The sequence below is a fragment of the Actinomycetospora termitidis genome, assembly GCF_030286555.1.
Taxonomy (GTDB): domain Bacteria; phylum Actinomycetota; class Actinomycetes; order Mycobacteriales; family Pseudonocardiaceae; genus Actinomycetospora; species Actinomycetospora termitidis.
On sequence record NZ_JASVWF010000002.1, the window covers coordinates 228,162 to 339,904 of the forward strand.

The window sequence follows — 111,743 nt, forward strand, 5'->3', positions numbered from 1 at the left end:
CAGGCGGCGGACCACGGCGGCGTCGGCGTCCGGACGGTGGTCGGCCAGGATCTTGCTCCCCGCCGTCGTGATCTCACCGCGGACGTCGATGTTGTCCTTCAGGGCGATCGGCACGCCGTGCAGCGGTCCGAGCCGGTGGCCGGCGGCGATCATCGTCTCGCTCGCCCGGGCCACCTCGAGGGCCTGCTCCGCGTACACGGAGATGAAGGCGTGCGTCCCGGAGATCGCCTCGATGCGGCGCAGGGTCGCGTCCATGAGCTCGACGGGCGACAGCGCGCCGGAGGCGATCAGCTCGGCGGACCCGGTGAGGGTGTTCTCGACGACGTCGTCGGTCACGTCTCGCTCCCTTCGGCGGCCGGGGGCTGGCCGAACACGGTGGCGGGCATCAGGGGGCGCAGGGACTCGGCCTGCATCCGCGTGCTCAGGGCGTTCGCGTCCGGGATCCAGGCGGAGAGCAGGGCGGCGACCGCAGCCGCGCGGCCCTCGTCGAGCGGGAGCCCGGCGAGGGTCGCGGCCGCGGCGACGGTGCCGGCCGTGACCGGGCCGGCACCGTCGTCGTCGGGACGGGTCATGCGTCCGTGCCCGCCGGGACCACGGCCACGGGGTCCCGCACCGCGTGGTGGTGGTCCATCGTCGAGGGCTGGTCGAGGATCTCCTGCGTCCGGGTCTCGAGCTCCTCGCCGCTCACCCACCCCTTGGCGTGCGCGAGCTCCTCCAGCGCGGCCAACCACCGCTCGTAGTAGCTCCACCGCTCCAGGTCCGACTGCTCGGACTCCCACCGGCGGATCGCCGCGATCAGCTCGGACTGGAACTCCTCCCAGGGGAACCCGAGCTTCTCGTGCAGGGCCACCGTCATGGCGAAGGCACGGATCTCCCACGCCTGGTCGAAGGCGACCTCGCCGTCGTGGCGGGGGATGCGGTCGTTGAACGGGAGCACGTCGACCAGGGAGTCGACCCGCGGCTTGGTCTCGGCGGACGGCCGCTCGTTGATCGTCTGCACGCTCAGGCCCCCGGGCTCTGCACGCCACCGACGCCGATCATCGCGTCGCGGGTGACGAGTGCCTCGAGCTGCTCCTCGGTCCAGCCGTCGGTGCCCTCCGGGCGCATTGGCAGCACGAAGTAGCGCAGCTCCGCGCTGGAGTCCCACACCCGGACCTCGACGCTCTCGGGCAGGTCGAGCCCGAACTCCTTCATGACGCCGCGCGGGTCGCGCACCGCGCGCGAGCGGTAGGCGGGGTACTTGTACCAGTTCGGGGGCAGGCCCAGGACCGGCCACGGATAGCAGGAGCAGAGCGTGCACACCACCATGTGGTGCACCGACTCGGTGTCCTCCAGGGCGATCATCTCCTCGCCCTGCATGCCGCCGAAGCCCAGCTCCTCGCAGGCCTTCGTGGCGTCGGCGAGCAGGCGGGCCTTGAACTCCGGGTCGGTCCAGGCCTTCGCGACGACCTTCGCGCCGATCTGCGGCCCGACCTCGTTCTCGTAGACCGAGGACATGTAGTCGATCGCGTCGGAGCCGATGATCCCCTTCTCGACGAGGATGGACTCCATGGCCTTGGCGCGGGCGGCCAGCTCGGCGTCGCTGTGCCTCGACAGGCCGGCGACGGGCTGGATCTTGTCGTCTGTCGACGTCATCTCGTGTTCGTCCTTCGCTGGTGACGGTCGGGGGCTCACGGGGTCGTGAGGTAGGGCTCCCACAGGTCGATGTGCATGACGGAGTTGACGGCGCCGGGCTCGTCGCCCCACAGCTCCTGCGCGGTGAACCGCACGGTGTAGAGGTGGTGGGGGTCCTCGCCCAGGCCGGACGCGTTGGAGTCCGGGTAGACGTAGGCGCCGTGGTGGTGGGTGATCTCGCCGACGTGCCCGCGCACGTAGCTCGCCCGCCGGGTGTGGCTGGTGGAGGCCTCCGGGCGGACCCGCACGGTGTCGCCGATCCTGAACTTCGGTTCCGCCTCGACGTCGCGGCGGTAGTCGTCGCCGTTCGGGATCAGCTGCTTGAGCGCCTCGACCAGCTCCGGCTTCGTCGCCTTCGGCACCTCCTCGCCGGGGTTCTCGAGGTAGTGCTGCGTGCGGCGCTCGAGCTCCTCGGGATCGAAGATCCCCGCCTCGGTGCCGTGCAGCACCATGGAGTGCATCCAGTGCTCGTAGTAGCGCGAGGTCAGGTACTCCGCGGCCGGGATCTGCTCCATGCCGGATCGGAAGCCGTCCAGGTTGAAGGCGCCGGCGATCGCCATCGCCGGGAACATCGGGAGGACGCGCTTCTCCCACTCCGAGCCGAACACGGGCTCGTCGTCGGGATGGACGACGGGGCCGTGGCCGGCCTTGCCGCCGAGGTCGTGGATTCCGTCCATGGCTTCTCTCTCCGGGATTCGTGACGACGGGTTCGTGACGACGGGTCAGGCCGGGACCGCGGCGCCCGCCGGCGCAGGGAAACCGCCGACGGCCTGCTCGTAGGCGTGGGCCGCGCGCAGGACGGTGGCGTCCGCGAACTGGCGCCCGACGATCGACATGCCGACCGGGAGGCCGTCGGCGAGCGGAGCGGGCACGGAGCACACGGGGTGGCCCGTGACGTCGAACGGCGCAGTGTTGGCGAGCATCTCCAGCGCGCGGCCGAGCAGTTCGGGCGGGCGGGCATCGCGGCCGGGGCGGACGGTGGCGCGCATCGGCAGGGTGGGCAGCACGAGCACGTCGACGTCGGCGAGCGCGGCGTCGTAGGCGGCCGCGAGCTTCGGCGCGAGGTTCTGCGCCATCGCGTAGTGGCGCCCGTGGGTGGAGTTCAGCCCGTACTTCCCGGCGAGCAGCACGAGGTTGACCGTGGTGGGGAAGCGGCTGCCGTCCTCGGTCCAGCGGCGGCCGTAGTGCTCCATGACGTCCGGGTCGAACAGGCCCTTCCAGTTCAGGCCGTAGCCGGAGTTCTCGATCATCTGCGAGGCGGCGCCCTCGGTCGCGATGACGTCCCAGATCTTCGGTCCGTGCAGGTGCCAGGGCACGGACACCTCGGAGACGGCCATCCCGGCGTCGGCGAGCGCGGTGATCGCCTCGCGGACCGCGGCGTCGACCTCGGGTTCGGACTCGGCGAGGCCGAAGCCCTCCCGCAGCACGCCGACGCGCAACCCGCTCGCGCCGCCCGAGAGCGCGCCGACGTAGTCGTCGGCGGCGACGCCAATGGGCTGGCGCGGGTCGTGGCCGTCGGCCCCGGCGATGACCGACAGCATCAGGGCGGCGTCGGCGACGGTCCGGGTGATCGGGCCGACGTGGTCGATGGTCGACTCGATCGGGAAGGCGCCGGTGTAGGGGACGAGGCCCCAGGTGGGCTTGTGCCCGACGACGCCGCAGTCCGAGGCGGGGATGCGGATCGACCCGCCCTGGTCGCCGCCGGTGGCCATGTCCACCACGCCGCCCGCGACGAGCGCGGCGCTGCCGCCCGACGAGCCGCCGGCGTGCCGGGTCGGGTCCCACGGGTTCTCGACGTCCCCGGTGTTGGCGGTGATCCCGGCCCCGGAGAAGCACAGGTCCTCGCAGACCGCCTTGCCGGTGATCGTCGCGCCGGCCTCGAGCAGGCGCGTGACGATCGTGGCGTCGGTGTGCGGGACGTAGCCCTCGACGGTGGCCGAGCCGTTCGTCATCGGCACCCCGGCGACCGCGGTGTTGTCCTTGATCGCGACGGTGCGCCCGGCCAGCGGGCCGTCGGGCGCCCCGGCGATCGAGGTCGTGACGTACCAGGCGTGGTACGGGTTCTCCGCGGGCTGCTGCCAGGCCCGGTCCGGGACGACCGGCGCCTCGGCCGCGTAGAGCTCCTCGACCGCGTCCCAGGAGCCCAGCAGCCCGGCCACGACCGGCGCGTACTCGTCGACCTCGGCGTCGGATAGACCGAGCCCGTATCCGGCGGCGACGGCGGCGAGGGCGTCGTGGTCGGGCGGTGGGAGAGGCATCGGGGCTCCTCGCGGTCGGGTCGGATGTGTGACTGGCCGCACGCTAGGAAGCACATCGTCAATATGTCAATGCACTCCGACGTATCCACATGTTCCGTTCCGATGACGCCGTTGCGGCCGGGTTTCGTCACGTCCGCGCGGCGCGGTGTATCTGCCGACGGCTATCGACACGTTCCGATGAGGAGGCTTAGCGTCTGCCCGCCGCCGTGCCCTCTCGGCGGTCCCCGAGTCGAGGAGCGTGCCCGTGACGTCGGTCGTGGCCGGGTCGACCCGCTGGACGCAGCGCGAACGCCTGCAGCTGACGGGCATCGTCGCCGTCATCGGCGTCCTGCACATCGCCGGCTGGACGCTGTACCTGTCCCTGACGTCGGGTCCGCTCGGCGCCGGGGCCTTCGCCGGCGCGGGCGTCCTGGCCTATGTCCTGGGCATCCGGCACGCCTTCGACGCCGACCACATCGCCGCCATCGACGACACCACCCGCCTCATGGTGCAGCGGGGTCGGCGTCCGGTCGGCGTCGGCTTCTTCTTCGCGATGGGGCACTCGTCGGTCGTCGTCGCGCTCTCGCTGATCGTCGCGGTCGCCGCCGGGGCCGCGGTGGCCAGCGGGACGATCGACCAGTGGCGCGCCGTCGGCGGCACGGTGTCCACCGTCGTCGCGATGGTCTTCCTCGGCCTGGTCGCGGTGCTGAACGCCCTGGTGCTCAAGGGCATCGTCCGGGCGTGGTCCGACCTGCGGCGCGGGCGCCTCGACGAGGCCGACCTCGAGCGTCAGCTACTCAACCGGGGGCTGGTCAACCGCATCCTCGGCGGGCGGGCGCGCACCCTGATCAAGCACTCGTGGCACATGTACCCGCTCGGGATCCTCTTCGGGCTGGGCCTGGAGACCGCCTCCGAGGTCACGCTGTTGACGCTCTCGGCCACGACCGCGTCGACCGCGGGCGGCGTCGCGGGCGGGGCGCCGCTGCTGGCCGCGCTCACGCTGCCGCTGCTGTTCGCGGCCGGCATGAGCGCGTTCGACACGTTCGACGGCGTGCTGATGTCAGTGGCGTACTCGTGGTCGAACCGCAACCCCGCGCGGCGGCTCTTCTACAACATCGCCACCACGACGGCGACCGTCGCGGTCGCGGGCTTCATCGCCACCGTCTACCTCGCCGGCGTGCTGGTCGACGAGCTCGGCATGGTCGCGCTCGAGGGCTACGCCGGACTCGCTGACGACTTCGAGGTCCTCGGCTACGTCATCGTCGGCTTCTTCGTGCTGGTGTGGGGCGGCGCCGCCCTGCTGTGGCGCCTGGGAGGGTTCGAGCGTCGGCACCCGAACCGGACCGACGACGCGGTGCACGACGAGGCCGACGTCGCGAGGGAGCCGGACGTCACCGCCTCGTGAGGGGCGTTCGCTCTCGGGGGTGACCTGCTTCGGGGTCTGCGCCAGGACCGGCGCCGCGCGGCGTCCACCGCGCGGGCAGCGACGGTACTCTCCGGGTGTGGCAGCCGATCCGTCGTCGAGTCCGCTCCCGTACCTCGGGCGCGGAGCGTCGGTCGGCGCGATCAGCGTCTCGCTGCTGCCCGAGGACCAGGCGCGCTTCCACGAGGCGCTCGCCGCGGCGCGCCGCGCCGGAGATCCCGAGGCCGAGCAGGTCGCCCTGGAGCGCTGGCGGGGGATCGCGCTGCTGCAGGCCGACCCCGAGCGCTACGCCGCCACGGTGCGCCGCCTCGCCGAGCGCAAGACCGGGCGGCCGGTTCCGCCGGACGAGCCGTTGTCGGTGACTCGACGCGTCGCCGGCCTGTAGCCGGTGTACGAGGTCATCACCGACCTCGTCGAAGACCTGGCGCCCGGACGAGGTCAGCGGCGCACGGTCCAGTGCAGGTGCAGGACCCGGTCACCCTGTACGACCTGATCGGGGTCGTCGAGCAGGACTGCGCCGGTGTGGTCGCCGAAGAACCGCTTCCCGTGGCCCAGGACCACCGGCGCCATGTCCATCGCGACCTCGTCAACGAGGCCGGCCGCGAACGCCTGCCCGCCCACCTCGCCCGCCGACACGCAGATCAGGCCGTCGTCGCCCGCCAGTTCCCGCGCCCGGGCGATCCCGGCCTCGACGGAGTCCGCGGGGTGGGTGGACGCGTCCGGGTGGGCGGCGAGCCACTCGTCGGGCAGGGGCCGGTGGGTGACGACGACGAGGTGCTCGCCCGCCGCCGCCTTCCCGTCCCAGCCGTTCGTGAGGTCGAACAGGTGCCGGCCGATGACGGTGACGTCGATGGCGTCCCAGAACGGCTGGGCGTAGGTCGCCGACGCGGGGGAGACGGTGAACCGCCAGCCGCTCGGGCGGGCGAGGAGCTCGTCCTCGCCGTTGAAGTACCAGTCGAACAGGGGGCCGACCTCGTCGTCGGGATCGGCGACGAAGCCGTCGACGGACACGACGCCCTGCATGACGACACGGGCCATGGTGGTGCTCCTTCAGTCAGGTCGACCTGCTCGGATGCGCGACGCTACTATATAGTCCTGCAATAGGACTATCCGTTGTTCCCAGTGGGTCTTCTAGGTGGAGGCCGGGTGGGGCAGGGACACTCCGAGGGTGAGTCCGACGTCGGCCCGGGACGCTCCTCGGTGGCGGCGCATCCCAGGCGTGCTCCGGCGCCTGGCTGCGATCCGGCTGCGGTACGTCCCGGCCGTGCTGGGGTGCCTCGTCATGGTCGTCGGCATCGTGCTGGGCCCGACGGGGCTCCTGCTCTGGCCCTACCAGACGTTGTCGCTGGCGCGCCCCGGCGCGCTGGTGCTCCTCGCCGTCGTCGGCGCAGTGGTGGCCTCGGCCCACGGGTACCGGAACGTCCCGTTCCGGATCAGCACCGTCGTCATGAGTGTCGCCGGCTGCGGCCTGGGCCTGCTCTTCGTGGTCCCGGCCGTGGAGGACGGCCTCCTGGCGCCGGCGATGACGACGGCGGTGGTCGGCGCCCTGCTCGCGGTCGCCGGCACCGTGCTGCTCGCCGTCGAGCCCGTGCTCCCGCGGGTCCGGCTCGGCCGGGTTCGGGATCGGGTCGTCCTCGGAGCAGCCGTCGTCGGGGTGGTCGCCCTGGTGGTGACCGCCACGGCGTGGGCCCGGTCCCCACGGACGAGCGTGTCGGACGTGCCCGTCTCCGACCTGCCGGTCGTGGCCGCCCCGGGGATCGTCGGGTGGCGGTGGCAGGCGAACGCCCGCGTGGGGCAGGTCGCCCCGATCGCCGGGGGTGTGGTGCTGGACCGCGACACCGAGGACGGCGACGAGACGGTCGCGCTCGACGGAGCCCGCGGGGCCGTGCGCTGGACCTTCATCCACCCCGGCGTGGAGTTCAGCGTCCAGGACGTCTCGCCCGACGGCGGCACCGTGGTCATCTCCCAGACCATCCCCACCAAATCCCGCTCGTTGGGCCATCCCGATCTGCTCTCCGTCGTCGACGCCCGGACCGGGGAGGTCCGCGCCGAGGTCGCGGCCGGGGGCACCCTCGTCGACGTCACCGACGACGTGCTGGTGGTCCGGGAGCCACGCACGGACCTCTCGCAGGAGACGCTCGTGGCCTACGACCTGCGCGACGGCTCCCACCGGTGGGACTGGTCCCCGACCGACGAGTCGGACATCCGGCCCGGGGACTGCCTCGGGATGCGCGCGACGAGCGAGAGCCCGCTCGACCTGCGCCTGCCGACCACCGTCCTCGCCTGGTCGGACTGCCGGCCCGAGGACGGGTCGCGGGGTCTCGAGCGACGGATCGTCGGGCTGGACGGGCGGACCGGGGACGAGCGGTGGCGCTTCGGTCCGGTCCCGGTGACCACCCTGCCGCCCACCGTCGGCGCCGTCCCGGGATCCGACGTCGTTGGTATCGGTGGCCTGTCGCCGAGGTTCCTCGACGGCGCCACAGGCGTGCCCGTCTCGGCGCCGCCCGTGGCGTGGCCCCCACGGGAGTACGACTCGACGGCCGGAATCCCGGCGCCGGGCGCGTTCGTCACGGTCGAGCGCCCCGTCGTCGGAGGGAGCACGGTCGTCGGATCCCGGGGCTGACCGTCGTCGGCGTCAGGCCGCGATGACACCGCCGTCGACGGCGAGCGCGGAGCCGTTGACGTAGCTGGAGGCGTCGGAGGCGAGGAAGACGGCCGCCGTCGCGATCTCGTCGGGCTCGGCGAGGCGGCCGAGGGGGACCATGGTCTCCAGGGCGGCGAGGTCGTCGGCGGGGACGAGGTCGAGCAGGCCCTGGGTGCGGGTGCCGCCGGGTGCGAGCACGTTGATGCGGAACCTGCGTTCACGGGCGCTCTGGGCGAAGCCGCGAGCGAGGTTGTGGATCGCGGCCTTGGTCGCGCCGTAGACGGGCAGGGCCGGCTGGGGGAGTGAGGCGGCCGTCGAGCCGGTGAGGATGATCGACGCGCCGGGGGAGAGCAGGGGCAGCGCCTTCTGTACGGCGAACACCGTGCCTTTGACGTTGGTGGCGAACATGGCGTCGACCTGCTCCTCGGTGATCTCGCCGAGCGGGGCCGCGATGCCGATCCCGGCGTTGGCGACCAGCACGTCGATCCGTCCCGCCTGCTCGGCGACTGTCGCGAAGAGCGCGTCGAGGTCGTCGAGTCGGCCCACATCGGTCCGGATCCCGGTCACCTCGGGGCCGAGCTCGGCCTCGACGGCGTCGAGCTGTTCCTGACGGCGGCCGGTGACGAACACCCGCGCGCCCTCGGCGCGGTAGGCACGTGCGATCGCCAGCCCGATCCCCGAGTTCCCTCCCGTGATCACCGCGACCTTGCCGTCGAGCGTGGCCATGAGCTCCTCCGTCCATCGTTTTTGACCGTACGGTCCACAACGTGCCGCATATGGACCGAACGGTCAAGAACGGATACCGTCCGGGGTGTGCCTCGACCCCGGGAGTTCGACGAGGGCCGCGTGGTCCTGGCGATCCGGGACGAGTTCTGGGACAAGGGCTACGCGGCCACGTCGACCGACGACCTGCTGCGGGTGAGCGGGCTGGGCAAGGGCAGCCTGTACGGCGCGTTCGGCGACAAGCGCAGCGTGTTCCTGCGGGTCCTGCGTGAGTACGACGACGCCAACCTGCAGGCGCTCCGGCAGCGTCTCGACGACGCCGAGCGGGGAATCGTCCTGGTCCGCGAGTTCCTCCTCGGGCCGACCGACGACCCGACGGGTGCTGCCGCGCGCCGTGGCTGCCTGCTCGCCAACAGCAACGCCGAGCTCGCCGTCAGCACCCCCGACGTCGCCGCCGAGGCCCGCCGCACCTACGCGGCGATCACTGCGATCCTCGCCGAGGCGCTCGAGCGGGCCCAGCGCGAGGGCGACCTCGATCCTGCCGTCGACGCCGGCGAGACCGCCCGCGCCATGCTCGCCGCCCAGCTCGGCATCGTCGCGCTCGGACGCACCGGGATGGACCGCGACGACCTAGCCACCGTGGCCCGGTCCGCACTGGCACGGCTGCTGCCCGTCCCGACGCTGTAGGAGTGGGGCGTTGATCGCCGCCCTCACTTCCGGGGAGACCGGCCTGCGATATGGCCGCTTACTGGCGTCGATCACCGTCCTGCTCGGCCGACCTGACTCTGCCCCGATCCGTGACGGTGGAGCATCGCCACTCCGATGCTGCGGGTCGCGGCTCAGCGTCCGAGGAACCTCGGTTCCTTCCGGGCCAGGTTCGCGGCGACGCCGATCGAGCAGTCCTCGGTCGTCCACAGCTTGGCCTGCTCGTTCAACTCCCGCTCCGTCGCCCGGGCCACCTCGTCGGCGAGGCCAGCGCGGAGTGTCTGCTTCATCGACCGGACGGCCAGCGGTGCGGAGCGGGCGATCGATCGGGCGAGCTGCAGCGCGGCCGGGAGCGGATCGGAGTCTTCGGCGAGCTGGTCGGCCAGGCCGAGCCGGACCGCCTCGGTGCCGTCCACCTTCTCCGCGGTGTAGAGGAGTTCCGCGGCTCGCTGCTGCCCGACGAGGCGAGGGAGTGTGACGCTCAGGCCGAAGCCCTGGTGGAAGCCCAAGGCCGCGAAGTTCGCGTGGAATCGAGCGGTCGGGACGGTGACGCGGAAATCTGCCGAGCAGGCCAGGCCGAGGCCGCCGCCGACCGCTGCGCCCTGCACCGCGGCGACGACCGGGATCGGCACCTCGAACAGTCGAACTGCCGCGCGGTAGAGCTGCCGGGAGCTCTCGACCCGGTCGGCGGGGGCGCCGCCGGCTCCGAAGTCCGCCCCGGCGCAGAAGTGCTTGCCCTCCGAGGCGAGTACGGCGGCGCGGGATTCCCCGGCGGACAGGGCGTCGAAAGCGTCAGCCAGCTCCTCGATCAGCGCCCGGTCGAAGTAGTTGGCGGGCGGGCGGTGGAGGGTGACGACGGCGACGTCATCGACGCGATCGGTGCTGATGTCGCTCATGGGGCCGGCTCCAGCCGTGGTTCGGGGTCGGTGATCAGATGGGCGAGGGAGCTCGCGGCGACCGCCGTGTGGCTCAGACGGGTGGCGAGGTTCGCGGCGTCGCCGAGGTCGGCCCGCCAGGTCATCAACCGGCGAGTCAGGTGCTGGAGGCGGTACTCGCGCGTCATCCCCATCGCCCCGTGGGCCTGGTGGGCCGCGGCGATCGCGATGCCGGCCTGTTCGGCGACGACGAGCTTGGCGGCGGTCGCCTCGAAGGCCGCCTCCCGGAAGGCGAGGGACATCGCCGCGCGCTCCACGACGTGGAGCGACATCGCGGCCGCCTCGGCGAGCAGGACGACGTGCTCCGCAACTGCCTGGAACCGCCCGATCGGCCGGCCGAACTGCTCGCGCTGCTGTGTGTACTCCCGGGTCAGGGCGGCCGCGGCGTCGATGGCGCCGGCGAGCTGCGCGGCCCTGCCGAGCATCGCCCGCGACAGCAGGTCCTCGCGGGCGATCTCGAGGGTCTCGGCGGGGGTCCCGTCAACCGTGAGGTCGTCCGCCGGCATGCCGGCGAGGTCGGTCCGCTCCCGGACCGTGGCGCCGCGGACGTCCAGCAGCAGAACACGGTCCTGGTGCAGTGCTACGAGCCGGGAGACGTTGCGGCCCCACGGAACCGCGTGCAGGTCACCGCTCGCGCGCCCGTCGTCGATCCGGAGAGCGGCCGTGGCGGCGAACCCGGTCGGCTCTCCGTCGACGGGCCGGCCGGCGGACGTCAGAGCCCAGCCGGCCGTCCAGGTCTCCAGCAGTGGGAGAGGCACGGCGTGGCGCCCGGACCCGATGAGCACGGCGACGGCGTCCCCGATGCCGCCGCCAGCGCCGCCCCGCTCCTCGGGCAACCCGATGCGGGACAGCCCGATGCCGTCGGCTGCGCGCCAGAGCGCGGTCGGGAACTCGCCGGTCTCGGCGGCGGCGATCGTCGCAGTACCGGACTCGGTGCCGAAGAAGTCTTCGACGAGGGCGAGGAGGTCCGGATCCGGGGCTGTGTCGCTCATCGGCCGTTCAGCCCCTTCATGATCACGGTGCGGAGGATCTCGTTCGTGCCGCCCCGGATGGTCCAGGAAGGCGCGGTGAGGACGGCCCGGGCGAGCAACGCCTCGTACGGGTCGTCGGCGTCGAGCCGCGGAGTCCGCCCCAGGTGCCGGAGGACGACGGCCAGGCAGTCCTGCTCGAAGCGGGTCGCCATCTCCTTGACCAACGCGGCCTCGGTCGACGGGGAGGCGCCCTCGTCAACCATCCGGGCGATGGACAGTGACAGCCCGCGGAAGGCCCAGAGTCGGGCCGTGATCCCGCCGAGGTCCGTGGCGCAGTCCGGGCCCGCGGTGCGGGCCCATGTGACGAGGATCGGCATCAGCGACATCCACCGGTCCACGCCGCCCCGCTCGAGGGCGAGCTCGCCGGTGTTCTGCGACCAGCCCGCGCCGACCTCGCCGAGTCGTCGGTCGTCGCCCAGGACGACGTCGTCGAACTGCAGCTCGCAGAAGTCCCGGGTCCCGTCGATGAACGGGATCGGAGTGACGGTGAGCCCGGGGGAGTGCCGGTCGACGACGAACTGGGTGAGCCCGCCGTGCCGGTCGTCGGAGGTTCGGACCAAGGTGAGGATGTGGGTGGCGTCCGCGCCGCCGGTTGTCCAGATCTTGCGGCCGGAGATCCGCCAGGTGTCGCCGTCGCGGACGGCGCGGGTCCGCACGGCGGCCAGGTCGGAGCCCGCCTCGGGTTCGCTCATGCCGATGGCGAAGGACAGCTCGCCTCGGACGATGCCCGGCAGGAGCTCCTTCTTCAGCAACTCGCTGCCGTTCGCGGCGATGTTCGGGCCGGACTGTCGGTCAGCCACCCAGTGGTGACCGATCGGTGCGCCCCGGGCCAGGAGCTCCTCGACGACGATCAGCCGCTCGACCGCGGTGCGTCCGCCGCCGTCGTACTCCGGTGGCAGGGACATGCCGAGCCAGCCGCGAGCGCCGAGGTCACGAGAGAACTCCGGGTCCCGGGCGCCGTTCATGCCCAGCCCAAGGGGATAGTGGCCGGGCGGGAGACGCTCGTCGAGGTAGTGGCGGACCTCGGCCTGCAGTTCGAGCTCGGCATCGGTCAGCGTCGTGGGCGCGAGCCTCATGCGGACTCCTCCTGGTGCAGGGCGGGTGCGACCTCGCGCAGCAGCTCGTGGGTGTGCTCGCCGATCAGCGGCGCGGCTCGCCGGACGCCGCCGGGGGTGGCTTCGAAGTTCGCCATCTGGGGGAGCACCCGGTACCAGCCGGTGACGGGGTGCTCGGCGATCGGGAGCTCGTCGACCATCTCCTGCAGGGTCGTGACCCGGGTGGCCGGAATCCCTGCCTCCCGGCAGAAGTCCAGCCATTCCTGCGTGGTGCGGGTCGCGCACACGGCCCGGACGTCGCGGTACAGCGAGTCCGCGTTGGCGATCGTGGCCCGGAGGTCGACATAGCGGGGATCGGACCCGGCGTCGGCCACCCCTGCGGTGGCGAAGAGCCGCGAGTAGTGCTCGGGGCGGTAGGGCAGCATGTGGACGAGGCCGTCGAGGGTGCGGTGCGGGCGCCGCTCGGGCGTGAGGATGCGCGGGTAGCCGGCTTCGCGTACGGGTGGCTCCGCGATGGCACCGCTGCCGTGCTCGGCCAGCATGAATGCGGTCATCGCCTGCACCATGGGGACCTCGACGTGCTGGCCGGCGCCGGTCCGCTCGCGGTGCAGCAGGGCCGCGGTGACCGCCTGCGCCATCACCAGGCCGCAGACCTTGTCGGCGAAGATCGTCGGCATGAGGCCAGGAGTGCCGGTGACCCGTTCGAGGAGGTCGGACACACCGGTGGCCGCCTGGATGATGTCGTCGTAGGCGGGTTCCCCGGCCCGGTCGCTCTCCAGCGGGAACCCCTGCGCCTGGCAGTACACGACGTCCGGCCTGATCGCCCGTACCGACGGGTAGTCCAAGCCGAGCCGGACGAGGACCTGCGGGCGCATGGTCGCCACCACGACGTCGCAGGTCTCGATCAGAGCTCTGACCGCCGCGTGGCCCTCGTGCGACTTCAGATCGACGTCCAGGGACCGTTTGTTGCGCAGCAGGTTCAGCGAGATCCCGGAGAACTCCGAGTGGGGGCCCGGGCCCATCACTCGGTTCGTGTCGCCGCCGTCGGCCTCGACGAGGATCACGTCGGCGCCCTGGTCCGCGAGGATCTGAGTGGCGAGTGGGCCCATCACGACCCGGCTCAGGTCCAGGACCCGGATGCCGTCGAGCGGCCCCGGTGCGGGGAGAGTGGTCATGGAGTGTGGACCTTTCACGTACGGAGATCGCGGATCAACGGGCAAGGCGTGCACCGTCGATCGGCAGGGCGACGCCGGAGATGCGCCGGGCCTCGTCGGACGCGAGGAAGAGCACCGCGTCGGTGACGTCCTCGGCGTCCACCCAGGGGAAATCCATCGGGTGCATCGCGCGGTACGGGGATCCGGCTCGCTCGGCGTCCTCTCGGGTGGGTGCGTCGAGGTCCGGGAAGAACCGAGCCAGGGTGGGGGCGTTCTGGATCATCGGGGTGTCGACGTTGCTGGGACACACCACGTTGACCCGCACCCCGTGCGGCGCCAGCTCCAGCGCGAGGGTCTGGGCCAACCCGATGACGCCGTGCTTGGCGGCGCTGTAGTGGCCGATCGTCGTCGACCCGCGTAGGCCGGCAGTGGAGCTGGTGAAGACGATCGCCCCGCCCCGCCCCTGCTGCACCAGGAGCGGCACGGTGGCCTGGACGGTGTGGAAGGCGCCGGTCAGGTTGACGTCGATCATCTCCTGCCAGGTCTCCCGCGGGAGCTCGGCGAGCCGGCCGTAGGACACGATCCCCGCGTTGACACTGACCACGTCGAGACCGCCGAGCTCGGCCGCGGCGTCGCGCACCGTCGAGACGAGCAGATCGGCGTCCCGGACGTCGACCTGCGCCGCCACGACCCGACGGCCGAGGAGCGCGACCTCCTCCCGAGTGCGGTCGAGGTCCGCCGGGGTGCTCCCCGCGTAGGGGGCCGACCCCATCGACGCGCAGGCGTCGACGAGGACGACGTCGGCCCCTGCGGCCGCGAAACGCCGCGCGTGACTGCGCCCCTGGCCCCGCGCCGCCCCGGTGACCAGGGCGACCTTGCCCGCGAGCCGTCCCACGTCAGTACGCGCTGCATCCGGCGTCGACCGGCATCGCCACGGAGGTGACCACCCGCGACTCGTCCGAGAGCAGGAAGAGCACCGTGTTGGCGATGTCGTCGACCGTGGTCACCTCGAGCCCGAGGGCGTTGCCATACATGCCGCCGAGGTGCGGGTTGCCCGCGAGCGCCGCGTCCATGGCGTCGCGCGCCTCCTGCGTCGCGGAGGAGTGCATGCTCATCGCCGTGTCGACGCTGGTGGGGTGGATGCTGTTGACGCGGACGTCGTCCTTGCCCAGTTCCGCGGCGAAGGCCTTGGCCATTCCCGTCAGCGCGAATTTGCTGGCCACGTAGGGCACCAGGAACGGCAGCGCCTTGATGCCGGCGACCGAGCTGGTCAGCACGATCGACCCGCCCCCGCTCGCGACGACGTGCGGAGCGGAGGCCATCACGCTGTTCCACACCCCGGTGAGGTTGATCGCGATGGTGTCGTCGAAGATCTCGGGCGTCACCTGGTCCCACGGCTTCATGATCGTGATGCCGTGGTTGACCACCACGCCGTCGAGCCGGCCGAGCTGCGCGACGCCGGCGTCCACGGCCGCCCCGAGCGCCGCTCGGTCTCTGACATCGACCTGCGCCGCGTGAATCCGCCGACCCTGTGCCTCGACCAGGCGCGCGGTCTCGGCGAGGTCCTCCTTGGTGGCACCCGGGTAGGGCACCCCGCGGATGGGCTCGCAGATGTCGACGGCGATCACGTCGGCACCCTCCTCGGCGAGGCGGACGCAGTGCGCCCGTCCCTGCCCGCGGGCGGCTCCGGTCACGAACGCGACCTTCCCGGCCATCCTGCCTGCCATGACTGTCCTTTCCCGAGTGATGGCGATCAGCGCCGCGCAGCCTTGCGGCCCAGCAGCTGTGTGGGGATGCGGAACGTCTCCGGGCCGACCAAGGTCGCCACAGCCGAGGCGATCACGAATCCCGCGCACATCCAGGCGACCGGCAGCCAGTTCGTGGGGGCGCCCCCGGTGAGCACGGTGGCGATGGCCGGGCTGAAGCCGGCCGCGAGTAGGCCGATCATGATCCCGATCGCGATGCCGCTGTAGCGCACGCGGACCGGCAGCTGCTCGGAGAAGTAGACCCCGTAGATGGCGTTCGGGGCCGAGTAGCCCAGTCCGATCAGCACGATCGACGAGACGTAGACCCACACCAGGTCGCCGGACTCGATCGCAGCGAAGAAGGGGAACACCATCGCGCCCGCGCCGAGGGTCCCCAGGGCGAAGACCGGCTTGCGGCCGACCCGGTCGGAGAGCCACCCGTAGAGCGGGGCGGTCACGACGGCCACCGCGTTCGCGACCGTGATGACGGAGAGGATGGTCCCTTTCGAGAAGCCTGCCTCCTCCGTGGCGTAGGACAGCGCGTACACGTTGATGATCGTGTTGAGCACGCCGAACAACATGGAGACGGCCACGCGCACGACGACGACCCAGTGGTCGCGGAAGACCTCGACGACGGGCACCTTCGCGGTGCGGTCCGCCTCCTGGATCTCCGCGAACACCTCCGGCTCCTGCAGGGTCCGGCGCAGGAGGTAGGCGATGCCGGTGACGACGATGCTGAGCCAGAACGGAATCCGCCAGCCCCAGGAGAGGAGCGCGCTCTCGGGCATGGCGGCGATCGGGATGAACACCAGGCTCGAGATCACGATGCCGAACATGATGCCGCTCATGGCGAAGCTCCCGAAGAAGCCTCGGCGACGGTCGGGTGCGTGCTCGACGCTGAGGGAGCTGGCACCCGGCGATTCGCCACCCGCAGACAGCCCCTGCAGCAACCGCAGGGCGACCAGGAGAATCGGCGCCGCGATGCCGATCGACGCGTAACCGGGCAGACATCCGATGAGGAACGTCGAGCCCCCCATGAGGACCAGGGTCATCATCAGACTGGTGCGCCGGCCGAGCCGGTCGCCGATGTGACCGAACAGAATCGCGCCGAGAGGCCGCGCCACGTACGCCACGCCGAGTGTCGCCACGGAGAGCAGGGTCGAGGTGGCGCCCGACGCGGGGAAGAACACCTTGCCGAAGACGAGCGCGGCCGCGGCGGCGTAGATGAAGAAGTCGTAGTACTCCAGCGTGCCGCCGAGGAACGCCGAGATGGCCGCCCGACCCGGCCGGTTACGGTGACCGATCGCCTCGGCCGGACCTGTCCCGGGCCGCTCGAGACTCTCCGAGCCCGTGGCGTCGGGCCCCACCGCGGTCACGACAGGCCCCGCGAGGCGCGGTACTGCGCGGTCGCCTCGGCCTGCGAGCGGCGGGTGGCGTCGGCGCCGGCGGTACCCGAGGACAGGGTCCGTTCGACGGCGGCCTCGATGGTGTGGATCCGTCCGTTCATGCGAGGGATGACCTCCTCGGCGAACAGTTCGTAGCTGCGCAGGGTGGCGGGCCAGCGGGCATAGTCCGAGCCCTGGAACAGGTACGTGCCGAAGCCGCCGGAGCGCTCCTGCAGGCGCAGCAGCTGCGCCACGGCCATGTCCGGGGTCCCGACGACGCCCCGACCGGTCTCGTTGAGCATGTCCACCAGCTCGTCGACGGTGTCGTACGACCCGACCGAGGCGGGGGTGATGTGGGAGAGGTAGTTCATAATCCACGGCATGCCGTAAGCGACGTCCTTCTTCGCCTGCTCCACGGTCTCGGCGATGTGCATCGGCCCCAGGAGACGCCAGTTCTCCCGCTTCACGATGTGCCCGGACCGGGCCGCCTCTTCCTCGACGATCTGCCACTGCCCGGCGAGCCGGTCCGTGCCCGTCGGGTCCGTGGCGGCCAGGGACAGCAGGCTGACGCCGTGCTTGCCGGCCAGCGAGGGGCCCGCGGCCGAGATCGAGCCGGTGACCGCGACCTCGAAGTCTGAGTAGCGCGGAAGCTGCAGGACGGCGTCCTGGAGGGTGAACCACTCGGTCTTGGCGGTGACGGTCTCGCCTGCGAAGAGCCGCATCATGACATCGAGGGCCTGCTCCATCCGGGCTCGCTGCGTCGACGGCTCGATACCGATCATCGTCGCGTCCTCGAGAAGCTGGCCCGGGCCGACACCGAACGCCATGCGACCGCGGGTCAGGTGGTCGAGCTGGACGATCCGATCCGCGAGGATGAACGGCTGGTGGTAAGGCAGCGACGACACTCCCGTGCCGAGCCGAATCCGGCTGGTCCGCTGCGCTGCCGCGGCGATCATCACCTCGGGGGAGGCGATCGTCTCGACGCCGCCCGAGTGGTGCTCGCCGAACCAGATCTCATCGAACCCGAGCCGGTCGAGATGGACGGCGAGGTCGAGGTCGCGGTGCAGCGCGAGGTTCGGGTCCAGTCCGGGGCGGTGGTACGGACCGAGGAAGACGCCGAACCGCATCTGCGTAGGAGAAGAGAACATGACACCTCTGTCTGCTCGGGGCCTGATGCCCGCCGGGGTGGGCTTGGTCGGATGCAAGCAGACGGGCCATGTACATGCAAGAGTGTATGCAAAACAGCGTACGGCTTAGTAGGCTGCGCCGGTACGCTCGTCACGCCCGTCGATGTCGGAGGAGACCGATGACCGCGACCCGAGTCAGTAGTGCGCTGCGGTGCGCCACTGCCGTGCGGACGATGATCCTCACAGGGGAACTCCTCCCGGGCGAGAAGGTGCGGCAGGAGGACCTCGCGGGACGGCTGAAGATGAGCCGCATCCCGGTCCGAGAGGCGCTGTCCACGCTGGAGTCCGAGGGCGTGATCGTGCACCGCCCGAACACGGGCTACACCGTCGCGCGGTTCAGTAGCGAGGACCTCGACGAGATCTATCTGATGCGGCGGCTGCTGGAGACCGAGGTGGTGCGCACGGTGGACCTCGCCGAGGTGGACGTGGCCGAGTTCGAGAAACTGAATGCAGCCCTCACGGAGCTCTCCATCGACGAGCAGCGTGAGGAGTTCGACCACGCCAACGAGCGCTTCCACTTCCGGCTGTTCGAGTACTCGCCGATGCTCCGCGTCCGCGAGGAGATCGCGCGGCTGTGGCGCCTGTCGACCTTCTACCGGTCGGTATCCTGGAACGGTCCCGGCTCGCAGGCCCGGGTGCTCGCCGAGCACGACCGCATCCTCGAGGCGCTCCGAGCCCGTGACCTCGGTGCGGTCCTGTCGGCCTGTGACGAGCACCGCTCCGGCACCCAGGACCTCGTCGCCGGCCGCGTCAGTCGTTTCCGCTTCACGGCTTGACCCCGGGGATTGGACTCGAGTATCGGCTGGCTGCTCTGCCGACGCGGTCTTGAGAACCACCACCGAGGGCCTGTGCAGCAAGCAGCGGAAGGAAACCCCTCAGCTCGTGTCAGCTCGTGCTGGGCCCGCTCAGAGACGCATCAGGTGACGGTGACGACCGTGGACGACATCGAGCCGGTGGAACGCGCTGCCGCGGACGACGCAGCTCCGCGCAATCTGAGCGAAATTGCGCTGTGGTGGTTCGGTTCAGCTGAGAGACCTGAAGGCACTACTCGGCTGCAGCCGACTTTCATCATCTGGCGGTCGCGGATGACTAGTGATTGCGCCACGAACTTGGCGCGCGTAGGAACCCGGTGAGCTCAGGCGCGGGTACCCGTGAGGTCGGCGTAGACGATGACGTTGTCTACGTAGGAGCGCGCGGTTCGGTCGAGCGCGCCTCCGCAGGTGATCAGGCGCAGCTGTGGATTGGGGGTGTCGGAGTACACCTTCGCGGTGGGGAAGGCGTCCTTCGGCGCGCGGGTGACTTCGCGGATGGTGAAGGTCGCGGTCGTGCCATCGGTCTTGGCGACGTCGACCTCGTCTCCGGCTTTGACCTGAGCGAGGCGGGAGAACACTCCTTCCTGGCCGCCGCCGTTGATGTGGCCGAGAACGACGGCGGGCCCGGGGTCGCCCGGGGCGGGGCCGTTGACGTACAGCCCGGCCTGCATCGGTGTGCTCAGCGGCGGGGTGGCGACGGTGCGGTCCTCGTTGAGCCCGAGCGGGATGAGGGAGGATTGGACACCGATCGACGGGATCGTGATCGACAGTCCGCGCTCGACGGCCGCGGCTGCGCCTCCTGGTTGCTCACCACTGCCGCATGCAGCGGTGAGGGTGCACAGGAGCAGGCCGGCGAGCAGCGCGGCGGTTCGCTTCACAGGGCCGAGCCGGTGTCGGCCGAGCCCTCGGGGACGACGGTGACCTGGTCGCCGGAGGTGTCGGCATCGCTGTCGTCGTCGTCGGTGTGGTCGACGGTGACGTCGTGGTCGACGTCGGGGTCCTCGGAGGGCTCGCCGAAGAAGTCCTCGCACGCGTAGCCGTCGTGGTCGGCATCGAGGCGGTACGGATCGGAGCGGTCGGCATCGAGCACGGCCTGGGCGGCGGGGCGAGAGACGAAGTCGCGGCAGTTCAGGTCCGGTCCCGCGGGCTTCCCCGGGCCGCCCGGCCGGTTGCCGCCTCCGTTGTCGGGCTTGGCGGGGGACGGCGGGGTCTTCGGCGGGTCGGTGACCTCGACCGGTGTCTTGGGCGGGTTGGTGCCGTCGCAGTCGAGGCCGGCCTTCACCGCCGCGTCCACGGCCTGGGAGAGGTTCATCGCGGCGCCCTTGCGAGTGGAGTCGGCCGCGGCCTCGGCCGTCATGGCCTGGTTGTGGGCGGCACGCGCAGCGGTCAACTTCGTCTGCAGATCGGCGTCGTTCGGTGCGGCGTTCGCCGCCGACTCGGCCTCGGTCACCGCCGACGATGCGTTGGTGAGCTTGGTCTTGGCGTCGTCGTAGGCGGCTTCAGCGGTGGTCTTGGCCTTCTTCGCGGTGGCCACCGCCACACACTTCGGGTCGCTGCTGTCCTGCGCGGAAGCACTCCCGGCGCTGAGCAGGAGCCCAGCGGCCATCACCGCTGCGCCGAGGCCGGCGACCAGCCGACGGTGCACGAGAACCGACAAGATTTCCCCCAGGGTCAGACAGCGACTGATCACCACCTCGACCGGAAGAGCCTCATCGTTACATCGCGCAGACCTTTCCGTCATCGACACGTGATTCGACGGAATCGACACGGAGACACGTGCAGGTCCGCGCGTGCCGCTGGTCCGGACGGGTCATCGGGGTAACGAGCAACGAGATCTCGGCGACGCTCCCGGCAGGCAGCTCGTCGGGAGGTCTCGGTGTCGTTCTACCTGCGCAAGAGCATCGGTCTCGGGCCGATGAAGGTGTCGCTGTCGTCCCGCGGCATCGGCGCGTCGGTCGGAGTACCGGGGTTGCGGGTGGGCGCCGGCCCACGAGGTGCTTACGTGTCGCTCGCCGGCGGAGCCGTCACGTACCGGGCGGCCGCTCGACGAACCAGAAGTGCGACCTCGGCAGCGTCGCCGTTCTCGAGCCCGCCTGCGCCACCGTCGCTGCTGCGGCCGAGTGACGTGGTCCTGTCGGACGTGACGGGTGCGACGACCTCGGAGATGTCGCAGACCGACGCCAGTGACCTCGTGCGCCAGCTCAACGACGCGGCCGGTTCGCCCCTCTGGTGGCCCTGGGTGCTCGTCGCGAGCCTCGTCAGCTGCGTGCTCATGCCGTTCCTGCTGCTCGTCGGGCTGCCGCTGACCCTGTGGGTCGCCTGGAAGGACACGATCCGGCGCACCGTCGTCGTGTTCTACGACGTCCAGGACCAGGAAGCGCGGCACTACCAGCACCTCGTCGACTCCTTCACCGAAGCCGGACGGAGTCGCATGGCCTGGCACGTGGTCGCGGCCGGCGCCGTCACCACCACCTACCAGCACAAGGTCAACGCCGGCGCGTCGGCGGTGGTGGACCGGCTCGCGGTGAGCCGCACGATCGACGGTCCCCGGCATCTGCGGGCCAACATCGCCGTGCCCACGCTCAGTACCTCACGGCGATCGCTGCATTTCCTGCCCGACCGCATCCTCGTCCGTGACGGTCGTCGGTACGCGGACGTGCCCTACGTGAATCTGCGCGTCGATCACCGCCTTCAGCGCTTCATCGAGTCCGGCGCCGTACCGTCCGACGGTCGCGTCGTCGACTACACGTGGCGCTTCGTGAACAAGTCCGGCGGTCCGGATCGACGCTTCAAGGACAACCGGCAGCTCCCGGTCCTCGAGTACGGCCGACTGACGCTCGACTCTCCGAACGGCTACAGCGCTGTGCTGGACTTCTCCACACCGGCTGCCGGCGGAGCACTGCACGACGGGCTCGTGGAGATGGCGGCCCCGAGGGTGATGCCAACACAGCTACGTCCCACCCGGGCCGCGCCGCCACCCAGGCAGCCTGTACCGCCGCGTCCCGCATGGGCTCCGATCGGCCGGCCCGCGCCCGCGCCTTCGACCCCGTCTTCGTCGGGGAGGCATCGGGGTGCCGGGGAGTCCGTCGACCTCGACGCGGTGCTCGCGCAGCACCGCCGGCCGGTGCTTCGGCGTCGACGGCTGTCGGCCGACGGGCGGGTGAGCGTGGTGGGGGAGAAGCACTACCAGGAGCCCCTCGTGCGGGTGGCCCGCGGAGCGACCCTCGGCTATGACTGGGATGCACTCCCCGAGGTCCCGGTCCTGCTCGTCGCGGAGCCTGCCAACCGCCACGACTCGCGGGCAGTACGTGTCGACGTCCTGATCGACGGCGGCAGCAGGTGCATCGGCTACCTCTCGCGGGAGGATGCCGCGCTCTACCAACCCCATCTCCTGCGGCTCGAAGCGTCCGGCCTCGTCGGGACCTGCCCGGGACGCATCACGGGCGGAGGCCCGAACCCCTACGGCCTGTACCTGCACCTGGCCGGTCCCGACGAGCTGCTCATCGAGAACCTCCCGGACGACCATGACGTCCTCCCCGCAGAGCGGGATGTGACCGTGACCCGAGAGGAGCACCACCAGGAGGTCCTCGCCGCCCACCACCACGGCGGCCCCGGACGTACCCGTCTGCTCGCCACTGTGTCCTCGTCCTCGGTCAGCGCGGGGAAGTACGCCGGCGACTACGCCATCGAGGTGCGGATCGACGGCAGGCGGGTCGGCGAGCTGACGGCGGCCATGAGCGCGCGCTACCGCTCACTGGTCGTCGCAGCCGAGTCGACCAGCGGCCCGCCCAGCTGCGAGTCACTGGTCACCCACGGGCACCGCGGTTTCCAGATCGAACTCCGGATGCCGAAGGCATCCGCTGCGTCGACATCGCCCGGCGGACGAGCCGTTGCTCCCGCGTCCTGAGCAGACCCTGATCGAAGGGGCTGTCGGGTGTCGCGTGCTCGTCACCGCTGGGCGACGCCGCGTAGCGCGAGGCGGGCCAGTCGTCGGGCCGTCGGCGGGTCGATGGTCCCGGCGGCGAGGACCAGGCGCATGACGGCGGGTCCGAAGAGGAGGTCGATCCCGTCGTCGGGGTCGACGTCGGCGGCGAGTTGGCCGCGGTCGATCCCGGCCTGCCAGAGCTCGCGGACGTCGTGGCGGCGGACGGCGAAGAACCGGTCGGCCAGCATCTCGGCGAGGTCCGGTTCCCGGACGGCCACGGCGAGCAGTTCGGCGTATACGATTCCTTCGCGTTCGCGGTAGTGCTCGGCGAGCCGGCCGGCCAGCGCGACGAGGTCCTCGACGGCGTCCCCGGTGTCGACCGGGCGGACCGCGGTGTCGACCCGGCGGGCGAAGGCATCGACGGCCAGGGCGGTCCGGTGGGGCCATCGCCGGTAGATCGCGGGCTTGCCGATGCCGCTGCGGCGGCTGACCGCCTCGATGGTGCAGGCGTCGAGGCCGCCCTCGAGCAGCAGCGCGTGCGCGGTGTCGAGGACCGCGTCCTCGAGGCGCTCGTCGCGGGGGCGGCCGGGCGGACGCCGGCCGACGGCGCGGCCCGCTCCGTCTCCCATGCCTGCTCCCATCGATGCGGCGCCGCCTTCGGGTGCCGAGCGTAGGCAGTCGCACTTGCCGACCACCTCCACCTCCTTTACGTTACGAAACGTACCGTAACTAAATGGAGGTCATCGTGCTCCCTCTCACGGATCGGCCCGCCGTCGCACGGGAATCGACGGCAGGACCGACTCTGGTGATGTCCCACTCGTTCGCCTTCGCCCGCCGGGAGTGGACTGAAGCCGCGGAGCTGCTGTCGGCGAGGTACCGGACGGTCGCGCTCGACATGCCGGGGTTCGGCGAGGCCGCGGACGACACCGACGGGTTGTCGATCGAGCTGATGTGCCGCCGTGTCGCCGACACGATCCGGGAGCTGGAGCTGACGCGCTACGTGCTCGTCGGTCACTCGATGACCGGCAAGGTCATGCAGATCCTGGCCGGCCACGCCGGGAAGGACCTGGGACTGTCCGAGCCGCCGGAGAAGACGGTCCTGATCACCCCGACGCCCCTCGGCACGGAGGTCGGTGGTACGGAGTTCCGGCGGGAGCTGCGGGAGATGCCCCTCGACCGGGCCGACGCCGAGGCCTTCGTCGACGCACGGGTCGCCACGCCGATCACCGACGAGCAACGGCGCCGCACGGTCGAGGACTTCCTCGCGACCAGCCGGACCGCCTGGGAATGGTGGCTCGACAGCGGCACCTACGAGGACTGGGTCGAGCGCGCCGCGCCGGTGGAGACCGAGGCCCTCGTCGTCGTCGCCGACCTCGATCCCACCTGGGGCCTGGAGATGCAGACCGAGCTCACACTCCCTCACCTCGCGCACCACCGGGTGGTCACGGTGGCGTGCGGCCACAGCGTCCCGCTCGAAGCTCCCCGACGGCTCGCGGAGCTGATCACCGAGTTCGTGGAGCAGGGGTGATGACGGCGCCCGGGGGCACCGGCCTGCGAGTCGGCCCGATCGGTCTCGGCTGCATGGGGATGAGCGGGACCTACGGGCCTGCCGACTGGGACCGGTCGGTCGCGACGATCCACCGGGCACTGGACCTCGGGGTGACGCTGTTCGACACCGCGGATATCTACGGTCGCGGGCACAACGAGGTGCTGCTGGGCCGGGCGTTGCACGGTCGTCGGGACGGCGTGCAGATCGCGACGAAGTTCGGCATCGACCGCAGCCTCGGTCGGGACGGGCAGTGGGCGCGGGGCGAGGCCGGCTACGTCCGAGCCTCCTGCGACGCGTCACTGCTCCGGCTCGGCGTCGACGAGATCGATCTGTACTACGTCCACCGGCCTCCGTCCGACGTGGAGGTCGAGGAGACGATCGGCGCGATGGCGGAGCTCGTCGACGCCGGCAAGGTCCGCCACCTCGGGGTGTCGGAGTTCGACGCCGGACTGCTGCAGCGCGCACACGCGGTCCACCCGATCGCCGTCATGCAGAGCGAGTACTCCCTGTGGACCCGCGAGGTCGAGGCGACCGCCCCGGTGCTCGCCGACCTGGGGATCGGGCTGGTGGCGTTCTCACCCCTGGGTCGTGGCTTCCTCACCGGAGAGCTCGACCGCACGGCGTTGACCCCGACCGACTTCCGGGCGCGCAACGCCCGCTTCGTCGGGGCGGCCGGTGACGCCAACGAGGCCCTCGCCGCGGAGGTCCGCCGGATCGCGACGCGGCTCGGTGCCTCCCCGGCGCAGGTCGCGATCAGCTGGGTGTACGCCCAACGGCAGCGGCTGGGGATCGAGATCGTCGCGATCCCCGGCACCACGAACCCGGACAACGTCGAGCGCAACGTCGCCGCTCTCGGCGTTGACCTCGACGCCGAGGCGCGGGACGCCCTCGCACCCCTGGCCGACCTGGTGCACGGCGAGCGCTACGGCGTCGGCTGACGGGCGTGCCGCGGGCCGGCGACGTCGGGCGAACCACCAGGGCCCGCGAGGGCGGACGTCAGCGGCGCAGCGTCTCCGACGGGAGTTCGCCGTACTTGTGGCGGTACTGCTCCGAGAACCGCCCCGGGTGGAGGAAGCCCCACGCCGCGGCCCGCGCGGTCACCGAGGTGTCGCCGGGGTGGGCGGCGGCCAGCTCGGCATGCACGCGCGAGAGTCGTGTGTCGCGGATGTACTCGCTGGGGCTGACGCCCAGGTTGCGGGCGAAGGTGACCTGCAGGGTGCGGGTGGACACACCGACGTGCCGGGCGAGCTGGGGGACGCTCATCGCCTCGTGCGCGTGGGCCTCGATGTAGTCGATGGACCGGCGCATGATCGTCGGGCGGTCCTCGGCGCGCGGGGTGCGCAGCGCGTCGGAGTACTGATGGGGCACCCCGAAGAGCAGCGCCGTCATCACGTAGGTCTCGAGCTGGGCGCGTGCCAGCAACGCCATCCCGCCCGGACGGTCGACCTCGGTCTGCAGGAGGCGCACCGCGGCCATGAGGGCGGCTCCGGGCCCCGTGCTGAGGTCCATGGAGACGTCGAACGCCACCGGGTGGTGCACGGAGCGGCCGAGCAGTCCACCGAGGTGCTCCTCGAGCGGTCCACGGGGGAACTTCATGGCGAACTGGGCGGCCTCCGGGGCCCATCTGACGGTGGATGCCTCCCCGGGCAACAGCACGGCTCCGCTGCGCCCGCCCTCGGTGATCACATGGTCCTTGCCGGCCCGGCGGGTGACCTCGGTGCGGCCGCGCAAGGTGAGGTTGACGTGGTAGCAGCGCTCGAGCGGCGGCAGGTCCAGCGAGGCCTCGGCGCCGTAGACCAGGTATCCGAGCGTGAGCCGTTCGGAGGCGACGCTGTTCAGGCGGGCGTCGAGCGGTCGCCCGCCTGCCGAGTCGAGCTCGTGCGGGACGTAGACCTCGGTGATGACGTGCCGGGCCTCGTCGACGTCGGCCGTGTTCATGACGGGGTACTGCGCGAGCGGTTCGGCGACTCCCGCCACGGGTCGTTCCATCGTGCACAGTGCCGTCACGCCGCCGCCTCCCACTCAACCCCGAGTGTCCTGGGGCACAGTGATACGTATGCAATCGCGACGCAATCGACCGGCGTCCGCTCGCTAGTTAGGGCACGACCTCGGGTGGTGGACGACAGGTCGCATGCAATCATGGGACTCATGACCGGAACGCATCCGCACCCGGACGAGGAGGCGGGGGCCCGGTCGACCGCCTATCGCCGCATCCGGGAGGACATCGTCGGCGGTGTGCTCGCGCCGGGGTGGTGGGTGCGCGAGGGGGCCCTCGCCGAGCAGCTCGGGGTCAGCCGTACGCCGGTGCGTGAGGCCCTGAACGCCCTCGCCGCCGAGGGGCTGGTGGAGATCGTCCGCCACCGGGGAGCGCGGGTCCTGCCCTGGACGATGCGCGACGTCGACGAGGTCTACTCGATCCGGGCGGTCCTCGAGGGCGAGGGTGCCCGGCTGGCCGCGATCCGGGCCTCGGACGAGGAGGTCCAAGGGCTGTGGGAGTCGGCCGAGCGGTTCGAGCAGGCAGCCCGGGAGCTCGTCGACCTGCGCGCTCGGGGCCGCGGCGGCGACGCGGCGGCGCGCGGTGCGGTCGACGCCGTGACCGAGGCCAACGGCGTCCTGCACCGGGCGGTGCTCACAGCCGCGGGTAGCCCACGGCTCACGGTGTTGCTGCGCTCCTTGTCCTCGGAGGCGCGGATCGGGCAGGTCTTCCACCACTACACCGACGCCGACCTGACCCGGAGCATGGTCGGTCACCACGACATCGTGCTCGGCATCGAGCGCCACGATGCTCCGCTGGCCGAGTCGGCGATGCGCTCGCACATCCTGGCCGCTCGCCACGCCGCTGCCCGGAGCGCCAGTGACGCTCCCGCCCCGTCCACCAGGGGAACTGCGCAGATCGACCGCGACCGTGCGCGAGAAGGATGGGGCCGTGGCCAAGGCGTTCCCTAGCGTCGTCCGGAGCAGGAATCAACGTGGATCCGGGGGTTGCACTGATGTCGATCGACGCCGACCGGTTCCGCGCGGTCCTCGGGCATTTCCCTTCGGGGGTCACGATCGTCACCGGCATCGCGAAGGGTGAACCGGTCGGGTTCACCTGTCAGTCGTTCTCCTCGCTGTCGTTGGATCCGCCGCTGGTGGTGCTGCTCCCGAGCCTGTCGTCCACGAGCTGGCCACGGATCGCGGACACGGGCCGGTTCTGCATCAACGTGCTCGCCGAGCACCAGGGGGGTCTCAGCACCCGCTTCGCGCGGTCGGGATCCGACAAGTTCAGCGGAGTCGCGTGGACGACCTCCTCGACGGGCGTCCCGGTCCTCGAGGGGGCGTGCGCGTCGATCGACTGCGAGATCGAGCAGGTCCACCCGGGTGGGGACCACCTCGTGGTGATCGCCGCCGTGGTCGATCTCGCGGCCGACTCCGCTCGTGGTCCGCTGCTGTTCCACCGGGGCCGTTACGCCCGCCGGGCCGACGTGCACGAGGCCTGACCGTCTCCGTCTCGACGGCGCGCTGCGGGCCCGACGACCGACGCCGCCGGCACGCCGGCGGGGCGCGTGGATCGGACAGACGACTGCGCATCGCGGATTTCAGCGACTCGGAAGCAATTCATACAGTGGTCCCGATCACGGTGCGGGAGGGCGTCGCGGCGCAGGTGATCACAGATGTCGCGGGTACGCGTCGCAGATGACGGAGGAATATTCATGGCCGAGACGATGACTCGGGGTCGCGAGCAGCAGATTCCGCTCGAGCATCCGCGCGAGACCGGCAGACCGTCGATCTTCAACGACCAGACGATGAAGCTCGGTCTGTTCGGCTCGAACTGTTCCGGCGGTCTGTGCATGACCGACGCGCCGACGACCTACGAGGTCACCTGGGAGCACACGCGCTCGATCGCGCAGAAGGCCGACAGGCTCGGGATGGAGGCGATGGTCCCGGTCGCCCGCTGGAAGGGCTTCGGCGGCAACGTCAACTTCAACGGCACGAACTTCGAGACCTTCACCTGGGCCGCCGGCATCGCCGAGTGCACCGAGCAGATCACCGTCTTCACCACCACGCACATCCCGACGGTGCACCCCGTCGTCGCCGCGAACATGGCGGTCACCAACGACCACATCGCGAACGGCCGCTTCGGGATGAACCTCGTGATGGGCTGGTTCACCCCGGAGATGGGGATGTTCAACCCCGAGCAGCTCGAGCACGACGAGCGCTACGTCTACGGCGGGGAATGGCTCGAGCTCGTCGAGCGGCTCTGGACCGCCGAGGGCGAGTTCGACTTCGACGGGAAGTACTTCCAGGCCAAGGCGCTGGAGTCCGAGCCCAAGCCGATCCAGAACCCCAGGCCGGTCCTCATCAACGCCGGCAACTCGAAGTCCGGCACCGACTTCTCCGCGAAGTACGTCGACATCAACTTCGCCTCGCTCGACATCGAGAAGATGCCCGACTACACGAGAGAGCTGAAGCGCAAGGCGCGCGAGGACTACCAGCGGCAGATCTCGACGATGACCTACGGGCTGGTCGTGTGCCGCGACACCGAGGCCGAGGCCAAGCGCGACCACCAGCGGATCATCGACGACGGCGACTGGCCGGGCGCCCGCAACCTCATGGGCATCCTCGGCCTCGAGAGCCAGTCCTTCGGCGACCAGCTCGAACGATTCCAGGAGCGTTTCATCGCCGGGTGGGGCGGAATGCCCTTGGTCGGAACCCCCGAGCAGGTCGTGGACGGATTCCAGAAGATCTCGGACGCCGGGATGGAAGGCACCATCATGGGCTTCCTGGACTACAACGAGGAACTCGACCACTTCGGAGAAGCGGTCATGCCGCTGCTCCGTGAGGCCGGCCTCCGCCACTGACATCTCACCGACCCGCGCGAAATGCCCTGGAGGACCCAGCCATGACACGACTCAGCGGTAAGAACATCGTCATCACAGGAGCGGCAGGCGGGCAGGGGCAGGCGGCCTGCCACGCTTTCCTGGCCGAGGGTGCGAACGTACTCGGCGTCGACATCGACGGCGAATCCCTCGCGACCCTCGAGGAGAAGATCGAGGACCGGGACCGGTTCTCCACCATCGTCGCGGACGCCTCCCGCGGGGAGGACGCCGATCGGGTCGCCGCGGCCGCGAGGGATCGTCTCGGACGCGTGGACGCCCTGTACAACAACCACGGGATCATCCTCGGGAAGCCCCTGATGGAGACCACCGAGGAGGAGTGGGACCGGATTCACGACATCGACCTGAAGAGCGTCTTCCTGCTGACCAAGGCGGTCGTCCCGCTCATGCAGGACCAGGGCGGGTCGATCATCAACGTGTCCTCGGTCGGCGGTCTCGTCGCCTTCGCGAACATGGCTGCCTACGGTGCCGCCAAGGGCGGCCTGGCGATGTTCTCCAAGGTCGCGGCGGTCGACCTCGCGCCGTGGAAGATCCGGGTCAACGCCATCTGCCCCGGCGTGATCGACACGCAGATGCCACGCAACTTCATCAGCGACCTGCCGGACCGGGACGAGATCTGGCGGGGTTTCGAGCAGGGGCACCTGACCGGGCGCCTCGGACGGGCCGACGAGATCGTCGGGCTCGCCGTCTATCTCGCCAGCGACGAGTCCACCTTCATGACCGGCGCCGTCATCCCGATCGACGGCGGCTGGTCGGTCCAGTGACCATCTCAGCATCGAGAGGACGAGACATGAGCGCCACCCGAGCCCGCACCGTTCGGTCCATCACCGCCGAATTCGCCCAGGAACTCATCGACGCCGCGGCGGCGAAGGCGGCCGAGATCGGAGTGCCCATGGTCATCTCCGTCGTCGACCACGACGGCACCCTCAAGGCCTTCCGACGGATGGACGGTGCCCCGCTCCTGTCCGTCGAGATCGCACAGAACAAGGCCTACACCGCAGCGGCGTTCGGGATCAGCACCGACGCGTGGCACGAGTTCATCAAGGAGGACGAGCCGCTGCGCCTGTCGATCGTGCACACCGACCGGCTGGTCACCTTCGGAGGCGGGTATCCCGTCACGGTCGACGGCGAGATGGTGGGTGGCATCGGGGTCAGCGGCGGGCACTACACCCACGACATGCAGGTCGCGTCCGGAGCGCTCGAGGCACTGGGCGTGTCCGGCGCGTCCTGACGACGGAGACGGCTCGGCGAGTCGTCGGCCGGCCGGGGAAACACGCCCCGGCCGGCCGGCCGGCCGGCGTGAGTGAGCACTTCCGAGTCGGAGGGCCGACAGACTCAGGCGCGGGTTCCCGTGAGGTCGGCGTAGACGATGACGTTGTCGAGGTGGGAGCGTGCGGTTCGCGCGAGGCGGACCAGCCGTCGGGCCACGGGCGGGTCGACGGCCCCGGCGGTGAGGACCAGCCGCAGGAGCCGCAACGGCGTCGACCTCAGCGGGCGAGCTGGGCGCGGATCCCGTCCATGTCGATCAGGGACCAGATCCGCGCGATCCGCCCGGCCCGGTACTCGTAGAACACGTGCTCGACGAAGGAGATCTTCTCCTTCGCGGGCGGGAGACCCCGGAAGCCCGTCGGGGTGCAGTCGAAGCGGATCCGGCATGCCACGTGGTCACCGTCGACGAGCACCAGCTCGGCGTCGTAGTGCAGGTCCGGGATCTCGTCGACGTCGCGCCGCAGCAGATCGGCGAACTCCGCGACGCGCAGGTGTCGATCGTTGTGCACGACGGGGTCCAGCAGGTGCTCACCGAGATCGTCGAACCGGCGGTCGTTCAGACAGGCGAGATACGCCCGGTACCGCGCGTCGATCGAGCTGCCGTGCACGGGGCACACCTCTCCTGGTGCAGCGGTCGGTCAGCGGCTCGCGCTGCCCGACACCACCTCGGCGTGCTCGCGGAGGGTCTCGGCCGGGTCCTGGCCGGGTTGGCGCCCGAAGCCGCAGTACATCGCGACGCCGAAGTCGTCGAGGAAGCGCGACGCGGTGGCGCGACGCCGACGGAGGCCGGGTGCGCCGTCGATCGGCAGGACGATGCCCAGGAACACCCGGGTGTCCGGGACGTGCAGACCGGCGAGCGGGGCGAAGAACGCCTCGTCCTCGCTGCGCAGGTAGCGCGGCCCGGCGAGGTGCAGCCAGTCGAGCGGACGGCCGGCGTGCGCCGCGGCGTGGTTCGCCATGCGCACGAGCAGCCCCATGTCCCGGGCCTCGAACATGGGCCACTCGGGGAACGTGCCGTAGCAGAGGTGCAGGCCGAGCAGGACCTCGTCGGGCACGTGCGGCGCGAGCCGCGACCACGGGCCCGCGAACCGGTCCCACGCGCCGTCCGGACCGCCCTCGGTCCACCCCAGGACCTGCTCGTTGTCCAGCACCTCGTAGGCCAGGTCGAACTGCAGGGCGAGGTCGTGGGCGGGGATCGCGGCGAGGACCTCGTCGATCGAGCGCCGGGTCAGGTTCTCCAAGGCCGGCCCGACGATCGCCCAGTCGCGGGCGTAGTGGTCCTTGAAGGCCCCGGTGAACACGCTCGACGGGAACGGGAAGTTGACCTGGAACCGCTGGTGGACCCCGATCACGCCCTCGTCGCGGAGCCGCGTGAACAGCGCGTACGACTCCAGCATCACCGGCACCCGCGGCCACGCGTCGAAGCGCAGGGCGTCCACGCCGTCGCGGACGGTCAGCCGCGCGGTCTCGTAGGCGTGCCGGGCGCGGCCGGTGGGGGAGGCGGTCGGCTCGAGGACCTCGATGTCCGGGTGCGGCTCGAGCAACCGGGTCCGGTCGAAGCCCACCCACGCACCCAGCGGACCCGCCTCGCCGTCGGGAAGGGCGGGAACGAGGTTCCCGACGAGGCCCGCGCCGGCCCGGAAGGCCTCCTCGGCCGACGGCGTCGGCAGGCTGCCCACCAGCAGCAGGTCGCTCGTCACGCGTCCGGTCATGCCGTCCTCCCTCGTCCGGTGTCCCGTCGGGGTCAGCCTGCTCCTCGTCCGCGTGGTGAACCATCCGACGCTCCGCTCCGTGTACCCGGGCAGGAACCCCGAGCAGAGGACGTGGCGATGACCCACAGCACCCGGACCACGGAGTCACCGGACGCCCGCACCGCGGGCCCGACCGACACGATCCTGCGGGCGGTCCAGGTGACGGCGGTCCTCTCCGTGCTGAACCTCGCCGTCCAGTTCCTGACGGCGGGTCAGATGTTCCCGCGCGGCGGACCGGTCGACGTTCACGCCGCCGGGGCGATCGTCCTGCACGTCGTGACCGGGCTGCTGACGATCGCCGCGGTCCTGTACGGCCGGGCGCACCGCGGACCGTGGTGGCCCGCTGTCCTGGCCGCGCTGGTGTTCGTCGCGAGCTTCGTGCAGGCATGGTTCGGGGAGCACACCAACCTCGCGATCCACGTGCCGGGCGCCCTGGTGCTCACGGTCGGCACGGTCTGGGTGACGGCCTGGTCGTTCACCCGCGCCGTGCGACGCTGACTCCGAGCAGCGGATGGCGGTGGGGCGGGAGCCGGGCGTGCGGGAGTCGGGGGAGGAGCTGATCCGGCTGCTGCACGAGCAGCACGGCGCGGTCCTCTGGGCGGTCGCGCTGCGCAGCACGTCCGACCGCGGCCGGGCCCAGGACGCCGTCCAGGAGACCCTGCTCCGCGCGTGGCGCCACCCCGCCGCGATCGACCCGAGCCGCGGTGACCCCCGGCCCTGGCTGCTGCGCACCCTGCGCAACGTGCTCATCGACGAGTGGCGGTCCCGGTCGTCCCGCCCGGAGCTGCTGTCCGACGACCCCGTGGGCGCGGAGTCGGGGACGGTTCCGGGCGGGTACGCGGTCGCCGACCACGCCGAGGCCGCCGTGCAGGCGTGGACGGTCGGTGCCGCGCTCGAGCGGCTCTCCGCGGAGCACCGCGCGGTGCTCGTCGAGTGCTACTACCGCGGCCGGACCGTCGGCGAGGCGGCTGCGACGCTGAACGTCCCCGCGGGCACGGTGAAGTCCCGCGTCCACTACGCGCTGCGGGCGCTGAGGCTCGCGCTGGAGGAGATGGGGGTGGGGTCGTGACGTGTCCGCACCACCTCGACGTCGGGGTCTACGTCCTCGGGGCGCTCGACCCCGCGGAGCGGGACGCCTTCGAGGCCCACCTCGCGGGCTGCGCGACCTGCACCGCGGAGCTGGCCGCGGTCGCGGGGCTGCCCGGCCTCCTCTCGCGGGCCGAGCTGCCCGCGCGCGACCCCGAGCAGGCCCCGCCGGCCGACCTCGTGGCCGGGGCGGTGCACCGCGTGCGGCGCCGACGCCGTGTTGCGGTGCTCGTCGCCGCGTCGGCCGTCGTCGTCGCGCTCGTGGCAGGGGCGGTGGTGGCGGGCCTCGTCCGCCCGGCCGCTCCCGACGCCGTCACCGCCGCCGCGCCCGTCCGCGAGGTCGTGCTCCCCGGAGTCGCCGGCTCGCAGTCGTCCGGGCGTGCCGGCCTCACCACCCGCCCCTGGGGCACCCAGGTCGCCCTGACCTGCGTCTACGAGGGGGCTCCCCGTCCGGCCCCCGCGCCGGACGCGCCGCGTACCACCTACGTGCTCGTCGTCCGGGGCGCCGACGGGCGGGTCGAGCAGATCGCCAGCTGGAGCCCGCCCCCCGGACAGGACGTCCGGGTGGCGGCCTCGACGGACCTGCCGCCCGACCGGGTCGCGGGTCTGGAGGTCCGGACCGCGTCCGGCGACGTCGTCATGCGTTCCTGACGGCGTTCGCGTCGGCCTGGGTGCCGACGGTCCAGCCGACGACGGTCGAGGGCCGGCGCTCGTGCCAGGGCAGGGCACGCTCGAGGTCCCCGGCGAGACCGATCAGGGTGGCCTCGTCGGCGTACGGCGCGACGAACTGGACACCGATCGGCCAGTTCTCCTCGGTGATCCCGAGCGGGAGCGAGATCGCCGGGTTCCCGGTGACGTTGGAGAGCGCGGTGAAACCGGCCGTGCTGAAGATCCGGTCGTACCACCCGCGCGCCTCGAGGGCGGCGTCGTCGGCGTTCAGGTGGCCGGCTGCGGTGTTGGGCACGTTCATCGTCGGGGTGAGGATCAGGTCCCACTGCTGGTGGAAGACGCCGACGGCGCGGCGGACGACGTTGAAGGCCCGTTCCGCGGCGTAGATGTCCGAGGCGCGCAGGGTCCGGCCGAGCTCGGCGCACGCGAGGGTCGTCGCCTCCAGGAGCTCCGGGCCGGGCCGGACGCCGAGGGCGGCGGAGATCGTGTCGATGCCGTCGGCGAGGAACGAGCACCAGGCGACGAAGTTGGCGTCGTCGAACATGGTGGGGTCGAGGTCCGGGGCGGCGCGATCGACCTGGTGTCCCAGGCCCTCCAGGGTCCGCCCGACGGCCTCGACCGCCTCGACGCAGCGCGGGTCGACCGCCCCGTTCCCGGAGAAGGGCTCGGTGTGCAGCGCGATGCGGAGCGGGCGGCTCCCGGCGTCGGCCTCGGCGGCGTAGGGCCGGCGGGGGTCGGGCAACAGGTAGCGGTCGCCGGGCTCGTAGCCGTGGACGGCGTCGAGCAGACCGGCGCAATCACGGACCGTCCGGGTCAGGGCGAACTCGACGCCGAGACCCATCAGGGGGTCGCCGTAGTCCGGGCCGGGGCTCGTGCGTCCCTGGCTGGGCTTGAGCCCGACCAGGCCGCAGGCCGCGGCGGGGATCCGGATGGAGCCGCCGCCGTCGTTGCCGTGGGCGACCGGCAGGGCCCGGGAGGCGACGAGGGCGGAGGCGCCGCCGCTCGACCCGCCGGGGCTGCGCGCGAGGTCCCACGGGTTGCGGACCGAGCCCGTGGCCACCGGTTCGGTGTTCGCGTTGAACCCCATCTCCGGCGTGGCGGTCAACCCGAGGGTGGCGAGCCCGGCCCGGCGGAAGCGGGCCATCAGGTGGGTGTCCGCGGGCATGGGCACCCCGTCGCCGAGCAGCCGGCTGCCCGAGCGGGTCGGCACGCCGGCCGCGTGGGTGATGAGGTCCTTGACGGCGAACGGCACGCCGGCGAACGGCCCGTCGGCCGCGTGGTCGAGCGGGGCGTCGAACGGTCCGCTGACGAGCGCGTTGACCTCCGGCTGCACCGCCTCGAGGGCCTCGGTGGCGGTGCCGGCCACCTCGGCGGCGCTCACCTCGCCGGATCGGATCAGGGCCGCCAGAGCGGTCGCGTCCAGGTCGGCGTACTCGCTGAGCTTCATCGTCGTGTCCCTTCTGACCAGGTCCGCAGGACGCTAGGGGCGGTGGGCGCCCGGGACATCGGTCGGTTGACGGAGCGATCGCGAGTGCTCGACCATCTCGACGTATGACCGCCCTGGCCGCCGCGCGCGAGCTCAGCGGCTCCCTGGGCCGTCGCGAGGGCCGTCCGGCCACGGTCGCCATCGCCGAGGGGCTGGGTCGGGTGGTGCGTTCCGACTGTCTCGCCCTGTCGGTCTGGGACCCGGTCCGCCGCCGCCACCGGACCCTCGCCTCCTCCTACCCGGCCGCGGTGACCGCCTTCCTCGACGCCGTGATGCACACCGACCCGCTCTTCGCCGTCGTCCGCGGGGGCGGCTTGCCAGTGCGGGTGCGCGATCTCGCCCCGGCGCAGCGCGGCGGCGAGATCTTCGACTCCGTCATCACGCCGTGCGGGTTCCGCGACGGCCTCACCCAGTGCCTGTTCGCGCCCGACGGCCGCTACGTCGGCATGCTCAACGCGAGCACCCTCGACACCCGTCATCCCGACGACGACGCCGTGTCCCTGCTGGTGCTGCTCGCCCCGCAGCTCGGCGCCGCGCTGGACCCCGCCCCGGTCCCGGACGCGCCGGTCCGGCGCCTGGACGACGGCGTCAGCGAGGGCCTGCGGCTGGGCGCGGACGGCACCGTCGTCCCCCTGACGGCCGCCGCTCGGCCGGACCTGCTGCTCGCACCCTCGCCCCTGCTCGCCGCCGCGCGTGCCCTCCGCTCGGGCCCCGTGCGCCGGCTGGTCGTCCACCGGGAGACGGTGCACGACGTCGAGATGTACCGCTCCGGCCCGGACGTCGTGGTGCTGTACGGCGAGGTGCCGCCGCCGTGCGGGCTCACGGTGCGCGAGCTCCAGGTCCTCGCCCGGGTCGCGGAGGGGGAGAGCAACCCCGAGGCCGGCGCGCACCTGGGCATCGGGGCGCGCACGGTCGCGTCGCACGTCGAACACATCCTGACGAAGACCGGCTGCCGCAACCGGGTCGACGCGACCCGGACGGCGACGGCGTGGGGGCTGCTGTGCTGAGGGGCCGGGCACCGCGACCCGACGGTCGGCTCAGGCGGACACCGGGGTGTCGGTGCCCTCCAGCGTGAACCCCTCGTAGCCCTTCGCCGCGACGTCGGCGAGCTGCTGGCGGTACGCCCCGATGCCGGCCATGTAGAACATGACCGCGTTCTTCTTGCCCGGGATGTTCGCCCCGAAGATCCACGAGTCGGCCTGCGGGAAGAGCGTCATGTCCGCGATCTCCCGGCACGTCGCGGTCCAGCTCTCCTCGGCCGCCGCCGTCGGCTCGACGGTGCGCGCCCCGGACTCCTCGGCCGTGCGGACGAGCTCGCCGATCCACTCGACCTGGGACTCGATGCTCGGCGGGAGGTTGGTGAACGGGCCGTTCGGGCCGAGGATCATGAACATGTTCGGGAACCCGGCCTTCGACACCCCGAGGTAGCTGGTGGGGCCGTCGGCCCAGTGCTCGTCGATGTGCCGGCCGCCGCGTCCGCGCAGGTCCATGGCGCGGTAGTTGCCGTCGACGGCGTCGAAGCCGGTGGCGAACACCAGCACGTCGAGCTCGTGCTCCACGCCGTCGGCGGTCCGCACGCCGCGCTCGGTGATCTCCTCGATCGGGTTCTCGGCGATGTCCACCAGCTCGACGTCGTCGCGGTTGTAGGTCTCGTAGTAGCCCTCGTTGCACAGCGGGCGCTTCGCGTAGAGGTCGGTCGGGGTGAGCTTCCGCGCGGTCTCCGGGTCGTCGACGATCTCGGCGATCTTCGAGCGGATGAACGCGGCCGCGGCGGCGTTCGCGTCCGGGTCCGTCGCGATGTCGGAGAACGTGCCGAACATGAACCGGAAGCCGTTGCCCTTGTCCCAGTTCTCCTGGAACACCCGCCGGCGCTCCTCCTCCGAGACACTCATGGCCTCGACGTCGCTCTCCTCGAACCCGAACGCGACCTTCGAGCCCCGGACCTGCTCCCAGATCGACCCGAAGTCCTCCTTGGTCCGGTCGACCTCGGCCTGGTCCACCGGCCCGTTGCCGGAGGGCACGACGTACTGCGGGGTGCGCTGGAAGACGGTGAGGTGCTCCGCGGACCGGGCCGCCGCGACGATGAACTGCGTCCCGGTCGAGCCCGTACCGATCACGCCGACCCGGCGCCCGGTGATGTCGAGGTCGGCGGGCCAGGCGTTCGTGTGTACGAGCCGTCCGGCGAAGCGGTCGCGGCCGGGGAGGTCGGGCATGTTGCTGCGGGCCAGCAGGCCGAGCGCGTTGACCAGGTACCGGCACGTGGTCGCGCTCCCGTCGGACGTGCGCACCGTCCAGAGCCCGGTGTCGTCGTCGAAGTGCGCGGCGGTGACCTCGGTGTCCAGACGGATGCTCCGCCGCAGGTCGAAGCGGTCGACGACGTGCTCGAGATAGGCGAGGACATCGGGCTGGTCGAGGTAGCGGGTGCTCCAGTCCCACTCGTTGAGCAGGTCCTCGTCGAAGGAGTAGCGGTACACGAAGCCCTCGGTGTCGGACTTCGCGCCGGGGTAGCGGTTGAAGTACCAGGTCCCGCCGATCCCGCCGCCCTTCTCGAACGCCTGCACGGACAGGCCGAGCCGGTCGCGCAGGGTGTGCAGCATGTAGATGCCGCCGAAGCCGGCGCCGATCACGACGGCGTCGACGTCCGGGGTGGTCGTGGTGCTCATGGTCGTCTCCTCGGGTGCTGTGAGCGGGGTCAGCGCCGGTACCAGGCGGCGATCGCGGCGATCTCGTCGTCGGCCTCGGGGGCGTGGCCGGCGCAGAACGGGAAGACGTGCTGCATGTCGTCGACGACGGACAGGGTCACGTCGACGCCCGCGGCCTCGGCGTTCGCGGCGAGCCGGGTGGCGTCGGCGGCCAGCGACTCCGCACCACCCGCGTCCACGTAGAGCCGGGGGAGCCCGGTCAGGTCGGCGTACAGCGGGTTCGCCAGCGGCGTCCGGGGGTCGATCGCCCCGCCCGCGAGGACGCCGGCGATCATGCCCTCGAGCAGGGGAACCGTGACGAGGGCGTCCGTCTCCGCGTTGGTCACCAGCGTCTCCCCGCGGTTCTCCATGTCCAGCCACGGCGAGAACGCGATGACGTGGCCGGGCAGCGGGAGCCCCCGTTCCCGCAGCGCCAGCGGGATCGCGACGGCGAGGTTGCCGCCGGCCGAGTCGCCGATCGTCGTGATGTCGGCCGGGGCGATGCCGCGCTCCGTCAGCCCCGTGAAGGCGGCGACGCCGTCCTCGACCTGCGCGGGGTGCGGGTGCTCCGGGGCGCGGCGGTAGTCGAGCACGAACGCCGTCACCCCGAGGGCCTTCGCGACGTGCCCGGCGAGCTTGCGGTGGCTCGCGGCCGAGCCGACCGCGAACCCGCCGCCATGGGTGTAGAGCAGGACGCGGGAGGCGTCGGCGCCCGCCGGGAGCGTCCAGATCCCCGGCACCCCGCCGACGGTGTCCTCGCGGTAGCTCACGTCCTCCGGCTCGCGGGTGGGCTGGTGCCACTCGTCGAAGATCGCGCGGAAGAGCCGCGTGGTGAGGTCCGGCGTGCTCGCGATGATCCCGGACCAGTCCGCGTAGAGGGCGCGCAGCGCCTCGGCGCCGGCCGAGGTCTGCGGGACGCGGGTCGACGGCGTCGTCGTCATCGGTCTCCTCCGTGAGGTCGGGTGGCGGTGTGACCTGGACCTCACGATGCGCGGGAGGCACCATCGACGGGCGTTCCATTTCGGAACGTCTCGCGGGCGAGCCCCGACGCGGACGATGGGCAGGTGAGCACCATGGCGAGCACGCGGAGCCGGGTGCCTGCCCTCTCGTCCCGGGAGCACGCGCAGGTCCGGCGCAGCCGCGAGGCGCTCGTGGGCGGGGGACTGCTGGACGTGCCGCCGGGCACGGCCGGGGTGCCCCGGGTCATCGAGCAGAGCTGGCGGCGCTGCGTCGGCGAGCAGGTGCCCGTGGCGCCGGCGCGCATCGACTACCGCGAGCCCGAGCCCTCGGCCCTGCGCCGGGCGGCTGAGCCGGTGCTCGACCGGCTGCGCTGGAGCCTCGCCGACGTCGCGGTCGCGATGGTGCTCTCGGACGCCGACGGTCGGATCGTCGCCCGCTACGCCGACGTCCGGCGCCAGCGGACGCTGATGGACCGCGCGTGCGCGGCCGAGGGCTTCGACTACTCCGAGGCGTCGATCGGCACCAACGGGCTCGGGACGGTGCTGGTCGAGCGGCGACCCGTGCTCGTCCGCGGTCCGGAGCACTATAACGCCGAGCTCGAGAGCCTCACCTGCGCCGGGACGCCGATCGTCGAGCCCTACACGGGCCGCGTCGTCGGCTGCTTCTCGCTCGCGTGCGCGACCCGCGACGTGCACCCGATCATGACGGCGCTCGCCGGTGACGTCGGGCGGCAGATCGAGGCCGGTCTGCTCGACCAGGCCGGGGAGCGGCGCCGCGGGCTCGTCGAGGCGTACCTGGCGGTCGACCGGGCCGACGGACCGTCCCTCGTGGTCGACGAGGACACGGTGCTGGCCAACCGCGCCGGGCTCGCGCACGTGGGCCCGGACCTGCACGCCCTGCTGTGGACCCACCTGCGCGAGCACGGCCGGTCCGGGCGGATGCCCGTCCCGCTGACCGACGGGTTCCACGACGCGTTGGTCGAGCCGATCTCCGACGGCGGGCGGCCCGCCTTCGGGGTCCGCCTGCTCCCTCGTCCCGACGACGGGTCGCGGCGTTCGCCGCGGCCCGCACCCGCCGTCGGGAAGCCGCTGCACCACGACCCCCGGGTGGCCGGGCAGCTCGAGGAGGCGCTCGCCCACGGTGAGCCGGTCGCGGTCGTCGGGCCCGGCGGCGCGGGCAAGTGCCGCACCGCCCGGGCGCTGCTCCGGCGGCGGGGGATGGACCCGCTGGTCGTCGAGCCGGCGCTGGACCCGGACTGGTCCGCGACGGCGGGTGCGGCCGTCGCGGCCGGGCACGGCGTCGTGCTCCGGCGCGTGCACGAGCACCCGCAGCCCACGGTCGGGCAGCTGCAGTCGCTCCTCGTCGGGCCGGGCCCCGTCGCGCTCACCCTCGACCTCGACGCCGCGGACGACGCGCTCGTCGGGACGGTGCGCCGCCTGACCACCGTCGTCCGGCTGCCGACGCTCGCGCAGGGCCGGGAGCACCTGCCTGCTCTGGTCCGCGAGATCGCCCCGACCGCGCGCTTCTCCCCGGATGCGTGGGAGCGCCTGCTCGCCTGGTCCTGGCCCGGAAACCTCGCCGAACTGCACACCACGGTCGCCGCCGCGGCCCGGCGGGCCTCGGGTGGCCTGGTCGAGGAGGACGACCTCCCCGAGGACCTGCGCGGGCCGCGCCGTCCGATGGGCCTGCTGGAGTCGGCCGAGCGGGACGCGGTCGCCGAGGCCCTCCGCGCCTCGGGCGGCAACCGGACGGTGGCCGCGCGGTCGTTGGGGATCGGGCGGAACACCCTCTACCGCAAGATGCGCGAGTTCGGGCTGCACTGACGGCGGGCGTCAGCCGAGCCCGCGCCCGCCGTTGACGGGGAGGACCTGGCCGTTGATCCAGGACGCCTCGTCGGAGAGCAGGAACGTGACGGCCGAGGCGATGTCGTCGGGGACGCCGAGGCGGGGCGCATGCACCCGGGTGAGGACCTCGGCCTGGTAGTCGTCGGAGTTCAGCGTCGCCGACTGCTCGGTCAGGACGAGCCCGGGCGCGACCGTGTTGCAGCGGATGTTCCGCTTGCCCCACCCGATCGCGATGTGCTTGCTCAGCGCGAGGATGCCGGACTTCGACGCGCCGTAGGCGACGCGGTTCGCGTCGCCGTAGAGCACCAGCCCGGAGATGGTGTTCACGATCGCCCCGCCACCGCTGTCGAGCAGTGCCGGGATCGCGTGCCGGGCCATGAGGAAGTAGCCGGTGAGGTTGACCTCGAGGCTGCGCCGCCACACCTCCAGCGGCACCGTGACGACGTCGGTGTCGCGGCCGAGGGTCTGCGCCGAGGTGTCCGCGGCGACGTTGAAGAGGCCGTGCACCGCGCCGAACGTCTTCGTCGCGACCTCGACGAGGTCCGCGCACGAGGTGTCGTCACTGATGTCGAAGACGCTCCCGACGCACTCGCCGCCGGACCCGGCGATCTCCGCGACCGTGCCGTCGACGCCCCGTCCGTCGAGGTCCCCGACGACGACCCGGGCCCCCTCGCGGGCCAGCCGCACCGCGGTGGCCCGGCCCAGGCCCGATCCGGCGCCGGCCACGATCACGACCTTGTCCTGCATCCTGTCCACGAGACGTACTCCTTCCTCAGGCCGCGGTCAGCCGGACGGGGAGACTGCGAAAGCCCCGCAGCGTGTTGTTCAGCATCGGCACGGGCTCGCCGGTGAGCTCGATCGTCGCGACTTTTCGGGCCACGGCGCCGATCAGCGCCTCCGCCTCCATGCGCGCGATCGGCTGCCCGATGCACTGGTGGATGCCGCGTCCGAAGGTCATGTGCCCGTCCTCGGAGGTCCGGTCGATGTCGTACCGGTCGACCGTCGGCCCCCAACGGCGCGGGTCCCGGTTCGCGGAGGCGACCAGCAGCATCACCTTCTGGCCCTCGCGGATCGGGATGCCACCGATCTCGGTGTCCCGGGCCGGGGTGCGGTAGTTCTGCCGCACGACGCTGTCGAGACGCAGGGACTCCTCGTAGGCGAACTTCGCGCGCCGCGGGTCGGCGACGAGCTTCGCGTACTCACCGGGATGGGTGGCGAGGTGGAAGAGCGTGTAGGCGATGCTGTGGATCGTCGTGTCGATCCCGGCCCCGAGCAGGGAGCGGACGAGGTTGGCGGCCTGGTCGGGGGTGAACTTCCCGGCGTCCGCGGCCTCCCAGATCGCACCGCCCACGGTGCCGCGGGCGACCGCGTCGCGGGCGCAGCTCGCGCGGATCCACTCCTGGACGGCCGCGAGGTCGCCGACCGCGGCGATCTCGGCGCGCGCCCGCTCGGTCTGCGGCCCGAGGGACTCGAACAGGAAGGTGCTGTAGCGCAGCAGGTTCTCCCGTCCCTCCGGTGGTGCCCCGATCACCGCGTCCGGGATAACGCGGAGCGGGAAGGCCTCGGCCAGGTCCGTCTGCGCGTCGGCCAGGCCCTTCTCCAGGGCGAGGTCGACGATCGTGTCCGCCGCCTCGGCGAAGGTCTGCCGCAGCCGCCGGAGATTGCGAGGCGCGAGGATCTCGCCGATCACCGACCGTACGGCGGTGTGGTCCGGCTGGTCGCTCTCGAGCAGGATGGCGGGCTCGCGGAAGCTCTCGCCCTTGGTGCGGTCCAGGATCCCGGCGCCGCGCCCGCTGATGAACAGGTCGTTGCGGACGTGCAGCTCCCGCAGCTCGGCGTCGCGGCCGACCGCGACGATGTCGTAGCCGAGCGACTGGTCCACGCGGACGACCGGTCCGGCCTCGCGCACCTCCTCCCAGAACGGGAGCGGATCGGTCAGGACCTCGGTGCTGTAGGGGTCGACGGCGACGTGGGGGAGTTCGACGGTCTGCATGGTGGTGGCTCCTCGGTGGTTCAGAGGTCCAGCACCAGGCGCGGACCGCGGGCCCGGGAGACGCAGATCATCATCGTCTCCGAGTCCTCGCGTTCCGCGTCGGTGAGGACCGCGTCGCGGTGGTCGACCTCGCCGGCGAGGACGGTGGTCTCGCAGGTGCCACACGTCCCTTCGCCGCAGGAGGACAGGGTCTGCACGCCGGCGTCCCGGACCGCCTCGAGCACGGAGCGGCCGGGCGGCACGGGGACGGTGCGATCGGACCGTGCGAGCTCGACCTCGAACGGCGTGTCCTCGCGGTCGGTGATCGCGAGCGGGGCGAACCGCTCGACGTGCAGGGACTCCGCGGGGGCGTGCTCCGCCACGGCGTCCAGGAACCCGGCGGGCCCGCAGGCGTAGACCTGGGTCCCGGAGGGCGTCGCGGCGAGCAGGCCGGCGAGGTCGAGCAGGCCCCGGTCGGCGTCGACGTGGAGGTCGACGCGGTCCGGCCAGCGCCGGGCGAGGTCGGCGGCGAAGGCCATCGAGCCCGCGGTGCGGCCGGCGTAGACCAGTCGCCAGTCCGCACCCCGGGCGGCCGCCTCGTCGATCATGCTGATCAGCGGCGTGATGCCGATGCCGCCGGCCAGGAACAGGTAGCGGCCCTGCTCGTCGAGGGCGAAGTGGTTGCGGGGCCCGGCGACCCGGACGTCCCGTCCGACCGCCAGTTCGTCGTGGCAGAACGCCGATCCGCCCCGCCCGTCACGCTCGCGCAGCACGGCGACCCGCCAGGTGCCGGTGGCGGACGGGAGCAGGCTGTACTGCCGGACCAGGTCGTCGCCGAGGTGGAGATCGATGTGCGACCCGGGCGTGAAAGACCCGAACGGCGCGTCCGCGGCGCTCGCGGCCAGCACGATCTCCACGACGCCGTCGGCGACGACCGTTTTCGTCACGACCCGAGCGTCGACGAGGTGGCCGGTGGCCGGGGCTGCGGATGTCAGTGGTGGTGTGGTGGCGCTCAAGACCGGCTCCTGGCTCGTCGTCGAGGCGGGTGGTGGAAGGGGGGACGAGGGTTCAGCCGGTGCCCTCGACGATGACGATGCGTCGCGACATGCACTTCCGGGCCACCTCGATGGCCGGCGCGTAGGTGCTCGAGGTGTAGAAGGCGCGGGCGTCGTCGAGGGTGTCGAAGCCGAGCACGACCACGGTGACGCCGTCGTCGAGCTCGCCCTCGAGGACCTCCGGCGTCCGGTTGCGCACCAGGTAGCGGCCGCCGAACTCGGCCACGGCCTGCCGGGCGATGGAGCGGTACTCGTCGAGCAGGTTCTCGTCGGTGGTGACGATCTCGCTCAGCAGATAGGCCGTCATGTCTCCTGCTCCCAGGGGTCGATCAGGACGCGGCCGGTGCGGCCGCGTCGTGCGGTGGCCGCCATCGCGCCGGCGGCGTCGTCGAGACCGAAGGTCTCCGGGCTGTCGACGGGGATGCGGCCGCTCGCCACCTCCGCGAGCACGTCGTCGAGGACGGCCGCGACCCGTGCGGGGTCGTCCAGGTGGTCCAGCAACCAGAAGCCGGTGACCGTGCGCGAGCCCGGGATCAACGACCGCGGCGCGAGGGTGGCGGGGAGATCGCTCGAGCTGCCGTAGGAGACGAGGGTCCCCCGGCGGCCCAGGGCGCCGGCCGCCGCCTCGAGCACGGGCCCGCCGATCGAGTCGAGGACGAGGTCGATCGGGCCGTCCGCCGCGTGGCGCAACGCCGCTCCGAGGTCGTCCGCGTCGGTGCGGACGACCGCTGACGCCCCCGCGGAACGCAGCCGGTCCTCCGGCGCCGTCGGCGAGGCGATCGCGACGACGTGCCGCTGCCCGCGCACGGCCGACAGCCGCAGGAGCAGCGTCCCGACGGCGCCGGTCGCCCCCGACACCACGACGCCGTCGTCCTTCGTGGGTCGGGTCGTGTCCAGCAGCAGGCCGGCGGTGAGCCCGGGGACGAACACCGAGAGCGCGGACTCGTCGTCGAGACCCTCGGGGACGGGGTGGACATCGCGCTCCCGGACCGCCACGTACTGGCCGAAGCCACCGCATCCGCAGAGGGCGAGCACCGTCTCGCCGGTGTCGGTGCGCGTCCCGACGATCTCTCCGCCCGGAACGAACGGGAGTTCCTCCACGCGGCCGGTCAGATGATTCAGGCCGGTGCGGCAGGCCCGTTCGTCCGCGAAGTTCACGGCGGCACGTCGGACTCGCACGAGCACGTCCCCGCACGCCGGCTCGGGAATGGGGATGCGCGTCGTCGTCAAGGTTTCGGCGCTGCCGCGTTCGGCCTGCAGAACGACCGCCATGGTCACGTTGAACACCTCCGATGACTTCCCAGGAAGTCGACTTCCGGAGAAGTTAGGGGACGTGTCGACGGGCCGTCAATGGTCGCGTCGTGCCGAGAGCCATCCCGACACCGCGCCCAGGACCGCCGGCGTGTGGAACGCCGGGTCCTCGTGGGTGGCGCCGTCGACGACGAGGAGCTGGTGCTCGACCCCGGCAGCCTCGAGCGGCGGGAGCAGGCGCCGGGCCTGGGACGACGGCATCATCGCGTCCCGGCTGCCGGTCACGAGCAGCAGCGGGGGCGCGCCCGGCCGCACGTGGGCGACGGGGCTCGCGTACCGCAGCGCGTCGAGGCGTCGGCCCGCGGCGGTCGCCCCCACCAGCGCGGCCTCGGGTGGGGTCGTCGGGGCCGCGCGACCGGCCGCGAAGGGCGGTGTCACCGCGCCCGGGTCGACCGGGTCGGTCTGCAGGGCGACGAGGTCGGTGGGGGCGAACCACGCCACGGCGGCGGTGATCGGCGGCCGGTCCGTGCTCAGGGCGGCCATCAGGGCGAGGTGGCCCCCGGCGGAGGCGCCCCAGAGGCCGACCCGCGCGGGATCGGCCCCGTAGGTCGCCGCGTGCTCGACGACGTGGGCGATCGCGGCGAGGACGTCCTCGAGCTGGGCGGGCCAGAGGGCGGTCGAGCTGAACCGGTAGGAGGCGCTGACGACGACCAGGCCGGACGCGGCGACGGGGACGAGCCGGTGCTCGGCGTGGTCCGTGCGGGCGCCGCGGGCCCAGCCGCCGCCGTGCAGGTACACCACGGCCGGCAGGGCCCCGTCCGCGTCCCTCGGCCGGTAGACGTCGAGGTGGAGGGACGAGGTCCCCACCCGGCGGTACTCGACGTCGGGGTGGCGGTCCACGGCGACGGTCATCGTTTCTCCGATCGCATCGACGGCTCGGTTGACGCGGCAGCGTCCAACGCTTAACTTCTCAGGAAGTTAGCTTCCTGAAAAGCTCCACCACGCAGAGGTGATCGACGATGCTGACCGCCGAAGAGAACGAGACGCTCACGAGAGTCGGACCGCAGACGCCGATGGGGCGCATGATGCGTCGTTTCTGGATGCCGATCGCCACCTCCGCGCAAGTGCCGGAGCCGGACGGCGACCCGCTCCGCGCCCGCCTGTTCGGGGAGTCGTTCGTCGTGTTCCGCGACAGTGCCGGGCAGATCGGGGTGCTCGACGAACTGTGCATGCACCGTGGGGTGTCCCTCGCGCTCGGGCGGGTGGAGGACGGCGGGGTCCGCTGCCTCTACCACGGGTGGAAGTTCGGGGCGGACGGCACGATCCTCGACACCCCGAACCACTGCAGCGAGCGGTTCCGCACGCGGATGAAGGCTCCGGCCTACCCGGTCGTCGAGGCCGGTGGCCTGGTCTGGACCTACATCGGCCCGAAGAAGCAGCAGCCACCCTTCCCGCACTTCGCGTTCATGGACGTGCCGGAGGAGAACCGCACCGTGATCCGCGCCAACGTGGCCTGCAACTACCTGCAGCTCTACGAAGGTGGAGTGGACAGCTCGCACGTCGGCATCCTGCACAGCAACCAGGCGAACCCCACGTGGAAGGCGGGGGAGTTCACGGCCAACGACGAGGACGACAACCCCGGCGCGATCTCGGTCGCGGACAACGCCCCCGCCCTGGAGATCGAGGACACCGCCTTCGGCTTCCACTACGTCGCCAAGCGGGTCGCCTCGGTCTCCGAGGACGGCACACCGGCGCACTCCATCCGCACCACTCCGGTGTTCCTGCCGGTCGGTCGCGTGATCCCGGCTCCGACCGTCGAGTTCTACGTCTTCGAGGTCCCGCTCACGGATGTGGAGACGGCCACCTTCATCGTCATCTACGGGGACCGCCCGGTCAGTCGCCCGCGCTTCATGGAGATGCTCGGGCTGGACGACGAGCGGTTCTTCGACGAGGCGTCGGCGGACTTCCTCGGTCACCGGCTCCCCGGCTTCGGCCAGGACCGGCCGTCCATGGCCACCGGGTGGACCGGGCTGCGCGGCATCCAGCAGGAGGACGCGACCCTGGCGCTGAGCATGGGGCCGATCGTGGATCGCACCAAGGAACACGTCGTCGCGGCGGACCGGGCGATCATGCACCTGCGTGCGCAGCTCCTGGAGTCCGTGCGTGGCCACGAGGCCGGGGGGCACCCACTCGGCCTGGTCGCCGACTACGGGCCGATGCGCTCGCTGTGCGACACCGACCTCGAGCCCGGTCAGGCCTGGCAGGATCACGTCCCCGGCAACCGGACGGTCACCACCGTGGCGGACGACGAGCAGATGGCCACCACGTCGTGATCGCGACCGTCGTCCGGTCCCGCACCGACCTCGCCGACGGCATCTGCCTGCTCGAACTGGCGGCTGCGGACGGCGCCGCGCTCCCGGGGTTCGGGGCCGGGGACCACATCGACCTGGAGCTGGGTCCGAACCTGGTCCGCAGCTACTCGCTCTGCGACACGCCGACCGGGGCACCCAGCGCGTACCGGGTGGCCATCGCGTTGGACCCGGCGAGCCGCGGTGGGTCCCGACGGGTGCACGAGCTCGCCGAGCGCGACCGCGTGGACATCCGCGCCCCGGTCGGGCACTTCCCGTTGGTCGAGGAGGCCGCGCACACGGTGCTCGTCGCCGGCGGCATCGGTGTGACCCCGATCGTCTCCATGGCCCGTCGGCTGACCGAGCTGGGCGCGTCGTGGGGGCTGCACTACGCGGTGCGCACCCGGTCGGTCGCGGCGTTCGTCCCCGAGCTCGAGCACCTGGCGGAGACGGCCGGGGCGCATTTCGCGCTGCACGTGGACGACGAGATGCCCGACGACGACCGGGTCCTGCCGCTGCGACCGCTCGTGGACGGTGCGCCGTCGGGTGCGCACTTCTACTGCTGCGGACCCGGGCCGATGCTCGATGCGTTCCTCGCCGCGACGGCCGACGTCGCACCGGAGCGGGTGCACGTGGAGCGGTTCCGTGCGGAACCGGTCGAGCCGGACGCCGAGGACGGAGGGTTCGAGGTCGAGCTCGCCCGGTCCGGGAGCACGTTCGAGATCGGCCCGGAGGACACGGTCCTGGACGTTCTGCTGGACAATGACGTGGACGTGGACTTCTCCTGCATGGAGGGCATCTGCGGCAGCTGTCGGGTGCAGGTGCTCGACGGTGCCCCGGACCACCGGGACACGACGTTGAACGCGACCGAGCGGGAGGCGGGCGTGATGCTCGTGTGCTGCTCACGAGCCAAGGGACGCAGACTTGTCCTCGACCTCTGACACGCCCCGACCCGCGCGCGTCGACAACGGGCCGGACCTCAAGGTCCTCGCGGACCAGTGGTCGGCCCGGCTCGACGGGCTGGACGTGCGGCCCTTCGCCGTCGCCTCGTCCGCGGTCCGGCTCGGACTCCTGATCGAGCGCCGCTTCGCCGAGCTGGCGCGGCAGGAGCACGGGCTGCGCCCCGGTGACCTGCGGGTCCTGCTGGCCCTCCGCCGCTCCGGCCCGAAGCAGGCACTCAGCCCGACCGAGCTGTTCCGCACGTTGATGGTCACCTCGGGGGCCGTCAGCAAGCAGGTCGACTCCCTCGAGAAGGAGGGCCTGGTCACCCGGGTCGCCGATCCCGAGATCCTGCGGGGGCTGCTCGTGCGGCTCGAGCCGGCGGGCGCGGACATCGCCGACGCGACGATGGAGACGATCTGCCGCGACTTCTGCGGCATCACGGACCTGTCGGACGAGCAGCTCGACGACACCCTCGACGTCCTGACCGACCTCCTGGCCAGGGTCGAGGACAGGTCCGCCGACGCGGAGCGCGACCAGCGGCGGGAGCGGGCATGACCGAGACCTGGATCGGCGACCTGCTCGACCGCGCCGGCGCCGCCCTGCTCAAGCTGGAGGAGGACGGGCTGTTCATGTCCCGCTTCCACGTGAGCCCCGCGATCGGTGCCTCGTTCGCCGCCCTGCGCCGGGGCGAGATCGAGGCCGGGCTGCCCCTGATGGTCCTCGGCGCCGAAGTGGTCGAGGACCCGTCCCTCGACCACGACGAGTTCGCGCTCGTCCCGTGATCCACCACCGCTAGTCCGCCACCACCCGTCATCCACCACCCCCGGCCGTCGGCCGCGGGAGATCGTCTCGTTCCCAGCCGGCCCGCACCTCCGTGCGGTCGGTCGATCTCCCCTGCGCGAACGGTTCGCTCTCTTCACCGGAGAAGGAGAGATCCACCATGAGCCACGCCGATGTCGACCCCGGTCCGGCCGAGCGGGAATCGTCGCCCGCCGAGGTCCGCCGCGTCGCGATCTCGAGCTATCTGGGCAACACGATCGAGTTCTACGACTTCATCCTCTACGGGTCCGCGGCCGCGCTCGTCTTCGGGCCGCTGTTCTTCAGCGACCTGAGCCCCGCCCTGGCCACGGTGGCGTCCTTCGCCACGCTGGCCAGCGGATACGTCGCCCGTCCGCTCGGCGGCATCGTGCTGGGGCACTTCGGCGACGCGATCGGTCGCAAGAAGGTCCTGCTCCTCACGATGGTGCTGATGGGCCTGGCCAGCGGGGCGATCGGCCTGCTGCCCACCTACGAGCAGATCGGGGTGGCCGCGCCCCTGCTGCTGGTCCTGCTCCGCATCCTGCAGGGGTTCGCCGTGGGCGGGGAGTGGGGCGGTGCGGTGCTGCTCACCGCGGAGCACGCGCCCGGACGTCGCCGGGGGTTCCTCGTCGCCATCGGGCAGACGGGGCTCGCGACCGGCGGCCTGCTCTCCACCGTCGCCATGGCGCTGGTGGCCCTGCTGCCCGCCGAGCAGCTCTTCTCGTGGGGGTGGCGGCTGCCGTTCCTGGTGAGCTTCCTGCTCCTCGGGCTCGGTCTCTACATGCGCCTGCGGGTCAGCGAGAGCCCCGTCTTCCGCGAGCTGGAGAACCGCCCGCGCCCGCCCCGCGTGCCGCTCGTGCGGATCGTGCGCACCCCCGGCCTGCTGCTGCGCAGCGTCGCGGCCGCCCTGCCGAGCACCGTCGCGACCGCCCTGTTCGGGACGTACATGATCAGCTATGCGGGGGTGCTCGGGTACTCGCGCCCCACCATCCTGACGTCGCTGTGCATCGCGTGGGCCGCGGCCATCGTGCTGCTCCCGCTGTTCGGTCTGCTCACCGACCGCATCGGTCGGCGCCCGGTGTTCGTCTTCGGGGCCGTGAGCCTGGCGGTCGTGGTCTACCCGGCCTTCCTCGCCGTGCGGACCGGGTCGATGCTGGCGCTCACCGCGATCATGGTGTTCGTCTCGGCGATCAGCTCCAACGCCTGCGTGTCCGCCCTGGCCCCGCTGCTGAGCGAGATGTTCCCGACCTCGGTCCGCTACACCGGCGTCTCGATGGCCTACCAGCTCGCGTCCCTGCTCGCGGGGCTGAGCCCGCTGGTCGCGAGCAGCCTGGTCGCCGGGCTGGGCACGTCCGTCGGGACGACCTGGATCGTCATCGGGACGGTCGCCGTCGGTCTCGGGGGCGCCGCCGTCGTCTGGTCGATGCGCGACACGTCCGGATCGAACCTGCGCACCGTCGGTGACCCGACGCGACGTCCGGCCAGCCCGGCCACGGCGGTGGACGCGGCGGAAGCGCACTCGTGAGCCTCGCGGCCGACCCGGACGTCGTCCCGTCCTACCCCGGGCTCCTCCGACTCGACGGCCGCACCGTGGTCGTCCTCGGAGCCGGGGCGGGGATGGGCCGACAGTCGGTGCACGCCCTCGCGCAGGCCGGCGCCTCGGTGGTGTGCGTGGACCGGGAGCTCGATCTGGCTGCGGTGGTCGCCGAGGAGGTCGGGGGACATGCCGTGGGCGCGGACGTCACCGATCGGGCCGCGATGGACCGGGCGTTCGCCGAGGCCGCGGGCCACGGGCCGGTGACGGGCGTCGTGGACGTCGTCGGGATGGCCCTGATGGGCGCGATCGACGAGTTCGACGACGACCGGTGGGACCAGCAGTTCGCCGTCTGCCTGCGCCACGTCCTCCTGACGGTGCAGATCGGCGGTGCCGCAGTGGCAAACGCCGGGGGCGGGGCGCTGGTGTTCGTCGGCTCCGGATCGGGCGATGCCTACTGCCCGGGCCAGGCCGTCTACGGCGCGTCGAAGGCCGCGGTGCACCGGCTCGCCACCTCCGCCGGACGGGAGCTCGCCCCCCGGGGTGTCCGCGTCAACGTCGTCGCGCCCGGTCTGACCCGCACGCCCCGGCTCGACGCGGCCCTGCCTGCGTCCGCGTGGACCGACTACGAACGCCGCATCCCGCGGGGGCGTGCCGGGACCCCGGCCGAGATCGCCGGCCCGATCCTGTTCCTGATCTCCGAGCTCTCGGCCTACGTCAACGGCCAGGTGCTCACCGTCGACGGCGGTCTCGGTGGTTCGCTGCCCGCGCTCGGGACGGCCGAGCCGTGACCCGCGGCGTCGAGCGGGTCGTGGTCGAGTTCGACGCCCGGGCGGGCCTGTCGGAACTGGAGCGCATCGTCGGGCTCCTGCGCGGACGTCGGCATCCGGTCGTCGGCCTCGAGAGCGACCTGACGGGCGAGTCGGCGGTCGTCGCGATCTGGGGTCCCGGCCTGCACGGCGGCGACGACGACGCCCTGGTACTGCGGAGGCTCCGGCGCCTGCCCGGGGTGCTGCACGCCCGCATCGTGTCGCCCGTGGAGGCCCGATGACGTCCGTCGTCGCCGCGTTGCGGGCGGTGTTGCCGGCGGATCGTGTGGTGGACGACCCGGACGTGCTGGGCTCCTATGCCCACGACGAGGCGGAGTGGGCGCCGTGGGAACTCCCGGCCGCGGTGGTGCGCCCGCTCGACGCCGCGCAGTGCCAGGCGGTGGTGCGCGCATGCCTGACCCACCGGGTGCCGGTGGTGCCGCGCGGCGCCGGGACCGGGCTCTCCGGGGGTGCGAACGCGACCGCAGGGTCGGTGGTGGTCTCGGTCGAGCAGATGACCCGGATCCACGAGATCGACCCGGCCGAGCGGCTCGCGGTCGTGGAGCCGGGGATCGTCAACGACGACCTGCGCGCCGCCTGTGCTGCCCGCGGCCTGTGGTATCCGCCCGACCCCGCTAGCTCTCCGTGGTCGACGATCGGCGGCAACGTCGCCACCAACGCCGGCGGCATGTGCTGCGTGAAGTACGGCGTCACCCGCGACTACGTCCTCGGCGTGCAGGTCGTGAACGGGCTCGGCGAGCTGGTCCGGCTCGGGCGGCGCACCGCCAAGGGCGTCGCCGGGCTCGACCTGGCCGGGCTGATGGTCGGCTCCGAGGGCACCCTCGGTCTGATCACCGAGGTCACCGTCAAACTCCGACCCGCCCGCGCCCCCGAGCACACCGTCGCCGGCTACTTCGCCGACGTCATCGCCGCCGGCCGCGCGGTCGCCGCGATCACCGCCGCCGGACTGACCCCGAGCGCGCTGGAACTGGTCGACAAGACCTGCCTGGAAGCCGTCGACGCCTGGAAGAACCTCGGCATCTCCGCCGAGGCCGACGTCATCCTGCTCGGCCGCTGCGACGCCCCCGGTGCCGCGGGACAGGCGGAGGCCGAGGAGATGATCCGGCACTTCGACGCCGCCGGCGCCACCTTCTCCGCGCGCGCCGCCGACGCCGAGGAGGCCGACGCGCTCTTCGCCGCCCGCCGGCTGGCCTACCCCGCCCTGGAACGGCTCGGCCCGGTGCTCACCGAGGACGTCTGCGTCCCCCGCGCCGCCGTCCCCGAGATGCTCGCCCGCATCCAGGCCACCGGCGAGCGGCACCGGACCACCATCGCCAACATCGCCCACGCCGGCGACGGGAACCTGCACCCGCTGCTGATCACCCCGGTCGGCGACGAACCCGCCCGCGAACGCGCCCAGGCCGCATTCCACCAGATCATCGCCGACGCGATCGACCTCGGCGGCACCGTCACCGGCGAACACGGCGTCGGCCTGCTCAAACGCGACGGCCTGGTCGCCGAACAGACCCCGGAGAACCTCGCCATGCAACGCGCCGTCAAGGCCGCCCTCGACCCCCACGGCATCCTCAACCCCGGCAAGATCCTGTGAGCAAGGGAGACACGGCGTGCCCGTGATCGACGTCCCCGCGTCTGCGGCGGGCCGCCAGCAGGCCTATCTCGCGGTCCCGCCGGTCGGTGATGGTCCCTTCCCCGGGGTCGTGGTCCTCCAGGACGTCTTCGGTGCCACGAACGTCCTGCACGCCCACGCCGACCGCCTTGCGACCGCGGGCTACGTCGCCGTCGCTCCCGCCTTGTACACCGCGCGCGGTGGCGGCCCGCGCTGCATCGCCGGCGTGATGCGCTCGATGAACTCGGGGACCGGTCCGGTGTTCGACGACATCGAGGCGGCCCGCACCTGGCTCGCCGCACGCGAGGACTGCACCGGGCGCATCGGGGTCATCGGGTTCTGCCAGGGCGGCGGCTTCGCGCTGCTCTCGGCCGCGCGCCACGACTACGCCGCGGCCGCCCCCAACTACGGCCTCCTGCCGGAGGACCCCGACCGCGACCTCGTCGGGATCTGCCCCACCGTCGCGAGCTACGGCGCCAGGGACCGGATCGTTCCCGACGGCGGGCCGCGTCTGGAAGCCGCGTTGCAGCGGCTCGGCGTCGTGCACGACGTCAAGACCTACGCGGAGGCCTCCCACAGCTTCCTCGAGCGGGGCTACCCAGCGAGCGCGGCGCGCGTCGTGGGCTTCGGTTACCACGGTCCTTCGGCCGAGGACGCGTGGCGCCGCATCCTGTCCTTCTTCGCCGAGCACCTCCGCTGACCGCGCTCCGGGCCAGGCTCGCGACAGTATTTCCCGGTGCCGGTCAGATCGCCGCGGTGCCGCCGTCGACGCTCAGTTCCATGCCGTTGACGTAGCTCGAGTCGTCCGAGGCGAGGAACAGCGCCACCGAGGCGATCTCCTCCGGGCGGCCCATCGTCCCCCGGGGGATCAGCGACTCGAACGCCCGCTTCGTCTCCTCGTCGAACAGCTCCTCCTGCTTGGCCGTGGCGACCTGGCCGGGGGTGAGGACGTTGACCCGGATCCGCCGCTCCTTGAGTTCGGCGAGCCAGACCCGGGCGTAGGCCTGTTGCACGGCCTTGCTGCCCGCGTAGACGCTCCAGCCCGCCCAGCCCTTGACCGAGGCGATCGATCCGGTCATGAGGATCGAGCCGCCGTCGTTGAACAGCGGCAGGGCCTTCTGCACCGTGAACAGGGTGCCGCGGGCGTTGAGCCCGAAGGCCTCGTCGAAGTGCTCCTCGGTGATCTCCCCGAGGAACGCCTCGTGACCCACCCCCGCGCTCGCCCACAGGACGTCGATGGCGCCCTTCTCCCGCTCCACGGTGTCGAAGAGGCGTTCCAGGTCGTCCAGGTCCGCGGCGTCGCCCTGCACCGCGGTGACGTTGTCGCCGATCTGCTGCACGGCGTCGTCCAGGGCCTCCTGACGTCGACCCTGGATGAAGACGTACGCCCCCTCGTCCACGAACGACCGCGCTCCCGCCAGGGCGAGCCCGGTCGATCCGCCCGTGATCACAGCGACCTTGCCGTCGAGCTTTCCCATGTGTCGTCACCTCTCGCCGGGGTCCGGTCGACCTCCGGCCATGGAATGCGGGCCACCCCGTGGGTGGTGTTGATGCGCTTAACTGCACCGATCGGTACGGCTAAGCTAACGAGCGCCGCCTGGCGATGCAAGCTAGCCACACCGCGCGTTACTGACGACTAGGATCGAGCCGTGACCGACCTGGAGAAGGGGCCCCGGGGGCTCCGTCGCGGTCGAGGCGCCCGCGAGCGCATCCTCGGTGCGTCACGTGAGCTCTTCGGGAGCCGCGGCATCAACAACACCGGCATGGACGAGCTGTGCGCCGCGGCGCAGGTCTCGAAGCACACCGTGTACCAGCACTTCGGGGGCAAGGATCAGCTCGTCACCGAGTTCCTCCGCCAGCACGATCCGGACACGATGCCGGACGTCTTCGACCGCGCCGACCTGACACCCCGCGAACGCATGCTGGCCGCGTTCGACCGGCCGTCGACGGTGCCCCCGCGTGACGTGACGCCGCTCTGCCCGTTCATCGGTGCGGCCGTCGAGATCAGCGACCCAGAACATCCCGCCCGTCGTCGCGCCCACGACTACAAGGAAGCGGTCGCCGCGCGATTCGCCGAGGCCGCTCGCGAGGCCGGCGCCACCGATCCCGAGCTGCTCGGCGAGCAGCTGGCACTGGTCCTCGACGGGGCGTCGGCACGGACGCGGGCCCTGAACGCCGAGACCCTCGGGACGGCCGCGGCCATTGCCGCGACCCTGATCGACCAGGCCGTCCCGGTGGCCCGGTAGCCGGGAGAGCGCTCGGCGGGGTCCGCTGACGGCGCCCGGCCTCAGCGAGGCCCGAAGACGGACGCCTCCTTGCTGCGTCGCCGTCGGCCGTGGCGGGTCCACCCGGTCAGCGGGCGGGGCCCGAGCTGGTCACGGAGGCGCTCCATCTCCTCGGGGGTCGCGACCTCCACGACGCGGGCTCCCGCGCCCCGCGGGTCGGTCAGGCCCTCCCGGACGGCGTCGAGCACGGTCGCCCACTGCTCGTCGGGGATCCGTTCCGTCACGAGCTCCGCGGTCTCCCGGGCGGAGGGGTCGACGAACGCGGTGAGTCCGTCGGACAGGCTCCGCCAGGCGGCGGCGAGCAACTCGACGCGCCGGTGGTCCTCAGCGGTCGCCAGGGTCGCCGGTCGGTGCGCGAGCTGGGTGACGACGGCGCGCGTCGTGCGCCGGGCGTCGGCGACGAGGGCCCTGAGGTCCTCGCGTCGCTCGCGGAGCGTGGCGTAGGGCAGTGCCTCGGGCGCGTGCTGCTCGAGCAGGGGCCAGAGCAGCGACTCCTCGAAGCCCAGTTCGGCGACGACGTCGTCGCAGAGGTCCTCGGTCAGGTCGGCGAAGTCGACGCGTCGCCGCTCGTCGAGGTGGCGGGTGCCCTGCAGGAGGCCCTCGGTGAGGTCGACGACCCGGCCGACGTCGCGACGCAGGACCCGGCGGCCGAGTTCGAGCAGGAGGGGCTTGTCCGAGCTGCCCGAGGTGCCCGAGGGCGAGGCGTCGGGGTCCACGGCGTCATCATCGCCGCCCCGGGAGGGTTCGGCCATCCAGGCGGGTCAGCTCCGCCATCGGCGGCCGGTCGTGGACGGCCACGTCGTGGTCCTCGGGCAGCCAGTGCCCGCCCACCGGGACGAACTGCGTGAGCCGTCCCGACCCGTCGACGGGAACACCGCTGCGGCGCAGGACGGCGCCGAGCACCTCGGCGGAGGTGACGCCGAGCTCGCGCAGCGAGCGGTGCCGGTGCTTGCGCACCCCGAGGTCGACCTGGGCGATCGCCTCGAGCCCGCGCCGGTCGAGGGTGTCGATCAGCAGACCGATCTCCACGCCGTAGCCGCCCGCGAACGGCAGCGCCTCGAGCAGCTCGCGGGTTGCGGCGTACTCACCACCGAGCGGCTGGACGATGCCCGACAGCTCCGGGCGCATCGCGGCGAGCGCCGGGCGGGCCACCAGCTCGGTGACGCGCCCGCCGCCGTCGCGCACGGCGTCGTGGTCCCCGATGCGCAGCGGGCGGTGGTAGAAGCCCTTCACCAGTTCCACCCCCTGCGCGGTCAGCAGCGGGCCGAGCAGCGAGGGCACGAAGGCCGGGTCGAGGTCGACGAGGTCGGCGTCGAGGTAGACGACCAGGTCGCCGGTCGTCACCGCGAGAGCGCGCCACAGCACCTCACCCTTGCCGCCGCGCACCGGGACACCGGGCAGCGCTTCCTCGCGCGTGACCACGCGGGCGCCTGCGGCCCGGGCGACCGCGGCGGTGGCGTCGGTGGACCCGGAGTCCACGACCACCAGCTCGTCGACCAGTGATCCCAGCAACGGCCGGACGGCGGCCACCACGCCGCCGACGGTGGCCTCCTCGTTCAGCGCCGGGAGCACCACCGACACCGAGCGGCCGGCCTTCGCGGCCACGAGATCCTCGACCGACCACGCCGGCTCGGACCAGGTCCGGCGGGCGAACCAGTCCTCGATGTCCTCGCTCGCGATGACGCCGGACTCCTCTCCCGGCGCCCTCCGCCGACCGCGCCCACCCTAGGTCGCGGCCGGGCGCCCGCCGCTCACACCTCCCGAGCGAGCATGTCGCGGAGACCCTGGTCGATGAAGGCCGTGTCCTCGGGGTTCTGGCCGCCGCCGGCGAAGTGTCCCCACACGCCGGGGATGACGCGGACGTCGCCGCGCGGGATGTGCTGCGAGGCCCACTGCTCGTCCTCCGGCGGGAAGTAGAGGTCCTTCTCGGCGGGCATCGCGAGGACCGGGCAGCGGATCGAGTTGAGGGCGGCCACGGTGTCGCCGCCGAACCCGGGGGTCTGCCCGACATCGCCGTGGAACCAGGTCCAGATCATCGCCAGCAGGTTGTTCGGGTCGCGCTCGTCGAGGAAGAAGTCCTCCCAGAAGCCGATGAGGAAGTCCTCCAGGGAGGAGTGGCCGAGCCGGCGCCACTCCTCCTGCCAGTAGAACGCCTGGGAGAAGCCCCAGCCCGCGTACACCCGGGCGAAGGCGCGCAGCCCCGTCGTCGGCCAGGCGTCATCGCGGTACCAACCACCGGCGAACGCGGCGTCGGCACGCAGCGCTGCGGAGACCGACTCGAGGAAGACCCGGTTGTGCGGGGCGGTGACGCTCGACCCGCAGAAGGGCACCGCCCGCTGCACCATCTCGGGGTGGCTGACCGCCCACTGGTAGGTCTGCCCCGCGCCCATCGACCAGCCCGTCACCAGCGGCAGCGTCTCGATCCCGAAGTGCTCGGTGACCAACCGGAACTGGCATTCGACCTGGTCGTGGAAGGTCACGTGCGGGAAGCGGGCGCGGTCGTAGGGCGGAGGCGTGTTGCTCGGGGACGACGAGAGCCCGTTGCCGAGCATGTTCGGGACGATGATGAACCATCGCTCCGGATCGAGCGCCTTGTCCGGTCCGATGAGCCACTCGTTGTCGGTGTGGCGGCCCGAGAACCACGTGGGATAGACGATCGCGTTGCTGCGGTCGGCGTTCAGCGTCCCGTAGGTCTGGTACGCGAGCCGCGCGTTCCGCAGCGTCGCACCGTGCTGCAGGACGACGACGCCGAGGTCGAAGACGTGGAAGTCGGTCGGGGCGGGCACGTCGTCCTCAGCTCGCCGTGGCGCACTGGCCACGGTCGACGCGGGCGGGCCCGTCGTGGCCCGGTCGGATGTCCACGTCGAAGATGCCGGTCGGCAGGTAGAGCGAGCAGCACGCGTTCGGGATGTCGACGATCCCGCTCACCCGGCCCTCGACGGGCGCGGCGCAGAGGATCAGGTAGGCCTGCTCGCCGGTCCAGCCGAACTGCGTCAGGTAGTCGATCGCCTGCAGGCACGCGCGGCGGTAGGCGATCGTCGCGTTCATGTAGTGCTGCGAACCCGCCTCGTCGACCGAGATGCCGATGAACGACACGAAGTCGTCGTAGCGCGGCTCGTGCCGGCCGGGCTGGAAGATCGGCATCGTCGTCTTGTACTTCCGGACGCCGTCCTTGATCAGGTCCACGCGGACGTCGACGTAGCCGCCCATCTCCACCGCGCCGCAGAAGCTGATCTCGCCGTCGCCCTGCGCGAAGTGCAGGTCGCCGATGGAGAACTTCGCCCCGGGTACGTAGACCGGGTAGAGCACGCGGGAGCCGATCGAGAGGTTCTTGATGTCGACGTTGCCGCCGTGCTCGCGGGGCGGCACGGTCCGCGCTGCCTCCCGCGCGACCCGCTCGACGTCACCGCCGCCCAGGGTCCCGAGCAGGGCGTTGTCGGGCAGCGGCGGCAGGGCGAGCGGGGGCACGCGCTGCGGGTCGGTGTCGATCAGGGCCTGCTCGCGCCGGTTCCACTCCGCGAGCAGCTCCGCCGACGGCGCGCAGCCCGCGAGTCCGGCGTGGACGTTGGACGCGATCCGCACCCCGGGCAGGTGCCGGGAGGTGGCGTACTTGCCCTGGAAGTCCCAGATCGCCTTCCCGGCGTCCGGGAAGTGGTCGGTGAGGAAACCGCCGCCGTTGCTCTTCGCGAAGATCCCGGTATAGCCCCAGCCCTGGCCCGCCTCCGGCCCGACGGCGGGCGCGCCACCGTGCGCGGGGCCGAGGTCGAGGTAGTCCACGACGAGCAGGTCGCCCGGCTCCGCGCCCTCGATCTCGATCGGCCCGGAGAGCATGTGGTTGTGGTCGAGGACCATGTCGCGGACGTCGTTGGCCGAGTCGTCGTTGCGGACCTGGCCGTCGGTCCAGTCCTTGCACTCGATGCGGAACACGTCGCCCGGCCGCACCGACGAGGCCGCGGGGATGTCGGGGTGCCACCGGTTGTGACCGGGGACCTCCTGGTCGCGCATCGACTTCGTCTGGTCCACGCGGAACACGGTCTCGGGCACGGGGGCCTCCCTGAGGGCGAGTTGTTCCCATATGGGAGTACTTCCCGGGAGGTCCCGTCAAGGGAGAGCGGTGAGGACGTCGAAGTCCAGGCCGTCGGCGACGGCGAGGTGGACCCGCTGGCGCGCCTGTCGACCCCGGAACTCCACGGTGCCGCGGGGGCCCTCGTAAGCGACACCGTCGACGGCGGCGTCCCAGGCCTCCAGGCGGTCGTCGGCGGCACGGTCGGCGAGGGCGGCCAAGGTGTGAAGGCCCTCGTAGCAGCTCTCGGCGGCGCTGCTCAGCGCCGGCGCGTCCGGCCCGTGGACGTGCACGTAGTCGCCCAGCAGGTCCAGTGCACCCGTCGTCGCGAGGGAGCGGAAGTAGGAGGAGGCGACGAAGAGGTTCGTCGTGGCATCGGCGCCGCTGGCGAGGAGCATGTTCTCCTCCATCAGCGGGCTGAACCGCACCAACCGGTCGCCCAGGCCGCGGCGGGCGAACTCGCGGTTGAACTCCACCGCGTCCTGCCCCACCAGCAGCATCAGCACGCCGTCGCACGCGGCGCGCTCGACGCGGTCGACCAGCGTCCCGACGTGACCCGCGCCGAGCGGCGTGAACGCCTGCCCGACGACGTCGAGGCCCAGGTCCCGGGCGAACCGCCCGACGGCCCGCGCCGACACCCGGGGCCAGACGTAGTCGTCGCCGACCACGAACCACCGTCGCGTCCCCAGCTCGTCGCGCAGCCAGCGCAGGGCCGGCGCGATCTGCTGATCCGGGGTCTCACCGCTGCAGAACACCCCGGACCGGCTCTCGCCACCCTCGTAGAGCGACGGGTACGCGTACGGGACGCGGCCGGCGAGGACCGGGACCAGGGCGCGGCGCACCGAGGAGATGTGCCAGCCGCTGACCGCGTCGACGGTGCCCTGCGCGAGACGGTCCGCGACGTCGGCCGCGACGACGGACGGCTCGCGACCGCCGTCCACGACCTCGCCCACGACCTCGCGACCGAGGATGCCGCCCGCGGCGTTGATCCGGTTCACCGCCAGCGCGATGACCGCCTCGCAGGAGGGCGCGAACAGCCCGGCCGGCCCGCGCAGGGGCAGCACCATGGCGACCCGCCACGGTCCCGCGCTGCTCGTCGCCATGGTCCACTCCGAGGCCGACGTCGGTGCGCCCTATCCTGGCACCCGCGAAGATGTTCTCACGTGGGACGAACGAGCGAGGAGGCTCGATGGGTCGACGGGAGCCCGCCGACGGGTCGCTCACGGTCGCCCTCCACCAGGCGCTGAGCCAGGTGGCCCAGCAGGTCGAGCAGGTCACCGCGCAGGACGGCGTCGGGTTGCACCAGTGGTTGGTGATGCGTCCGCTCGCCGCTCAGGGCGACCTGACGATGGGGGATCTCGTCGCCGGCACCGGTCTGAACGACTCCACGCTCACGCGCGTCGTCGACCGCCTGGCCACCTCGGGTCTGGTCTTCCGTGGCGTCGACCCCACCGACCGCCGCCGGGTCCGGGTATCGCTGAGCGCTCGGGGTCGAACGCTGCACGACCGTCTGGCCCCTGCGGTCGAGGTGTGCGAGGCGGCGCTGCTCGACGAGCTGGGTAGGTCGTCGCTGGCCAGGAGCCTGGCGGCTCGTGTGCAGTGATCCGTGTCCGGGCACGGATCACTGCTCACGAGGCGGAGCCACCTGGTAGGCGTCGCGGAACGCCGGAACGGCGTCGGCGCCCGCGACCGCGTCCGGGCTGATGACCTCCTCGACCGGTCGCCCACGCAGCACCTGCTTGATCGGGCGTTCGAGCTTCTTGCCGGTCAGGGTGCGCGGCACCGCGGGGACGGCCGCGATCAGGTCGGGGACGTGCCGCGGGGAGAGGTTGCGCCGCAGCCCGGCGGCGATGCGGCTGCGCAGGTCGTCGTCGAGCGCCGCGCCGGCCTCCAGCGCGACGAACAGCAGAAGCTCGCCCGACCCGCCGTCGTCGTCCTCGAGGTGGACGACGAGCGAGTCGGTCACCTCGGGCATGTCCTCGACGACGTCGTAGAACTCGGCCGTCCCCAGGCGCACCCCGCCACGGTTCAGCGTCGCGTCGGAGCGCCCGGTGATCACGCAGCTGCCGCGTTCGGTGAACCGCACCCAGTCCCCGTGGCGCCAGATGCCGGGGTAGACGTCGAAGTAGGCCTCGCGGTAGCGCTCGCCGTCGGGGTCGTTCCAGAAGCCGACCGGCATGGACGGCATCGGGGCTCGCACCACGAGCTCTCCGAGCTGCTCGACGACGGGGTTGCCGTCCTCGTCGAACGCGGCCACGTCGTGGCCGAGCCCGGGTCCGGACATCTCCCCGCGGTAGACCGGCTGCCACGTGCCGCCGCCGACGAAGCCGCTGCACACGTCGGTGCCGCCGCTGAACGGGTTGAGGACGAGGTCGGGTCCGAGGTGCTCGTAGACCCAGTCGAACGCCTCGGGTGGCAGCGGGGCGCCCGTCGTCCCGACCTGACGCAGCTCCGGCCACCGCTGGGGCACGACGCCCGCCTTGCGGCAGGCCATCAGGTAGCCGGGACTCGTGCCCAGCAGCGTCACGCCGGTCTCGGCCGCGAGCCGCCACTGGGCCTCGAGGTCGGGCCACAGCGGGTTGCCGTCCAGCAGCACGATCGCCCCGCGGTGCAGCAGCACCGAGATCGTGATGTTCCACATCGCCCACGCGGTGGTGGTGAACCACAGCGTCCGGTCGCCGGGGCGGATGTCGAAGTGCAGGGCGAAGAGCCGCAGGTGCTCGAGCAGGATGCCGCCGTGACCGTGGACGATCGCCTTCGGCAGGCCGGTCGTCCCCGAGGAGAACAGCACGTAGAGGGGATGCTCGAAGGGAACCGGGGCGAACTCGAGCGGCCCCGACTCCGCGAGCAGGTCGTCCCACGCCATCGCGTCCGGGACGGGGTGGGGCCCGTAGTCGAGGGCGATGACGTGCCGCACGCTGGGCAGACCCGCGCGGATCGTCGCGAGCTCGTCGCGCTGGTCGACGTCCTTGGTGCCGTAGCGGTAGGAGGCGACGGCGAGCAGCACCGTCGGCTCGAGCTGCCCGAGGCGGTCGACGACGCTGCGCGCGCCGAACTCCGGCGCACACGCCGCCCAGATCGCCCCGAGGCTCGCCGCGGCCAGGAACACCACGATCGTCTCGGGGACGTGGGGGAGGTAGCCGACGACGCGGTCGCCCTCGCCGACGCCGAGGCGGACCAGCCCGGCGCGGGCCCGCGCCACCTGGTCCCGCAGCTCGCCGTAGGTCAGCTCCACCGGCTCCCGGGACTGCGACCGGGCGATGATCGCCGTGCGGTCGGTGTCCTCCGCGGTGCCCAGCATGTGCTCGGCGTAGTTCACGCGGGCGCCCGGGAACCACTCCGCGCCCGGCATCTCCGACGAACCGAGGACGCGGTCGTAGGTGCCCACGACGCCGAAGTGGTCCCAGATCGACCCCCAGAACGCCTCCGGTTCGTCGACCGACCAGCGCCACAGCGCCCGGAAGTCGTCGAACTCGAGCCCGCGTGACGACGACAGGTACTCACGGAAGGCTCCGAGCCCGGTCCCGTCGGGCGAGCTCGGTGGGCGCATCAGCGTCGGTGCGTCGGGGGCGCTCATGGTGTCCGATCGTGCCGTGATCGGCGTCTCACCGCGAGTACGTGGTGACGTCGGGGCGGACCGGGGGCCTTGATCGCGGCGGCGTCGATCGCGGGTCATGATCACGAGTTCGTGAGCGACTCGCGCAAGCTCTGCTGCGACACGCTCACGAGGACCCCGCGATGCCTGGCGGTCGGCTCGCGGGCACCATCGGCACGCAGCGCGGACGACGTCAGGAGGTGGAATGAGACCCGAGGGAGTGCAGGTCCACGGGGACGACGGGCCGCCCGTGCTGTTGCTGCCCGGCGGTGCGGCCACGTGCGACGGGTTCTTCCCCGGGCTGGTCGAGGGACTCGTGGCGGACCCCGGCGCCCGGGTGATCGTCCACGACCGGCGCGGCACCGGCTCGTCGTCGGAACCGGGCACGCTCGCCGACGCGCCCGACCACCTCCACACGCTGGTGGCCGCACTCGGGACCGGCCCCGTCGTCGCGGTCGGCCAGAGCCTGGGCGGCGCGGTCGCGGCGCTGTGGGCCGCGCGGTACCCGCAGGACCTCGCCGGGCTGGTGCTGCTGGACATGACCCCGGTCAACGACGCCGAGATCTGCCGGCAGGTCGAACGGCGCACCGCAGTGATGGCGCGGATCTCCGCCGTCCCGCTCCTCGGGCCGGCGCTCATCGGCGGGACGCTGCGGCTGGCGGGCCTCCAGATGAAGCGGGGTCTGCGACCGGACTGCGCCGCGGCGGTCGACCGGACGCTGGAGATGGACGTCGACCAGCTCGTCCGGGCCACCGCAGGACTCACGGAGCTGGCCCGGCAGTGGCGCGACGGCGCGCTCCCGCAGATCCCGGCCGCCGTCGTCACGGCGGACCGGAAGGCGGACGACCCGATCCGGCAGGCACACGCCCGGATCGCCCGCGATCTCGGGACCACGCCCGTGAGCTGGCCGCGCGCGACCCACAGCGTGCACCTCGACCATCCCGACGAGGTGCTTGACGCCGTGCGCCGCGTGATCGCGGGTCAGCCGGTGCGCTGAGCGCGGTCGCGCTCCAGCCAGGGCGCGAGGTGGTCGAGGTCGAGGTCGGGCCGGTCCTTCGCGAGCTCGACCATCAGCGCGATCCGGTGCGACGCGTCGCGGGTCAGGCGGAAGGTCTCGTCGCGGTCGAGCCGGACCTCCGGTCCGAGGCTTCGCGCGGTCGCGACGATCTGCGGTGCGGCGAGCCGGAGCGCCTCGGCGTCCTCGTCGGGCTCGTCGGGAAGACCCGCAGCACGCAGGAGCCGTCCGAGATCGCGCAACTGCTCGTCCAGCCACTCCCAGGGGTGCTCGGTGAGGTGGCGGTCCCAGACCCGGTCGGAGGGCTCGTCCCCGTCGAAGTGCGGGTGGAAGTGTGCGGCACCGTAGGGCGCGTCGGGCCGGTCGAGGCGGCCGAAGATGTCGGCGCGCCAGAAGGTCCGGTCCACGACGAGGGGCTGCGCCGCGGACTCGCTGCCTCGGTGCGGCCGGACGTCCCGCAGGGCGAGCTCGATGCGTGCGCCGGTCTCCATCACGGCGTCGACGCCGACCTCGAACCACCGCCGCACGGTCACGGCCGTCGTCGTGAAGGAGTAGGTGATCAGCACGCCGGACCTCCAGGTGTGGGACACGGGCCGGAGCTCACCTTGTCGGAGTCACGGAGCCCGTGGGGACCGTCCAGTGCGACATCAGGCAGGAATCGGCGCCCCCGGACCTGCGCGACGTCGCACTCGCGTCACTGGGCGGCCTTCGAATCCCCGTCGACGGGCAGGCTCTGACCCGAGATCGAGCGGCCGTGCTCGCTCGCGAGGAACACGGCGAGCGCCCCGATGTCGGCAGGGTCGGTCAGGGCCGGGATCGACTGGTTCGCGACGGCCTTCGCCCGCTCGGTCTCGACGTCGGTGCCGGCGGCCTCGGCCCGCCCCGCGAGGACCCGCTCGATCCGGGGCCCGGCCACGGCGCCGGGGTGGATCGCGTTCGCCGTGATGCCGAACTCGCCGAGTTCCAGGGCGAGGGTTTTGGCGAAGCCGACCAGGCCCCACTTCGTCGTCGAGTAGGCGACGCGCCGGGGGTAGCCGAACCGCCCGGCGACGGAGCTCATGACGATGATCGAGGCGCGCGGCGAGGCCTTGAGCAGGGGGATCGCCCGCTGGGTGATGGCGAAGGTCGCGGTCAGGTTGATCGCGACGACGGCGTCCCAGCCCTCGCGGGGGTAGTCCTCGACCGGCGCGGTCGGGCCGGCGATCCCGGCGTTGTTCACGAGCACGTCGAGCCCACCCAGGGACTCGGAGAGGTCGGCGAAGAGGCGCTCGACGCCGACCGGGTCGCTGACGTCGCACACGGTGCCGGTCACCGAATCCGAGACCGCCGACGCCACCGCGTCGGCGTCGACGTCGGCGATGTGCACCCGCGCGCCGGCCGCGACGAAGGCCTGCACCACCGCCCACCCGATCCCGCTCGCGCCCGCCGTCACCAGCACCCGTTGCCCGTCCATGCGCACACCCTGCCGCCTCGGCCTCGCGCCCGCTGACGATGATCAGGAGTACGTGAGGCACCCGCGCCGGCCGTCTGACGTGCCTCATGTGCTTCTCGGCGTCCCCCGGTGGTGGGACACACCGTCCTCCGCAGGACCGGTCGGTCGGGGGACACCGCTCCGCGCGCACACCGACCACGCTTCCCGTGACGGGCCGGGAGACGACCCGCGCGAGGAGAGGAGGCAGCCATGACGCTGCCCGGGCCGTGTCCCTGCGACGAGGACGACCTGGCCGACGGGTTCGTGGTCCTCGTGGTGGACCCGGTGACCGGCCGCGGCGACTGCTACGGCCCGTACCCGGAGGCGCAGGCGCGGGGCCAGGCCCAGTGGCGGCGGCTCGAGTTCGACGTCGCCGACCTGCCCGACGTCCTGATCGGGATCGTCCCGTGGCACGCCGAGCGACCGCGTGAGGATCTCGGTGGGGCCGATGTCGAATCGGGGGGCCCCGATTCGTCGTCGTGGTGACAGCCCACCACCGAGGGAGCAGACATGACCACGACCGCCCGCCGCATGTTCGAGCTCCTGGAGCCGATCTGCCTGGTCACGTTCTTCGCCGACGAGTGCAACGAGGAGCTGGCCGCGCTCGGCCACCGCACCTACTGGGACGGCTACTTCGCCAGCCGGGCGGCGTCGCTGGGGCGGGTGCCGGCGGAGGTCGTGCACGCCGCCTTCTACAACTTCGCCGACGGCGAGGCCGCGCGCCACATCCCGAGTGCGTGGGAGACGGCGTCGCCCGAGGCGTCGTTCGCCGCCCGGGAGCGGGGGAGCGCGGCCTCGGTGCGGCGGATCCTCGGCGAGGACCTGGCCGGCTCCCCGGGTGTGGAGCGCGCCGCCGACCTCGTCACGAAGGCCGCTCAGGGGGTGCCCCTCGAGGGCCGGATCATGTTCGCGGGGATGCGCGCCATGCCGGTGCCGTCCGACCCGGTCGCCCGGCTCTGGCACTCCGCGACGATGCTGCGCGAGCACCGGGGCGACGGGCACATCGCCGCCCTCGTCGGCGAGCGGATCGGCGGGACGGAGTCCCACGTGCTGAGCGCCCTCGAGTACGGCATCCACCCGGCCGAGTCGTTCGGGCGCATCCACCACCTGCCGAAGAAGCGCCTCGCCGTCGTCATGAACGGCCTACGCGAGCGCGGGCTGATCGACGCGAACGGTCGGTTCACCGATGCCGGCCGCGCGACCAAGCAGCGCATCGAGGACCTGACCGACGACCTCGCCGCCGCGCCGTACGAGTCCCTGGCGCCCGCCGAGCTCGACGAGCTGGTCGTGGTGCTCGAGCCGATCACCGCGGCGATGGCCGCCGGCGGCATCGTCATGCCGACCAGGGCCTGACCCGACCGGGTGACGGGGGCGGGCGACGCTGGACCGTGTCGCGACGGCACGGTGTCTGCTCGGGCCATGCCCCGCTACAGCGTCGAGGACCTGTTCGCCCCACCCGTCCGCACCGCCGCGGTCATCTCGCCCGACGGCACCCGGCTCGCCTACCTGGCTCCGTGGCGGAACCGGCTCAACGTCTGGGTCGAAGGCCTGGACGGCGGCGAGGCGCGCTGCGTGACGGCGGACGAGACCCGCAGCGTGCAGCGCTACGAGTGGGCGGGCCCGGACCACCTGCTCTACCTGCAGGACACCGGCGGCGACGAGGACGCGCACGTGTTCCGGGTCGACCTCGCCTCGGGCGGCATCGTCGACCTGACGCCGTTCGACGGCGCGCGGGTGCTGGGCATCGAGCAGCCCCTGGACCGGCCGGGGACCGCGATCGTCCAGCTGAACGCCCGCGAGCACGCGGTCTTCGACCTGTACGAGATCGACGTCGCGAGCGGGACGCTCACCATGCTCGCCGAGAACCCCGGCGACGTCGCGGGTTTCCTGCGCGGGGCGGGCTCCGAGCTGCTGGTCAGCTCCGCGACCGTGGCCGGCGACAACCTCCTGTCGCGCTGGAACGACGGCGACCCGCAGGAGATCGCGACGTTCCTCGGGGACGACTTCCCGGCGGGGCTCGTCCCGATGGAGCTCACCCCCGACCGCTCCGCGATGTGGGCGCCGTCCTATCGCGGCACCGACCACACCCAGCTCGTCCGGATCGACCTGGCGACGGGCGCGGAGACGGTCGTCGACAGCCACCTGACGATGGATCTCGACAACCGGTCCCAGGTCTTCCCGACGCTGCCGTCGCCGTTGATCCTGCACCGCGGCACCGGAGAGCTGCTCGGCGTCCGCTACCTCGGTGCCGAGCGACAGGTGATCCACGCGCTGGACCCGTCCTTCGCCGAGGTGCTGAAGAACCTGGAGGCGCTCTCGGACGGCGACGTCGCGGCACTGAGCTCCGACGCCTCCGGGCAGCGGTGGGTGGTCTCCTTCACCCACGACCGCGACCCCGGCGTCACATGGTTCTACGACCACGGCACGGGGGAGCGGCGGCTGCTGTTCCGGCCCTACCCGCAGCTCGACCCGGAGACGCTCGCGCCGATGCGACCGGTGACGATCACCGCCCGCGACGGGCTGGAGTTGCCCTCGTTGCTGACCCTGCCGCTCGGCGTCGAGCCCCGCAGCCTCCCGCTGGTGCTCGCGGTGCACGGCGGGCCGTGGAGCCGGGACGCCTGGGACTACGCGGCGGGCGTGCAGCTCCTGGCCGACCGGGGCTACGCGGTGCTGCAGGTGAACTTCCGCGGGTCGATCGGCTTCGGGCGGGCCCACACCCGGGCGGCCATCGGCGAGTTCGCGCAGGCCATGCACACCGACCTGCTCGACGGTGTCGACTGGGCGGTGGCGCAGGGCTACGCCGATCCGGACCGGGTCGCGATCCTCGGCGGCTCCTACGGCGGGTACGCCGCCCTCGTCGGCGCGACATTCACCCCCGACCGCTTCGCGGCCGTCGTCGACTACGTGGGCGTGTCCGACCTGGAGAACTTCATGCGCACCCAACCGGACTTCGTGCGGCCCTACCTCGCGCCGAACTGGTACCGCTACGTCGGGGACCCGGCCGACCCGGAGCAGCTGGCCGACATGCGCGCCCGGTCGCCGATCACGCGCGTGGACGCGATCCGCGCGCCGCTGTTCGTCGCGCAGGGCGCCAACGACCCCCGGGTCGTCAAGGCGGAGTCGGACCGCATCGTCGCCTCGTTGCGCGACCGCGGGGTCGACGTCGACTACCTGGTCTGCGACGACGAGGGTCACGGCTTCGTCAACCCGGAGAACGTCATCGCCCTGTGGCGGCGCATCGACGGGTTCCTCGCCGAGCACCTCGCCGCCGGGTCCTGACGGGGGCCGGGGGAAGATCGACCGATGCGTCGATCCTCCCGCGCGGTCCTGCTCGCAGCCGCGCCGGCCGTCGTCGGGCTCGCCGGGTTCGTGCTGCACGTGCGCCGGAACATGGGGGCGTGGCCGTCGCAGCTGCGACGGATCGCGGTGCGCTCGCCGCACGCCGCCGGCGGGTCCTTCGCCAATCGCGAACCGGGCCTGCCCCGCCCGGACCTCACGGCCCGGCAGATCGCGACGATGCTGCTCACCCGCCGGGAGCGGGGCCTGCCGCCGGGCCCGATCCCGACGACGGACGCGCCACCGGCCCACGAGCGCGGCGCGCTCGCCGCGACCTGGTTCGGGCACACGAGCGTGCTGCTGGAGGTGGACGGACGGCGGGTGCTGACCGACCCGGTGTGGTCGACGCGCACGTCGCCGGTCCCCGGCTTCGGCCCACGTCGGCTGCACGCCCCGCCCGTGCCGTTGAGCGCCCTCGGTGAGGTCGACGTCGTCCTGATCAGCCACGACCACTACGACCACCTGGACCGGCCCGCCGTCGTCGAGCTGGCCCGGACGACGACGGCGACCTTCGTCGTGCCGCTCGGGGTGGGCGCCCACCTGCGGCTCTGGGGCGTCGCAGGGGACCGCATCGTCGAGGGCGACTGGAACGACGTGCTGGAGGTCGCCGGGCTGACGTTCACGTGCCTGGAGTGCCGCCACTTCTCCGGACGCGGCTTCCACCGGAACACCACGCAGTGGGCGGCGTGGAAGATCGCCGGTCCGGAGCACGCCGTGTACGCGGCGGGGGACACCGGGGCGAGCGCGGTGCACGCGGTGACCGGCGCCGAGCACGGCCCGTTCGACCTGACCCTGATGCCGATCGGTGCCTACGCCGACCTGTGGCCCGACATCCACACCACGCCCGAGCAGGCCGTCGCCGCGCACGTCGCCCTGCGCGGCACGGTGCTGCTGCCGGTGCACTGGGCGACCTTCGCGCTCGGGTTCCACCCCTGGGCGGAGCCCCCGGAACGCACCCTGGCCGCCGCCGCCGACCACGGTGTTCCGCTCGCCCTCCCGCGCCCGGGGGAGCGGCTGGACCTCACCCGTCGTCGGGAAGGGGGAGCGGGGACGGCGTGGTGGCGCCGCCTCTGACCGGACACCGGGGCGGTTCGCGTCAGGCGAGGTCGGGAGCGTGGACGCGCTCGGGTGCGAACACGCGGCGCAGCATGGGCTCGAAGAACTCCAGCGGCTCGCTGTCGTAGCCGGGGTCGAAGGAGTTCTGGTCGTAGCGCGCGCAGAAGGCGACGCAGGCCTGGTACCAGGGCTGGTCGGCGTAGCGGTCGCGGGCGTTCGGGTCGGCGCCGACGTGGTGGAACCAGTAGACGCCTTGGAAGACGCCGTGGTGGCGCATGACCTGGTAGTTGCGGTCGGAGACGTAGGGCCGGACGACGGCCGCGGCGACCTCCGAATGGTTGGCGGGGGCGAGCATGTCGCCGATGTCGTGGACGAGGGCGCAGACCACGGTCTCCTCGTCCTCGCCGGCCCGGTGGGCGCGGGTCGCGGCCTGGAGGCTGTGCTCGAGGCGGGTGACCCGGTAGCCGGTGTGGTCGTCCATGGCGCGCAGCCAGCCCAGCACGCGGTCGGGGAAGCGCGCGAGCTCGGCGTGCTCGTAGGTCTCGAGCAGGGCGTAGTCGGCGGCGGTCCCGTCGGCCATGGCGGTGAACCCGACCGTGGGGCGTCCCGAGGTCATGCGTCCTCCTGAGGCTGGGCGGCCAGCGGCCGGTGCTCGCCGCGCAGCACGCGGCGGCGGGCCATGAGGTCGTCGAACTCCATGTACACGTCCTGGAGGTGGCGGGCGCCGCTGGTGGGGTCGTAGGGCAGCCGGCCGTGCAGGACGCGGTGGGAGTGCACCGTGAGCAGGTCGCCGTCCTCGGCGCCGAAGGTGGCGCGGTAGCGGCCGGAGTCGATGATGCGGGCGAGGTGGCGGTAGGCGTCGTAGAAGGCCTCGACGTCCTCGAACGGCGCCGCGAGGGGCTGGGCGAGCTGGTTGGAGAACCGGAACAGCCGGACCTCACCGCCGGTGTCGAGCTGCACCATGGGGTTCTCGGCCCAGGTGTCCTCGTCGTCGCTGAAGAGCTGGTACGGCACCGGCACGCGGACGAGCGTGTCGAAGTGCTCCGGGGCGTCGCGGCGCAGCTCGGCCAGGGCGGCCCAGCCGTCGACCAGCGTGGACTCCCCGCCGGTGGCCCGGTGGGTGAGGAAGTGCAGGAGCTGGACCGACGGTGGCCAGTCGTAGCTGGGCAGGTCGGTGTGCGGCTTGAGCTCGCCGGGGGTGTGGGCGACGTTGTAGCCGGCCGGGTCGTGACGGACGTTGTGCACGCGCTCGAAGGCGACCTCGCGGACGTGGCCGATGTGCTCGGCGAACCGCTCGACCTCGTGGTCCTCGGACGGGACCCCGCTGACGACCGCGGCGCCGTGCTCCCGGACGGCGTCCAGGTAGGCGAGCTGGCCGTCGGTGCTGCCGACGACGTCGGCGTGCGCGAACCACGGCGGCTCACCCGCCGTCGCGGACCAGAGCGACACCGGACGACGGCGGGCGGCGCGAGCGGCAGGGGAGTAGTCGTAGCGGCGCAACCAGTCCGGCGAGTAGGTCGCGGCCCGTCCGTCGTTCCACTGCACCTGCAGGCCGCGGTCGGGGTCCCAGGCGGCGGTGGTCGGCGCGATGTCGGCCGGGATCGAGCCGGTGAACAGCTTGCGCTCCCCGCTCTGGCGGACGCGGTCGTCGGCGGCCCAGCTGTTGTCGCGCAGCCAGACGTAGTGGAAGTGGCGGGGTTGCCCGTCGAGCACGACGCTCAGGTGCCTCTCGTCGAGCGCGAGGGCGCCGTCGGTCGTGTCGAGTGTCTGGCTCACCGGAGGTCTCCTGGGTGTCGCGATCGGTGGTCCCGTCCAGCGTCGCGGCCGCAGGAGGCGAACTCAAACGACGGAAATCGCCCCTGAGACCCGGGAAATGTGTGGCTCGCCGAGTCACGTGCCTAGGGTCGTCGTCGTGCGCGATCCGCTGCCGCCCCTGCCCGGCGTGCAGGCCTTCGAGGCCGCGGCCCGGCTCGGGAGCTTCGCGGCGGCCGCTGCCGAGCTGCACCTGTCCCCGGCGGCGGTCAGCCAGCGCGTCCGGTCGGTGGAGACCCACCTCGGGGTCCCGCTCTTCGAGCGGCTCGCCCGCAGCGTGGCGCTCACCGAGCTGGGCCGCGCGTACCTGCCCGCGGTCCGCGAGAGTCTCGACGACCTCGCCGCCGCCACGGGAGGGCTGTTCGCGCCGGCCCGCCGGGAGCAGCTCACCGTCCGGACCCAGGTGTCCTACGCGACCACCTGGCTCGCCCCGCACCTGCACCTCTTCCGCGCCGAGCACCCCGAGATCGACCTGCGCCTGGTCTCCGCGGTCTGGGCGGAGGCCCTCGTCCCGGGCGAGGTGGACCTCGACATCCACCAGGGCCGCGGCGCGTGGCCCGGCGTGCACGCCGAGCTCCTCCACCACGACGACGCCGTCGTCGTGCACGGCCCGCGCCACGTCGAGCGCTTCGGTCCGGTGAACGACGTCGCCGACCTCGCCGACCGTCCCCGCATCCGGGTCCTCGGCTTCGACGACGTCTGGCAGCGCCTGCTGCCGCCAGCGCCCGGCGGCCCGACCATCACCGTGGACACCACGGTCACCGCCCTCGAACTCGTCGCGGCCGGCGACGCCAGCGCCGTGGTCCCCGAACGGTTCGTCCGGGCCGCCGTCCGCGAGGGCCGGGTCGCCCTCGCCCTGGCGCGCTCCTTCCCCATGCGGCAGGCCCACTACCTGCTGCGGTCCCACGACGACCCGACGCCCTCCCCGCGGGCCCGGACCTTCCTCGCCTGGCTCGCCCGCCTCGACGAGCACGTCCCCGTGCTGCCCGGCGATGGTGCGACGACGTGAACTCGTCGGTGTCGGGGAGGTGGAGGCAGGTCGCGGGTGCCCGGGACTCGCAGGAGCCCTAGGTCAGGACTAGGTACTTGGCCGGTGTGGCGTGCGCCATGTCGAGGGACTCTGGGTGAACACCAGCCCACCACCTGGAGGCCGCGATGACGCAGAGCCTGGAACGAGCCGAACACGTCCTCGCCGACGCCGTCGTCGACGACCGCGAGTCCGGGGTGGTGAAGGCGAACCGCCGGATCTTCACCGACGAGGAGATCTTCGAACTCGAGATGAAGCACATCTTCGAGGGCAACTGGGTCTACCTCGCCCACGAGAGCCAGGTCTCGGAGCCGGGCGACTACTTCACCACGTACATCGGCCGTCAGCCGATCGTGATCACGCGCGACAAGGACGGCGGGCTGCACTGCCTGATCAACGCGTGCGCACACCGCGGATCGATGCTGTGCCGCAAGAAGCGGGACAACCGCAAGACGCTGACCTGCCCGTTCCACGGGTGGACCTACCGCAACGACGGGACGCTGCTCAAGGTCAAGGACCCCGACGGCGCCGGCTACCCGGACAACTTCGACACCGACGGGTCGCACAACCTCGTCAAGGTGTCGATGTTCGAGAGCTACCGGGGATTCCTGTTCGGCAGCCTCAAGGCCGACGTCCTCCCGCTGACCGAGCACCTCGGTGACACCACCGAACTGATCGACATGATGGTCGACCAGTCGCCGGAGGGCCTGGAGGTGCTGCGCGGGTCGTCCACCTACACCTTCGACGGGAACTGGAAGGTCCAGGCGGAGAACGGCGCCGACGGCTACCACGTCACCGCGCTGCACTGGAACTACGCGGCCACCACCTCGCGGCGCGAGAGCGGCGAGTCGAAGAACGAGACCAAGGCCCTCGACGCCGGCGGCTGGGGCAAGTCCGGCGGCGGCTACTGGTCCTTCCCGCACGGCCACCTGTGCCTGTGGACCTGGAAGGCCAACCCGCAGGACCAGCCACTCTACTCGGAGATCGACACGCTCAAGGAGCAGTTCGGCGACGCGACCGGGGACTTCATGGTCCGCGGCTCCCGCAATCTGTGCCTCTACCCGAACGTCTACCTGATGGACCAGTTCTCGACGCAGATCCGGCACTTCCGTCCGATCGCGCCGAACCAGACCGAGGTCACGATCTACTGCATCGCGCCGAAGGGTGAGAGCGACCAGGCCCGCGCGAACCGCATCCGGCAGTACGAGGACTTCTTCAACGCCTCCGGCATGGCCACCCCCGACGACCTCGAGGAGTTCCGCGCCTGCCAGCTGACCTTCGAGGCCACGACCGCGCCGTGGAACGACATGAGCCGTGGGGTCAAACACTGGATCGACGGTCCCGACGAGGTCGCCTCCGCGCTGGGCATGGACGGCGTCATCTCGTCGGGCGCCAAGAACGAGGACGAGGGCCTCTATCCGGTCCAGCACGGCTACTGGCTGGAGACGATGCGGGCGGCTCTCTCGGCCGAGAAGGAGGCCTGATCATGACGACGACGGAGAAGGCCGCCGGCAACGGCCGCGACGCGGACACCCCCGGCAGCGGGAACGCCCTGATCACCCAGAACCTCATCGAGCAGTTCCTCTACCGCGAGGCGCGCTATCTGGACGACCGCGAGTTCGAGCGCTGGCTGGAGTGCTACGCCGACGACGTCGTGTACTGGCTACCGTGCTGGGACGACCACGACACCCTCACCCAGGACCCGCAGCGCGAGATCTCGCTGATCTACTACCCGAACAAGGGTGGGCTCGAGGACCGGGTGTTCCGGATCCGCACGGAGCGGTCGAGCGCGACCTCGCTCCCGGAACCGCGCACCAGCCACAACATCGCGAACGTCGAGGTGATCGAGCGCCGCGGTGACCTGGTCGACGTCCGCTTCAACTGGCACACCATGTACTTCCGGTACAAGACGGTCGACCCGTACTACGGCACGTCGTTCTACACGATCGACTTCTCCGGGCCGTCGCCGCTGATCCGCCGCAAGACCGTGGTGCTGAAGAACGACTTCATCCACCACGTCGTCGACATCTACCACTTCTAGGGAGGGGTCATGACGACGAGCTTCGACGTCGCGCTCTCCTTCGAGGACGGCGTGACGCGCTTCGTGAAGTGCCGCGAGGGCCAGACGGTCATGGACGCGGCCTACCGATCGAAGATCAACATCCCGGTCGACTGCAGTGACGGCGCGTGCGGCACCTGCAAGTCCTTCCTCGAGTCCGGCGAGTTCGAGATGGACGACTACGTCGAGGACGCGCTCGCGCCCGACGAGGAATCCGCCGGGTACGTCCTGACCTGCAGCATGAGCCCGCGCTCGGACCTGGTCATCCAGATCCCGACCACGTCCGCCGTCGCGAAGACCAGCGCCGGCAGCTTCACCGCGACGATCGCCGAGGTGGCGCGGCTGTCGGAGACGACGGTGTCCTTGACGCTCGACTGTGAGGACCGGGAGAAGCTCGTCTTCCTGCCGGGGCAGTACGTCAACATCGCCGTGCCCGGCACCGACCAGACGCGGTCGTACTCGTTCTCCTCCGGTCCCGACGACGAGCGGCTGAGCTTCCTGATCAAGCTCTCGCCCGGCGGGGTGATGTCGGAGTACCTGGACCAGTGGGCGTCGGTCGGCGACTCGCTGCAGTTCACCGGCCCGCACGGCAGCTTCTTCCTGCGCGAGTCCGACTCGCCGTTGCTGCTGCTCGCGGGCGGGACGGGGCTCGCCCCGATCCTGTCGATCCTGCGCCGCCTGCACGCGAGCGGGAGCGACCGGGAGGCGCACCTGATCTACGGCGCCACCACGGACGACGACGTCGTCGAGCTGGAGACGCTGCGCGGGCTCGAGGAGGTGCTGGAGAACTTCACGTGGGTCCACACCGTGGCCGACGAGAACACCTCCGCCGAGCGGCAGGGCTACGTCACCGCACACACCGAGGCGGAGCACCTGCACGACGGCGCCGCCTCGGTCTACCTGTGCGGCCCGCCGCCGATGGTCGACGCCGTGCGACGCGACCACGCCGACCGGGGCTTCGAGCCCGCGGGCTTCTACTACGAGAAGTTCGCCCTCGCCGCGAAGCCCGACTCCGAGCAGGAGGGCGCGCAGGACCTCGAGGCCGCGGAGCCCGAGACCGACGCGACCACACCGGACGTCGGGAAGACCGGCCATGAGTCGCACACCGAGGAGCGGGAGCCGACGCCCGCGCCGGTGGTGCTCGACCCCGAGCCATCGGCCGAACTGCTGCCGAGCGGGGAGGGCCGCGAGCTCAACGGGGAGATGATCCTGCCGCGGGTCGAGCTGGCGGAGCTGGGCGCCGACGCCCGGATCGCGGCCGCGTCCGACCTGCCGGACGGGTCGCCGGTCGAGGACCTGCCGCGCCGGCTGCTGGGTCGGGTCGTGCTGCCTGCCGGAGAGGGCGGAGTCGGTGGCGACCGGGTCACGGACGACGACGGGCTGCTCGTCGCCGAGGACGCCCGCGGGATCCTCGGGCAGGAGGCGTTCGCGACGAGCGTCGTCGAGCCGCTGGTCGCGCCGCGCGCGCCGGAGCCGGCCGACGAGTCCGTCCCGGGCACCGTCACGACCGACGGCTACGAGATCGGCCAGCAGCACCCGTCGATCCAGGTGTCCGACGCGATCTTCGACGCGCGGCGGGCCCTCGAGCTCGGCGCGCTGGAACTGACGATCGGCCGCATCACCTCGCAGCAGATCGCGGGCTACCGGGTGCTCGCGGAGTCGACCGTGCCGTACGTGGACGTGGCGAACGAGCGCTTCACCGACGCGCACGCCTACACCGAGTCCAACGCCGCGTTCCACGACTACCTGTTCACCCTGACCGGCAACAGCCACCTGCTGAGCGCCTACCAGGACCTCGGGGTCAAGGGACACATGGAGGAGTCGCTGCGCTCGGCGACCTGGTGCGACCCGCGCTGCGCGCAGGACCACCTGGACATCGTGGACGCCATGGAGTCCGGCGACCGCGACGAGGCCCGACGGCTGTTCTCCGAGCACGCCGAGCGGTCCAAGGCGACCACACGGCGTGCGATGAACGAGCGGCAGGCGGCCCGTCGCCCGAGGTTCGTGACGCCGGGTCGCTTCGCCGACCAGGTCGTGATCGTCACCGGCGCGGGCCAGGGCATCGGGGAGACCACGGCGCGCCGCATCCACGCCGAGGGCGGGCTCGTGGTGCTCGCGGACCGCGCGGACACCGTCAAGGAGCTCGCCGCGGAACTCGTGGAGGACCGCACCGAGGGCGTGGGCGACGCGGTCGCCGTGCTCGCGGACCTCGAGACGTGGGAGGGCGCGCAGGCCGTCGTCGACGCCGCGATCGAGCAGTTCGGTCGGGTGGACGTCGCCATCCACGGTGTGGGCGGCACGATCTGGGCGAAGCCGTTCGAGGAGTACGGCCCGGAGGAGATGGAGGCCGAGGTCCGGCGGTCGTTGTGGCCGACGCTGTGGGGGTGCCGCGCCGTGGCGCCCCACATGATCGAGCGGGGGCGGGGCACCGTCGTCAACATCTCGTCGAACGCGACCCGCGGCATCCTGCGGGTGCCGTACGCGGCGGCCAAGGGCGGCGTCAACGCGATCACGTCCGCCCTCGCGATGGAGTTCGCTCCGCACGGGATCCGCGTCGTGGCCACCGCACCCGGCGGCACCGACGCACCCGAGCGCCGGACCCCGCGGGGACCGGCACCGTCCTCCGACCAGGAGCACCAGTGGCGCCACGACATGGTCGAGCAGGTCACGGGGTCGTCGCTGATGAAGCGCTACGGCACGCTCGACGAGCAGGCGGCGGCGATCTGCTTCCTGGCCTCGCCCGAGGCGTCGTACATCACGGGGTCGGTGCTGCCCGTCGCCGGCGGGGACCTCGGCTGACCCCGCCGTGACCGGACCGGAGGACGCCGCGCCCGCCGCGACGCCGCGCGAACGGAGCGAGATCCGTCGGGCCCTGCTCGACGTCCTCGCGCGCGGCCGGGGCACGGTGCTCCTCACCGGTGAGGTCGGGTCGGGCAAGAGCCGGCTCGTCCGCGAGGTGGCGACGAGCCACCCCGACCGGGCGGTGCTCGAGGCGACCGCGGTCGACTGGGAGCAGGACTGCCCGTACGGGGTGATCGCGCAGCTGCTCGGGGTGCCGGTCGACGACCTGGCCGACGACGACCCGTTCACGGCCGCGCGCCGCCTGGTCGAGATCATCGGCGAGCGTCCGACGGTGCTGGTCGTCGACGACGTCCACTGGGTCGATATGGCGTCCTTCCGGGCTCTGTCGACCCTCGCCCGGCACCACCGCGGGACGCCGGTCGTCACGCTGCTCGCGGCCACCCCGGGCGCGGGCCGGTCGGCGCTCGCGGACCTGCTGCGCCGCGCCGCGGACGTGTCGCCGGCGCTGGGGCCGCTGACCGCGCACGAGATCGAGGAGCTCTGCCACGACCGCGGGCGTCCGCTGCCGCCGTGGCTGGTCCAGCGGCTGCGCCGGCACACCGAGGGCAACCCCCGCCACGTCCTCGCGCTCCTCGACGAGGTCGACGGGTGGGACGTCCCCGACCTGCGGCTGCCCGCGCCCCGCGAGGTCGCCGTCCGCGTCCAGGAACGCGTGGCCGGGCTCGGGGACGAGGCCCGGACCCTGGTCGAGACCGTCGCCTGCTTCGCCGAGCCCGCCAGCCTGGACGAGATCGCCCGGACCGCCGACCTCGACGACGTGCTGGAACCCCTCAGCGAGGCGGCCCACGCCGGGCTGGTCACCCGGTTCGGCGGGCGGTCCCTCCCGGTGGTGGGCCCGAGCGACCCGATGGTGCGGGCCGCCGTCCTGGACCTCGTCGGGCCGCACCGGGCGGCGGGCATCCGGCGGCGCGCGGCCGAGGTCGTCGCCGAGCCGCACCGCGCGATGGCCCTGCTCGCGGCCGCCACCCCGGGACAGGACGTCGAGCTCGCGGACCGGCTCACCGAGCTGGCGAACCGGAAGGCCGGGGACGGCGCGTGGTCGGACGCCGCGCACGCCCTGCTGGAGGCGAGCCGGTTGACCGACCGGCACGACCATCGTGAACTGCTGCTCATCCGCGCCGTCGACGCGCTCATCGGCGCCGGCGCCGTGTTCGAGGCCGAGGCACTGATCCCCGCGATCGAGAACCTGCTCGACACCGCGATCCGGAACTCCGTCCTCGGCTACCTCGCAATCCTGCTGGGGCGGACGGCGCAGGCGGAACGGGCGCTCACCCGCGCCTGGGAGCTCTGCGACCCGGCCGACGACCCGGACACCGCGGCCTGGATCTGCCAGCGTCGGGTGCTGCACGCCCTGTGCTGCGGCGACGGTGCCGTCCTCGTCGCGTGGGCGGACCGCGCGACCGCCCTGGTCGGCGCGGACCACCCGGCCGCCGTGGAGGCGCTCGCGATGCGCGGGCTGGGCACGGCCGCGTCCGGTCGTCCCGACGAGGCCCTGGGCGAGTACCGCGACCTCGCCATCCGGGTCCGACGCGGACCCCAGGTCCAGCGCATCACGATGGGCCACGGCTGGCTGCACCTCGTCGTCGGGAGCCTCGACGAGGCCCGCGCCGAGCTCGAGAGCGCCATCCCGACGACGACCCTCGGCGGCTCCTCGCGCATCTCGCTGTGGGCCTCCGGCTGGCTCGCCCGGGCGCACTTCCTCGCGGGGGACTGGGACCTCGCCCTGCGCGCGGTCGCGGACGGCCTGCGCCGGGCCGAGAGCTCCGGCATCGCGATCGTGACGCCGCTCCTCGGCTGGACCGCCGCCCAGATCCACAGCCTGCGCGGCGACCCGGAGCGCGCCGAGCGGGTCCTGCGCGACACGAACGCGGGTGCCGAGGACTACGAGATCATGGCCGTGCCGCGGCGGCTCGCCCGGGCGTCGCTGGCGGAGGCCCGCTCGGACTACGCCGCGGTGGTCCGTGCGCTGGCCCCGCTGACCGGCCTCGGGGAGGACAGCACGGTCGTCCAGCCCGGGTGGTGGCCGTGGCGCGACGTGTACGTCAACGCGCTCGTGCTCGAGGGACACGTCGACGACGCCGAGGCCTTCCTGACCGAGCACGAGGCCCGGGCGAGCGCTCAGCGCAACGGCGCCGAGTGCGCGCGCCTGGCGTGGGCGCGGGGTCGCCTGCACGCCGCGCGCGGTGAACTCGACGCCGCGCGGGAGGCGTTCGAGAGTTCGATCGCGGCGCTGGACACCATGTCGTTGCGCTGGGACCGGGCGCGAGCGCACTTCGCCTACGGCGGGTCGTTGCGTCGGCTCGGGCGTCGTCGCGACGCCGACACCGTCCTGTCGACCGCGCGCGAGATGTTCCTCGCGCTCGGCGCCACCAGCTACGTCGCCCGCTGCGACCGGGAGCTGCGGGCCGGCGGGGTGCACCAGAGCCGGGGCGACCGCGGGGCGCACGACCTGACCGCCCAGGAGGCGGCCGTGGTGCGCCTGGTCAGCACCGGCATGTCCAACAAGGACGTGGCCTCCGAGCTGCAGGTCTCACCCAAGACCGTGCAGTACCACCTGACCCGCATCTACACGAAGGTCGGCGTCCGGTCGCGTACCGAACTGGCCCGCCTGCACCACGACGAGGAGGAGTGACCGGGATGGAGACCGCAACGAAGAGCGCCCGGAGTCTCGTGGGCGACCTCGGGGTGCTGCGGCGGGAGGCAGGCATGGCGATGGCGACCATCGCGAGCCTGGCCGACGACGAGCTCGGGAGGCCGACGCGGTGCGAGGGCTGGACCCGCGCCCACGTCGTCGCCCACCTCGCGCAGGAGGCGGACGTCCTGACGGGCCTCGTCACGGGGGAGGCCGCCGCGCCCGCGGACCTCGAGCAGGCGGTCGACGGGGCGACGGCCCGGCAGCTGGCCGTGCGGCTCGAGCAGGCCGAGCGCCGTCTCGCGGCGGCGTTGGAGGGGCTGCCCCACGGAGCCCGGACGGAGACCGTGACGACTCCGTGTGCCGGGGAGCTGAGCGTGTACGCGCTCCCGGCCCTGCGCACCGCGGAGCTGATCGTGCACCACCACGACCTCGATACCACGTGGCAGTGGCACGAGGCCGGGACGGACGCGATCGTGGACGCGATCGAGATCTGCGTCCTCCGGTTGCAGGGGAACCCCGAGAGTCCCGGCCTGCACGTCGTGGCCCGCGAGGGCGAGGAGTGGACCGTCGGCGACGGCGCGGTCCGACTCGAGGGCTACTACGAGGACCTGCTGCCGTTCCTGGCGCGCGAGCAGGTGGAGGACGGTCTGCGTCACGACGGCGAGCTACCGGTCCTGCCGCCCTGGTGAGGCACCCAGCGGTACCGCTCGTTGCAGCGCGCGCTGCAGGAGGTGCGTACGCTGGTGCGCATGACCGAGCGCATCACGGTGAGCTTCGACGAGGCGGTGGCTCGGCGGGTCCGGCAGTGCGGGGAGAAGGCCCGTGGGGGCGCTTCCGGCTACCTGGAGCGCCTGGTGCGTCAGGACGAGCTGCGTGAGGCGCTGAAGGCCCACGGCCGATGGTTCGCGGCCCACCCTGCGTACGAGTCCGACGCCCACGACGAGGCCGACGCCGCGTCGAGTGCGTAGGGGCGAGGTCTGGCGGTACAGCGGTCTACGGGGGCAGTCCGACAAGCGCCTGGTCGTGTCCGCCGACCTGCTCAACGAGAGTCAGGACGTCGCTATCTGCTACGCCCTGCACGTGGTCGACACGAACCCCGAGTCCCTCCTGGCCGTGGAGACGCCCTGGGGGTGGGCGTCGGTGCTCCTGCTCGACCGGCCGCCGCGGTCGATGCTCACGGACCGGCTCGGGGAGGTCACCGTCGAGCAGCTGGACGCCGTGGACAACGCGCTCCGGGCCGTGCTCGAGCTGTAGCGCCGCGGAGCAGGATGAGTCGCGCGGCAGACGGACACGGCAGGGCCCTCGCCGCTCACGCCGGACCCGGGGACGGCCGGCGTCACGACAGGGGGCTGCCGTCGCTCCCTCTGTGGTGAGCGAGCGGCAGCCGCGTGAACTCGCTCAGCAGGAGTGAGCGGCGGCGCGTGGCGCCGGGCAGGCGTCGCAGGGTCGGCATCCGCGTGGCGAGGGCCTCCAGGGCGACCCGCCCCTCGAGGCGGGCCAGGGGCGCGCCGAGGCAGTAGTGGAGCCCGCCGGAGAACGCGAGGTGCTCCGCCGCCGTCGTCCGGGTCGGGTCGAAGACCTCCGGATCGGTGTGGACGGCCGGGTCCCGACCGGCGGCACCGAGCAGGGCCAGCACCGTGGAGTCGGCGGGGACGGTCGTGCCCGCGAGCTCGACGTCCTCGTGGGGGACGCGGGCGGTGAACTGGACCGGCGGGTCGAAACGGAGGGTCTCCTCGACCACGGCGGCCGCGGTGGACGGGTCGTCGACCAGGTCGTCCCAGCTGCCGGAGGCGAGCATGGCGGCGACGGCGTTCCCGATCAGCCCGCTCGTCGTCTCGAACCCCGCGAGCAGGAGCAGGACGGCCAGGCTGACCGCCTCGTCGTCGTCGACCTCCTCGGCGACGAGCAGGTCGAGGACGTCGTCGGTCCCGCTCCGGCCCTCCCGACGACGGCGGGCCACCAGGTCCGACATCAGGCCGCGCAGCTCGACCACGGCGCGGTCGAGTCGGTGCAGCGCCCGCAGCGACCGCACCCCGCCCAGCCCGGCGCCGACCGCCCGGCCCCAGTGGCCGAAGGTCTCCGCGTCCGCGTCGGGCACGCCGAGGATGTCCGCGATGACGGCGACCGGCAGGGGGACCGCGACGTCGGCGACGAGGTCGAAGCGGTCCTTCCGTGACGCGGCATCGACGAGCCGCTCGGCCACGCTCCGGGCCAGGTGCTCGCGCGCTGCGACCCGCGCCGGGGTGAAGGCCGGGGCCACGAGGCGACGCAGCCGGGTGTGGTCGGGCGGGTCGAGGCCGAGGATCGAGAGGTCGACCGGCTCGAGGAGCGGGTCACGGGCGCCGTCGACGGCACCGCCGGGCGTGCCGCCGGCGCGGGTCCGGACGCCGAAGCGGCGGTCGCGGACGACCTCCCGGCACAGCTCTGCGGTCGCCACCACGAGGACGCCGCTCCGGCTGACGAACGGTTGTGGGCCCTCGCGCAGCTGCCGGTGGACCTGGTGCGGCCGGTCGACCCACGGGCGGTACATCAGACGCAGCACTGGGTCGCCGCTCCACGCGAGGACGCGGCCACCGCTGCGCATCACCGCGAGACGGCCGCCCAGTCGCAGGTCGCGGGCCACGTCCATCGCGCACCTCCTCGTCCGCAGGATCCCACGTCGAGAGGCACACCAGGCACCTCCGAGCGCCGCGGGAGGTGCGTCATGTGCTTCTCGGTGCGGGGGTTGCGTGCCGATGCGGCCAGCTGCGGGTCGACGTGCGTCGGCGCAACCCTGTCCGACGGACACGGTTCGCTCGTCGGGGGTGTCGAAACGGGACCCGTCCCGTTCGTCGTCGGGATGAGGGACCGGCACGAGGCCGGTCCACCACCCGAGGAGGACGGCCATGACCGCCACGTACACCTTCGACGTCTTCTCCAGCCTCGACGGCTACGGCTCGTACGGCGGCGACGGCGACTGGGGCGGCTACTGGGGCAAGCAGGGCCCCGAGCTGCTCGAGCACCGTCTGCGCTCGTTCGACGCCGAGCACCGGATGGTCTTCGGCGCCACCACATTCCGGCAGTTCGTCGAGATGCTGGCCGCGAGCGACGAGGGCGACGAGGTGCGGGATCCGTGGGTCTCGCGCATGCGCTCGATGCCCGCGACGGTCGTGTCGTCGACGCTGCAGGATCCGCAGGACTGGCCGGACGCGACCGTCGCGACCGGCGACGCTGTCGACGTCGTCCGGCGGCTCAAGGAGGAGTCCGACGTGCCGCTGCGCTCGCACGGCAGCCTGTCGCTGAACTGGGCGTTGCTGGCCGCAGGCCTGGTCGATCGGCTCCAGGTGACGATCTTCCCCGTGCTCACGGGGCGCACCGGGACGGACCCGGTGCTCGCGGTCGCGGCCGACTTCGACCTCGAGCTGCTCGAGCAGCGGACCCTCGACGGCGGCACTCAGGAACTGGTCTACCGCCCGAGCCTCCACGTCGTCGGCGGCTGACCCGGTCGGGCAGGATGAGCGGCCATGGGGCCGTCACCGAGCATCGGGGTCGTCGTGCACCCCACCAAGGTGGTCGAGGGCTCGCTGCGCACGCTGCACGAGTGGGCCGAGCGGCGCGGGGTGCGCCTGCTGGCCCGGGACGACGAGGCCGGTCGCCTGCCGCCGTCCGTCCCGATCGAGACGGTTCCCGACGAGGCCTTCCTCGCCCGGGTCGACGCGCTGGTCAGCCTCGGCGGCGACGGGACGATGCTCGGCGCGATGCGGCTGGTCCTGGCGCGGCCGGTACCGGTGCTCGGCGTGAACTACGGCAACGTCGGGTTCCTGGTGGAGGTGAACCCGGCCGACCTGGGCCACGTGCTCGACCGGCTGCCCGACGGCGAGTTCGTGGTCGAGCCCTACGCGTGCGTCGAGGTGGAGGCCGACGGGGCCGTGGCGACGGCGTTCAACGACGTCGTGCTGGGTGCCGCCGAGGCCGGCGGGTCGGTGGAGCTCGATCTCGAGGTCGAGGGCGTGCAGTTCGGCTACTACCGCTGCGACGCGCTCGTCCTGAGCACCCCGACCGGGTCGACCGCGTACAACTACGCCGCCGGCGGCCCCGTGATCTCGCCGTCGGCCGATGTCCTCGCGATGACCCCGGTGGCCCCGATGACCGGGATCAGCCACTCGATCGTCCTGCCCGCCACCGACACCGTGGGCATCCGCAACGCCGCCCCCGGACGCGAGGCGGTGCTGCGCGTCGACGGCAACGCGTGGGCCGCGCTACGCCCGTCGGCGTCGATCGCCGCGCGGTTGCGACCCGAGGCGGGTCAGGTCGTGCGGATCGACCCCGCGGGCCACGCCCGGCGCAGCCGCCTCAAGCTCAGCCTGCTCGACCTGCCGTTGCGACCCGGCCAGATCGCCGAGCTGCTGCCGGACGAGGTGCGCGACGAGGTCCGGCGGCTGCGCGGTCGGCTGGAGGGTTAGGAAACGGCAGGGACGACCGCTCCGGTCACCAGGTCGACGAGGCTCGTCGGGTCCTGCGGGAGGACCGGCCCCGACCACGCGACGTGCTGGTCGGGTCGGACGAGCCGCACGGAGCCGTTGCCCTCCGGGAGGACGGTGAGCGGGACGCTCCGTCGCGCACAGACCTCGCGCAGGCCGGCGACGTCGTGGCCGGGTCCGGTGAGCAGGGTGAACCCGGGCCCGAGCACGTCGTACAGCGACCGGCCGTCGGGGAGCCAGGCGTGCGGCAGCCGCCCTCCGGCCCCGGGGGCGACGACGGGGGAGTGGCCGTGGTCGACGTCGAGGACGAGGTCCAGGGCGTGGAACTCGGCGTGCTTGGTCGCCTGGATGCGCTCGTCGGCGGCACGGCGGGCGGCCGCGCCGGCGGGGGTGTCGGCGTCGAGGTCGTCGGTGACGAGGTCGGTCGACAGGGTCCTCATGTTCTCGTGCGCCGCGCGGACGACCCGGTCCTGCACGGGGCGTCGTTCGGCCTCGTAGCTGTCGAGCAGGGCCGGACCACCCCAGCCCTGCAGGACTGCGGCGAGCTTCCACCCGAGGTCGACCGCGTCGCCGATGCCGGTGTTCAGTCCGTGGCCGCCGAACGGCGGGTTGAGGTGCGCGGCGTCCCCGGCGAGGAACACCCGGCCGACGCGCAGCGTGTCGACCAGTTGCATGCGTGCGGTCCAGGGATCGCTCGAGAGCACCGTGGCGCCCACCGGCGTCCCGGCGGCGGCGTCGATGACGGCCGGCCCGTCGCGGTCGCCGGTCTCCCGGTCGAGGCCGAAGGCGATGATCCACCACGTGTCGTCGCGGTCGAGCGGGCCGAGCAGCGCCGGGGCGGACGGGTTGACGGTCCAGTACTGGACGGCGGGGCCGTGCCGGACCCGTGCCGAGAGCCCGGGCGCGCGGAACACCATCCCGTAGTTCGGGCGCAGGGCGTGCTCGCCGACGTAGGACGCGCCGATGCACTCCCGCACCGCGCTGCGCGGGCCGTCGCACCCCAGGACGTACTCGGCGACGACCGCCCGGCCGTCGTCGAGGCGCACCGTCACCCCGTCCTCGTCCTGGTGCAGGTCGACGACGCGCCGTCCGAGGGCGACCTCGACGGTGTCGAGCTCCTCGACGACCTCGCGCAGCAGCTCCTCCAGGACGAACTGCGGGGCCTGCTGCCCGACCTCGGGGAAGCGGTCGCCCTCCGCGGACAGGCCGAGCACGCCGGTGAAGCGGGACAGCTCGTGGCCGGTCAACGACGTGCAGAACACCACGTCGGACGAGAACGACACCGGCAGCGGCGCCCGCTCCCGCAGCCGGTCGGCAATGCCCCACCGCCGGAGATGCTCCATCGTGCGCACGTTGACCGTCTTGCAGCGGGGGCGCGCCCGCGACACCGTCTCCCGCGGCTCGACGACCACGCACCGGATCCCGCGCCGCCCCAGCTCGACGGCGGCCGCGAGCCCGACCGGACCGCCGCCGGCGACGAGAACCTGCGTGCTGTGCCCGGCCCCCGGCGCGGCAGCTCCGCTGCGCTGCGTGCCGCCCACTCAGTAGACCTCCGGCAGCAGCACGTCGGCCGGCGGGTTCTCCGGCCGGTACTTGCCGGCGCGGGCGCCCTCGTGGATCTCGGCCTCCGACAGACCCTGGGCGTGGGCCTCGACGATCTTGTCCGGGTCGAACTACTCGCCGATGGGGTTCTCGGCGAACTCGCGGGAGGCCCACATCCACTCCTTGGACGCGCCCCAGTCGCCGAAGCAGTCGAACTGGATCTCCACGCCGTTGCCCTCGGGGTCGGCGTAGTACATCGACATCGTCAGGCCGTGGTCGAGGCACATGAACGGCGTGATGCCGTGCTCGCGCAGCCGGACGTAGTTGTCGAGCCACTGCCCGAACGTCGCGTACTCGAAGGCGGTGTGGTGCAGACCCGCGCTGGTCGACTTGTTCACCGGGCGGGTGATGGCGGGGTGGGCGATCAGGGCGATGCGGTGGTTGGCCTCGTCGTTGGTCAACCATGCCGCGGCCTCGCTGTAGTGCACGGGCTGCAGGCCGCAGACGAGGCCGTACCAGCCGACCATCTCGTCCAGCTTCAGGGTCACGAACGTGGCGTGGTGCAGCTTCGGCGGGATGATCGGCGCCGTGCGGTGGTCGGTGGGCATGGGGTCCTCCGGTCAGTCGAGGGTCGCGAGCCAGTCGAGAACGGTCTCGACGTACTGCTTCGGGGCGTGCTCGTGCATCGAGTGCGGCATGTCGGGGAAGGAGCGGTAGTCGATCCGCCCGCCGGCGTCGGTGACGATCTCCCGGGCACGGCGGGCCTGGTCGTCGGAGGACGCGCCGGTGAGCCGCCCGGTCCGCTCGTCGACGGTCCGGAAGTGGTGGGTGAGCAGCACCGGGACGCGGACCTGCTCGAGCATCGTGACGTGGTCGCAGGACGCCGTCGCCGTGCCCGAGACGAACGCCCGTCCCCACTCGGGGTCGTACTCGCGCAGGTTCTGCGGCGGGCCCGACGGCGGCCCGGCGTCCTCGTCGGGCGGGAACATCGACGGCAGGTGGCGCAGCATCTCGGGCGGGAGCTCCGTCGGCATCGCCCGCAGCAGGCCGGGCCAGTCACCGATCGACCACTGGTCGCCCAGCCACTTGTTCCACGCCGCGAACACCGGGGCGACGGCCTGGTCGATGCCCTGCCCGAACGCGGGCCGCACCTCGCTGGAGAACAGCGGCGGGTCCTCCCACACCGCACCCCGAATCTGCCCGGGCTTGGCGTACGCCGAGAGCCAGGCGGACAGGATGCCGCCGGAGGACATCCCGCTGACCAGCGTCGGCCGGCCGATGACCAGGTCGACGAAGCGCACGAGGTCGTTGCCGAAGAGGTCGAGCGTGTAGCGGCCCGGCGTCCACGTCGACCGGCCCTGCCCGCGCAGGTCGACGGCGTGCACGTGGAAGTGCTCGGCCAGCAGCCCCATCGCGGCCTCGTAACCCCACCACGACTCGGACTGGCCGGGCACGAGCAGGAGGGCGGGGAGCGACGCGTCGCCGGCGACCGCGTAGTTCATCCGGACCTCGCCGAGGTCCACGGTCCGTTCCGGGTAGGCGTGGGAGACGAACGTGTCGGCGCGGTCCGCGGCCTCGAGCGGCGTCACGACCGGTCCCCGGCCACGAAGCGGTGCTGCATCTGCCCGACCCCGGCGCACCAGGTGACGAGCTCGTCGCCGTCGCCGAGGAACCGCGGCGGTGTCCGGCCGGCGCCGATCCCGGCCGGGGTGCCGGTGAACACGACGTCGCCGGGCAGCAGCGTCACGATCGCCGAGAGCGCGGCGACCAGCTCCGGGACCGTGAAGACCATCGCGCCGGTGCGGCTCTTCTGGACGCTCTCGCCGTTGAGCAGGCAGCCGAGCTCGAGGTCGTCGGGGTCCATGCCGGCGGCCCGCAGCTCGTCGACGCTGACCAGGGCCGGGCCGATCGGCGAGTACCCGGGGTAGGACTTGCCCAGCCCGAACTGCGGGGGCGGGGCGGCGAACTGCGTGGTGCGGTCGGAGACGTCCTGCCCGACGGTGAGCCCGGCGACGTGGTCCCAACCCTGCTCCGCCGGGACGTCACGTCCGCCGCGGCCGATCACGGCGACGAGCTCGACCTCCCAGTCCACGGTGCCCGGGGACAGCCGGATGTCGCCCTGCGGGCCGGTGAAGCTGGAGGCGTACTTGGTGAACACCAGCGGCGTCGTCGGGAGCTCCATGCCCGACTCGGCGGCGTGGTCGCGGTAGTTCAGGCCGACCGCGAAGACCTGGGGCGGGCGCGGGGTGACCGGGCCGAGCGCGGCGAGGTCGAGCGGCACGGCGTCGGCGAGGTCCACCGTCGCGGCCCACTCGTGGAACTCGGCCCACCGGTCGTACACGGCCTGCGGGTCGGCGCCGAAGCGGCCGTCGGAGGCCCGCGCGACGTCGAGCCCGCGCAGGCCCCCGGACGTCTCGACGTCGGGTTCGACCAGGGCCAGCCGACCCGCGTGATTGGCGATGCGCACGTGTGTCCTTCCTAGACGAGGGCGGTGACGCCGTCGGTGAGGCCGAGCAGCGCCCGGCCGTAGACCTCGGCGGAGATGGCCGGGCTGACGACCGCGTGCCGGGACGCGACCTCGGAGTCGCGCCACAGCCGCTGCATCGGGCTGACCTCGGCGAACGAGCCCGCGCCGTGCGCCGAGACCAGCACGCGGATGGCCTCGCGGGCGTTCTCGATGGCGGCGCCGGTGTCCATGCGGACGCGGGCGCGGGCGGCGTGGTCGGGGTAGACGCCGTCCGCGGCGGCCTGGTCGATGTCGGCGGCCGCGCGGTAGGCGAACAGGTGCGCCGCGTCGATCAACGAGGCCGCCTTCGCCACCGCGAGCTGCACCGTCGGGGCCTCGGTCTGCGTGTCATAGAACGTGTAGGAGATGCCCCGCTTGGGGGCCTTCTCCAGGACGAGGTCCAGCGCGGCCTGGGCCAGCCCGAGCTGCGGGCCGGCGAGCACGATCGCGGCGACCGGGATGAACGCCGACCGGTAGAGCGTCTCGTCGGTGTGCTCCGTGGCGTAGCGCCCGCCGATCGCGGCCGGGATCGAGATGACGCGGTGCTCGGGCACCAGCACGTCGCGCGCGACCAGGGTGTTCGACCCGGTCCCGCGCATGCCGGCGACGAACCAGGTGTCCTCGATCGTCAGGTCGGCCATCGGCACCAGCGCCAGGCCCTGGTCGACGACGGCGCCGTCGTCGTCCGGGACGGGGAACCCGACCACCGCCCACTGCGCGTGCAGGCAGCCCGAGGCCCATCCCCAGGAGCCGGTGACGCGGTACCCGCCGTCGACCCGGGTCGCCTCCGCCGTCGGTGCGAGCACCCCCGCGATCCGATGGCCGGGTGTGCCCTCCCAGACGTCCCGCTGCGCCTGGTCCGGGAAGAGGCCCGCGAAGAAGGAACAGACGTTCATCAACGTCGTGACCCAGGCCGTCGACCCGCAGCCCCGCGCGAGCTCGCGGGACACCTCGAGCTTGGTGCGCATGTCGGTCTCGAGCCCGCCGAGCCGTCTCGGTCGCATGATCGAGAACAGGCCCGCCTCATCGATCGCCGCGATGTTCTCGTCCGCGACCCGGCGGTCCTCCTCGGTGCGGGCGGCGTTGCGGGCGAGGATCGGGACGATCTCCCGGGCCCGTCCCACCAGGTCGGCGCGCAACGCCCGCGCCTCGTCCGAGGTCCCGGGCCGATCGAGGGAACAGGCGGACATCGAGGTCGAGTGCATCGTGCACCTCCGGTGGTCGCTGCGGTGTGACCTGAGCCATCCAGGACGCTAGGGCGCTAAGTTATAAGATGTCAACGGGCGCTAGGGTCCTCCGCCGTGGGGACAGTCGAGGACGGGGGCGGGTCGTGACCGCAGGAGCAGGCCGAGGGGTGCGGTCGGTGGCGTCGCGCAAGGCGTCGGCCGTCGACCTCGTGCTGCACGAGATCCGCCGCTCCATCCTGAGCGGGGAGCTGCCACCGGGGCGGCCCTTCACGGTGCCCGCCCTGACCGAGCAGCTCGGGGTCAGTCACGTCCCGGTCCGCGAGGCCCTGCGGCAGCTGGAGGCGCAGGGGCTGATCGTGCTCAGCCCGTCGCGCAGCGCCCTGGTCACCCCGCTGGACCCGGACGACCTGCGGGCGATCTACCGATTGCGGATTACCGTGGAGCCGGAGCTGGCCGCGCTGTCGGCGCCCGACCGCAGCGACGCCGAGATCGCCGACCTCGACGACATGGTGCGCGCCACGTTCGACCACGTGCTCGGGGAGGCGTTCTGGCAGCCCCACCGGGACTTCCACGCCGCCCTCATCGAGCCGGCCGCCAGCCTCTGGGACCGTCGGATGCTGGCGCCGCTCTGGGACGCTTCCGAGCGCTACACCCGCCTGGTCTTCGACCCCGTCGATGCGCCGGAGTCGTTCGCGCGCCGCCGTGCCCACGCGCACGACGAGCTGGTCGACGCCGCCCGCTCCCGGGACCCGGAGCGCGTGCGCGCGGCCGTACGCGAGCACCTGGAGGACAACCTCGCGACGATGCTGGCGCGGATGGACGGGATCGAGGGCGTGACGGCCGAGCACGACGCCAGCGCCTGAGGGGACGCTCGCGTCACCGTCCCTGTCGACGGAGGCGCTCCTGCTTGGCTCGATTGCCGCACGTCGCCATCGAGCACCAGCGGCGACGACGGGTCGGCGACGGGTCGAGGAACACCCACGAGCACCGGTCGCAGCGGCCGACCCGCGGGAGGTCCGGCCCGGCCAGCAGGGTCCCGACGGCGAGCTCGATCCGGAGCGCGGGCAGGTCCGCCCCGTGCTCCTCGACCGTGACCGTCCAGCCCTCGACCGGGTCCGGTCTCGCCTGGCGGTAGGCCTCCACGACCGCCGCGCGGACCGCGGACCCGGCCCCACCCGACGTCAGGAAGGCGTGGAGGTCCTCGCGGAGAGCACGCAGGTCCGCGAGGACGGCGTCCGGGTCGTCCGGGACGGGGACGTCCTCGGCGACCAGGCCCGCGGTGCGGCACCAGGCGAGCAGGTCGTCCCAGGTCCGGAGACGGTCGAGGTCGCGCTCGCGGGTCGGGCCGCCGGCGGTGTTGACGAAGTCGAGCGCCGGGTGACCCGCCACGAAGTCGTCCATGAACTAACCTTACTTCGCATGGAAACGGTTAGGCTCACCGAGGCCTTCGACTTCCGCGGCGATGCCGTGGCGTGGGGCGCGATCGGCGCGGGCGACCCGCTCGTGCTGGTGCACGGGACGCCGTTCTCGTCGGTGGTGTGGCGCCGGATCGCGCCGCACCTCGCGCGGCACCGGCGGGTGTACGCCTTCGACCTGGTCGGATACGGACGCTCGGCGAAGCACGAGGGGCAGGACGTCTCGCTCGGCGTCCAGCCGAAGCTGTTCGCCGCCCTGCTCGACCACTGGGGCGTCGACCGCCCGGACGTCGTCGCGCACGACTTCGGTGGTGCGACCGCGCTGCGCGCCCACCTGCTCGGCGGCCGGGACTACCGGACGCTGACGCTGATCGACCCGGTCGCGCTGAGCCCGCACGGCTCCGCGCTGGTGCAGGCCGCGCGCCGGCATGCGACCGCCTACTCCGAGCTGCCCGACTACGTCCACCAAGCGGTGCTCCGCGCGTACGTGGCCGGAGCGGTGCACCGCACGCTGTCGCCGGCCGAGATGGACGCGTACGTCGCGCCGTGGACCGGGGAGGAGGGGAAGCCCGCGTTCTACCGGCAGATCGCGCAGATGTCCGACCGGTACACCGACGAGATCCAGGACCGGTACGACGAGATGCGGGTGGCGCCGCGGATCCTCTGGGGCGCGCAGGACGGCTGGATCCCGGTCGACCGGGCGTACGAGCTGGCGGCACGTATGCCGAGGGCCGAGCTGCGGGTCGTCGAGGACGCGGGACACCTCGTGCAGGAGGACCGCCCCGAGGCCGTCGTCGCCGCGGTGCTGGACCTCCTCGATCCGGAGGTATGAGGAAGCTACCCTCGCGGTATGAGCGCAGAGCGGGTGACGGTGAGCCTGCCGTCCGAGGTGCTGGCCATGGCACGGCACGCGGTGGCGGCCGGGGAGGCCGACAGCGTGTCGGCGTACGTCGCCCAGGCACTGACGGCGCGCCAGGCGAAGGCGCAGGCGCTCTCGCAGCTCCACGAGGTGCTCGGGGGACGACCCTCCGTCGCAGCGCTGAACGAGGTTCGCGCCCGGCTCGGGCTGCCGCTGCTCCCGACCGCGTGATCGGCGGCAGGGTCCTCGACCTGTCCGCGCTGCTGGCCTTCGCCCGGCAGGACTCGGTCTACGCGGGCGCCCTGGTCTGGACCGCGGTGGAGGAGGACATCGTCCTGCTCGTCCCCGCGACCGCGGCCGGCCTGGCGTGGGCCCGGCTCGACGAGAGCGCCCGGCCGGTCCTCGAGGTTCTCTTCGGTCTGCCGGTCACCGTGGTGGACGATCTCGACGCCGCACGCGCCCGCGAGACCGGGATCCTCCTGGACGGTCGCGATGCGCGGATCGACATCGCACACGCGGCCGTCTGCGCGCAGCAGCGCGGCTGGCCGCTGGTCACGGCAGAAGCCGAGCCCTACGCGGCGCTGGGCGTTCCGCCCGAGATCGAACCGCTTCCCTAGCCGCTCACCTGCTCACGAACCGCTTCCGGCGGAATCGCTTTTCGAGCACCGTCGGAGGTCCGACGTCGCGCCCCGTGGATCACGTCGTCGCCACGAGGGACTTGGCCACCAGGCTGCGCCCCGCGGTGACGATCGCCTCCTCCGGGTCACGTGGTTGCCAGCCCAGCAGCTGCCGGGCCCGCTCGTTCGAGACCTTCTTGACGTGACCCAGCTCGGCCGCCGCGGTGCGGAGCTCCGTCGAGAACAGCGCGCCCGCCCGGACGACGAGGTTCGGGATCGTCCGGGTCGGCACGCGCGCGGCGTCGTCGCCGAGGTGCTCCCGCAGGGTCGCGCCGATCCGGCGCATCGGGATCGCGTCGCCCGTCGAGAGGAGGAACCGTCGACCGGCCGCCTCCGGCGTGGTCATGGCGCTGAGGTGTGCGCTCGCCACGTCGCGGACGTCCACCACCGGGATGGCGATGTCCGGGTAGCCCGGCAGCGTCCCGGCGAGCATGCGCTGGACGAGCTGGTTGGACCCGGAGATGTCGCGACCCAGCACCGGGCCCATGACGGCGACCGGCAGCATCGTCGTGAGCTCCAGGTCCTCGCCCTCGACGAACTCCCACGCGGCCTGCTCGGCGAGGGTCTTGCTCCGCCCGTAGGCGTCCATCCCCGGGCCGTCGAGCACCGACCAGTCGCCCTCGGTGAACGTGTGGTCGGTGCGCGGGTGGCCGAAGCCGACCGCGTGGAAGGCGGACGTGAGCACGACCCGCCGCACCCCGCCGTCGCGTGCTGCACGCAGGACGCGCAGCGTGCCCTCGCGGGCGGGCCGGATGACGTCGTCCTCGTTCCCGACGTGGCCCGGCGCGACCGGCGAGGCGACGTGCAGCACGACGTCGCAGCCCGCGACCGCTTCCGCCCACCCGGCGTCGTCGGTGAGGTCGGCGGCGACGAAGGTCAGGTTCTCGCCGTGTACCAGGCCGGCCTCGGCGAGCACGGCCCGGACCGTGTCCTGCCGGGCGAGGGAACGCACCGTCGTCCGGACGAGGTGGCCCTGCTCGAGGAGCTGCAGGATGCAGTGGCCGGCGATGAAGCCGGACCCGCCGGTCACGAGGACACGCTGTTGCGGGGTGGTCATGGAGGCTCCGGAGGTCGACGGGCGGGGACGAGAGCGATCGTCCGCTCGCCGTCGGGACGAGCCCAGAGGCCGGATCAGCCATAGGTCCGTCGGACCCAGTCTCGGGACTCAGGCCCGCAGGGCGAGAGGTACCCCGATCAGCTCCTGGGAGACGGTCCAGACGCGCGCGGCCTCCTCGGCACTGCGCAACGGGCGGTAGGGGCGCTGCTCGGCCGGGGCACCGCGCAGGCCACCGAGCCCGTCCGGGCCGTAGAACCCGCCGTCGTGGACCTCGGGGGAGGTCGCGGCGTACAGGGCGGGGAGCAGGGCGGTGTCGATCGTGCCGAGCAGACCCCACCGCGACAGGGTCCGGATGACCGCGATCTGCGGGGTGTCCCGCTCGCGACCGACCTCCGGACGCGCGGCGAGCAGGTTCGTCGGGACGACGCCGGGGTGCGAGAGGGTGCTGGTGATCCCCCAGCCGTTCACCTGGCTGCGGCGGCCCAGCTCGAGCGCGAAGAGACCGAAGGCGATCTTCGACTGGGCGTAGGCGGCCCCGCCGTCGTAGGAGCGCTCCCACTGGAGGTCGTCCCAGTGGATCGACCCCGAGCGCGCCGCGATGCTGAGCTGCGAGGTCACCCGCGCCCGGCCGGCGCGCAGCAGCGGCAGGAGGTGGGCGACCAGCGCGACGTGGCCCAGGTGGTTGGTGCCGAACTGCAGCTCGAAGCCGTCGGCGGTGGTCTGCCGGTCGGGTGGCGTCATGACGCCGGCGTTGTTGACCAGGACGTGGATCGGACGGCCCTCGGCCCGCAGGGCGGCGCCGAGCGCGGCGACGGAGGCGAGCGAGGACAGGTCGAGCTCGCGCAACGAGACCTCGGCGTCCGGGGTGCGCTCGCGGATGGTCGCGACGGCGGCCTGCCCCTTGCGCGGGTTCCGGACGGGCAGGACGACCTCGGCACCGGCCGCGGCGAGCCGTGCGGCCAGGCCCAGGCCGACGCCGTCGCTGGCGCCGGTGACGACGGCGCGGCGGCCGGTGAGGTCGGGAACGGTGATGTCGGGGGTGCGGGACATGCCGTCGACGGTGGCCCGTGGCCGCGCGGACAACCACGGCCCGCCGATCCGTGGCTGAGCGGGCCGCCCCGGCGCGGAGAGGGGGATCGACGATCCGTGGTCCGGAACCGGACATCGCCGGTAGGAACGGGGCAGCATCCGAGGAGAGGACGGACCCGTGATCGATCGCGCCGGGCTGGCGACGTTCCTGCGGCGTCGTCGGGAGGCGTTGCAGCCCGACGACGTCGGACTCCCGCGGGGGCAACGTCGTCGGACGAGCGGGTTACGGCGCGAGGAGGTCGCGGCGCTGTGCCACATGTCGACCGACTACTACGCGCGGATCGAGCGGGAGCGCGGCCCGCAGCCCTCGGCGCAGATGATCGCCTCGATCGCGCAGGGCCTGCACCTCTCGCTCGACGAGCGCGACCATCTGTTCCGCCTCGCCGGGCACCACCCGCCGACCCGTGGCGCGGCGAGCTCACACGTCGGCCCCGGCCTGCTGCGCATCCTCGACCGGCTCGACGACACCCCGGCCGAGATCGTGACCGAGCTGGGGGAGACGCTGCGGCAGACCCCGATGGGCGTGGCGCTGACCGGCGACACGACCCGGTTCACCGGACCGGAGCGCAGCCTGGGCTACCGCTGGTTCACCGATCCTGCCGCCCGGGCGCTCTACCCGCCCGAGGACCACGACCTGCTGTCCCGCCGCTACACCGCGGGGCTGCGCGGCATCGTCACGCTCCGCGGGCCGGACTCCCGGGCGGCCCACCTGGCCGACCTGCTCCTCCCGTTGAGCGCCGAGTTCCGGGCGCTCTGGGAGACGCACGACGTCAACGTGCGGCCGCTCGACCTCAAGCGCCTCGTGCACCCCGAGGTCGGCGCCCTGGAGCTGAACTGCCAGACCCTGCTCGACCCCGACCAGTCGCACCTGCTGCTGGTCTACACCGCGGTCCCCGGGTCGGAGAGCCACGAGAAGCTGCAGCTCCTGTCGGTGCTCGGCCGGGCGGGGTGACCGTCGCCGGCGTCGATCGGGCCTCCAGGGCTCCCCGCGCGGCCTCGCGGCAGCATTCCGTACCCGCTGATCATCGGCGCCGCCGCGGCCGGGTCCCGATGTAGGGAATCGGGATCACGGTGACGCGCCGAAGGGTGTGGCGTCCTGACGGCAGACCGTGCCCGGCCGGGGCAGCGTCCCGTCCACGAAGTAGGCGCGTTGGGCGTCGGCGGCGCACCGGCTGGGGTTGAGGAAGGCGGTGTGGCCGTAGCCGACCACCGTGAGCAGCCGGGCGTTGCGGAGCTCGGTCGACATGAGGACGGAGTTCTGGAACGGCGTCGACGGGTCGCGGGTGGGCCCGAGGACGAGGATCGGTGCCTGGTTGCGGTTGAACGGCCCCCGGTACGGGTCGGCCGCCCGCACCGGCCACGTCGAGCACGGTTCGTCGCCCCACACCGCGTTCGCACCGATCGGTCCGTTGCGGGCCTCCGAGTTCCGCGCCAGCGCCCCGAACAGCCCGACCGGCGGCACGGCCGCGTCGCCGCACGACACCGCGTAGCCCTGCTCGGGGCCGTCGTAGGAGCTCGGCGGGGGCAGCGGGCCGTCGGGGGTGTCCGGCGGCAGCGGCACGTCCCGCGCGTCCCAGATGGCCTTCATCCCGGCGGCGACCCCGGCCCAGCCCGCGGACCCGCCGTTCGTCACCGGGCTGGTGAACGGGAACGCGATGTCGAGGCCGTTGGAGATGCGCGAGACGAGGCCGGGGCCGGTGATGAGTTCGCTCCGGGGCGCGTACCAGATGGGTCCGTTCGCCAACCGCGCCAGCAGCTGGTTCCACCGGTCGACCGTGGCTTGGGGCGAGCCCGCCGAGAACGCGCAGCGGGACGCGTCGACCTGTCCGCACAGCCGGAGCAGGTCGCCGAGCACCGAGCTCGCGGCCGTGTCGGAGCCGATGCGCATCGAGATGCTGCGGGTGGTCACCGGCAGGTTCCGGTCGGTCCAGGCCGACGGGGCGAGGTTCCCGTCGAGCACCATGGCGCGGACCTTGTCGGGGAAGAGGTTCGCGTAGGTCGCGCCGAGGAAGGTGCCGTACGACAGCCCGATGTAGTTCAGCTTCGCGTCGCCGACGGCCTGCCGGAGCAGGTCGAGGTCGCGGGCGGTGTCGGCGGTGTTCGCGTGCTCGAGGAGGGCACGGTCCCGGGCTGCGCACGCCTGCCCGAACCGGCGCCAGGTGTCGACGTAGGCCGCGGCCTGCCCCGGCGTCGTCGGATAGTCCGCGCTGTCGCCGAGGAACCGGCCCTCCGCCTCCTGACTGTCGAAGCACTGCACCGGCGTGCTCTCGCCGACGCCGCGGGGGTCCCAGGAGACGACGTCGAACCGGTCCTGCAGGCCCGCGGGCAGCAGGCGGATCCACGCGCTGATCTGACCGGTGCCCGTCCCGCCCGGCCCGCCCGGGTTGAGGAAGAGCGACCCGATCTTCGGTCCGGTCGCGGGCTTGCGGGTGACGGCGAGGGTGATCGTCCGGCCGCGGGGATCGCGGTGGTCCAACGGCACGGTCGCCGTGGCGCACTGGAACCCGGCCTGGGCGGGCGGCGAGTCCTTCTCGCACTTTCCCCACGCCAGGGGCGGCACGAGGGGCCCCGGCGGGGGCGCGGCCCAGCCGGTGCCGGTGAGCACGGCGGCGAGCAGGGTGGCGACGGCGGTCACGAGCAGCGCTCGCGTCATCGGGGTCCTCTCCCGGAACGGGGGCGGGGCGGTCAGGCCGACGGCTCGGGCGCCGAGCGCTCGGGTCGGGTGGGAGCGCGCCCGCCACGGGGAGCGGCGGCCGTGACGGGGTCGAGGTCGCGCGCCTCCTCCCACGTGTCGCGGTAGGCGCCGTACCCCAGGCGGGTGCGGGTCGCGACCAGCAGGACGATCATGATCACGACCGCTGCGATCAGGAGCCCGAGACCGTTCGCGAGCTGGGCGGACGCGGGGTCGATCACGCCGCGCTCGCCGAGCCGGGTCATGTAGGTCTGGGTCCCGTCGACCGAGCCGTGCAGCAGGATCACCAGCAGCAGGCTCGCCCGGGTGTGGTTCGACAGCCAGGTGAACAGGAACGTCATCGCCGTCGTCAGGACCGAGAAGATGATCAGGGACTGGAGCCCTGCCGCCAGGTCGGACCCGAACCACATCGGGGCGTAGAGGAAGAAGTGCCAGGCGCTCCACAGGAGCCCGAGCACCAGCGTGCCCCTGGCCGGCCCGAGCCGGTACTGCATCCGCGGCAGCGCGAACCCGCGCCAGCCCGACTCCTCGAACAGCGGCCCGAAGACGAAGTGCGCGAGGTAGGCCAACGGATACGAGACGAGGGCCGCGGGCGTCAACGCGAGCAGCGTGTCGGACGCGCCGAGCAGGGTCGCGACGATCATGCCGCCGACCGGCAGGGCGAGGATCGCCACCGCCCACCAGCCGATGCCGACCCGCCACGTCAGCAGACGTTCGCGGTAGCGGCGCAGGCCGTCGCGGCCCTCGGTCACCCAGATCATGAACACCGCGGTTCCCGTGACGCCGATGGCGATCGCGGGCAGGACGGCGGGGTTCGGCGCCGCGGTGGACGGCTCGAACACCGGGAGACCGAGGATCACCACCGGGCTCCAGAGCAGCCACGTGACGGCGTAGGAGAGGACGAAGAAGGAGACGAGCGGACGTCGTCGGAGGAGCTCGAGCGCCGGCGACCGGCGCTCCTCCGGGGTGGACGAGGCAGCGGACATCGGATCCCCCGGGAGCGGCGAGCGCGAGGTCCGGCACTCGCCGGACTGCTTGATCGAAGCCGGTGTGTGGGCCGGGTGAGATCCCTCGAAGCGAGTAGTTCACGCGGTGTGCCACGCCGTGTCCGCACCGCGACCACGACACCCGTGCCCGGACGCGCGGTACCGGGTAGCGTCCGATCCGCCCGGGAAGAGAGGACACGTCGAACGACATGGCGCGTCGGTGGCGGCCCCATCGTCCGGGGGCCGGACTGTCCCTGGTGTCCCGTCCCTCGCTGTGGGCCCGCCTCGAGCAGGGGGCGCGGTCCTCGCTCACCACCGTCGTCGGTCCGCCCGGCGCCGGGAAGACGATGCTCGTCGCGGACTGGCTCGACCGGTCGCCCGCAGCGCCCGCCCGCTCGGCGTGGCTGACCCTCGAGGGCGCCGACCGGGCGTCGGACGCGTTCTGGGGCGCGGTCCTCGACGCGCTGCGTGCCGTCGACGCCCTGCCCGACGGCTCCGCGCTCGCAGACCTCCGCCCGGCGCCGGTCGTGGACGACGCCTTCGTCGACGCCCTGGTGGAGGGCCTCGCGGAGCTGCCGGCGCCGGTCGTCCTCGTCCTCGACGACGTGCACCGGCTCGGGACGACGCTGCCGACCGGCCTGGACGCGGTCCTCGCCACGACGGACGCGCTGCGGGTCGTCGCCCTGGGCCGGGGAGCGCTGCCCGTCGCCCGGCCCCGTCTCCTGCTCGCCGGCCGGCTGACGGAGATCGGGCCCACCGACCTGGCGTTCACCGCGGGGGAGATCGACGAGCTGTTCGCGGGCACGGGTGTCGCGCTCGACGGGGCCGCTCTGCATGCGGTGATGCAGCGGACCCACGGCTGGGCCGCCGCGGTCCGCGTGGCGGCGGTCCGCTGGGCCGAGGAGGGCGACCGCGGGCTGGCCCGGCTCGGGCACGACGGCCCGCTGGCGGACCTCCTCGCGGCGGAGCTGCTGGACGGGCTCGACGACGAGCGGGACCTCCTCGTGCGGTGCGCCCCCGTCGCCGCGCTGACCGCGGAGCTCGCCGCGGTCCTCGACTCGGGGGAGGCGAGGCCGACGCAGGCGGCGGTCGAACGTGCCCGGGACCGGCTCGAGCGCCTGGCCGACCGGCACGCCCTGGTCGCCCGGATGGCGCCGACCGGGTCCGCTCCCGGGACCACGTGGTACGCCTGCCACCCGCTGCTGCGCGACCTGCTGCTCACCCGGCTCGCCCAGGATCCCGCGGCGTTCCGGCGGGCGCACGTCCTCGCCGCCGGGTGGTCCGAGGACCGGGACCGCCCCATCGAGGCCCTCGAGCACGCGATCACCGCCGAGGACTGGTCGCTGGTCGCGGACGTCGCGGTGCGCAGCGCCGCCGCGCGATTCGTCGGGGAGGAGCGCACGGCTCTGCTCGATGCCCTGGCCCGCATCCCGAGGGCGCGGGCCCAGGGCGACGTCGCGCTGACCACGGCACTCGCCGCGCTGGCCTACTGCCGGTTCGACGTCGACGACCTCGCCCGCCAGATCGCCGCGGCCGACGCGGCCCTGGCGACCGACGCGGGCGCCCCGCCGGGCTCGGTGCGGCGTGGCTCGGCGCTCGTCGTCCTGCGGGTGGTCGAGGCGGCGCTCGCCAAGCTCAGCGGCGACGCCGAGCGCATGCTCACCGCGGCCCGCGCGGCGGCGGCGGAGGTGGCGGCCCTCCCGGCCACGGAGGTCCCGGGGTGGGCGGTCTACGAGGACGTCACCGAGGTCAACGTCGGCCTGGCCGAGATGTGGAGCGGCGCGTTCGACACGGGAAGTCGGCGGCTCGCCACGCGCACGGTCGTGGGTGCCGGCACCGCCACCTTCGGCCTGCACGCCGCGGGGCTCCGTGCCCTGGGCCTCGTCGTCGGCGGGCACCCGGTCGAGGCCGCCCGGCTGGCCGAGCGCGCGCTGGAGCGGGCGCGGGGCCTGGGCTGGGACCACATGCCGACGACCGCGGCCGCCTGGGCCACAGCAGCGCTGGCCGCGCTGGAACGCGGCGACCTCGTCGTGGCGGGGGCGTCCGTCGAGGCCGTGCGGGCGCTGTCCTCACACCTCGGGGTCGACTGGCTGGTGCAGACCGCGATCGACCTCGCCGACGTCGGCGTCCGCCTGCTCGAGCGGGACGTCGCTGCGGCCACCGACGCGCTCGCGGGGGTCGACCGAAGGATCGCCGGCGGGCGTTCGACCGGGATCCTGCCGACGTGGACGGACTACGTCGGTGCCCAGGTCGAGCTCGCGTCCGGCCGCCCCGACGCGGTGCTCGCCCGGCCGGCCGTGGCCCGGCGGCGTTCCGGGCGGAGATCCGACTCCGGGGCCACGGAACTCTCCCTCGACGACCGCCTCGCCGGTCTCGCCGCCCGCGCCCTCCTCATGACGGGGGAGGTCGACGAGGCGTCCGCCGTGCTCGCCGCCGTGCGCCCCGCCGGCGACCTCGACCCCGTCACCCGGATCGAGACCGACCTGGCGCGCGCCGTCCTGTGGGGGGCGACCGACGGGTCGGAGGGGGCCGCCCGGACGCTCGCCGACGCGCTGCGCCGCGCCGGGGACCACTCCGTGCTCCGCCCCCTGCTCCTCGCCGAGCCCGCTCTCACCGCGATGCTCGACGACCACGTACGGCGCGGGCCGCACGCTCCTGGGGCGTCCCGCGCCACCGTCGCGCTGGCGGCCCGGGTGCGCCGGTCGCGCCCGGTGGCGCCCGCACCCGTCGTCGGGAACGACGGCGACCTCACCACCCGCGAGCGGGAGGTCCTGCACTACCTGCCCTCACTGCTCACCGTCCCGCAGATCGCGGGGCAGATGCACCTCACGGCGCACACCGTGCGCCACCACCTCAAGGGCCTCTACCGGAAGCTGGAGGCCGCGAACCGCCGGGAGGCGGTCGCGGCGGCCGTGGGCCGCGGGTTGATCACCGCGCCCACGGACCTCGAGCGGCAGGTGCGGAGCTCGTGAGCATCGAAGGAGCCGACATGTCCGTCCTGACCGCCTTCGCCGAGGCGATGCGCTCCGGCGCCGTCGAGGTCGTCGACCTCACGACGCCGCTGCAGGAGTCCACGCCCATCCTGGAACTGCCGCCGCCGTTCGCGAACACCTCGCGCTTCCGGCTCGAGGAGCTCTCGCGGTACGACGACCGCGGCCCGGCCTGGTACTGGAACGACATCCACACCGGCGAGCACACCGGCACCCACCTCGACGCCCCGAACCACTGGGTGACCGGCCGCGAGGGTCCGGACGTCTCGCAGGTGCCGATGTCGACGCTGGTCGCACCGGTCGCGGTGATCGACATGACCGCCGAGGTCGAGCGGGACCCGGACTTCCTGCTCGAGGTCGCGCACCTCGAGGCGTGGCAGGCCGAGCACGGACCCCTTCCCGACGGCGGGTGGCTCCTCTACCGCACCGGGTGGGAGTCGCGGGGCGGCACGCAGGAGGAGTTCGTCAACGCCGACGAGGCGGGCCCGCACACGCCGGGCGTGTCCGCGGAGTGCGCGCGGTGGATCGCGCAGGAGTCGCCGTTGACCGGGTTCGGGGTGGAGACGGTCGGGACCGACGCGGGCGCCGCCGGCGGGTTCGACCCGCCGTTCTCCTGCCACCACTACCTCATGGGCGCGAACCGCTGGGGCCTGACGAGCCTGCGCAACCTCGGTCGGCTGCCCGCGACGGGCGCGGTGCTCGTGGTCAGCCCGTTGCCCATCGTCGGCGGCTCCGGGTCGCCGGCGCGGGTGCTGGCGCTGGTGGAGCGCTCGTGACGACGGTCGCGGAGCAGGTCGGGACGCTGCTGGCCGAGCTCGGCGTCGGGCGCGCCTTCGGTGTCGTCGGCAGCGGGAACTTCCACGTCACCAACGCGCTTCGGTCGGCCGGTGTCGGGTATACCGCCGCCCGTCACGAGGGCGGCGCCGCGACGATGGCCGACGCGTACGCCCGCACGTCCGGCGAGGTCGGGGTGCTGACGGTGCACCAGGGCTGCGGGCTCACGAACGCGATGACCGGGATCACCGAGGCCGCGAAGTCGCGCTCGCCGCTGCTCGTGCTGGCCGCCGACACCCCGGGTGCGCAGGTCCGCAACAACTTCCGCATCGACCAGGACGCCCTCGTCCGCGCGGTCGGTGCGGTGCCCGAGCGAGTGAACACCCCGGCGTCCGCCGTCGCCGACGTCGTGCGGGCGTACGGCGTCGCGCGCGACCAGCGCCGCACCGTCGTCGTGAACCTGCCCCTGGACGTGCAGGCCGCGCCGGCCGTCGACGGGTCCCGGCCGCGGACGACCTGGCGGCCGCCCCGCCCGGACGCCGCGTCGGTCGCGGAGCTCGCCGCGCTGCTCGACGGGGCTCGCCGCCCGGTGTTCGTCGCCGGCCGCGGCGCGCGCGGCGCGCGGAGCGAGCTGGAGGCGCTCGCCGACCGCTGCGGGGCGCTGCTCGCCACCAGCGCCGTCGCGCACGGCCTGTTCACCGGGTCGCCCTGGTCGCTCGGCATCTCCGGCGGCTTCTCGACCCCGTTGGCCGCGGAACTGATCGCCGACGCCGACCTGATCGTCGCCTGGGGCGCCTCCCTGACGATGTGGACGACCCGGCACGGCGAGCTCACCGCCGGCGCCACCCTGGTCCAGGTCGACGACACCGCCGAGGCCCTCGGTACGAACCGGCCGGTGGCCCTCGGTGTGCTCGGCGACGTGGGGGCGACGGCGGCGGACGTCCTCGAGGTGTGCGGGAAGTCGGCCGGGTACCGGAGCCCGGAGATCGGGGAACGCATTCGTACGGATGCGCGGCACGCGGCCCCGACCGAGGTCATCGGGGACCGCATCGACCCGCGGGTGCTCTCCGCCGCCCTCGACGAACTCCTGCCCGCCGAGCGCACCGTCGCCGTCGACTCCGGCAACTTCATGGGCTACCCCGCTGGCTACCTGCAGGTCCCCGACGAGGCCGGGTTCTGCTTCACCCAGGGCTTCCAGTCGATCGGCCTGGGGCTCGCGACGGCGATTGGCGCGGCCCTCGCCCGGCCGGACCGGCTGGCTGTCGCGGCCTGCGGGGATGGCGGGTTCCTCATGAGCATCAGCGAGCTGGAGACCGCCGTGCGGCTCGGGCTCGGGATGGTGATCGTGGTGTACGACGACGCCGGGTACGGCGCCGAGTTCCACCATTTCGCCGACGACGACCACGGCACGGTCCGTTTCCCGGACACCGACCTCGCCGCGATCGCGCGCGGCTACGGGTGCGACGCGGCCGTGGTGCGGTCGACGGCGGACCTGGCGATCGTCCGCACGTGGTTGGACGGGCCCCGAAACCGACCTCTGCTGCTGGACGCGAAGGTCGTCGCCGACGAACCGGCGTGGTGGCTCGCGGAGGCGTTCAAGGGGCACTGACGCCGTCGGACTCCGCCGTCAGTTCCTCGAGCTTCTCGGAGTGGAACCGGATCGCGCGGGCGTGATAGCGCAGCATCTCGGCCCGGCTCAGGTCGGCGGGTCCGCCGGTCGGTCGTCCGTTCCGGGCGGCGAGGCCGTAGAGGACGAGGTCGCTGAACTGGTCGGCGATCTGGTCCGGAGTCATCGGCCCGGAGGCCTTGTACCATTTCCAGAGCCAGTTGCACATTCCGTCGATCGCGAAGACGGTGCTGCGCTCGTCGCCGTCGACGAACTCGCCGTTCTGCACGCCCTCCCGGATGATACCCCGGACGACGAGGTCGCTCTCCCGCTTGAACCGTCGGAACTCGGCCCGGACCTCCGCGGGGAGTTCGGCCTCGGAACTGAAGGACAGGCTGTAGAGCTCGATGCTCTCGGTGAGGCATTCGACGTGGTGCCGGACGTAGCCGTGCAGTTTCTCCCGCGCCGTCCCGGGAATGGAGGTCACCGCGTCGAGCTTGGCGATGTCCCGCTTGATCCAGTCCCCGAAGACGTGGCGGAGCAGGTCGTCCCGATTGGCGAAGTAGTGGTAGAGCGCCGCCTTCGTGACGCCGACCTCCTCGGCGATGTCCTGCAGTGAGACGGCGCGAATGCCCCGGGCCTGGAAGAGCCTGGTCGCGGCCCGGGTCAGCTCGTCCTGCATGATCGTGCTTCTGGGCATCAGCGAGGTACCTCGATGAATTCGAGTTGGACCCCGGCCATGTCCCGCGGGTGGGTGAAGGTTACACCGGCGTGCCCCTCACCCCGGACGGGCTCCTCGAGCACGGGCGCGAGTCCGACGTCGCGCAACTCGCGGGTCGCCACGTCGACGTCCTGGACGCCGACCGACACGAGGAAGACGCCCTCGCCGCGGCGTTCGAGGAATCGGCTCACCGAGGTCGACTCGGCGTCGCTCGCGATGAGATTGAGATGGAACCCGTTGATGTCGAACGAGGCGCCGCGCAGGCCGGGGAAGGCGAATCCGGATTCGTCGACGGGCTTGCTCGCCATCTCGAACACCTCCTCGAACCGGCGGGTCCACTGCTCGAGGTCGTGGACGGCGATGTTGAGGCCGTGGATGCCGTGGAACTGCACGGGATGCTCCTAGGGGAATCGGTGCTGCAGGGAGTCAGGTGAGGGTCATGCCGCCGTCGACGACGATCGTCTGACCGGTCACGTAGCCGGCGGCGGGCGACGCGAGCCACACGCCAACCTGCGCGATCTCCGCCGGGGACCCGAACCGGCCCAGCAGGAGACGCGGCCGGAGCACGGACTCGACGTACTCCGGGCGGTACTGACCGGTCATCTCGGTCTCGACGAAGCCGGGAGCGATCGCGTTCACGCGGATGCCGCGGCGCGGACCCCACTGCTGGGCGAGGTCGCGGGTGAGGCCGAGCAGGCCTGCCTTGCTCGCCGAGTAGGCGGCCTGGGGGAGCCCGGCCGTGGTCAGGGCCAGGACGCTGGAGACGTTGACGATCGAGCTGCCCGGCGCCATCTCCGCCGCGCACGCCTGCGCCATCCAGTACGCGCCCGCGAGGTTGGCCTCGACGACCGCCCGGAACTCGTCGGGGGTTTCGCGCAGCGCGGGGACCGCGCTCCCGACTCCCGCGTTGTTGACCAGGACGTCGAGTCCACCGAGAGCCTCGCGGGCCTGCTCCACGGCCGCGCGGCAGCGGTCGGGGTCGCGGACGTCGGCCGTGATCGCCGCTGCGGTCCCGCCGTCGGCCTCGATGCCGGCCACGGTTCGCTCGAGCATCGCGGTACGCCGCGCCGTGACCGCCACGCGCGCGCCCGCGGCGGCGAGGGCGCGGGCGAAGGCGACCCCCAACCCGGAGGAGCCGCCGGTCACCAGGGCGACGTGGCCGTCCAGGCGGAACGGGTCCGTGCTGACGGACTCCGACGGCGCGGCGCTCACCGCAGGTCCAGCAGGCGCTTGACCTTGCCCTCGCCGCCGAGCCCGGTCAGCGGGGCGAGGGAGGCCGCCGGGACGATCTCGACGTCGACCGCCACCCCGAACGCGGTGTGCAACAGGCCGCGCATGTCGGCCTCGAGGTCGTGGGCACCGGCCCTGTCGCGCCCCTCGATCTGCACCCGCATGCGCTCGCGGGAGGCGAGGCCCTCCCCGACGGTCTCGACGACGCACAGGAACTCCCCGGTGGTGCGAGGGTCGCCCGCGACCACGTCCTGCGCGGAGCGCGGGTAGACGCTCGTGGCCCGCAGCTTGACCATCTCGTCGGACCGGCCGAGGAACCCGGAGAGCTTCGTCGTGCGTAGCCCGCAGCCGCAGACGCCGCGCCGGCTCGTCCGCATCAGGTCCTTGAGGTCGTAGCGGATGATCGGCGGGACCGAGCGGTGCAGGCTCGTCACGACCAGGTTGCCGGGTTCGCCGACGTCGAGGATCTCGCCCGTCTCCCGGTCGGCGACCTCGAGGAGCGCGGTGTCGTCGTTGACGTGCAGGGCGTCGTGCGCGGCGCACTCGAAGCCGACCAGGCCGACCTCGTGGGTGCCGTAGTTGTCGTACACCTCCGCTCCCCACGCCTCGGAGAGGAGCTTGCGCAGGTGTCCCTCCTCGTCCACGCCGAGGTAGGTGTGGATGAAGCGGGTGCGCAGATCGGCGGCGAGGTCGATGCCCTCCCGGATCGCGGTCTCGGCCAGGATCTTCATGTACTCGCCGAACGCGACCCAGCCGGCGGTGCCCCACTCCCGGGCCAGCTCGAGCTGCCGCGTCGACGACGTCACGACGCCGGAACCGGTCGTCAGGGGGACCAGCCCGCACCAGTTCATCGCGGCGGTGGACGAGCACCACGCCGTGTTGGCGAGACTGTTGGTGAGGGTGATCTGCAGGACGTCCCCGACCTCGGCGCCCTGCGCATGGAAGGCTCGGGCGAACTGGATGGCCTGGACCTCCCAGGCGACCGGGTCGAACAGCGTCGGGCGGGGGAGACCGGACGTGCCCCCGCTCGACTGGATCTTCAGCGGGGTGGCCATGGCCTTCAGGGCGAAGTTCTGGTGCGACCCGAACGGCGGCTCGTCGGCGATGCTCGCCTTGAGATCCTCGCTGGTGAAGGTCGGGATGCGCTCGATGTCCGGCAGGCCGCGGATGTCGCCGGGCTCGAGGCCGGCGGCGCTCCACCGGTCCCGGTAGAACGGGATCTCCCACGCCTCCTGCACGCGGGCCAGGAAGCGGCGCTCCTGCAACTCGCGGAGCCCGTCGTCGGACAGGGCGGACATGGCGTCGGAGAACGCGGGCGGCGGCGGGTAGTCCTCGACGAAGCGCGGCCAGTCGATGCTGGACCAGTAGTAGGGGATCGGTCGTGTGGTCACGTCGGGCTCCTGGTTCACAGGCAGCGTGGATCGAGGTCCAGCGCGGTGCGGTCGTGGCTGGCGAGCAGGTCGAGCGGTGCGGACACCTTCGGCAGCTCGTGGCGGAAGAAGTACTGCGCCGCGGCCCGCTTGCCGTCGTAGAACCGGCCCTCGCGCCCGTGCGCGGCGATGGCGAGCTCCAGCCAGATCCAGGCGACGACGATGTGGCCGGCAGCCTCGAGGTAAAGCGTGGCGTTGGCGAGGCCCGCGGTGGCGTGCTCCGGCTCGGTGACGAGGAAGGTGACGTGGCTCAGGTGGGTCAGCGCATCGTCGAGGGCCTCGGCGTATTCGGCCAGCGCGTCGATCCGCGCCGCCTCGGCGACGGTCGCGCGGATCGCGGCCGCGAGCTCGGCGAAGGCGCCGTCGGTCACCACCTTCCGGCCGAGGAGGTCCAGGGCCTGGATGCCGTGCGTGCCCTCGTGGATCGGGTTGAGGCGGTTGTCGCGCCAGTGCTGCTCCACGTCGAACTCGCGGCTGTAGCCGTAGCCGCCGTGGACCTGGATCGCGAGGGAGTTCGCCTCGAGGCACCACTGCGACGGCCAGCTCTTCGCGATCGGCGTCAGGAGGTCGAGCAGCAGGCCGAGCCGGCGCCGCTGCCGGTCGTCGGTGACGGTCCGGAGCCGGTCGACGAGCATCGCGCACCGCAGCACGAGCGCGAGGCCGCCCTCGACGTAGGCCTTCTGCGCCAGCAGCATCCGGCGGACGTCGGGGTGGGCGGTCAGGGGGACCGGCGGCGACGTCGGGTCCCGGTCGGTGAGCGACCGGCCCTGCGTGCGCACGGCCGCGTACTCGAGCGACTTCCGGTAGCCGGCCTGCCCGACGGCGGCCGCGACGAGCCCGACACCGATCCGCGCCTCGTTCATCATGTGGAACATCTGGGCCAGGCCCCGACCCTCCTCGCCCACGAGGTACCCGACGGCGCCGGGCTCGGGCGTCGGCGCGTGGGTGCCGTCGCCGAAGGCGAGCACCGCGTTCGTCGTGCCCCGCGTGCCCGTCTTGTGGTTGAGCGAGGTCAGGACGACGTCGTTGCGGCGGCGGTCCGGCAGGTACTTCGGGACGGCGAGCAACGAGAGCCCGCGGACGCCGGCGGGCGCTCCCGGGGTGCGCGCCAGGACGAGGTGGACGATGTCGCCGAGCCCGTGGTCGCCGGCGGAGATCCACATCTTCGTCCCGACGACGCGGTACGTCCCGTCCGGGCAGCGGGTCGCGCGGGTGGTGACGTCGGCGAGTGAGGACCCGGCCTCGGGCTCGCTCAGGCACATCGTCCCGAAGGTCTCGCCGGCGAGCATCGGCCGCACCCAGGCGTCGACCTGCTCGGGGCTGCCGTGCGCGACCAGGAGGTTGGCCGCGGCGATCGTCAGGAACGCGTAGCCGGTGGTCGCGGTGTTGGCCGCCTGGAACCAGGCCATGCACGCCTGGAAGACGGTGAGCGGGAGCTGCATCCCGCCGACCGAGCCGTCGAACTGGGCCGCGAGGAGGTCGGCCTTCGCGAACGCCGCGAGGGCGGCCCCGGTCTCGGCCGGGAGCGTCACCGTCCCGTCGTCGGCGATCCGCGGCTCCTCGGTGTCGCCGAGCCGGTTGGACGGCGCGAAGTACGTCGTGGCCAGGTCCTCGCTCAGTTCGAGTAGCGCCGCGAAGGTCTCCCGCGAGTGCTCCGCGAAGTACTCGTGCTCGGTCAGCGCCGTGACGTCGAGCCACTCGAACAGCAGGAACTCCAGGTCCCGCCGGTTCATCACCGCGGTCATCGGAGCCGCTCGATCACCATGGCCATGCCCTGGCCGCCGCCGACACACATGGTCTCGAGCCCGACCTCGCCGTCGTGGGCGTCGAGGTTGTTGAGCAGGGACGCCGTGATGCGGGCGCCTGTCATGCCGAACGGGTGGCCCAGCGCGATGGCGCCGCCGGAGACGTTCAGCCGGTCCTCGTCGATCCCGAGCGCACGGGCGGAGCCCAGGACCTGGACCGCGAAGGCCTCGTTGATCTCGACGAGGTCGACGTCGGCGACGGACATGCCGGCGAGGGCCAGGGCCCGGCGGGACGCCTCGACGGGGCCGAGTCCCATGATCTCGGGGGAGAGCCCGGAGACGGCGGTCGAGACGATGCGGGCGAGCGGCCGGATCCCGAGCTCGCGGGCCCGGGTGTCCGACATGACCACCAGCGCCGCCGCGCCGTCGTTCAGCGGGCACGAGTTCCCCGCGGTCACCGTCCCGTCCACCCGGAACACCGGCTTCAGGGCGGCGACCTTCTCCACCGTCGTCCCGGCCCGCGGGCCGTCGTCGGCAGTGACCGTCCGGCCGTCCGGCGTCGTGACCGGGGTGATCTCTCGCGTGAAATGGCCCCGCGCGATCGCCTCCTCGGCGCGGTTCTGCGAGCGCACGGCCCACCGGTCCTGCTCGTCCCGGCCGATGCCGGTGTGCGAGGCGACGTTCTCGGCGGTCTGACCCATGGAGATGTAGGCGTCGGGCAGCAGTCCGGCCGCGCGCGGGTCGGTCCAGGGCGGGTTCTCCTCGGCCGCCCGCACGGTCCGCTCCTGCGCCTCGTCGAAGCGCGGGTTCTGCGTGCCCGGGAGCGAGTCGGAGGTGCCGTTCGCGAAGCGGGAGACGGTCTCGACGCCGGCCGAGACGAAGGCGTGCCCCTCGCCCGCCTTGATCGCGTGGAACGCCATCCGGGTCGTCTGCAGCGACGAGGCGCAGTACCTGGTGACGGTGGTGCCGGGCAGGTGGTCGTGGCCGAGGGCGACCGCGACGATCCGGGCCATGTTGAAGCCCTGCTCACCGCCGGGGTTGCCGCAGCCGAGCATCAGGTCGTCGACCTGCTCCGGGTCCAGTTCGGGAACGCCGTCGAGGGCGGCCCGGACCATCTGCGCGGTGAGCTCGTCGGGCCGCATCGTCGCGAGCGAGCCCTTCACCGCGCGCCCGATCGGCGAGCGGACCGCGGACACGATGACCGCTTCCGTCATGGTCAGCTCCCCTGGACCGGCGCGAAGCGGAAGGCCTCGCCGTCGGGAACGACGTGGCCACCGGCCGGGCCGCTGAAGTGGGTGCCGAGGACCAGGGTCGGGGTGTCCACGACCGACTCCAGGAACGCGGTGCGGCTCCGCGCGGACAGCTCGCGGTCCCAGTCGCCGCGCGAGCTCCACGCCGGGCGGGCCAGCTGGATCGGGTGGTGGATGAAGTCGCCGGTGACCACGCCGACCTCGCCGCCGGACTCCAGCCGCACGCTGTGGTGGGCCTTGGTGTGCCCGGGTGTCGACGCGTAGCGCACCCCGGGCGTGACCTCGTGGTCGGAATCGACGAGGTCGACGAGACCGGCGTCGAGGCACGGCTGGATGGACTCGGCGAACACCAGCCGGGTCTGCACGTGGATGTCGGGGTTCGCGCCCTCGTAGACGACGGCGTGCGAGAGGTCCGAGGTGGTGCTCTCGCCCTCGGCGAGCCCGCGGTGGTACTCGAACTCCTCGCGCACGTAGGTGTAGCGAGCGTTCGGGAACGTCGGGCGCCACGCCCCGTCGTCGAGCACGGTGTTCCAGCCGACGTGGTCGAGGTGCAGGTGGGTGGCCAGGACGACGTCGATGTCCTCGGGCCGGTAGCCCGCCTCGGCGAGCCGCTCGAGGAACGGGTTGTCGAGCCCGCCCCAGTTCGGGATCAGCGGCAGGTTCTTGTGGTTGCCGCACCCGGCGTCGACCAGGACGCGTGCCTCCGGCGTCTCGACGACGAAGGCGTGCAGGCTCCACAGGGTCTGGCCGGCGTCGTTCGCGTAGTGCGGGTGCAGCCAGTCGATGGCGTTGACCGCGTCGGGGGTGGCCTCCTCGATCAGCCCGTCGAGCTCGCCCGGCTCGACGGGCATCTCCAGGATCTGGCTGACGACGATGTCGCCGAGCTTCCACATGGGTGCCTCCTGTGCAGGTGGGTGGGGTTCAGATCCCGCGGCCGGCCATCTCGCCCTCGTAGATCGCCTCGTCGACCCGGCGGGGCGCGACGCAGTCGCCGATCTGCGTGACGGGCCAGCGCGCCCGCAGGCCCTCGACCAGGGACTCCTCGGGGTCGCGCATGGCGACGGTGACGATCGAGTCGACGGGCACGATCCGCTGTGCCCCGTCCCAGATGCGCCCGACCACCGCGCCCTCGGGAGTCACCGCGAAGACGGCGTGCTGCGGGCTGAGG

114 protein-coding genes and 1 pseudogene (2 of these 115 cut by a window edge) are annotated in these 111,743 nt (G+C 72.7%); 53 read left to right on the plus strand and 62 right to left on the minus strand.

The genetic code is table 11. The annotated features are described in order from the left end of the window. The 6 genes in view from QRT03_RS08970 to QRT03_RS08995 are tightly spaced (at most 45 nt apart) and all read right to left on the minus strand, a layout consistent with a single transcriptional unit that may run on beyond the window. A protein-coding gene (locus tag QRT03_RS08970) for an amidase (protein WP_286052323.1) crosses the window boundary here: on the minus strand, positions 1-336 show its start. The gene continues 1,083 nt to the left of window position 1, outside the view; the window shows 336 of its 1,419 coding nt (coding positions 1-336); its start codon is at positions 334-336; its stop codon lies beyond the left edge, outside the window. After that, positions 333-572: a hypothetical protein gene (locus QRT03_RS08975; RefSeq protein ID WP_286052325.1), complete on the minus strand. Its 240-nt coding sequence runs from the start codon at positions 570-572 to the stop codon at positions 333-335. Before QRT03_RS08975 ends, QRT03_RS08970 begins: the two co-directional genes overlap by 4 nt. Continuing rightward, positions 569-1,000, minus strand: a complete 432-nt coding sequence (locus tag QRT03_RS08980) for a nitrile hydratase accessory protein (RefSeq protein ID WP_286052326.1) — start codon at positions 998-1,000, stop codon at positions 569-571. The genes QRT03_RS08975 and QRT03_RS08980 overlap by 4 nt, the downstream gene beginning before the upstream one ends. Positions 1,001-1,002: 2 nt before the next feature. After that, positions 1,003-1,635: a nitrile hydratase subunit alpha gene (nthA, locus tag QRT03_RS08985; RefSeq protein WP_286052327.1), complete on the minus strand. Its 633-nt coding sequence runs from the start codon at positions 1,633-1,635 to the stop codon at positions 1,003-1,005. Between the two features lie 35 nt (positions 1,636-1,670). Continuing rightward, positions 1,671-2,351 (minus strand): nitrile hydratase subunit beta, encoded by a 681-nt coding sequence (nthB, locus tag QRT03_RS08990; RefSeq protein ID WP_286052328.1) that lies wholly within the window; start codon positions 2,349-2,351, stop codon positions 1,671-1,673. 45 nt (positions 2,352-2,396) lie between these two features. Next, the gene (locus QRT03_RS08995; protein ID WP_286052329.1) at positions 2,397-3,932 is read right to left on the minus strand and encodes an amidase; all 1,536 of its coding nucleotides are present in this window, start codon (positions 3,930-3,932) and stop codon (positions 2,397-2,399) included. Positions 3,933-4,176: 244 nt separating this feature from the next. Between QRT03_RS08995 and QRT03_RS09000 the strand changes: the two genes are divergently transcribed. Further along, positions 4,177-5,316: a HoxN/HupN/NixA family nickel/cobalt transporter gene (locus QRT03_RS09000; RefSeq protein WP_286052330.1), complete on the plus strand. Its 1,140-nt coding sequence runs from the start codon at positions 4,177-4,179 to the stop codon at positions 5,314-5,316. A gap of 97 nt (positions 5,317-5,413) precedes the next feature. After that, entirely contained in the window at positions 5,414-5,719 is a 306-nt protein-coding gene (locus QRT03_RS09005) for a DUF6247 family protein (protein ID WP_286052332.1), read from the plus strand. A gap of 53 nt (positions 5,720-5,772) precedes the next feature. Here the strand turns inward: QRT03_RS09005 and QRT03_RS09010 are convergent, their stop codons facing one another. Further along, entirely contained in the window at positions 5,773-6,372 is a 600-nt protein-coding gene (locus QRT03_RS09010) for a dihydrofolate reductase family protein (protein WP_286052333.1), read from the minus strand. 181 nt (positions 6,373-6,553) lie between these two features. Between QRT03_RS09010 and QRT03_RS09015 the strand changes: the two genes are divergently transcribed. Continuing rightward, entirely contained in the window at positions 6,554-7,957 is a 1,404-nt protein-coding gene (locus tag QRT03_RS09015; RefSeq protein WP_286052334.1) for a hypothetical protein, read from the plus strand. Positions 7,958-7,969: 12 nt separating this feature from the next. Here the strand turns inward: QRT03_RS09015 and QRT03_RS09020 are convergent, their stop codons facing one another. Continuing rightward, positions 7,970-8,704 (minus strand): SDR family NAD(P)-dependent oxidoreductase, encoded by a 735-nt coding sequence (locus QRT03_RS09020; RefSeq protein ID WP_286052335.1) that lies wholly within the window; start codon positions 8,702-8,704, stop codon positions 7,970-7,972. A gap of 87 nt (positions 8,705-8,791) precedes the next feature. Here QRT03_RS09020 and QRT03_RS09025 point away from each other — a divergent pair, with 87 nt between their 5' ends. Then, complete coding sequence (locus tag QRT03_RS09025; RefSeq protein ID WP_286052336.1) at positions 8,792-9,388, plus strand: TetR/AcrR family transcriptional regulator; 597 nt, start codon at positions 8,792-8,794, stop codon at positions 9,386-9,388. Between the two features lie 152 nt (positions 9,389-9,540). On the opposite strand, the gene QRT03_RS09030 is transcribed toward QRT03_RS09025, so the two are convergent. From QRT03_RS09030 to QRT03_RS09065, 8 genes are read right to left on the minus strand one after another with little or no spacing between them, the layout of a single operon-like run. Next, positions 9,541-10,302, minus strand: coding sequence for an enoyl-CoA hydratase/isomerase family protein (locus QRT03_RS09030; protein ID WP_286052337.1), 762 nt, complete (start codon positions 10,300-10,302; stop codon positions 9,541-9,543). Continuing rightward, positions 10,299-11,333: an acyl-CoA dehydrogenase family protein gene (locus QRT03_RS09035; RefSeq protein WP_286052340.1), complete on the minus strand. Its 1,035-nt coding sequence runs from the start codon at positions 11,331-11,333 to the stop codon at positions 10,299-10,301. The genes QRT03_RS09030 and QRT03_RS09035 overlap by 4 nt, the downstream gene beginning before the upstream one ends. After that, entirely contained in the window at positions 11,330-12,448 is a 1,119-nt protein-coding gene (locus QRT03_RS09040) for an acyl-CoA dehydrogenase family protein (RefSeq protein WP_286052342.1), read from the minus strand. The genes QRT03_RS09035 and QRT03_RS09040 overlap by 4 nt, the downstream gene beginning before the upstream one ends. Continuing rightward, a complete protein-coding gene (locus QRT03_RS09045; protein ID WP_286052343.1) occupies positions 12,445-13,602 on the minus strand; it encodes a CaiB/BaiF CoA transferase family protein in 1,158 nt (385 codons plus the stop codon). Before QRT03_RS09045 ends, QRT03_RS09040 begins: the two co-directional genes overlap by 4 nt. Positions 13,603-13,636: 34 nt before the next feature. Then, the gene (locus QRT03_RS09050) at positions 13,637-14,476 is read right to left on the minus strand and encodes a mycofactocin-coupled SDR family oxidoreductase (RefSeq protein WP_286052344.1); all 840 of its coding nucleotides are present in this window, start codon (positions 14,474-14,476) and stop codon (positions 13,637-13,639) included. Position 14,477: 1 nt separating this feature from the next. Then, positions 14,478-15,308, minus strand: a complete 831-nt coding sequence (locus QRT03_RS09055; RefSeq protein ID WP_286052346.1) for a mycofactocin-coupled SDR family oxidoreductase — start codon at positions 15,306-15,308, stop codon at positions 14,478-14,480. Positions 15,309-15,334: 26 nt separating this feature from the next. Next, positions 15,335-16,702: an MFS transporter gene (locus QRT03_RS09060; protein WP_286052347.1), complete on the minus strand. Its 1,368-nt coding sequence runs from the start codon at positions 16,700-16,702 to the stop codon at positions 15,335-15,337. After that, complete coding sequence (locus QRT03_RS09065) at positions 16,699-17,859, minus strand: LLM class flavin-dependent oxidoreductase (protein ID WP_286052348.1); 1,161 nt, start codon at positions 17,857-17,859, stop codon at positions 16,699-16,701. The genes QRT03_RS09060 and QRT03_RS09065 overlap by 4 nt, the downstream gene beginning before the upstream one ends. Positions 17,860-18,017: 158 nt before the next feature. Between QRT03_RS09065 and QRT03_RS09070 the strand changes: the two genes are divergently transcribed. Beyond that, a complete protein-coding gene (locus QRT03_RS09070; protein WP_286052350.1) occupies positions 18,018-18,674 on the plus strand; it encodes a GntR family transcriptional regulator in 657 nt (218 codons plus the stop codon). 359 nt (positions 18,675-19,033) lie between these two features. On the opposite strand, the gene QRT03_RS09075 is transcribed toward QRT03_RS09070, so the two are convergent. Both QRT03_RS09075 and QRT03_RS09080 read right to left on the minus strand, forming a co-directional pair. After that, positions 19,034-19,588: a class F sortase gene (locus QRT03_RS09075; protein WP_286052351.1), complete on the minus strand. Its 555-nt coding sequence runs from the start codon at positions 19,586-19,588 to the stop codon at positions 19,034-19,036. Then, positions 19,585-20,478, minus strand: a complete 894-nt coding sequence (locus QRT03_RS09080) for a hypothetical protein (RefSeq protein WP_286052352.1) — start codon at positions 20,476-20,478, stop codon at positions 19,585-19,587. The genes QRT03_RS09075 and QRT03_RS09080 overlap by 4 nt, the downstream gene beginning before the upstream one ends. A gap of 108 nt (positions 20,479-20,586) precedes the next feature. On the opposite strand from QRT03_RS09080, the pseudogene QRT03_RS32165 reads away from it, so the two are divergent. Further along, positions 20,587-20,709: pseudogene (locus QRT03_RS32165) on the plus strand (DUF4236 domain-containing protein); the annotation flags it as partial. Between the two features lie 165 nt (positions 20,710-20,874). Next, positions 20,875-22,617 carry a hypothetical protein gene (locus QRT03_RS09085; protein ID WP_286052353.1) on the plus strand — a complete coding sequence of 581 codons (1,743 nt, stop codon included), beginning with the start codon at positions 20,875-20,877 and terminating at the stop codon, positions 22,615-22,617. Between the two features lie 41 nt (positions 22,618-22,658). On the opposite strand, the gene QRT03_RS09090 is transcribed toward QRT03_RS09085, so the two are convergent. Next, on the minus strand, positions 22,659-23,264 hold the full coding sequence (locus tag QRT03_RS09090) for a TetR-like C-terminal domain-containing protein (protein WP_286052354.1): 606 nt from the start codon (positions 23,262-23,264) through the stop codon (positions 22,659-22,661). Positions 23,265-23,443: 179 nt separating this feature from the next. On the opposite strand from QRT03_RS09090, the gene QRT03_RS09095 reads away from it, so the two are divergent. Beyond that, positions 23,444-24,163 carry an alpha/beta fold hydrolase gene (locus QRT03_RS09095; RefSeq protein WP_286052355.1) on the plus strand — a complete coding sequence of 240 codons (720 nt, stop codon included), beginning with the start codon at positions 23,444-23,446 and terminating at the stop codon, positions 24,161-24,163. Continuing rightward, on the plus strand, positions 24,163-25,122 hold the full coding sequence (locus QRT03_RS09100; protein WP_286052356.1) for an aldo/keto reductase: 960 nt from the start codon (positions 24,163-24,165) through the stop codon (positions 25,120-25,122). The genes QRT03_RS09095 and QRT03_RS09100 overlap by 1 nt, the downstream gene beginning before the upstream one ends. Before the next feature lie 58 nt (positions 25,123-25,180). Here QRT03_RS09100 and QRT03_RS09105 read toward each other — a convergent pair whose 3' ends face one another. Continuing rightward, positions 25,181-26,161 carry an AraC family transcriptional regulator gene (locus QRT03_RS09105; protein WP_286052357.1) on the minus strand — a complete coding sequence of 327 codons (981 nt, stop codon included), beginning with the start codon at positions 26,159-26,161 and terminating at the stop codon, positions 25,181-25,183. A 171-nt stretch (positions 26,162-26,332) separates the two neighbouring features. On the opposite strand from QRT03_RS09105, the gene QRT03_RS09110 reads away from it, so the two are divergent. From QRT03_RS09110 to QRT03_RS09130, 5 genes are all read left to right on the plus strand, one after another. Next, positions 26,333-27,130, plus strand: coding sequence for a GntR family transcriptional regulator (locus QRT03_RS09110; protein WP_286052359.1), 798 nt, complete (start codon positions 26,333-26,335; stop codon positions 27,128-27,130). A 44-nt stretch (positions 27,131-27,174) separates the two neighbouring features. Next, positions 27,175-27,663: a flavin reductase family protein gene (locus tag QRT03_RS09115; RefSeq protein ID WP_286052360.1), complete on the plus strand. Its 489-nt coding sequence runs from the start codon at positions 27,175-27,177 to the stop codon at positions 27,661-27,663. A gap of 213 nt (positions 27,664-27,876) precedes the next feature. Then, positions 27,877-29,025, plus strand: a complete 1,149-nt coding sequence (locus QRT03_RS09120) for an LLM class flavin-dependent oxidoreductase (RefSeq protein WP_286052361.1) — start codon at positions 27,877-27,879, stop codon at positions 29,023-29,025. Positions 29,026-29,066: 41 nt separating this feature from the next. After that, positions 29,067-29,825: an SDR family NAD(P)-dependent oxidoreductase gene (locus QRT03_RS09125; RefSeq protein WP_286052362.1), complete on the plus strand. Its 759-nt coding sequence runs from the start codon at positions 29,067-29,069 to the stop codon at positions 29,823-29,825. A 26-nt stretch (positions 29,826-29,851) separates the two neighbouring features. Then, a complete protein-coding gene (locus QRT03_RS09130; protein WP_286052363.1) occupies positions 29,852-30,292 on the plus strand; it encodes a GlcG/HbpS family heme-binding protein in 441 nt (146 codons plus the stop codon). A gap of 104 nt (positions 30,293-30,396) precedes the next feature. Here QRT03_RS09130 and QRT03_RS09135 read toward each other — a convergent pair whose 3' ends face one another. Genes QRT03_RS09135 through QRT03_RS09145 form a run of 3 tightly spaced genes read right to left on the minus strand, consistent with a single transcriptional unit; the run spans position 30,397 to position 32,042 of the window. Continuing rightward, positions 30,397-30,537, minus strand: a complete 141-nt coding sequence (locus tag QRT03_RS09135; protein ID WP_286052364.1) for a hypothetical protein — start codon at positions 30,535-30,537, stop codon at positions 30,397-30,399. A gap of 11 nt (positions 30,538-30,548) precedes the next feature. After that, entirely contained in the window at positions 30,549-30,938 is a 390-nt protein-coding gene (locus QRT03_RS09140) for an ester cyclase (protein WP_286052365.1), read from the minus strand. A gap of 30 nt (positions 30,939-30,968) precedes the next feature. Then, entirely contained in the window at positions 30,969-32,042 is a 1,074-nt protein-coding gene (locus QRT03_RS09145) for a hypothetical protein (protein WP_286052366.1), read from the minus strand. A 117-nt stretch (positions 32,043-32,159) separates the two neighbouring features. Between QRT03_RS09145 and QRT03_RS09150 the strand changes: the two genes are divergently transcribed. Genes QRT03_RS09150 through QRT03_RS09160 form a run of 3 tightly spaced genes read left to right on the plus strand, consistent with a single transcriptional unit; the run spans position 32,160 to position 33,818 of the window. Then, on the plus strand, positions 32,160-32,579 hold the full coding sequence (locus tag QRT03_RS09150) for a hypothetical protein (RefSeq protein WP_286052367.1): 420 nt from the start codon (positions 32,160-32,162) through the stop codon (positions 32,577-32,579). 13 nt (positions 32,580-32,592) lie between these two features. Next, positions 32,593-33,150, plus strand: a complete 558-nt coding sequence (locus QRT03_RS09155) for a sigma-70 family RNA polymerase sigma factor (protein ID WP_286052368.1) — start codon at positions 32,593-32,595, stop codon at positions 33,148-33,150. Then, complete coding sequence (locus tag QRT03_RS09160; protein ID WP_286052369.1) at positions 33,147-33,818, plus strand: anti-sigma factor family protein; 672 nt, start codon at positions 33,147-33,149, stop codon at positions 33,816-33,818. Before QRT03_RS09155 ends, QRT03_RS09160 begins: the two co-directional genes overlap by 4 nt. Here the strand turns inward: QRT03_RS09160 and QRT03_RS09165 are convergent. After that, entirely contained in the window at positions 33,805-35,283 is a 1,479-nt protein-coding gene (locus QRT03_RS09165; protein ID WP_286052370.1) for an amidase, read from the minus strand. The two genes, QRT03_RS09160 and QRT03_RS09165, sit on opposite strands and share 14 nt — an antisense overlap. Before the next feature lie 104 nt (positions 35,284-35,387). Between QRT03_RS09165 and QRT03_RS09170 the strand changes: the two genes are divergently transcribed. After that, entirely contained in the window at positions 35,388-36,329 is a 942-nt protein-coding gene (locus QRT03_RS09170; RefSeq protein ID WP_286052371.1) for a helix-turn-helix transcriptional regulator, read from the plus strand. Between the two features lie 30 nt (positions 36,330-36,359). Here the strand turns inward: QRT03_RS09170 and QRT03_RS09175 are convergent, their stop codons facing one another. Then, positions 36,360-37,985: a flavin-containing monooxygenase gene (locus tag QRT03_RS09175; protein WP_286052372.1), complete on the minus strand. Its 1,626-nt coding sequence runs from the start codon at positions 37,983-37,985 to the stop codon at positions 36,360-36,362. Between the two features lie 29 nt (positions 37,986-38,014). Continuing rightward, positions 38,015-38,944: an alpha/beta hydrolase gene (locus tag QRT03_RS09180; protein WP_286052373.1), complete on the minus strand. Its 930-nt coding sequence runs from the start codon at positions 38,942-38,944 to the stop codon at positions 38,015-38,017. Between the two features lie 132 nt (positions 38,945-39,076). Between QRT03_RS09180 and QRT03_RS09185 the strand changes: the two genes are divergently transcribed. Next, positions 39,077-40,786, plus strand: a complete 1,710-nt coding sequence (locus tag QRT03_RS09185) for a sigma-54-dependent Fis family transcriptional regulator (protein ID WP_286052374.1) — start codon at positions 39,077-39,079, stop codon at positions 40,784-40,786. Between the two features lie 9 nt (positions 40,787-40,795). Here QRT03_RS09185 and QRT03_RS09190 read toward each other — a convergent pair whose 3' ends face one another. The 6 genes from QRT03_RS09190 to QRT03_RS09215 form a co-directional block, all read right to left on the minus strand. After that, positions 40,796-41,554 carry an SDR family NAD(P)-dependent oxidoreductase gene (locus QRT03_RS09190; RefSeq protein ID WP_286053341.1) on the minus strand — a complete coding sequence of 253 codons (759 nt, stop codon included), beginning with the start codon at positions 41,552-41,554 and terminating at the stop codon, positions 40,796-40,798. Positions 41,555-41,579: 25 nt separating this feature from the next. Then, on the minus strand, positions 41,580-42,800 hold the full coding sequence (locus QRT03_RS09195; protein WP_286052375.1) for a cytochrome P450: 1,221 nt from the start codon (positions 42,798-42,800) through the stop codon (positions 41,580-41,582). A 20-nt stretch (positions 42,801-42,820) separates the two neighbouring features. Further along, entirely contained in the window at positions 42,821-43,726 is a 906-nt protein-coding gene (locus QRT03_RS09200; protein WP_286052376.1) for a PDR/VanB family oxidoreductase, read from the minus strand. A 121-nt stretch (positions 43,727-43,847) separates the two neighbouring features. Then, on the minus strand, positions 43,848-44,141 hold the full coding sequence (locus tag QRT03_RS09205) for a DUF1330 domain-containing protein (protein ID WP_286052377.1): 294 nt from the start codon (positions 44,139-44,141) through the stop codon (positions 43,848-43,850). After that, entirely contained in the window at positions 44,138-45,106 is a 969-nt protein-coding gene (locus tag QRT03_RS09210; RefSeq protein ID WP_286052378.1) for a quinone oxidoreductase family protein, read from the minus strand. The genes QRT03_RS09205 and QRT03_RS09210 overlap by 4 nt, the downstream gene beginning before the upstream one ends. A 75-nt stretch (positions 45,107-45,181) precedes the next feature. Further along, positions 45,182-45,997 carry an alpha/beta hydrolase gene (locus QRT03_RS09215; RefSeq protein WP_286052379.1) on the minus strand — a complete coding sequence of 272 codons (816 nt, stop codon included), beginning with the start codon at positions 45,995-45,997 and terminating at the stop codon, positions 45,182-45,184. A gap of 107 nt (positions 45,998-46,104) precedes the next feature. Between QRT03_RS09215 and QRT03_RS09220 the strand changes: the two genes are divergently transcribed. From QRT03_RS09220 to QRT03_RS09260, 9 genes are all read left to right on the plus strand, one after another. Continuing rightward, positions 46,105-47,418: a Rieske 2Fe-2S domain-containing protein gene (locus QRT03_RS09220; protein WP_286052380.1), complete on the plus strand. Its 1,314-nt coding sequence runs from the start codon at positions 46,105-46,107 to the stop codon at positions 47,416-47,418. Then, the gene (locus QRT03_RS09225) at positions 47,415-48,374 is read left to right on the plus strand and encodes a PDR/VanB family oxidoreductase (protein WP_286052381.1); all 960 of its coding nucleotides are present in this window, start codon (positions 47,415-47,417) and stop codon (positions 48,372-48,374) included. Before QRT03_RS09220 ends, QRT03_RS09225 begins: the two co-directional genes overlap by 4 nt. Next, positions 48,358-48,930, plus strand: coding sequence for a MarR family winged helix-turn-helix transcriptional regulator (locus QRT03_RS09230; RefSeq protein WP_286052382.1), 573 nt, complete (start codon positions 48,358-48,360; stop codon positions 48,928-48,930). The genes QRT03_RS09225 and QRT03_RS09230 overlap by 17 nt, the downstream gene beginning before the upstream one ends. After that, positions 48,927-49,157 (plus strand): hypothetical protein, encoded by a 231-nt coding sequence (locus tag QRT03_RS09235; RefSeq protein WP_286052383.1) that lies wholly within the window; start codon positions 48,927-48,929, stop codon positions 49,155-49,157. The genes QRT03_RS09230 and QRT03_RS09235 overlap by 4 nt, the downstream gene beginning before the upstream one ends. A gap of 158 nt (positions 49,158-49,315) precedes the next feature. After that, positions 49,316-50,698 carry an MFS transporter gene (locus QRT03_RS09240; protein WP_286052384.1) on the plus strand — a complete coding sequence of 461 codons (1,383 nt, stop codon included), beginning with the start codon at positions 49,316-49,318 and terminating at the stop codon, positions 50,696-50,698. Then, complete coding sequence (locus QRT03_RS09245; RefSeq protein WP_286052385.1) at positions 50,695-51,498, plus strand: SDR family NAD(P)-dependent oxidoreductase; 804 nt, start codon at positions 50,695-50,697, stop codon at positions 51,496-51,498. Before QRT03_RS09240 ends, QRT03_RS09245 begins: the two co-directional genes overlap by 4 nt. After that, a complete protein-coding gene (locus QRT03_RS09250) occupies positions 51,495-51,758 on the plus strand; it encodes a hypothetical protein (RefSeq protein ID WP_286052386.1) in 264 nt (87 codons plus the stop codon). The genes QRT03_RS09245 and QRT03_RS09250 overlap by 4 nt, the downstream gene beginning before the upstream one ends. Then, a complete protein-coding gene (locus QRT03_RS09255) occupies positions 51,755-53,125 on the plus strand; it encodes an FAD-binding oxidoreductase (protein WP_286052387.1) in 1,371 nt (456 codons plus the stop codon). Before QRT03_RS09250 ends, QRT03_RS09255 begins: the two co-directional genes overlap by 4 nt. Positions 53,126-53,141: 16 nt before the next feature. Then, positions 53,142-53,843: a dienelactone hydrolase family protein gene (locus QRT03_RS09260; protein WP_286052388.1), complete on the plus strand. Its 702-nt coding sequence runs from the start codon at positions 53,142-53,144 to the stop codon at positions 53,841-53,843. Positions 53,844-53,886: 43 nt separating this feature from the next. Here QRT03_RS09260 and QRT03_RS09265 read toward each other — a convergent pair whose 3' ends face one another. Next, positions 53,887-54,621, minus strand: coding sequence for an SDR family NAD(P)-dependent oxidoreductase (locus tag QRT03_RS09265; RefSeq protein ID WP_286052390.1), 735 nt, complete (start codon positions 54,619-54,621; stop codon positions 53,887-53,889). A 171-nt stretch (positions 54,622-54,792) separates the two neighbouring features. Between QRT03_RS09265 and QRT03_RS09270 the strand changes: the two genes are divergently transcribed. Then, positions 54,793-55,389, plus strand: a complete 597-nt coding sequence (locus tag QRT03_RS09270) for a TetR/AcrR family transcriptional regulator (protein ID WP_286052391.1) — start codon at positions 54,793-54,795, stop codon at positions 55,387-55,389. 41 nt (positions 55,390-55,430) lie between these two features. Here the strand turns inward: QRT03_RS09270 and QRT03_RS09275 are convergent, their stop codons facing one another. From QRT03_RS09275 to QRT03_RS09295, 5 genes are all read right to left on the minus strand, one after another. After that, a complete protein-coding gene (locus QRT03_RS09275; RefSeq protein WP_286052394.1) occupies positions 55,431-56,144 on the minus strand; it encodes a hypothetical protein in 714 nt (237 codons plus the stop codon). Between the two features lie 7 nt (positions 56,145-56,151). Further along, positions 56,152-57,093, minus strand: coding sequence for a glucosyl-3-phosphoglycerate synthase (locus QRT03_RS09280; protein ID WP_286053342.1), 942 nt, complete (start codon positions 57,091-57,093; stop codon positions 56,152-56,154). Between the two features lie 86 nt (positions 57,094-57,179). Continuing rightward, on the minus strand, positions 57,180-58,214 hold the full coding sequence (locus tag QRT03_RS09285; RefSeq protein ID WP_286052395.1) for an alpha/beta fold hydrolase: 1,035 nt from the start codon (positions 58,212-58,214) through the stop codon (positions 57,180-57,182). 7 nt (positions 58,215-58,221) lie between these two features. Then, positions 58,222-59,472 (minus strand): formamidase, encoded by a 1,251-nt coding sequence (fmdA, locus tag QRT03_RS09290; RefSeq protein ID WP_286052396.1) that lies wholly within the window; start codon positions 59,470-59,472, stop codon positions 58,222-58,224. Positions 59,473-59,529: 57 nt separating this feature from the next. Next, positions 59,530-60,594: a substrate-binding domain-containing protein gene (locus QRT03_RS09295; RefSeq protein ID WP_286052397.1), complete on the minus strand. Its 1,065-nt coding sequence runs from the start codon at positions 60,592-60,594 to the stop codon at positions 59,530-59,532. 86 nt (positions 60,595-60,680) lie between these two features. On the opposite strand from QRT03_RS09295, the gene QRT03_RS09300 reads away from it, so the two are divergent. After that, the gene (locus tag QRT03_RS09300; protein ID WP_286052398.1) at positions 60,681-61,094 is read left to right on the plus strand and encodes a MarR family winged helix-turn-helix transcriptional regulator; all 414 of its coding nucleotides are present in this window, start codon (positions 60,681-60,683) and stop codon (positions 61,092-61,094) included. An 18-nt stretch (positions 61,095-61,112) separates the two neighbouring features. On the opposite strand, the gene QRT03_RS09305 is transcribed toward QRT03_RS09300, so the two are convergent. After that, positions 61,113-63,068 carry an acetoacetate--CoA ligase gene (locus tag QRT03_RS09305; protein ID WP_286052399.1) on the minus strand — a complete coding sequence of 652 codons (1,956 nt, stop codon included), beginning with the start codon at positions 63,066-63,068 and terminating at the stop codon, positions 61,113-61,115. Between the two features lie 223 nt (positions 63,069-63,291). Here QRT03_RS09305 and QRT03_RS09310 point away from each other — a divergent pair, with 223 nt between their 5' ends. Further along, a complete protein-coding gene (locus tag QRT03_RS09310; RefSeq protein WP_286052400.1) occupies positions 63,292-64,083 on the plus strand; it encodes an alpha/beta fold hydrolase in 792 nt (263 codons plus the stop codon). Here QRT03_RS09310 and QRT03_RS09315 read toward each other — a convergent pair. Beyond that, positions 64,068-64,691 (minus strand): hypothetical protein, encoded by a 624-nt coding sequence (locus QRT03_RS09315; protein WP_286052401.1) that lies wholly within the window; start codon positions 64,689-64,691, stop codon positions 64,068-64,070. The two genes, QRT03_RS09310 and QRT03_RS09315, sit on opposite strands and share 16 nt — an antisense overlap. Before the next feature lie 104 nt (positions 64,692-64,795). Continuing rightward, complete coding sequence (locus QRT03_RS09320) at positions 64,796-65,554, minus strand: SDR family oxidoreductase (protein WP_286052402.1); 759 nt, start codon at positions 65,552-65,554, stop codon at positions 64,796-64,798. Positions 65,555-65,782: 228 nt separating this feature from the next. Between QRT03_RS09320 and QRT03_RS09325 the strand changes: the two genes are divergently transcribed. The 4 genes from QRT03_RS09325 to QRT03_RS09340 all read left to right on the plus strand — a co-directional run bounded on the left by QRT03_RS09325 (position 65,783) and on the right by QRT03_RS09340 (position 69,982). Next, positions 65,783-66,058, plus strand: coding sequence for a hypothetical protein (locus QRT03_RS09325; protein ID WP_286052405.1), 276 nt, complete (start codon positions 65,783-65,785; stop codon positions 66,056-66,058). A gap of 24 nt (positions 66,059-66,082) precedes the next feature. After that, positions 66,083-66,925: an SCO6745 family protein gene (locus tag QRT03_RS09330; protein ID WP_286052406.1), complete on the plus strand. Its 843-nt coding sequence runs from the start codon at positions 66,083-66,085 to the stop codon at positions 66,923-66,925. Positions 66,926-66,991: 66 nt separating this feature from the next. After that, on the plus strand, positions 66,992-68,851 hold the full coding sequence (locus tag QRT03_RS09335; protein ID WP_286052407.1) for a S9 family peptidase: 1,860 nt from the start codon (positions 66,992-66,994) through the stop codon (positions 68,849-68,851). 24 nt (positions 68,852-68,875) lie between these two features. Continuing rightward, positions 68,876-69,982 (plus strand): MBL fold metallo-hydrolase, encoded by a 1,107-nt coding sequence (locus tag QRT03_RS09340; protein WP_286052408.1) that lies wholly within the window; start codon positions 68,876-68,878, stop codon positions 69,980-69,982. Positions 69,983-70,004: 22 nt separating this feature from the next. Here the strand turns inward: QRT03_RS09340 and QRT03_RS09345 are convergent, their stop codons facing one another. Together QRT03_RS09345 and QRT03_RS09350 are read right to left on the minus strand one after the other, a co-directional pair. Continuing rightward, positions 70,005-70,580: an HD domain-containing protein gene (locus QRT03_RS09345; RefSeq protein WP_286052409.1), complete on the minus strand. Its 576-nt coding sequence runs from the start codon at positions 70,578-70,580 to the stop codon at positions 70,005-70,007. Then, positions 70,577-71,740 carry a TauD/TfdA family dioxygenase gene (locus tag QRT03_RS09350; RefSeq protein WP_286052410.1) on the minus strand — a complete coding sequence of 388 codons (1,164 nt, stop codon included), beginning with the start codon at positions 71,738-71,740 and terminating at the stop codon, positions 70,577-70,579. The genes QRT03_RS09345 and QRT03_RS09350 overlap by 4 nt, the downstream gene beginning before the upstream one ends. Positions 71,741-71,876: 136 nt before the next feature. Here QRT03_RS09350 and QRT03_RS09355 point away from each other — a divergent pair, with 136 nt between their 5' ends. From QRT03_RS09355 to QRT03_RS09390, 8 genes are all read left to right on the plus strand, one after another. After that, positions 71,877-72,785 (plus strand): LysR substrate-binding domain-containing protein, encoded by a 909-nt coding sequence (locus tag QRT03_RS09355; RefSeq protein WP_286052411.1) that lies wholly within the window; start codon positions 71,877-71,879, stop codon positions 72,783-72,785. A 146-nt stretch (positions 72,786-72,931) separates the two neighbouring features. Then, the gene (gene benA, locus QRT03_RS09360) at positions 72,932-74,287 is read left to right on the plus strand and encodes a benzoate 1,2-dioxygenase large subunit (protein WP_286052412.1); all 1,356 of its coding nucleotides are present in this window, start codon (positions 72,932-72,934) and stop codon (positions 74,285-74,287) included. A 2-nt stretch (positions 74,288-74,289) separates the two neighbouring features. After that, a complete protein-coding gene (gene benB / locus QRT03_RS09365; RefSeq protein ID WP_286052413.1) occupies positions 74,290-74,844 on the plus strand; it encodes a benzoate 1,2-dioxygenase small subunit in 555 nt (184 codons plus the stop codon). Positions 74,845-74,853: 9 nt separating this feature from the next. Further along, on the plus strand, positions 74,854-77,661 hold the full coding sequence (benC, locus tag QRT03_RS09370) for a benzoate 1,2-dioxygenase electron transfer component BenC (RefSeq protein ID WP_286052415.1): 2,808 nt from the start codon (positions 74,854-74,856) through the stop codon (positions 77,659-77,661). 7 nt (positions 77,662-77,668) lie between these two features. Beyond that, complete coding sequence (locus tag QRT03_RS09375; protein WP_286052416.1) at positions 77,669-80,356, plus strand: helix-turn-helix transcriptional regulator; 2,688 nt, start codon at positions 77,669-77,671, stop codon at positions 80,354-80,356. A 5-nt stretch (positions 80,357-80,361) separates the two neighbouring features. Next, positions 80,362-81,048 (plus strand): maleylpyruvate isomerase family mycothiol-dependent enzyme, encoded by a 687-nt coding sequence (locus tag QRT03_RS09380; protein WP_286052418.1) that lies wholly within the window; start codon positions 80,362-80,364, stop codon positions 81,046-81,048. A 60-nt stretch (positions 81,049-81,108) separates the two neighbouring features. After that, a complete protein-coding gene (locus QRT03_RS09385; protein ID WP_286052419.1) occupies positions 81,109-81,327 on the plus strand; it encodes a hypothetical protein in 219 nt (72 codons plus the stop codon). After that, positions 81,320-81,613, plus strand: a complete 294-nt coding sequence (locus QRT03_RS09390) for a hypothetical protein (RefSeq protein WP_286052420.1) — start codon at positions 81,320-81,322, stop codon at positions 81,611-81,613. The genes QRT03_RS09385 and QRT03_RS09390 overlap by 8 nt, the downstream gene beginning before the upstream one ends. A gap of 82 nt (positions 81,614-81,695) precedes the next feature. Here the strand turns inward: QRT03_RS09390 and QRT03_RS09395 are convergent, their stop codons facing one another. After that, positions 81,696-82,988: a cytochrome P450 gene (locus tag QRT03_RS09395; protein WP_286052421.1), complete on the minus strand. Its 1,293-nt coding sequence runs from the start codon at positions 82,986-82,988 to the stop codon at positions 81,696-81,698. Positions 82,989-83,244: 256 nt separating this feature from the next. Here QRT03_RS09395 and QRT03_RS09400 point away from each other — a divergent pair, with 256 nt between their 5' ends. Both QRT03_RS09400 and QRT03_RS09405 read left to right on the plus strand, forming a co-directional pair. Further along, positions 83,245-83,838: a dihydrofolate reductase family protein gene (locus QRT03_RS09400; RefSeq protein ID WP_286052422.1), complete on the plus strand. Its 594-nt coding sequence runs from the start codon at positions 83,245-83,247 to the stop codon at positions 83,836-83,838. Between the two features lie 24 nt (positions 83,839-83,862). After that, positions 83,863-84,801, plus strand: coding sequence for an NAD(+)/NADH kinase (locus QRT03_RS09405; protein WP_286052423.1), 939 nt, complete (start codon positions 83,863-83,865; stop codon positions 84,799-84,801). Here QRT03_RS09405 and QRT03_RS09410 read toward each other — a convergent pair. The 5 genes from QRT03_RS09410 to QRT03_RS09430 form a co-directional block, all read right to left on the minus strand. Continuing rightward, positions 84,798-86,360: an FAD-dependent monooxygenase gene (locus tag QRT03_RS09410; protein ID WP_286052424.1), complete on the minus strand. Its 1,563-nt coding sequence runs from the start codon at positions 86,358-86,360 to the stop codon at positions 84,798-84,800. The two genes, QRT03_RS09405 and QRT03_RS09410, sit on opposite strands and share 4 nt — an antisense overlap. A 132-nt stretch (positions 86,361-86,492) precedes the next feature. Continuing rightward, on the minus strand, positions 86,493-86,969 hold the full coding sequence (locus tag QRT03_RS09415) for a VOC family protein (protein ID WP_286052425.1): 477 nt from the start codon (positions 86,967-86,969) through the stop codon (positions 86,493-86,495). 12 nt (positions 86,970-86,981) lie between these two features. Continuing rightward, positions 86,982-87,950 (minus strand): alpha/beta fold hydrolase, encoded by a 969-nt coding sequence (locus tag QRT03_RS09420; RefSeq protein WP_286052426.1) that lies wholly within the window; start codon positions 87,948-87,950, stop codon positions 86,982-86,984. Beyond that, positions 87,947-88,828 (minus strand): fumarylacetoacetate hydrolase family protein, encoded by an 882-nt coding sequence (locus QRT03_RS09425; protein ID WP_286052427.1) that lies wholly within the window; start codon positions 88,826-88,828, stop codon positions 87,947-87,949. Before QRT03_RS09425 ends, QRT03_RS09420 begins: the two co-directional genes overlap by 4 nt. A gap of 11 nt (positions 88,829-88,839) precedes the next feature. Further along, on the minus strand, positions 88,840-90,057 hold the full coding sequence (locus tag QRT03_RS09430) for an acyl-CoA dehydrogenase family protein (RefSeq protein ID WP_286052428.1): 1,218 nt from the start codon (positions 90,055-90,057) through the stop codon (positions 88,840-88,842). 140 nt (positions 90,058-90,197) lie between these two features. On the opposite strand from QRT03_RS09430, the gene QRT03_RS09435 reads away from it, so the two are divergent. Next, on the plus strand, positions 90,198-90,917 hold the full coding sequence (locus QRT03_RS09435; protein ID WP_286052429.1) for a GntR family transcriptional regulator: 720 nt from the start codon (positions 90,198-90,200) through the stop codon (positions 90,915-90,917). Positions 90,918-90,930: 13 nt separating this feature from the next. On the opposite strand, the gene QRT03_RS09440 is transcribed toward QRT03_RS09435, so the two are convergent. Beyond that, on the minus strand, positions 90,931-91,455 hold the full coding sequence (locus tag QRT03_RS09440) for a CGNR zinc finger domain-containing protein (RefSeq protein ID WP_286052430.1): 525 nt from the start codon (positions 91,453-91,455) through the stop codon (positions 90,931-90,933). A gap of 18 nt (positions 91,456-91,473) precedes the next feature. On the opposite strand from QRT03_RS09440, the gene QRT03_RS09445 reads away from it, so the two are divergent. From QRT03_RS09445 to QRT03_RS09455, 3 genes are read left to right on the plus strand one after another with little or no spacing between them, the layout of a single operon-like run. Further along, a complete protein-coding gene (locus tag QRT03_RS09445) occupies positions 91,474-92,301 on the plus strand; it encodes an alpha/beta fold hydrolase (protein ID WP_286052432.1) in 828 nt (275 codons plus the stop codon). Positions 92,302-92,319: 18 nt separating this feature from the next. Beyond that, the gene (locus QRT03_RS09450; protein ID WP_286052433.1) at positions 92,320-92,559 is read left to right on the plus strand and encodes a hypothetical protein; all 240 of its coding nucleotides are present in this window, start codon (positions 92,320-92,322) and stop codon (positions 92,557-92,559) included. Further along, a complete protein-coding gene (locus tag QRT03_RS09455) occupies positions 92,556-92,945 on the plus strand; it encodes a hypothetical protein (RefSeq protein WP_286052434.1) in 390 nt (129 codons plus the stop codon). Before QRT03_RS09450 ends, QRT03_RS09455 begins: the two co-directional genes overlap by 4 nt. A gap of 79 nt (positions 92,946-93,024) precedes the next feature. Here the strand turns inward: QRT03_RS09455 and QRT03_RS09460 are convergent, their stop codons facing one another. Beyond that, positions 93,025-94,062: an SDR family oxidoreductase gene (locus tag QRT03_RS09460; RefSeq protein WP_286052435.1), complete on the minus strand. Its 1,038-nt coding sequence runs from the start codon at positions 94,060-94,062 to the stop codon at positions 93,025-93,027. A 108-nt stretch (positions 94,063-94,170) separates the two neighbouring features. After that, entirely contained in the window at positions 94,171-95,112 is a 942-nt protein-coding gene (locus tag QRT03_RS09465; RefSeq protein ID WP_286052436.1) for an SDR family oxidoreductase, read from the minus strand. Positions 95,113-95,269: 157 nt separating this feature from the next. On the opposite strand from QRT03_RS09465, the gene QRT03_RS09470 reads away from it, so the two are divergent. Further along, complete coding sequence (locus QRT03_RS09470) at positions 95,270-96,103, plus strand: helix-turn-helix transcriptional regulator (protein WP_286052437.1); 834 nt, start codon at positions 95,270-95,272, stop codon at positions 96,101-96,103. Positions 96,104-96,217: 114 nt separating this feature from the next. Here QRT03_RS09470 and QRT03_RS09475 read toward each other — a convergent pair whose 3' ends face one another. Both QRT03_RS09475 and QRT03_RS09480 read right to left on the minus strand, forming a co-directional pair. Next, positions 96,218-97,804, minus strand: a complete 1,587-nt coding sequence (locus QRT03_RS09475; protein WP_286052438.1) for an alpha/beta hydrolase — start codon at positions 97,802-97,804, stop codon at positions 96,218-96,220. A gap of 32 nt (positions 97,805-97,836) precedes the next feature. Further along, positions 97,837-98,829: a CPBP family intramembrane glutamic endopeptidase gene (locus QRT03_RS09480; RefSeq protein WP_286052439.1), complete on the minus strand. Its 993-nt coding sequence runs from the start codon at positions 98,827-98,829 to the stop codon at positions 97,837-97,839. Between the two features lie 257 nt (positions 98,830-99,086). Between QRT03_RS09480 and QRT03_RS09485 the strand changes: the two genes are divergently transcribed. From QRT03_RS09485 to QRT03_RS09495, 3 genes are read left to right on the plus strand one after another with little or no spacing between them, the layout of a single operon-like run. Further along, complete coding sequence (locus QRT03_RS09485; RefSeq protein WP_286052440.1) at positions 99,087-101,801, plus strand: LuxR C-terminal-related transcriptional regulator; 2,715 nt, start codon at positions 99,087-99,089, stop codon at positions 101,799-101,801. A 17-nt stretch (positions 101,802-101,818) separates the two neighbouring features. Next, positions 101,819-102,595 (plus strand): cyclase family protein, encoded by a 777-nt coding sequence (locus tag QRT03_RS09490; protein WP_286052441.1) that lies wholly within the window; start codon positions 101,819-101,821, stop codon positions 102,593-102,595. Continuing rightward, a complete protein-coding gene (locus QRT03_RS09495; protein WP_286052443.1) occupies positions 102,592-104,202 on the plus strand; it encodes a thiamine pyrophosphate-binding protein in 1,611 nt (536 codons plus the stop codon). The genes QRT03_RS09490 and QRT03_RS09495 overlap by 4 nt, the downstream gene beginning before the upstream one ends. Here QRT03_RS09495 and QRT03_RS09500 read toward each other — a convergent pair. The 8 genes in view from QRT03_RS09500 to QRT03_RS09535 are tightly spaced (at most 34 nt apart) and all read right to left on the minus strand, a layout consistent with a single transcriptional unit that may run on beyond the window. After that, positions 104,189-104,899 (minus strand): TetR/AcrR family transcriptional regulator, encoded by a 711-nt coding sequence (locus tag QRT03_RS09500; protein WP_286052444.1) that lies wholly within the window; start codon positions 104,897-104,899, stop codon positions 104,189-104,191. The genes QRT03_RS09495 and QRT03_RS09500 overlap by 14 nt on opposite strands. Further along, positions 104,899-105,312 (minus strand): VOC family protein, encoded by a 414-nt coding sequence (locus tag QRT03_RS09505; RefSeq protein WP_286052445.1) that lies wholly within the window; start codon positions 105,310-105,312, stop codon positions 104,899-104,901. The genes QRT03_RS09500 and QRT03_RS09505 overlap by 1 nt, the downstream gene beginning before the upstream one ends. Positions 105,313-105,346: 34 nt before the next feature. Then, a complete protein-coding gene (locus tag QRT03_RS09510) occupies positions 105,347-106,132 on the minus strand; it encodes an SDR family NAD(P)-dependent oxidoreductase (protein ID WP_286052446.1) in 786 nt (261 codons plus the stop codon). Beyond that, entirely contained in the window at positions 106,129-107,541 is a 1,413-nt protein-coding gene (locus tag QRT03_RS09515; protein ID WP_286052447.1) for a phenylacetate--CoA ligase family protein, read from the minus strand. The genes QRT03_RS09510 and QRT03_RS09515 overlap by 4 nt, the downstream gene beginning before the upstream one ends. A gap of 14 nt (positions 107,542-107,555) precedes the next feature. Further along, positions 107,556-109,325, minus strand: a complete 1,770-nt coding sequence (locus QRT03_RS09520; protein ID WP_286052448.1) for an acyl-CoA dehydrogenase — start codon at positions 109,323-109,325, stop codon at positions 107,556-107,558. Further along, positions 109,322-110,539, minus strand: coding sequence for an acetyl-CoA C-acetyltransferase (locus QRT03_RS09525; protein ID WP_286052449.1), 1,218 nt, complete (start codon positions 110,537-110,539; stop codon positions 109,322-109,324). Before QRT03_RS09525 ends, QRT03_RS09520 begins: the two co-directional genes overlap by 4 nt. 2 nt (positions 110,540-110,541) lie before the next feature. Continuing rightward, a complete protein-coding gene (locus QRT03_RS09530; protein WP_286052450.1) occupies positions 110,542-111,468 on the minus strand; it encodes an MBL fold metallo-hydrolase in 927 nt (308 codons plus the stop codon). Between the two features lie 28 nt (positions 111,469-111,496). Beyond that, positions 111,497-111,743, minus strand: the 3' end of a protein-coding gene (locus QRT03_RS09535) for an oxidoreductase (RefSeq protein ID WP_286052451.1). The gene runs 1,742 nt beyond the window's last position; the window shows 247 of its 1,989 coding nt (coding positions 1,743-1,989); its start codon lies beyond the right edge, outside the window — the gene reads right to left on this strand; its stop codon occupies positions 111,497-111,499.

Bases quoted from the DNA above. Each gene is read 5' to 3' on its own strand.
- QRT03_RS08975 (WP_286052325.1), bottom strand. From the start codon at position 572: ATGACCCGTCCCGACGACGACGGTGCCGGCCCGGTCACGGCCGGCACC.
- nthA (WP_286052327.1), bottom strand. From the start codon at position 1,635: ATGACGTCGACAGACGACAAGATCCAGCCCGTCGCCGGCCTGTCGAGG.
- nthB (WP_286052328.1), bottom strand. From the start codon at position 2,351: ATGGACGGAATCCACGACCTCGGCGGCAAGGCCGGCCACGGCCCCGTC.
- QRT03_RS08995 (WP_286052329.1), bottom strand. From the start codon at position 3,932: ATGCCTCTCCCACCGCCCGACCACGACGCCCTCGCCGCCGTCGCCGCC.
- QRT03_RS09010 (WP_286052333.1), bottom strand. From the start codon at position 6,372: ATGGCCCGTGTCGTCATGCAGGGCGTCGTGTCCGTCGACGGCTTCGTC.
- QRT03_RS09020 (WP_286052335.1), bottom strand. From the start codon at position 8,704: ATGGCCACGCTCGACGGCAAGGTCGCGGTGATCACGGGAGGGAACTCG.
- QRT03_RS09030 (WP_286052337.1), bottom strand. From the start codon at position 10,302: ATGAGCGACATCAGCACCGATCGCGTCGATGACGTCGCCGTCGTCACC.
- QRT03_RS09035 (WP_286052340.1), bottom strand. From the start codon at position 11,333: ATGAGCGACACAGCCCCGGATCCGGACCTCCTCGCCCTCGTCGAAGAC.
- QRT03_RS09040 (WP_286052342.1), bottom strand. From the start codon at position 12,448: ATGAGGCTCGCGCCCACGACGCTGACCGATGCCGAGCTCGAACTGCAG.
- QRT03_RS09045 (WP_286052343.1), bottom strand. From the start codon at position 13,602: ATGACCACTCTCCCCGCACCGGGGCCGCTCGACGGCATCCGGGTCCTG.
- QRT03_RS09055 (WP_286052346.1), bottom strand. From the start codon at position 15,308: ATGGCAGGCAGGATGGCCGGGAAGGTCGCGTTCGTGACCGGAGCCGCC.
- QRT03_RS09065 (WP_286052348.1), bottom strand. From the start codon at position 17,859: ATGTTCTCTTCTCCTACGCAGATGCGGTTCGGCGTCTTCCTCGGTCCG.
- QRT03_RS09070 (WP_286052350.1), top strand. From the start codon at position 18,018: ATGACCGCGACCCGAGTCAGTAGTGCGCTGCGGTGCGCCACTGCCGTG.
- QRT03_RS09085 (WP_286052353.1), top strand. From the start codon at position 20,875: ATGTCGCAGACCGACGCCAGTGACCTCGTGCGCCAGCTCAACGACGCG.
- QRT03_RS09090 (WP_286052354.1), bottom strand. From the start codon at position 23,264: ATGGGAGACGGAGCGGGCCGCGCCGTCGGCCGGCGTCCGCCCGGCCGC.
- QRT03_RS09095 (WP_286052355.1), top strand. From the start codon at position 23,444: ATGTCCCACTCGTTCGCCTTCGCCCGCCGGGAGTGGACTGAAGCCGCG.
- QRT03_RS09100 (WP_286052356.1), top strand. From the start codon at position 24,163: ATGACGGCGCCCGGGGGCACCGGCCTGCGAGTCGGCCCGATCGGTCTC.
- QRT03_RS09110 (WP_286052359.1), top strand. From the start codon at position 26,333: ATGACCGGAACGCATCCGCACCCGGACGAGGAGGCGGGGGCCCGGTCG.
- QRT03_RS09115 (WP_286052360.1), top strand. From the start codon at position 27,175: ATGTCGATCGACGCCGACCGGTTCCGCGCGGTCCTCGGGCATTTCCCT.
- QRT03_RS09120 (WP_286052361.1), top strand. From the start codon at position 27,877: ATGGCCGAGACGATGACTCGGGGTCGCGAGCAGCAGATTCCGCTCGAG.
- QRT03_RS09125 (WP_286052362.1), top strand. From the start codon at position 29,067: ATGACACGACTCAGCGGTAAGAACATCGTCATCACAGGAGCGGCAGGC.
- QRT03_RS09130 (WP_286052363.1), top strand. From the start codon at position 29,852: ATGAGCGCCACCCGAGCCCGCACCGTTCGGTCCATCACCGCCGAATTC.
- QRT03_RS09145 (WP_286052366.1), bottom strand. From the start codon at position 32,042: ATGACCGGACGCGTGACGAGCGACCTGCTGCTGGTGGGCAGCCTGCCG.
- QRT03_RS09150 (WP_286052367.1), top strand. From the start codon at position 32,160: ATGACCCACAGCACCCGGACCACGGAGTCACCGGACGCCCGCACCGCG.
- QRT03_RS09155 (WP_286052368.1), top strand. From the start codon at position 32,593: ATGGCGGTGGGGCGGGAGCCGGGCGTGCGGGAGTCGGGGGAGGAGCTG.
- QRT03_RS09165 (WP_286052370.1), bottom strand. From the start codon at position 35,283: ATGAAGCTCAGCGAGTACGCCGACCTGGACGCGACCGCTCTGGCGGCC.
- QRT03_RS09170 (WP_286052371.1), top strand. From the start codon at position 35,388: ATGACCGCCCTGGCCGCCGCGCGCGAGCTCAGCGGCTCCCTGGGCCGT.
- QRT03_RS09175 (WP_286052372.1), bottom strand. From the start codon at position 37,985: ATGAGCACCACGACCACCCCGGACGTCGACGCCGTCGTGATCGGCGCC.
- QRT03_RS09180 (WP_286052373.1), bottom strand. From the start codon at position 38,944: ATGACGACGACGCCGTCGACCCGCGTCCCGCAGACCTCGGCCGGCGCC.
- QRT03_RS09185 (WP_286052374.1), top strand. From the start codon at position 39,077: ATGGCGAGCACGCGGAGCCGGGTGCCTGCCCTCTCGTCCCGGGAGCAC.
- QRT03_RS09190 (WP_286053341.1), bottom strand. From the start codon at position 41,554: ATGCAGGACAAGGTCGTGATCGTGGCCGGCGCCGGATCGGGCCTGGGC.
- QRT03_RS09195 (WP_286052375.1), bottom strand. From the start codon at position 42,800: ATGCAGACCGTCGAACTCCCCCACGTCGCCGTCGACCCCTACAGCACC.
- QRT03_RS09205 (WP_286052377.1), bottom strand. From the start codon at position 44,141: ATGACGGCCTATCTGCTGAGCGAGATCGTCACCACCGACGAGAACCTG.
- QRT03_RS09210 (WP_286052378.1), bottom strand. From the start codon at position 45,106: ATGGCGGTCGTTCTGCAGGCCGAACGCGGCAGCGCCGAAACCTTGACG.
- QRT03_RS09215 (WP_286052379.1), bottom strand. From the start codon at position 45,997: ATGACCGTCGCCGTGGACCGCCACCCCGACGTCGAGTACCGCCGGGTG.
- QRT03_RS09220 (WP_286052380.1), top strand. From the start codon at position 46,105: ATGCTGACCGCCGAAGAGAACGAGACGCTCACGAGAGTCGGACCGCAG.
- QRT03_RS09235 (WP_286052383.1), top strand. From the start codon at position 48,927: ATGACCGAGACCTGGATCGGCGACCTGCTCGACCGCGCCGGCGCCGCC.
- QRT03_RS09240 (WP_286052384.1), top strand. From the start codon at position 49,316: ATGAGCCACGCCGATGTCGACCCCGGTCCGGCCGAGCGGGAATCGTCG.
- QRT03_RS09255 (WP_286052387.1), top strand. From the start codon at position 51,755: ATGACGTCCGTCGTCGCCGCGTTGCGGGCGGTGTTGCCGGCGGATCGT.
- QRT03_RS09265 (WP_286052390.1), bottom strand. From the start codon at position 54,621: ATGGGAAAGCTCGACGGCAAGGTCGCTGTGATCACGGGCGGATCGACC.
- QRT03_RS09295 (WP_286052397.1), bottom strand. From the start codon at position 60,594: ATGGCGACGAGCAGCGCGGGACCGTGGCGGGTCGCCATGGTGCTGCCC.
- QRT03_RS09300 (WP_286052398.1), top strand. From the start codon at position 60,681: ATGGGTCGACGGGAGCCCGCCGACGGGTCGCTCACGGTCGCCCTCCAC.
- QRT03_RS09305 (WP_286052399.1), bottom strand. From the start codon at position 63,068: ATGAGCGCCCCCGACGCACCGACGCTGATGCGCCCACCGAGCTCGCCC.
- QRT03_RS09310 (WP_286052400.1), top strand. From the start codon at position 63,292: ATGAGACCCGAGGGAGTGCAGGTCCACGGGGACGACGGGCCGCCCGTG.
- QRT03_RS09320 (WP_286052402.1), bottom strand. From the start codon at position 65,554: ATGGACGGGCAACGGGTGCTGGTGACGGCGGGCGCGAGCGGGATCGGG.
- QRT03_RS09325 (WP_286052405.1), top strand. From the start codon at position 65,783: ATGACGCTGCCCGGGCCGTGTCCCTGCGACGAGGACGACCTGGCCGAC.
- QRT03_RS09330 (WP_286052406.1), top strand. From the start codon at position 66,083: ATGACCACGACCGCCCGCCGCATGTTCGAGCTCCTGGAGCCGATCTGC.
- QRT03_RS09335 (WP_286052407.1), top strand. From the start codon at position 66,992: ATGCCCCGCTACAGCGTCGAGGACCTGTTCGCCCCACCCGTCCGCACC.
- QRT03_RS09340 (WP_286052408.1), top strand. From the start codon at position 68,876: ATGCGTCGATCCTCCCGCGCGGTCCTGCTCGCAGCCGCGCCGGCCGTC.
- QRT03_RS09345 (WP_286052409.1), bottom strand. From the start codon at position 70,580: ATGACCTCGGGACGCCCCACGGTCGGGTTCACCGCCATGGCCGACGGG.
- benA (WP_286052412.1), top strand. From the start codon at position 72,932: ATGACGCAGAGCCTGGAACGAGCCGAACACGTCCTCGCCGACGCCGTC.
- benB (WP_286052413.1), top strand. From the start codon at position 74,290: ATGACGACGACGGAGAAGGCCGCCGGCAACGGCCGCGACGCGGACACC.
- benC (WP_286052415.1), top strand. From the start codon at position 74,854: ATGACGACGAGCTTCGACGTCGCGCTCTCCTTCGAGGACGGCGTGACG.
- QRT03_RS09380 (WP_286052418.1), top strand. From the start codon at position 80,362: ATGGAGACCGCAACGAAGAGCGCCCGGAGTCTCGTGGGCGACCTCGGG.
- QRT03_RS09385 (WP_286052419.1), top strand. From the start codon at position 81,109: ATGACCGAGCGCATCACGGTGAGCTTCGACGAGGCGGTGGCTCGGCGG.
- QRT03_RS09395 (WP_286052421.1), bottom strand. From the start codon at position 82,988: ATGGACGTGGCCCGCGACCTGCGACTGGGCGGCCGTCTCGCGGTGATG.
- QRT03_RS09400 (WP_286052422.1), top strand. From the start codon at position 83,245: ATGACCGCCACGTACACCTTCGACGTCTTCTCCAGCCTCGACGGCTAC.
- QRT03_RS09405 (WP_286052423.1), top strand. From the start codon at position 83,863: ATGGGGCCGTCACCGAGCATCGGGGTCGTCGTGCACCCCACCAAGGTG.
- QRT03_RS09415 (WP_286052425.1), bottom strand. From the start codon at position 86,969: ATGCCCACCGACCACCGCACGGCGCCGATCATCCCGCCGAAGCTGCAC.
- QRT03_RS09430 (WP_286052428.1), bottom strand. From the start codon at position 90,057: ATGTCCGCCTGTTCCCTCGATCGGCCCGGGACCTCGGACGAGGCGCGG.
- QRT03_RS09440 (WP_286052430.1), bottom strand. From the start codon at position 91,455: ATGGACGACTTCGTGGCGGGTCACCCGGCGCTCGACTTCGTCAACACC.
- QRT03_RS09445 (WP_286052432.1), top strand. From the start codon at position 91,474: ATGGAAACGGTTAGGCTCACCGAGGCCTTCGACTTCCGCGGCGATGCC.
- QRT03_RS09450 (WP_286052433.1), top strand. From the start codon at position 92,320: ATGAGCGCAGAGCGGGTGACGGTGAGCCTGCCGTCCGAGGTGCTGGCC.
- QRT03_RS09460 (WP_286052435.1), bottom strand. From the start codon at position 94,062: ATGACCACCCCGCAACAGCGTGTCCTCGTGACCGGCGGGTCCGGCTTC.
- QRT03_RS09465 (WP_286052436.1), bottom strand. From the start codon at position 95,112: ATGTCCCGCACCCCCGACATCACCGTTCCCGACCTCACCGGCCGCCGC.
- QRT03_RS09475 (WP_286052438.1), bottom strand. From the start codon at position 97,804: ATGACGCGAGCGCTGCTCGTGACCGCCGTCGCCACCCTGCTCGCCGCC.
- QRT03_RS09480 (WP_286052439.1), bottom strand. From the start codon at position 98,829: ATGTCCGCTGCCTCGTCCACCCCGGAGGAGCGCCGGTCGCCGGCGCTC.
- QRT03_RS09490 (WP_286052441.1), top strand. From the start codon at position 101,819: ATGTCCGTCCTGACCGCCTTCGCCGAGGCGATGCGCTCCGGCGCCGTC.
- QRT03_RS09500 (WP_286052444.1), bottom strand. From the start codon at position 104,899: ATGCCCAGAAGCACGATCATGCAGGACGAGCTGACCCGGGCCGCGACC.
- QRT03_RS09520 (WP_286052448.1), bottom strand. From the start codon at position 109,325: ATGACCGCGGTGATGAACCGGCGGGACCTGGAGTTCCTGCTGTTCGAG.
- QRT03_RS09525 (WP_286052449.1), bottom strand. From the start codon at position 110,539: ATGACGGAAGCGGTCATCGTGTCCGCGGTCCGCTCGCCGATCGGGCGC.
- QRT03_RS09530 (WP_286052450.1), bottom strand. From the start codon at position 111,468: ATGTGGAAGCTCGGCGACATCGTCGTCAGCCAGATCCTGGAGATGCCC.